Annotated in this window: 119 protein-coding genes and 2 tRNA genes (1 of these 121 running past the window's edge); 47 read left to right on the plus strand and 74 right to left on the minus strand. The window is 62.8% G+C overall.

The window, feature by feature from the left end; translation table 11 throughout:
* Positions 1–201 precede the first annotated feature (201 nt).
* Positions 202–813, minus strand: coding sequence for a TetR/AcrR family transcriptional regulator (locus FJ943_RS26095; protein WP_140726221.1), 612 nt, complete (start codon positions 811–813; stop codon positions 202–204).
* A 200-nt stretch (positions 814–1,013) separates the two neighbouring features.
* On the opposite strand from FJ943_RS26095, the gene FJ943_RS26100 reads away from it, so the two are divergent.
* Complete coding sequence (locus FJ943_RS26100; RefSeq protein WP_140726224.1) at positions 1,014–1,448, plus strand: OsmC family protein; 435 nt, start codon at positions 1,014–1,016, stop codon at positions 1,446–1,448.
* A gap of 17 nt (positions 1,449–1,465) precedes the next feature.
* Positions 1,466–1,852, plus strand: a complete 387-nt coding sequence (locus FJ943_RS26105; RefSeq protein WP_140726227.1) for a nuclear transport factor 2 family protein — start codon at positions 1,466–1,468, stop codon at positions 1,850–1,852.
* A gap of 14 nt (positions 1,853–1,866) precedes the next feature.
* On the opposite strand, the gene FJ943_RS26110 is transcribed toward FJ943_RS26105, so the two are convergent.
* The 8 genes from FJ943_RS26110 to FJ943_RS26145 form a co-directional block, all read right to left on the minus strand.
* Positions 1,867–2,478: a LysE family translocator gene (locus FJ943_RS26110; protein WP_015318392.1), complete on the minus strand. Its 612-nt coding sequence runs from the start codon at positions 2,476–2,478 to the stop codon at positions 1,867–1,869.
* Between the two features lie 192 nt (positions 2,479–2,670).
* The gene (locus FJ943_RS26115; protein WP_015318393.1) at positions 2,671–2,958 is read right to left on the minus strand and encodes a YkgJ family cysteine cluster protein; all 288 of its coding nucleotides are present in this window, start codon (positions 2,956–2,958) and stop codon (positions 2,671–2,673) included.
* A gap of 100 nt (positions 2,959–3,058) precedes the next feature.
* Entirely contained in the window at positions 3,059–3,226 is a 168-nt protein-coding gene (locus FJ943_RS26120; RefSeq protein WP_140726229.1) for a hypothetical protein, read from the minus strand.
* Position 3,227: 1 nt separating this feature from the next.
* Positions 3,228–3,635 (minus strand): hypothetical protein, encoded by a 408-nt coding sequence (locus FJ943_RS26125; RefSeq protein WP_140617157.1) that lies wholly within the window; start codon positions 3,633–3,635, stop codon positions 3,228–3,230.
* Positions 3,635–3,862, minus strand: a complete 228-nt coding sequence (locus tag FJ943_RS26130) for a hypothetical protein (protein WP_015318396.1) — start codon at positions 3,860–3,862, stop codon at positions 3,635–3,637. Before FJ943_RS26130 ends, FJ943_RS26125 begins: the two co-directional genes overlap by 1 nt.
* Positions 3,863–4,204: 342 nt before the next feature.
* Positions 4,205–4,414: a cold-shock protein gene (locus tag FJ943_RS26135; protein ID WP_010915421.1), complete on the minus strand. Its 210-nt coding sequence runs from the start codon at positions 4,412–4,414 to the stop codon at positions 4,205–4,207.
* Positions 4,415–4,690: 276 nt separating this feature from the next.
* The gene (locus FJ943_RS26140; RefSeq protein WP_015318397.1) at positions 4,691–5,443 is read right to left on the minus strand and encodes an SDR family NAD(P)-dependent oxidoreductase; all 753 of its coding nucleotides are present in this window, start codon (positions 5,441–5,443) and stop codon (positions 4,691–4,693) included.
* Between the two features lie 83 nt (positions 5,444–5,526).
* Positions 5,527–6,195: a glutathione S-transferase family protein gene (locus FJ943_RS26145; RefSeq protein ID WP_140664795.1), complete on the minus strand. Its 669-nt coding sequence runs from the start codon at positions 6,193–6,195 to the stop codon at positions 5,527–5,529.
* A gap of 167 nt (positions 6,196–6,362) precedes the next feature.
* Between FJ943_RS26145 and FJ943_RS26150 the strand changes: the two genes are divergently transcribed.
* A complete protein-coding gene (locus tag FJ943_RS26150) occupies positions 6,363–6,548 on the plus strand; it encodes a CsbD family protein (protein WP_015318399.1) in 186 nt (61 codons plus the stop codon).
* Positions 6,549–6,575: 27 nt separating this feature from the next.
* Here FJ943_RS26150 and FJ943_RS26155 read toward each other — a convergent pair whose 3' ends face one another.
* Both FJ943_RS26155 and FJ943_RS26160 read right to left on the minus strand, forming a co-directional pair.
* Complete coding sequence (locus FJ943_RS26155; protein WP_140726232.1) at positions 6,576–7,709, minus strand: metallophosphoesterase; 1,134 nt, start codon at positions 7,707–7,709, stop codon at positions 6,576–6,578.
* Positions 7,710–7,789: 80 nt separating this feature from the next.
* A complete protein-coding gene (locus FJ943_RS26160) occupies positions 7,790–8,422 on the minus strand; it encodes a TetR/AcrR family transcriptional regulator (RefSeq protein ID WP_181174641.1) in 633 nt (210 codons plus the stop codon).
* 80 nt (positions 8,423–8,502) lie between these two features.
* Here FJ943_RS26160 and FJ943_RS26165 point away from each other — a divergent pair, with 80 nt between their 5' ends.
* The gene (locus FJ943_RS26165; RefSeq protein WP_348642102.1) at positions 8,503–9,345 is read left to right on the plus strand and encodes an NIPSNAP family protein; all 843 of its coding nucleotides are present in this window, start codon (positions 8,503–8,505) and stop codon (positions 9,343–9,345) included.
* Here the strand turns inward: FJ943_RS26165 and FJ943_RS26170 are convergent, their stop codons facing one another.
* Positions 9,346–10,179 (minus strand): alpha/beta hydrolase, encoded by an 834-nt coding sequence (locus tag FJ943_RS26170; protein ID WP_246671940.1) that lies wholly within the window; start codon positions 10,177–10,179, stop codon positions 9,346–9,348. It abuts the gene before it with no gap.
* Positions 10,176–11,108: a choline ABC transporter substrate-binding protein gene (choX, locus tag FJ943_RS26175; RefSeq protein WP_140726236.1), complete on the minus strand. Its 933-nt coding sequence runs from the start codon at positions 11,106–11,108 to the stop codon at positions 10,176–10,178. Before choX ends, FJ943_RS26170 begins: the two co-directional genes overlap by 4 nt.
* A gap of 77 nt (positions 11,109–11,185) precedes the next feature.
* Between choX and betI the strand changes: the two genes are divergently transcribed.
* The gene (gene betI, locus FJ943_RS26180) at positions 11,186–11,824 is read left to right on the plus strand and encodes a transcriptional regulator BetI (RefSeq protein WP_140726238.1); all 639 of its coding nucleotides are present in this window, start codon (positions 11,186–11,188) and stop codon (positions 11,822–11,824) included.
* 180 nt (positions 11,825–12,004) lie between these two features.
* Positions 12,005–12,778, plus strand: a complete 774-nt coding sequence (locus FJ943_RS26185; protein ID WP_140726461.1) for an SDR family oxidoreductase — start codon at positions 12,005–12,007, stop codon at positions 12,776–12,778.
* Between the two features lie 12 nt (positions 12,779–12,790).
* Here FJ943_RS26185 and FJ943_RS26190 read toward each other — a convergent pair whose 3' ends face one another.
* Positions 12,791–13,756: a LysR family transcriptional regulator gene (locus FJ943_RS26190; RefSeq protein WP_015318402.1), complete on the minus strand. Its 966-nt coding sequence runs from the start codon at positions 13,754–13,756 to the stop codon at positions 12,791–12,793.
* Between the two features lie 105 nt (positions 13,757–13,861).
* Here FJ943_RS26190 and FJ943_RS26195 point away from each other — a divergent pair, with 105 nt between their 5' ends.
* The 4 genes from FJ943_RS26195 (at position 13,862) to FJ943_RS26210 (ending at position 17,142) form a co-directional block, all read left to right on the plus strand.
* Complete coding sequence (locus FJ943_RS26195) at positions 13,862–14,341, plus strand: cupin domain-containing protein (RefSeq protein ID WP_015318403.1); 480 nt, start codon at positions 13,862–13,864, stop codon at positions 14,339–14,341.
* Positions 14,342–14,496: 155 nt separating this feature from the next.
* Positions 14,497–15,894, plus strand: a complete 1,398-nt coding sequence (gene fumC / locus FJ943_RS26200) for a class II fumarate hydratase (RefSeq protein WP_140726241.1) — start codon at positions 14,497–14,499, stop codon at positions 15,892–15,894.
* Between the two features lie 177 nt (positions 15,895–16,071).
* A complete protein-coding gene (locus FJ943_RS26205) occupies positions 16,072–16,494 on the plus strand; it encodes a DoxX family protein (RefSeq protein WP_140664779.1) in 423 nt (140 codons plus the stop codon).
* A 225-nt stretch (positions 16,495–16,719) separates the two neighbouring features.
* Positions 16,720–17,142: a DoxX family protein gene (locus tag FJ943_RS26210; protein ID WP_140717589.1), complete on the plus strand. Its 423-nt coding sequence runs from the start codon at positions 16,720–16,722 to the stop codon at positions 17,140–17,142.
* Here FJ943_RS26210 and ppx read toward each other — a convergent pair whose 3' ends face one another.
* Together ppx and FJ943_RS26220 are read right to left on the minus strand one after the other, a co-directional pair.
* The gene (gene ppx / locus FJ943_RS26215) at positions 17,143–18,678 is read right to left on the minus strand and encodes an exopolyphosphatase (protein WP_140726244.1); all 1,536 of its coding nucleotides are present in this window, start codon (positions 18,676–18,678) and stop codon (positions 17,143–17,145) included.
* A complete protein-coding gene (locus FJ943_RS26220; protein WP_140726247.1) occupies positions 18,678–20,870 on the minus strand; it encodes an RNA degradosome polyphosphate kinase in 2,193 nt (730 codons plus the stop codon). The genes ppx and FJ943_RS26220 overlap by 1 nt, the downstream gene beginning before the upstream one ends.
* A 167-nt stretch (positions 20,871–21,037) precedes the next feature.
* On the opposite strand from FJ943_RS26220, the gene FJ943_RS26225 reads away from it, so the two are divergent.
* Together FJ943_RS26225 and FJ943_RS26230 are read left to right on the plus strand one after the other, a co-directional pair.
* On the plus strand, positions 21,038–21,283 hold the full coding sequence (locus FJ943_RS26225) for a zinc-finger domain-containing protein (RefSeq protein ID WP_015318409.1): 246 nt from the start codon (positions 21,038–21,040) through the stop codon (positions 21,281–21,283).
* Positions 21,284–21,293: 10 nt separating this feature from the next.
* Complete coding sequence (locus FJ943_RS26230) at positions 21,294–22,532, plus strand: FAD-dependent monooxygenase (RefSeq protein ID WP_140726249.1); 1,239 nt, start codon at positions 21,294–21,296, stop codon at positions 22,530–22,532.
* A gap of 18 nt (positions 22,533–22,550) precedes the next feature.
* Here FJ943_RS26230 and FJ943_RS26235 read toward each other — a convergent pair whose 3' ends face one another.
* The 7 genes from FJ943_RS26235 to FJ943_RS26265 all read right to left on the minus strand — a co-directional run bounded on the left by FJ943_RS26235 (position 22,551) and on the right by FJ943_RS26265 (position 29,544).
* The gene (locus tag FJ943_RS26235; protein WP_140726251.1) at positions 22,551–23,216 is read right to left on the minus strand and encodes a TIGR02117 family protein; all 666 of its coding nucleotides are present in this window, start codon (positions 23,214–23,216) and stop codon (positions 22,551–22,553) included.
* Between the two features lie 118 nt (positions 23,217–23,334).
* Entirely contained in the window at positions 23,335–24,138 is an 804-nt protein-coding gene (locus FJ943_RS26240) for an amino acid ABC transporter ATP-binding protein (RefSeq protein WP_010915400.1), read from the minus strand.
* Between the two features lie 25 nt (positions 24,139–24,163).
* Positions 24,164–25,321, minus strand: a complete 1,158-nt coding sequence (locus tag FJ943_RS26245; RefSeq protein WP_140664765.1) for an amino acid ABC transporter permease — start codon at positions 25,319–25,321, stop codon at positions 24,164–24,166.
* A gap of 4 nt (positions 25,322–25,325) precedes the next feature.
* Positions 25,326–26,513, minus strand: coding sequence for an amino acid ABC transporter permease (locus FJ943_RS26250; protein WP_140726254.1), 1,188 nt, complete (start codon positions 26,511–26,513; stop codon positions 25,326–25,328).
* A 62-nt stretch (positions 26,514–26,575) separates the two neighbouring features.
* Complete coding sequence (locus FJ943_RS26255; RefSeq protein WP_015318414.1) at positions 26,576–27,604, minus strand: amino acid ABC transporter substrate-binding protein; 1,029 nt, start codon at positions 27,602–27,604, stop codon at positions 26,576–26,578.
* Positions 27,605–28,038: 434 nt separating this feature from the next.
* A complete protein-coding gene (locus FJ943_RS26260) occupies positions 28,039–28,899 on the minus strand; it encodes a DUF2182 domain-containing protein (RefSeq protein ID WP_140726256.1) in 861 nt (286 codons plus the stop codon).
* A gap of 9 nt (positions 28,900–28,908) precedes the next feature.
* Positions 28,909–29,544 carry a DUF1326 domain-containing protein gene (locus tag FJ943_RS26265; protein ID WP_140726259.1) on the minus strand — a complete coding sequence of 212 codons (636 nt, stop codon included), beginning with the start codon at positions 29,542–29,544 and terminating at the stop codon, positions 28,909–28,911.
* Positions 29,545–29,887: 343 nt separating this feature from the next.
* Here FJ943_RS26265 and FJ943_RS26270 point away from each other — a divergent pair, with 343 nt between their 5' ends.
* The 5 genes from FJ943_RS26270 (at position 29,888) to FJ943_RS26290 (ending at position 34,085) form a co-directional block, all read left to right on the plus strand.
* Positions 29,888–31,075, plus strand: a complete 1,188-nt coding sequence (locus tag FJ943_RS26270; protein ID WP_140726262.1) for a cystathionine beta-lyase — start codon at positions 29,888–29,890, stop codon at positions 31,073–31,075.
* Positions 31,076–31,282: 207 nt separating this feature from the next.
* Positions 31,283–32,362: an HPP family protein gene (locus FJ943_RS26275; RefSeq protein WP_140726265.1), complete on the plus strand. Its 1,080-nt coding sequence runs from the start codon at positions 31,283–31,285 to the stop codon at positions 32,360–32,362.
* An 88-nt stretch (positions 32,363–32,450) separates the two neighbouring features.
* Complete coding sequence (locus FJ943_RS26280) at positions 32,451–33,137, plus strand: RNA polymerase sigma factor (protein WP_224622097.1); 687 nt, start codon at positions 32,451–32,453, stop codon at positions 33,135–33,137.
* 106 nt (positions 33,138–33,243) lie between these two features.
* Positions 33,244–33,768, plus strand: coding sequence for a DUF4142 domain-containing protein (locus FJ943_RS26285; RefSeq protein ID WP_015318420.1), 525 nt, complete (start codon positions 33,244–33,246; stop codon positions 33,766–33,768).
* Positions 33,765–34,085 (plus strand): cupredoxin family copper-binding protein, encoded by a 321-nt coding sequence (locus tag FJ943_RS26290; protein WP_181171288.1) that lies wholly within the window; start codon positions 33,765–33,767, stop codon positions 34,083–34,085. The genes FJ943_RS26285 and FJ943_RS26290 overlap by 4 nt, the downstream gene beginning before the upstream one ends.
* Here FJ943_RS26290 and FJ943_RS26295 read toward each other — a convergent pair.
* The gene (locus FJ943_RS26295) at positions 34,031–34,927 is read right to left on the minus strand and encodes a crotonase/enoyl-CoA hydratase family protein (RefSeq protein ID WP_140726268.1); all 897 of its coding nucleotides are present in this window, start codon (positions 34,925–34,927) and stop codon (positions 34,031–34,033) included. The two genes, FJ943_RS26290 and FJ943_RS26295, sit on opposite strands and share 55 nt — an antisense overlap.
* A gap of 85 nt (positions 34,928–35,012) precedes the next feature.
* Between FJ943_RS26295 and FJ943_RS26300 the strand changes: the two genes are divergently transcribed.
* Positions 35,013–35,600, plus strand: a complete 588-nt coding sequence (locus FJ943_RS26300) for a TetR/AcrR family transcriptional regulator (protein ID WP_140726271.1) — start codon at positions 35,013–35,015, stop codon at positions 35,598–35,600.
* A gap of 3 nt (positions 35,601–35,603) precedes the next feature.
* On the opposite strand, the gene FJ943_RS26305 is transcribed toward FJ943_RS26300, so the two are convergent.
* The 6 genes from FJ943_RS26305 to FJ943_RS26330 all read right to left on the minus strand — a co-directional run bounded on the left by FJ943_RS26305 (position 35,604) and on the right by FJ943_RS26330 (position 40,055).
* A complete protein-coding gene (locus FJ943_RS26305; RefSeq protein WP_140617175.1) occupies positions 35,604–36,830 on the minus strand; it encodes an anion transporter in 1,227 nt (408 codons plus the stop codon).
* Between the two features lie 153 nt (positions 36,831–36,983).
* On the minus strand, positions 36,984–37,982 hold the full coding sequence (locus FJ943_RS26310) for a glycosyltransferase family 4 protein (RefSeq protein WP_246671941.1): 999 nt from the start codon (positions 37,980–37,982) through the stop codon (positions 36,984–36,986).
* A gap of 168 nt (positions 37,983–38,150) precedes the next feature.
* The gene (locus tag FJ943_RS26315) at positions 38,151–38,939 is read right to left on the minus strand and encodes a GGDEF domain-containing protein (RefSeq protein ID WP_140664753.1); all 789 of its coding nucleotides are present in this window, start codon (positions 38,937–38,939) and stop codon (positions 38,151–38,153) included.
* 200 nt (positions 38,940–39,139) lie between these two features.
* Positions 39,140–39,361 (minus strand): hypothetical protein, encoded by a 222-nt coding sequence (locus FJ943_RS26320; RefSeq protein ID WP_015318427.1) that lies wholly within the window; start codon positions 39,359–39,361, stop codon positions 39,140–39,142.
* 267 nt (positions 39,362–39,628) lie between these two features.
* Positions 39,629–39,705 (minus strand) — tRNA-Arg (locus tag FJ943_RS26325).
* Between the two features lie 44 nt (positions 39,706–39,749).
* On the minus strand, positions 39,750–40,055 hold the full coding sequence (locus FJ943_RS26330) for an ETC complex I subunit (protein ID WP_015318428.1): 306 nt from the start codon (positions 40,053–40,055) through the stop codon (positions 39,750–39,752).
* A 124-nt stretch (positions 40,056–40,179) separates the two neighbouring features.
* On the opposite strand from FJ943_RS26330, the gene FJ943_RS26335 reads away from it, so the two are divergent.
* Positions 40,180–40,256: transfer RNA gene (locus FJ943_RS26335), tRNA-Pro, on the plus strand.
* 24 nt (positions 40,257–40,280) lie between these two features.
* A complete protein-coding gene (locus FJ943_RS26340; RefSeq protein WP_224525536.1) occupies positions 40,281–40,661 on the plus strand; it encodes a hypothetical protein in 381 nt (126 codons plus the stop codon).
* A gap of 28 nt (positions 40,662–40,689) precedes the next feature.
* Here the strand turns inward: FJ943_RS26340 and FJ943_RS26345 are convergent, their stop codons facing one another.
* The 5 genes from FJ943_RS26345 to FJ943_RS26365 form a co-directional block, all read right to left on the minus strand.
* On the minus strand, positions 40,690–41,079 hold the full coding sequence (locus tag FJ943_RS26345) for a type II toxin-antitoxin system VapC family toxin (protein ID WP_140726273.1): 390 nt from the start codon (positions 41,077–41,079) through the stop codon (positions 40,690–40,692).
* A complete protein-coding gene (locus FJ943_RS26350) occupies positions 41,076–41,333 on the minus strand; it encodes a type II toxin-antitoxin system prevent-host-death family antitoxin (protein ID WP_015318431.1) in 258 nt (85 codons plus the stop codon). Before FJ943_RS26350 ends, FJ943_RS26345 begins: the two co-directional genes overlap by 4 nt.
* Positions 41,334–41,664: 331 nt before the next feature.
* A complete protein-coding gene (gene hdaA / locus FJ943_RS26355) occupies positions 41,665–42,369 on the minus strand; it encodes a DnaA regulatory inactivator HdaA (RefSeq protein ID WP_140726473.1) in 705 nt (234 codons plus the stop codon).
* A gap of 1 nt (position 42,370) precedes the next feature.
* Positions 42,371–43,546: an AI-2E family transporter gene (locus FJ943_RS26360; RefSeq protein WP_140726476.1), complete on the minus strand. Its 1,176-nt coding sequence runs from the start codon at positions 43,544–43,546 to the stop codon at positions 42,371–42,373.
* Positions 43,547–43,622: 76 nt separating this feature from the next.
* Positions 43,623–44,177: a CDP-alcohol phosphatidyltransferase family protein gene (locus tag FJ943_RS26365; protein ID WP_015318434.1), complete on the minus strand. Its 555-nt coding sequence runs from the start codon at positions 44,175–44,177 to the stop codon at positions 43,623–43,625.
* A 209-nt stretch (positions 44,178–44,386) separates the two neighbouring features.
* On the opposite strand from FJ943_RS26365, the gene purM reads away from it, so the two are divergent.
* The 3 genes from purM to FJ943_RS26380 are packed head-to-tail and all read left to right on the plus strand — an operon-like array spanning position 44,387 to position 46,730.
* On the plus strand, positions 44,387–45,496 hold the full coding sequence (purM, locus tag FJ943_RS26370; protein ID WP_140617178.1) for a phosphoribosylformylglycinamidine cyclo-ligase: 1,110 nt from the start codon (positions 44,387–44,389) through the stop codon (positions 45,494–45,496).
* The gene (gene purN / locus FJ943_RS26375) at positions 45,493–46,206 is read left to right on the plus strand and encodes a phosphoribosylglycinamide formyltransferase (RefSeq protein ID WP_015318436.1); all 714 of its coding nucleotides are present in this window, start codon (positions 45,493–45,495) and stop codon (positions 46,204–46,206) included. Before purM ends, purN begins: the two co-directional genes overlap by 4 nt.
* Positions 46,207–46,220: 14 nt before the next feature.
* Positions 46,221–46,730, plus strand: a complete 510-nt coding sequence (locus tag FJ943_RS26380; RefSeq protein WP_015318437.1) for a histidine phosphatase family protein — start codon at positions 46,221–46,223, stop codon at positions 46,728–46,730.
* A 50-nt stretch (positions 46,731–46,780) separates the two neighbouring features.
* On the opposite strand, the gene FJ943_RS26385 is transcribed toward FJ943_RS26380, so the two are convergent.
* The 4 genes from FJ943_RS26385 to FJ943_RS26400 all read right to left on the minus strand — a co-directional run bounded on the left by FJ943_RS26385 (position 46,781) and on the right by FJ943_RS26400 (position 48,375).
* Positions 46,781–47,020, minus strand: a complete 240-nt coding sequence (locus tag FJ943_RS26385) for a DUF680 domain-containing protein (RefSeq protein ID WP_015318438.1) — start codon at positions 47,018–47,020, stop codon at positions 46,781–46,783.
* A 205-nt stretch (positions 47,021–47,225) separates the two neighbouring features.
* Complete coding sequence (locus FJ943_RS26390; RefSeq protein ID WP_015318439.1) at positions 47,226–47,459, minus strand: DUF680 domain-containing protein; 234 nt, start codon at positions 47,457–47,459, stop codon at positions 47,226–47,228.
* Between the two features lie 442 nt (positions 47,460–47,901).
* A complete protein-coding gene (locus FJ943_RS26395) occupies positions 47,902–48,129 on the minus strand; it encodes a DUF680 domain-containing protein (RefSeq protein ID WP_015318440.1) in 228 nt (75 codons plus the stop codon).
* Between the two features lie 45 nt (positions 48,130–48,174).
* Positions 48,175–48,375, minus strand: coding sequence for a DUF680 domain-containing protein (locus FJ943_RS26400; protein WP_015318441.1), 201 nt, complete (start codon positions 48,373–48,375; stop codon positions 48,175–48,177).
* Between the two features lie 480 nt (positions 48,376–48,855).
* Here FJ943_RS26400 and FJ943_RS26405 point away from each other — a divergent pair, with 480 nt between their 5' ends.
* The gene (locus FJ943_RS26405) at positions 48,856–49,533 is read left to right on the plus strand and encodes a response regulator (protein ID WP_140726275.1); all 678 of its coding nucleotides are present in this window, start codon (positions 48,856–48,858) and stop codon (positions 49,531–49,533) included.
* Positions 49,534–49,545: 12 nt separating this feature from the next.
* Positions 49,546–50,898: a sensor histidine kinase gene (locus FJ943_RS26410; RefSeq protein WP_140726277.1), complete on the plus strand. Its 1,353-nt coding sequence runs from the start codon at positions 49,546–49,548 to the stop codon at positions 50,896–50,898.
* Between the two features lie 45 nt (positions 50,899–50,943).
* Here FJ943_RS26410 and FJ943_RS26415 read toward each other — a convergent pair whose 3' ends face one another.
* The 6 genes from FJ943_RS26415 to FJ943_RS29760 form a co-directional block, all read right to left on the minus strand.
* Complete coding sequence (locus tag FJ943_RS26415) at positions 50,944–51,822, minus strand: ABC transporter permease (protein WP_015318444.1); 879 nt, start codon at positions 51,820–51,822, stop codon at positions 50,944–50,946.
* Positions 51,823–51,836: 14 nt separating this feature from the next.
* Positions 51,837–52,691, minus strand: coding sequence for an ABC transporter ATP-binding protein (locus FJ943_RS26420; RefSeq protein WP_015318445.1), 855 nt, complete (start codon positions 52,689–52,691; stop codon positions 51,837–51,839).
* 160 nt (positions 52,692–52,851) lie between these two features.
* Positions 52,852–53,865, minus strand: a complete 1,014-nt coding sequence (locus FJ943_RS26425) for an ABC transporter substrate-binding protein (RefSeq protein WP_015318446.1) — start codon at positions 53,863–53,865, stop codon at positions 52,852–52,854.
* Between the two features lie 175 nt (positions 53,866–54,040).
* Positions 54,041–54,820 carry a 4-hydroxy-tetrahydrodipicolinate reductase gene (gene dapB / locus FJ943_RS26430; protein WP_140726280.1) on the minus strand — a complete coding sequence of 260 codons (780 nt, stop codon included), beginning with the start codon at positions 54,818–54,820 and terminating at the stop codon, positions 54,041–54,043.
* 10 nt (positions 54,821–54,830) lie between these two features.
* Positions 54,831–56,924 carry an ATP-dependent helicase gene (locus FJ943_RS26435; protein WP_140726283.1) on the minus strand — a complete coding sequence of 698 codons (2,094 nt, stop codon included), beginning with the start codon at positions 56,922–56,924 and terminating at the stop codon, positions 54,831–54,833.
* Between the two features lie 68 nt (positions 56,925–56,992).
* Positions 56,993–57,166 carry a hypothetical protein gene (locus tag FJ943_RS29760; RefSeq protein ID WP_015318449.1) on the minus strand — a complete coding sequence of 58 codons (174 nt, stop codon included), beginning with the start codon at positions 57,164–57,166 and terminating at the stop codon, positions 56,993–56,995.
* 109 nt (positions 57,167–57,275) lie between these two features.
* Here FJ943_RS29760 and FJ943_RS29765 point away from each other — a divergent pair, with 109 nt between their 5' ends.
* Complete coding sequence (locus FJ943_RS29765) at positions 57,276–57,419, plus strand: hypothetical protein (protein ID WP_181174642.1); 144 nt, start codon at positions 57,276–57,278, stop codon at positions 57,417–57,419.
* A 29-nt stretch (positions 57,420–57,448) separates the two neighbouring features.
* Here FJ943_RS29765 and FJ943_RS26440 read toward each other — a convergent pair whose 3' ends face one another.
* The 4 genes from FJ943_RS26440 to FJ943_RS26455 all read right to left on the minus strand — a co-directional run bounded on the left by FJ943_RS26440 (position 57,449) and on the right by FJ943_RS26455 (position 61,552).
* Positions 57,449–57,619 carry a hypothetical protein gene (locus FJ943_RS26440; protein ID WP_246671942.1) on the minus strand — a complete coding sequence of 57 codons (171 nt, stop codon included), beginning with the start codon at positions 57,617–57,619 and terminating at the stop codon, positions 57,449–57,451.
* 309 nt (positions 57,620–57,928) lie between these two features.
* Complete coding sequence (locus tag FJ943_RS26445) at positions 57,929–59,089, minus strand: M20 aminoacylase family protein (RefSeq protein ID WP_140726288.1); 1,161 nt, start codon at positions 59,087–59,089, stop codon at positions 57,929–57,931.
* On the minus strand, positions 59,082–60,329 hold the full coding sequence (locus tag FJ943_RS26450) for a Zn-dependent hydrolase (RefSeq protein ID WP_140726479.1): 1,248 nt from the start codon (positions 60,327–60,329) through the stop codon (positions 59,082–59,084). The genes FJ943_RS26445 and FJ943_RS26450 overlap by 8 nt, the downstream gene beginning before the upstream one ends.
* Positions 60,330–60,343: 14 nt before the next feature.
* Positions 60,344–61,552, minus strand: coding sequence for a diaminopropionate ammonia-lyase (locus FJ943_RS26455; protein WP_140726291.1), 1,209 nt, complete (start codon positions 61,550–61,552; stop codon positions 60,344–60,346).
* Positions 61,553–61,654: 102 nt separating this feature from the next.
* On the opposite strand from FJ943_RS26455, the gene FJ943_RS26460 reads away from it, so the two are divergent.
* Both FJ943_RS26460 and FJ943_RS26465 read left to right on the plus strand, forming a co-directional pair.
* Positions 61,655–62,134, plus strand: a complete 480-nt coding sequence (locus FJ943_RS26460) for an Lrp/AsnC family transcriptional regulator (RefSeq protein WP_140726295.1) — start codon at positions 61,655–61,657, stop codon at positions 62,132–62,134.
* A 61-nt stretch (positions 62,135–62,195) separates the two neighbouring features.
* Positions 62,196–63,338, plus strand: coding sequence for an NAD(P)/FAD-dependent oxidoreductase (locus FJ943_RS26465; protein WP_140726297.1), 1,143 nt, complete (start codon positions 62,196–62,198; stop codon positions 63,336–63,338).
* 14 nt (positions 63,339–63,352) lie between these two features.
* Here FJ943_RS26465 and FJ943_RS26470 read toward each other — a convergent pair whose 3' ends face one another.
* From FJ943_RS26470 to FJ943_RS29770, 7 genes are all read right to left on the minus strand, one after another.
* Positions 63,353–64,162, minus strand: a complete 810-nt coding sequence (locus FJ943_RS26470) for an agmatinase family protein (protein ID WP_140726300.1) — start codon at positions 64,160–64,162, stop codon at positions 63,353–63,355.
* Positions 64,163–64,221: 59 nt separating this feature from the next.
* A complete protein-coding gene (locus FJ943_RS26475) occupies positions 64,222–66,342 on the minus strand; it encodes a molybdopterin oxidoreductase family protein (RefSeq protein WP_140726302.1) in 2,121 nt (706 codons plus the stop codon).
* An 82-nt stretch (positions 66,343–66,424) separates the two neighbouring features.
* Positions 66,425–68,302: an ABC-F family ATP-binding cassette domain-containing protein gene (locus tag FJ943_RS26480; protein WP_140726305.1), complete on the minus strand. Its 1,878-nt coding sequence runs from the start codon at positions 68,300–68,302 to the stop codon at positions 66,425–66,427.
* Positions 68,303–68,435: 133 nt separating this feature from the next.
* Positions 68,436–68,888: a MucR family transcriptional regulator gene (locus tag FJ943_RS26485; RefSeq protein WP_015318459.1), complete on the minus strand. Its 453-nt coding sequence runs from the start codon at positions 68,886–68,888 to the stop codon at positions 68,436–68,438.
* A 161-nt stretch (positions 68,889–69,049) separates the two neighbouring features.
* Positions 69,050–69,253, minus strand: coding sequence for a hypothetical protein (locus FJ943_RS26490; protein WP_015318460.1), 204 nt, complete (start codon positions 69,251–69,253; stop codon positions 69,050–69,052).
* Positions 69,246–70,172 carry a DMT family transporter gene (locus FJ943_RS26495; protein ID WP_140726307.1) on the minus strand — a complete coding sequence of 309 codons (927 nt, stop codon included), beginning with the start codon at positions 70,170–70,172 and terminating at the stop codon, positions 69,246–69,248. Before FJ943_RS26495 ends, FJ943_RS26490 begins: the two co-directional genes overlap by 8 nt.
* Before the next feature lie 42 nt (positions 70,173–70,214).
* On the minus strand, positions 70,215–71,048 hold the full coding sequence (locus FJ943_RS29770) for a hypothetical protein (RefSeq protein WP_181174643.1): 834 nt from the start codon (positions 71,046–71,048) through the stop codon (positions 70,215–70,217).
* Positions 71,049–71,158: 110 nt separating this feature from the next.
* On the opposite strand from FJ943_RS29770, the gene FJ943_RS26510 reads away from it, so the two are divergent.
* Positions 71,159–72,118: a LysR substrate-binding domain-containing protein gene (locus tag FJ943_RS26510; RefSeq protein ID WP_015318463.1), complete on the plus strand. Its 960-nt coding sequence runs from the start codon at positions 71,159–71,161 to the stop codon at positions 72,116–72,118.
* A 60-nt stretch (positions 72,119–72,178) separates the two neighbouring features.
* Here the strand turns inward: FJ943_RS26510 and FJ943_RS26515 are convergent, their stop codons facing one another.
* Positions 72,179–72,691: a DinB family protein gene (locus FJ943_RS26515; protein WP_140617195.1), complete on the minus strand. Its 513-nt coding sequence runs from the start codon at positions 72,689–72,691 to the stop codon at positions 72,179–72,181.
* A 64-nt stretch (positions 72,692–72,755) separates the two neighbouring features.
* Between FJ943_RS26515 and FJ943_RS26520 the strand changes: the two genes are divergently transcribed.
* Positions 72,756–73,448, plus strand: a complete 693-nt coding sequence (locus FJ943_RS26520) for a glutathione S-transferase family protein (RefSeq protein ID WP_140617196.1) — start codon at positions 72,756–72,758, stop codon at positions 73,446–73,448.
* A 78-nt stretch (positions 73,449–73,526) separates the two neighbouring features.
* Here the strand turns inward: FJ943_RS26520 and FJ943_RS26525 are convergent, their stop codons facing one another.
* Positions 73,527–73,799 (minus strand): DUF2934 domain-containing protein, encoded by a 273-nt coding sequence (locus FJ943_RS26525; protein ID WP_015318466.1) that lies wholly within the window; start codon positions 73,797–73,799, stop codon positions 73,527–73,529.
* Positions 73,800–74,091: 292 nt separating this feature from the next.
* On the opposite strand from FJ943_RS26525, the gene ndk reads away from it, so the two are divergent.
* Positions 74,092–74,514 carry a nucleoside-diphosphate kinase gene (ndk, locus tag FJ943_RS26530; protein ID WP_015318467.1) on the plus strand — a complete coding sequence of 141 codons (423 nt, stop codon included), beginning with the start codon at positions 74,092–74,094 and terminating at the stop codon, positions 74,512–74,514.
* 254 nt (positions 74,515–74,768) lie between these two features.
* On the opposite strand, the gene FJ943_RS26535 is transcribed toward ndk, so the two are convergent.
* The 5 genes from FJ943_RS26535 to FJ943_RS26555 all read right to left on the minus strand — a co-directional run bounded on the left by FJ943_RS26535 (position 74,769) and on the right by FJ943_RS26555 (position 79,056).
* Positions 74,769–75,251, minus strand: a complete 483-nt coding sequence (locus tag FJ943_RS26535; protein ID WP_140726309.1) for a molybdenum cofactor biosynthesis protein MoaE — start codon at positions 75,249–75,251, stop codon at positions 74,769–74,771.
* 5 nt (positions 75,252–75,256) lie between these two features.
* Entirely contained in the window at positions 75,257–75,514 is a 258-nt protein-coding gene (moaD, locus tag FJ943_RS26540) for a molybdopterin converting factor subunit 1 (protein ID WP_140726312.1), read from the minus strand.
* A gap of 1 nt (position 75,515) precedes the next feature.
* On the minus strand, positions 75,516–76,112 hold the full coding sequence (gene pgsA / locus FJ943_RS26545) for a CDP-diacylglycerol--glycerol-3-phosphate 3-phosphatidyltransferase (RefSeq protein ID WP_015318470.1): 597 nt from the start codon (positions 76,110–76,112) through the stop codon (positions 75,516–75,518).
* Between the two features lie 98 nt (positions 76,113–76,210).
* Positions 76,211–78,295 (minus strand): excinuclease ABC subunit UvrC, encoded by a 2,085-nt coding sequence (gene uvrC / locus FJ943_RS26550; protein ID WP_015318471.1) that lies wholly within the window; start codon positions 78,293–78,295, stop codon positions 76,211–76,213.
* Positions 78,292–79,056, minus strand: a complete 765-nt coding sequence (locus FJ943_RS26555) for an SDR family oxidoreductase (protein WP_140726315.1) — start codon at positions 79,054–79,056, stop codon at positions 78,292–78,294. The genes uvrC and FJ943_RS26555 overlap by 4 nt, the downstream gene beginning before the upstream one ends.
* 412 nt (positions 79,057–79,468) lie before the next feature.
* Between FJ943_RS26555 and FJ943_RS26560 the strand changes: the two genes are divergently transcribed.
* Positions 79,469–80,125 carry an outer membrane protein gene (locus FJ943_RS26560; protein WP_140717897.1) on the plus strand — a complete coding sequence of 219 codons (657 nt, stop codon included), beginning with the start codon at positions 79,469–79,471 and terminating at the stop codon, positions 80,123–80,125.
* A gap of 61 nt (positions 80,126–80,186) precedes the next feature.
* Here the strand turns inward: FJ943_RS26560 and FJ943_RS26565 are convergent, their stop codons facing one another.
* Both FJ943_RS26565 and FJ943_RS26570 read right to left on the minus strand, forming a co-directional pair.
* Entirely contained in the window at positions 80,187–80,783 is a 597-nt protein-coding gene (locus FJ943_RS26565; RefSeq protein ID WP_140726317.1) for a glutathione S-transferase family protein, read from the minus strand.
* A gap of 434 nt (positions 80,784–81,217) precedes the next feature.
* A complete protein-coding gene (locus FJ943_RS26570) occupies positions 81,218–81,685 on the minus strand; it encodes a histone (protein WP_140726320.1) in 468 nt (155 codons plus the stop codon).
* A 544-nt stretch (positions 81,686–82,229) separates the two neighbouring features.
* Here FJ943_RS26570 and FJ943_RS26575 point away from each other — a divergent pair.
* Positions 82,230–82,541, plus strand: a complete 312-nt coding sequence (locus FJ943_RS26575; RefSeq protein ID WP_140726323.1) for a transcriptional regulator — start codon at positions 82,230–82,232, stop codon at positions 82,539–82,541.
* Positions 82,542–82,783: 242 nt separating this feature from the next.
* Here FJ943_RS26575 and FJ943_RS26580 read toward each other — a convergent pair whose 3' ends face one another.
* From FJ943_RS26580 to FJ943_RS26595, 4 genes are all read right to left on the minus strand, one after another.
* Positions 82,784–83,236 (minus strand): hypothetical protein, encoded by a 453-nt coding sequence (locus FJ943_RS26580; RefSeq protein WP_140726325.1) that lies wholly within the window; start codon positions 83,234–83,236, stop codon positions 82,784–82,786.
* Between the two features lie 185 nt (positions 83,237–83,421).
* Positions 83,422–84,288, minus strand: a complete 867-nt coding sequence (locus FJ943_RS26585; protein ID WP_140726328.1) for a 23S rRNA (adenine(2030)-N(6))-methyltransferase RlmJ — start codon at positions 84,286–84,288, stop codon at positions 83,422–83,424.
* On the minus strand, positions 84,285–84,896 hold the full coding sequence (locus FJ943_RS26590) for a hypothetical protein (protein WP_140726331.1): 612 nt from the start codon (positions 84,894–84,896) through the stop codon (positions 84,285–84,287). Before FJ943_RS26590 ends, FJ943_RS26585 begins: the two co-directional genes overlap by 4 nt.
* A 19-nt stretch (positions 84,897–84,915) precedes the next feature.
* The gene (locus FJ943_RS26595; RefSeq protein WP_140664679.1) at positions 84,916–85,593 is read right to left on the minus strand and encodes a TetR/AcrR family transcriptional regulator; all 678 of its coding nucleotides are present in this window, start codon (positions 85,591–85,593) and stop codon (positions 84,916–84,918) included.
* 85 nt (positions 85,594–85,678) lie between these two features.
* On the opposite strand from FJ943_RS26595, the gene FJ943_RS26600 reads away from it, so the two are divergent.
* The 3 genes from FJ943_RS26600 to galE all read left to right on the plus strand — a co-directional run bounded on the left by FJ943_RS26600 (position 85,679) and on the right by galE (position 89,429).
* A complete protein-coding gene (locus FJ943_RS26600) occupies positions 85,679–86,146 on the plus strand; it encodes a carboxymuconolactone decarboxylase family protein (protein WP_140726334.1) in 468 nt (155 codons plus the stop codon).
* Between the two features lie 1,208 nt (positions 86,147–87,354).
* Positions 87,355–88,401, plus strand: coding sequence for a UDP-glucuronic acid decarboxylase family protein (locus tag FJ943_RS26605; RefSeq protein ID WP_140664676.1), 1,047 nt, complete (start codon positions 87,355–87,357; stop codon positions 88,399–88,401).
* Positions 88,398–89,429, plus strand: a complete 1,032-nt coding sequence (galE, locus tag FJ943_RS26610) for a UDP-glucose 4-epimerase GalE (protein ID WP_140726482.1) — start codon at positions 88,398–88,400, stop codon at positions 89,427–89,429. Before FJ943_RS26605 ends, galE begins: the two co-directional genes overlap by 4 nt.
* An 871-nt stretch (positions 89,430–90,300) precedes the next feature.
* Here galE and FJ943_RS26620 read toward each other — a convergent pair.
* Positions 90,301–90,927 (minus strand): DUF995 domain-containing protein, encoded by a 627-nt coding sequence (locus FJ943_RS26620; RefSeq protein ID WP_167331129.1) that lies wholly within the window; start codon positions 90,925–90,927, stop codon positions 90,301–90,303.
* A gap of 192 nt (positions 90,928–91,119) precedes the next feature.
* On the opposite strand from FJ943_RS26620, the gene FJ943_RS26625 reads away from it, so the two are divergent.
* The 3 genes from FJ943_RS26625 (at position 91,120) to FJ943_RS26635 (ending at position 94,899) form a co-directional block, all read left to right on the plus strand.
* A complete protein-coding gene (locus tag FJ943_RS26625; protein ID WP_140726337.1) occupies positions 91,120–92,745 on the plus strand; it encodes a glycosyltransferase family 39 protein in 1,626 nt (541 codons plus the stop codon).
* Between the two features lie 181 nt (positions 92,746–92,926).
* Positions 92,927–93,853, plus strand: coding sequence for a lysylphosphatidylglycerol synthase domain-containing protein (locus FJ943_RS26630; RefSeq protein WP_140726340.1), 927 nt, complete (start codon positions 92,927–92,929; stop codon positions 93,851–93,853).
* A gap of 41 nt (positions 93,854–93,894) precedes the next feature.
* The gene (locus FJ943_RS26635; RefSeq protein WP_210241254.1) at positions 93,895–94,899 is read left to right on the plus strand and encodes a glycosyltransferase family 2 protein; all 1,005 of its coding nucleotides are present in this window, start codon (positions 93,895–93,897) and stop codon (positions 94,897–94,899) included.
* A gap of 318 nt (positions 94,900–95,217) precedes the next feature.
* On the opposite strand, the gene FJ943_RS26640 is transcribed toward FJ943_RS26635, so the two are convergent.
* A complete protein-coding gene (locus FJ943_RS26640; RefSeq protein ID WP_246671946.1) occupies positions 95,218–95,622 on the minus strand; it encodes a hypothetical protein in 405 nt (134 codons plus the stop codon).
* Positions 95,623–95,961: 339 nt separating this feature from the next.
* Entirely contained in the window at positions 95,962–97,842 is a 1,881-nt protein-coding gene (locus tag FJ943_RS26645) for a cellulose synthase catalytic subunit (RefSeq protein WP_140726348.1), read from the minus strand.
* A 613-nt stretch (positions 97,843–98,455) separates the two neighbouring features.
* Here FJ943_RS26645 and FJ943_RS26650 point away from each other — a divergent pair.
* Both FJ943_RS26650 and FJ943_RS26655 read left to right on the plus strand, forming a co-directional pair.
* Entirely contained in the window at positions 98,456–99,379 is a 924-nt protein-coding gene (locus FJ943_RS26650; RefSeq protein WP_140617212.1) for a glycoside hydrolase family 26 protein, read from the plus strand.
* 132 nt (positions 99,380–99,511) lie between these two features.
* Positions 99,512–100,030, plus strand: a complete 519-nt coding sequence (locus tag FJ943_RS26655; protein ID WP_015318492.1) for a DUF995 domain-containing protein — start codon at positions 99,512–99,514, stop codon at positions 100,028–100,030.
* Positions 100,031–100,173: 143 nt separating this feature from the next.
* Here FJ943_RS26655 and FJ943_RS26660 read toward each other — a convergent pair whose 3' ends face one another.
* Complete coding sequence (locus FJ943_RS26660) at positions 100,174–100,623, minus strand: DNA polymerase III subunit chi (protein WP_140617213.1); 450 nt, start codon at positions 100,621–100,623, stop codon at positions 100,174–100,176.
* Positions 100,624–100,632: 9 nt separating this feature from the next.
* Positions 100,633–102,180 (minus strand): leucyl aminopeptidase, encoded by a 1,548-nt coding sequence (locus FJ943_RS26665; RefSeq protein WP_140726351.1) that lies wholly within the window; start codon positions 102,178–102,180, stop codon positions 100,633–100,635.
* Positions 102,181–102,544: 364 nt separating this feature from the next.
* Here FJ943_RS26665 and lptF point away from each other — a divergent pair, with 364 nt between their 5' ends.
* From lptF to rsmA, 6 genes are all read left to right on the plus strand, one after another.
* Complete coding sequence (gene lptF, locus FJ943_RS26670) at positions 102,545–103,747, plus strand: LPS export ABC transporter permease LptF (RefSeq protein ID WP_140726354.1); 1,203 nt, start codon at positions 102,545–102,547, stop codon at positions 103,745–103,747.
* Positions 103,744–104,829: an LPS export ABC transporter permease LptG gene (gene lptG / locus FJ943_RS26675; RefSeq protein WP_181171237.1), complete on the plus strand. Its 1,086-nt coding sequence runs from the start codon at positions 103,744–103,746 to the stop codon at positions 104,827–104,829. Before lptF ends, lptG begins: the two co-directional genes overlap by 4 nt.
* Positions 104,829–107,267, plus strand: a complete 2,439-nt coding sequence (locus FJ943_RS26680) for an LPS-assembly protein LptD (protein WP_181174644.1) — start codon at positions 104,829–104,831, stop codon at positions 107,265–107,267. The genes lptG and FJ943_RS26680 overlap by 1 nt, the downstream gene beginning before the upstream one ends.
* Positions 107,268–107,355: 88 nt before the next feature.
* Positions 107,356–108,288: a peptidylprolyl isomerase gene (locus FJ943_RS26685; protein ID WP_181171225.1), complete on the plus strand. Its 933-nt coding sequence runs from the start codon at positions 107,356–107,358 to the stop codon at positions 108,286–108,288.
* A 13-nt stretch (positions 108,289–108,301) separates the two neighbouring features.
* Positions 108,302–109,318, plus strand: coding sequence for a 4-hydroxythreonine-4-phosphate dehydrogenase PdxA (gene pdxA / locus FJ943_RS26690; RefSeq protein WP_181174645.1), 1,017 nt, complete (start codon positions 108,302–108,304; stop codon positions 109,316–109,318).
* Positions 109,315–109,649 carry the start of a 16S rRNA (adenine(1518)-N(6)/adenine(1519)-N(6))-dimethyltransferase RsmA gene (rsmA, locus tag FJ943_RS26695; RefSeq protein ID WP_140726363.1) on the plus strand. Its footprint extends 502 nt past the window's final position, so only the first 335 of its 837 coding nucleotides appear in the window; it begins with the start codon at positions 109,315–109,317; its stop codon lies beyond the right edge, outside the window. Before pdxA ends, rsmA begins: the two co-directional genes overlap by 4 nt.

A 109,649-nucleotide genomic window follows, 5' to 3' on the forward strand; every position in this document is an offset into this window, starting at 1 on the left:
TGGCGGCATGGACTTCTAAGAAGTCCATAAAGCACGCCCATGAATCCAAGTTGCTCAAGCCCGCAAGCGGGCTTGAGCGGCGGCATGGACCTCTAATCCACGCTTCCATCTGCATTCAGCTACCGAAGGGCGGCCCTCGAGGTCGCCCTTTTCTTTTCGTCTTGAGGCTGGTGCTCCACCGCAGTCAGTTGGGACTAGCGGTCAGACAGCGGTAGTCTCCGCCCGCTGTGCCACCTTGCCGGCGAGCACGGCCTGCTCGATAAGGATGGCCACCTCATCGGCCACTGCGTTGAGCGATGAGCGGTCGCGGGTGGCGCGGGCAATCACCATTAAGCCTTCCAGCGAAGACTCGACCAGCAACGCCAGTGCCTGCGCGCGACGCTCGGGCACCCCTGCCCTGACGAAAGCCTCACGCAGCAAGCCGATCCACTGTTCGAAGGCCGAGCGGCACAGTTCGACAAGGTCGGGCACATCGCCTGGCGAGTCCAGCACGACCGGCGCGACCGGGCAGCCGAGTGAGAACTCATTGTCTTCCAGCATGCGTGCCACCGACTGATAGATGTGATGGACGGCGACGGCAGGGTCGCGTTCGGCGGCCAAAGCCTCGCCCAGACGCTCGGTTACCTCGGCGACGCTGGCGCGCGTCACCTCGACCACCAGTTGGTCCTTGCCGCCTGGGAAGTGGAAATAGAGCGAGCCGCGGGGTGCGCCGCTGGCGCTCAAAATGTCGTTGAGCGACGTGCCGTGATAGCCGCGCCGCCGCAATAGCAGTGCCGTCGCCTCGATCATCCGCGTGCGTGTGTCCGTCGCCATGTCAACCTCTGTCAGGAGTGCGCACTATAAGGCTTGCCCGAAATATGACAATCGGTCTACATAATATGTAAATCGGTCTACATATTTCGGAGGCAGAGATGGATGGGTATCGGCGGAAAGGGCAAGACGGCGGCCTGGCTCGTGATGCATGAGGAAGCGGTGCTTGCGCCTTCATTTCATCAACCAGAGGAGAGACAGCAATGACAATTCGCGAAGCATCGGCCGAATGGCACGGCCCGCTCAAGGAAGGTTCCGGACGGCTCAGGCTGGGCAGCGGCGTGTTCGAGGGCGCCTACTCGTTCCCGTCCCGCTTCGAAAACGGCCCCGGCACCAATCCGGAGGAACTGATCGCGGCCGCCCATGCCGGCTGCTTCTCGATGGCGCTCACCGCCGTCCTCGGCAGTGAAGGTCATATCGCGAGCGACATCCATACGACCGCCAAGGTGCATCTGGGCGCCACCGCGGCCGGGCCGACGATTACCCGCATTGAATTGGAGACGGAGGCGACCGTCCCCGGGCTCGCCGCCGCCGACTTCGAGCGGCTGGCGCAGTCGGCCAAGGCGGGATGCCTCGTGTCGCGGGCGCTGGCCGGCGTCGCCACGATCACGCTGAAAGCGAACCTCATAAGTCACTGAACGGAAGGAGAAATCGCATGACCCAGGAATTGATCATCGACATCACCACGGCCAGCCGCTCCGGCGAAACGGCTGAAATCATGCGGCGCTACAACGATGTGTTCCAGGGTCACGATCCCTCGGCTCTCGACGATCTGGTGGCGCAGGACTGCGTGATCGAGAACACCACGCCGGCGCCGGACGGCGCGCGCCGCGCCGGCAAGGCAGCCTGCGTCGAGCTGTGGTCGGCGATCGCCACCGCACCCGGTACGCGCTTCGACCTCGAAGAGACTTTCGTGGCCGGCGACCGCGCCACGATCCGCTGGCGCTACTGGATGGCCGACGGCAATTCGCTGCGCGGCGTCAACCTGATGCGCGTCGCGGGCGGGCGGATCGTCGAGGCGATGGGTTATGTCAAGGGCTAGACTAAGCGCCTCGATCACCTATCCGCCAGCGCCAGCTTGGCGCCGAGCATGACGAAGGCGCCGGCAAAAGTCCGGCGCATCCAGGTCAGCACCATTGGCCGCGACACGACATGGCTGCGGATCGACGCCGCGAAGATGCCGTAGCCGACAAAAACCACGAAGGTCAAAAACATGAAGACCGAGCTGAGCTCCAGCATCTTCGACAGTGCGTTGGGTTCGGTGGTGCTGACGAATTGCGGCAGGAAGGCGAAGAAGAAGATCGACAGTTTCGGATTGAGCACGTTGACGAGGATGCCGGTGGCGATCACCTTGCCGGCCGAGCGCGGCGCGACATTGTCCTCGACGCTCAGGCCGCCTTTTTCCTTCAGTGTGTTCCAAGCCATGTAGAGCAGATAGGCGACGCCCAGATATTTCAGCGTCTCGAAGGCGACAGCACTGGTGTGCAGCAGCGCCGCCAGACCGGTGATGGCGGCCGCCATATGCGGGATGATGCCGAGCGTGCAGCCGAAGGCGGCAATGATCGAGGCCCGCGCACCACGCGAAAGCCCGGCGCTCAGCGTATAGAGTACGCCGGTGCCCGGCGAAGCCACGACGATCAGCGACGTCAACAGAAATTCGATGCTCACGATGATTTCCTCCGGCGCCCTACCCTGACGCAGCCTAGCCAGCAAGCGGGGTGCGCACAAGCGACAGTCATTACAGCATGTCGCGGCGACAGGATTCGCCGACCCGCTGTAAGCTTCTGATTTTATGCTTGTCGTCGTCCCGGAACCGTGGACGCTTCCGGGCGACATGCATTCGCCGCCAGGAAGCCGCCGCTAAGAGGTGGAAAATCCGAGCGCCCGGCGCGCCATCAGGCACTCGTCGTCGCCAGGCATGCAGGCGCGGCAGACATCCGGGCGCAGGTCATAGATGGTGCAGGCGGTCGACTTGCCGACCTCGCCAGACAGGGCCGAACAGCGCACGCCGTCACAGCGCATGCCCGACAGGTCTGCCGCCACGTATTTTTCCGGGATGCGGTCGAGCTGCGCATCGTCCTCTGTCGAAAAGCGCGGCCACTCGGCTGAATAGGAACAGCACGCGCCGCAGCTCTGGCAATCGAACATAGGAGCGATGCCTGGTTGTGCCGACGGCAGGCTGGTCGTGGCTGCCTGGGCAAACGGCCCCGGCGCGGCGAGATTGCGATCGGCGTCCCGCGGCAAGGCGCTACTTCTTCTTGCCGGTCTTGCCCTTCGGTGCGTCCGCTGGCGACTTGAACAGATCGGTCGCTGCCTGGTCGGCGGCGGCGGCCTTCGGCGCGGCAACCGGCTTGGCCGGCTTTGCGGCGGGAGCCGGCGCTGCCGGCTGATCCATGGCGGAGAATTTTATGGCCATTTCAATCCTCGTCGGCGAAACGCGATGATGGTGCGCGCGGATTGCGCAAGCGGCCGATCAATGCGGAAACCGCCGTGATGTTCATTTCCTCGGGCGACCAGTTCCTGGCTTCCGCGATGTGGTGCGCGGCCAGCTCACGATGCGTGCTGCCGCTATAGGCGGCATCCTGATAGGTGACCCGCTCATGGGTCTTGGCGTCTTCGCGGACATATTCGATGAGGTAGTTCGGGCACTCGGCCCGGCCGCGCACGCCGACGCGCACCTGGGCATCGCCATGGGCGCGCTTGCAGCGTTCGAGCTTTTCCAGCACGCGCCGGACATATTCGACCGGCTTGTCCAGGGTCTCGACCATGTCGGCAATGGTCGCATCGGCCGCGATTGGCGTTTGCGGTACGCGCTTGGTGGCCATCAGCGTTTTCCGGCTCGTTTCGGCAGCGCCGCGAGTGCCGCCGCTGCCGCCATCTCGTCGGCCTCCTTCTCCAGCCGCAGCTCGCGCAGGCGCGCGGTCTTGGCTTCCCGCGCTTCGCTGACGGCATCGCGCTCGGAAATGATGCGGTTAAGCGACATCGACTGTGTTTGCGTCTTGCTGAACAGCGACACGGCCGGATCGACGGCTGTCTTCGAATGGGCGGTCAAAATCTTTCTCCTGTCAGGAGCCTGGTGCCGATAGGACGAGACCGGGTCTTCGGTCGGGACCATGCACAAAGCGATGCGGCAGCGGATTCAAGATGCTGGAGCGTCCCTTAGCACGTTCAGCCCAATGCGCAGCGCATTTTCGGCGGCAACAAGCGTAAAATGAAAAAGGCCAGGCACCGCCTGACCTTCCCTGGGAGCGCCGCGCATCCAACTGGATGCACAAGGCAGCTCCTGATGGGCAGCAGAAGCCGTGGAAACTCAAGTTCCCGTAGCCATGCGCCCGAATTCGCCGTTCACCGGTGCCAGTACATCCGTGGTCACCGGGACGGCTGAATTCTTTCTTCAGGCCGCCTTCAACTGGTCGGCGGACATCTTGCCCGACTTGTTGTCGCGGACCATCTCGTAGCCGAGCTTCTGGCCCTCGACGATGTCGCGCATACCGGCGCGTTCCACGGCCGAGATGTGGACAAAAACGTCGGCGGAGCCGTCGTCAGGCTGAATAAAACCAAAACCCTTGGTGGCGTTGAACCACTTAACTGTGCCGGTGCTCATGACGAACCCTTTCCATGGCAAATATTCGTTCGCCGTCATGCGGATGCACAACGCCGTTTGTCTCGATTTTTGATGTGGGAAGTTCGTCAAAGGCGCGCCCGGAAGCGCGGATAACAAAAGTCAGTCAAACAAATATCGACGACTTTCTTCTACGCGTGTTTCAGACGCCTGTCAAATGTTGCGCCATCGATCCGAGAATTCGACGCCTGAAAGGACGTCATCTGGCCAACATCCATGGTGAACAAGCGCCCGCACCTGAGCGTTGCCGGCGGCCGCTCAGCGTTCCTGGTCGGTCGGTCTGATGACGATCTCGTTGACGTTGACGCGCGCCGGCTGGCCGACGGCATAGAGGATGGCGGCGGCGACATCCTCGGCGGTCAGCGCTTCCATCGTGGCGAGGCGCTGGTCCAGCCCCGCCTTCGAGGCAGCGTTGGTGATATGGTCGCCAAGCTCTGTGCGCACCAGGCCGGGCTCGATCACGGTAACGCGAACCTTGTCGGCATAGACTTCGCGCCGCAGTGATTCCGAAAAACCGACAACACCAAATTTGGTCGCCGCGTAACCGCTGGCGCCGGGATTGGCGACGCGGCCGGCGACCGACGAGACATTGACGATATGGCCCTTGGCAGCCTTGAGATGCGGCAGCGCCGCCTTGGTGACGCCCATCAGCGCCAGCAGGTTGAGTTCCACCATATGGCGCCAGTCATCGAGCGTTGCCTCCGCTGCCGGCGAGAGCAGCATCACGCCGGCATTGTTGACAAGAATGTCTAGCCGACCCCATTCGGCCACCACCTTCCCGACCATGGCCGCGACATCGTCATTGCTGGTGACGTCGGCCTCGATGCGTAAAGCCGTTCCGCCGATTTTTTCGATGCGGGCGGCCAGAGCTTCGAGCCTATCGACCCGACGGGCGGCGACCGCCACCCTTGCCCCGGCAGCAGCCAGTGCCGCAGCCGTCGCCTCGCCAATGCCCGAGGAAGCGCCGGTGACGAGAGCAACCTTGCCGGCAAGCATGGAAGAAACGGTCATTGCAACATCTCCAAAGGGCGCCGCGCCAATGCTCCTAGATAGGCCGTCCCGGTCAACGGGGAAGACCGCTTCGCAGACGGGTCCTATTCATCCGGCCCCGGCTCCGGCCACGGCTCCTTCGCCGCTTCCGCATACCATTGGCGCATCGCCGGCAGCGCGAGGATGGCGTCGACATAGGCCCTGGTATCGGGCGCCAGATCCCCACCATAGGTGTCGAAGCGGGTGACGACAGGCGCATACATGGCATCGGCCGCGGTGAAATGGCCGAACAGAAACGGGCCGCCCTTGCGGTGTTTCTCACGGCACTCGCGCCACAGCGCCTCGATGCGGGCGCGTTGCGCCTCGCCCTCGGCGTCGAGTGGCTTGTGGCCCTTTGGCCGCCGCAAATTCATCGGCCAGCCATAGCGGACTTCGCGAAAACCGGAATGCATCTCGGTCGCCGCCGAACGCGCCAGCGCCCGGGCGCCGATATCGGCCGGCCAGAGCTTTTTCTCCGGAAAGAGATCGGCGAGGTATTCAAGGATGGCAAGGGTTTCCCAGACCATTCCGCCAGTGTGGTTCAAGGGCTTGTGAACCAAGACAGGGACTTGACCTGTCGGCGACACGTTCGCCAGGTTGGCGGCGGTCTCGGGGGTGCGCAGCCGCACCAAGACCTCTTCGAACGGTATCTCCAGGTGCCGCATCGCCACCCAGGGCCTGAGCGACCAGGACGAGAAGCACTTGTTGCCGATATAGAGCGTGAATTCCGACATTTGTCCCCCTTGGCGGTTTGCTCCTTGCGGAGTGCGCTGGCCGGCACCCTAGCCTGCCGGCGCGGCGCCCGAAAGACACCCTGTTTCGCCGACATAAGCGGCGGCTGTCGGAACCGAAACCGTGCCGGCTCGTTTGCCAAGGCCAACCAAACCCGGGAGATGCGAAAATGGTGAACAAGGATCAGGTCGCCGGTGCGGCCAAGCAGGTAAAAGGCTCGGTCAAGCAAGCCGCCGGCAAAGTGACCGGCGATAGGCAGACGCAGGCAGAAGGCATGGCCGACAAGGCCACCGGCAAGGTGCAGAAGGCCTATGGCGACGCGAAGGACAAGGTCAAGAAATCGCTTGACCGCTGAGGAAAGGGCCGCGTCGAGCGGCCCTTTTCACGTCTTCAGCGATTTGCTGAAAGCGTTGGTGAAAATCACGGCGCCATGATCGTCGCCGGCTTCGCCCAGCACGACGTCCAGGCTGTCGCTGGTGACACGTGCCAAGGCGAAGCCGCCCATATAGGCGGCTTTCGGCTTGAAGAGATCGAGGCCGTCGCGTTGATAGATCATCGGCACCTCGTGCTGGTGACCGTGGAAGACGGCAACGACGTTGTAACCCTTCAGGGCGGCCAGCAAGGCCTGGCGGTCCGCATCGCTCCACCAATGCGGCGCGCCCTTGCCGTCATCGTCGAATGCTCTCTTGGCGGGGTCCCACCGCTCTATCGAAAAAGTATCCCAGCCATAGTGCTGGAACAGGATGACCGGGCGCCCATCCGCCGCATAAGTTGCGAGGTCCTGCTTGAGCCAAGGCAGGCTGCTGTCGGCGCCATGGCCGGTGTCGCCGGCGAAGCGATGGGTCTGCACCAGATGCAGGCCACCCCAGTCCCAGGAATAGCAGTCGGTGTCGACGTCGTAGCTGGTGGCCGGCACCGGCGGCTTGAAGAACACGCCGGCGCGATGATTGACCTCGACATAGTCGCGCATTTCACGCCGGTACCAGTCGACATGGTGCGGCGGGCCGTTCTGATCGAGGTCGTGATTGCCGAGCCCGACATAAACCGGAATGTGCACACGGTCGGGGCCCATGCCTTGCTGATAGCGCTGGCTGAACTGCAGAAGCTGGGTGCCTTCGCTGGGCTCGGTGATCTGGCCGCCGCCATCGTCGGTGATGTCACCGCCAACGACAAGGCCGAGCGGCGTGCCGATGCGGCTGCCGGCCGGCCGCAGGCCCGTGGCGATACCGTTGATCCGCGCCGGCCAATCCTTGTCACCGATGGCGTTCAACGCCGCGACGTTGCGCAGCAGCGCCGCGTCCGTCTTGCCTTCCAACTGGCAATTAGGGCTCAAGCCGCTCGCCATGCGGCAGGCATGGACGTCGGCGACGAACAGGAAGGTGGCGTCGACGGGCTGGATGCGCTGTCCGGTCTGGCCGAGCGCCGGACGCGAAAGCGCGCCGGCAGCGGCAAGACCGGCGGCCTGCACCAGAAAGCCGCGTCGTGAGAACAATAGGGGCGGAAGGCGATTCATCATCGGCGGAATTCAGCACAAGCGGCGTCTGTCCGTCCAGCTTGGTCGCGACGTCAGAGCCGGGCCCCAGCGATCCACCTGCCTCAAGTGGCGCCATGCCGGCGCAGCACCCTGCGACGTCGCCGCGCCACCGGCTCGCCCTGCGATGATGCCGCTTGCGAGGCGCTCTGCTCCAGCGCCGCCAGGCAATCGCGCAACGGGCCGGCGTCCTGTGCTGTCTTGGCCATCGACATGGCGCCGGAATAGGCGGCGACCGCAAACACCGCAAAATGCTCGGGATCCGTGCCTTGCTCCCTGCCCTCCCGCTGGTCGGCCCTGATCTTGTCGGCGATCGCCTGGCGCCATGCCGAAAAGACGCCAACAAGGGCATTCCGAAATTCGGGATCGGCGAGCGACAGTTCATGCGCCAGATTGTTGAGGGGGCAGCCGCGCACGAAACCTTGTCGTTCCAGTTCCGCCGCCACGGCGTCGAACACTTGACGCACGCCCTCGCGCGCCGAGGCCGCCTGCCGCACCGGCGCGATCCACGTCTCCTCGACCGCCGCCGCCACGCGCTCGTCGATGACCGCCAGCGCCAGCGCCTTCTTGGTCGGGAAGTGATGATGCAACGCGCCACCGCTGACGCCTGCCGCCGCCATCAGGTCGCCGAGGCTGGAAGCATGATAGCCGCGTGCCTGAAACGCTGCCTCGGCGACATCGAGCACTTTGCGGCGCATGCCTTCGGGGTCGTTGATGCGTTTGCCTCGGACTCGCCCTGGCCGGATGTTGAGCTCTGCTGACATTGCCGAAGGATAGCATGTTGACAAAACAGGGCAACCGGTCTGTTTATAAACAGGACGATCAACCTGTTTTGGAGAACCCGCGGATGAGCCCGATCCCGAATGCCACGCCTAAGCCGGCGGTACTCGCCTCGCCGATCGTCGAATTGCGGCAGTACACGTTGAAGCCTGGCCGGCGCGAAACGTTGATCGATATCTTCGACACGCAGTTCATCGAAAGCCAGGAAGACGCGGGGATGACCATCATCGGCCAGTTTCGCGACCTGGACCGCCCCGATATGTTCGTCTGGATGCGCGGTTTCGAGAGCATGGATGCGCGCAAGGATGCTCTGAGCGCGTTCTATGACGGCCCGGTATGGGCGGCGCACCGCGACGCGGCCAACGCGACGATGATCGATTCCGACGATGTGTTGCTGCTGCGGCCGGCGTGGCCGGATGCCGGCTTCGATCTGTCGGGATTGCGCCGGCCAATGGCCGACATGGCCAAAAGCACAAGCGAACGGAGCGGGTTGCCCGGCCTGGTTGAGATTTCGATTCATCATTTACGGCCGGGCATCGGCGCCGACTTCGCCGGGCGCTTCCGGGCGGAGATGGTTGCGCGGCTTGCCCAGACCCGTGCGCGTCTGCTTGGCGCCTTCCTGACGGAGCCGGCCGCAAACACCTTCCCGCGGCTACCCGTGCGCGCCGGCGAAAACGTCTTTATCACCGTTACCGGCTTCCCCGACGGCGATGCCCACGCCAGCCATCGCCTCGCCGCTTCGCCGGCGTGGCAGGCACTTGGCCACAACATGCAGGGCATTAGCACTAAGCCGGCCGAGACGTTGCGGCTGGTGCCCACGGCCCGATCGCTGTTGCGGTGATCAGCGGCCGGAGAGCAGTCCCGCCATCGCGGAGGCGACGAAGGCCGGGTCCTCCCAATGGGGATTGTGACCGCAGTTTTGCGCCCAGGCGAGACGGGATCCGGTCAGCGCGTCGGCCAAAGCCTGCTGATGCGGCTCGTCGAATAGCGGATCGCAGGCGCCGGCGATGATCAGTGCCTTGGCCCGCACGGCCCGTGCCTCGGCGGTCAGGTCGGTGATGCGGACTTCCTCCAGAATGGCACGCCAGCGGGCCGCAGGCATGGCGGAAGCTTCCGTCGCCAGGCCCGCGAGGAACGTCCGCGGCACCGAGGTTTGGCACGCATGCCACCAGGCAAAGAACGGGTCGGCCGGCGATATCGGATCGTGCAAGGCCAGGATGCCGACCGGCAACGCATGGTCCGGCGTGAAGCCGGGCTTCAGCGTGCTGGCCAGCACGACCAGGCCTCCGATCAAGTCCGGCTGCCGGGCGGCTAATGCAATTGCCACCATGCCGCCCAGCGAATGACCGACGATGACAGGCCGGTCCAGCCGCAGATGCCGGATCAACCCGGCAATATCCTCGGCGAAATCAGCGACGCGGTAGCCGCCGCCCGCCTGCGAGGCACCATGGCCGCGCAGATCGGGCATGATCAGCCGGCGGCCAGCCAGATGCGGCGCCAGCAGCGAAAAGCTGCGGCTGGTGTCGGTGAAACCATGGATCAGCAACAGCGGCGGCCCGGCACCGGCGATCTCGACATAGGCGATGTCGAGATCGCCGATATTGACCCATTGCTTGCGACCAGCCCAGGCGTTCTGTTCCACACAGGTGATGGACAAAGCGTCCGGCGGTCTCACAGGCCGAGCTTCTCCTTGACGGCGGCAAGACCAGGCTTGCCATCGAAAGTCGTGACACCGGCGAGCCAGGCATCGAGACGGTTCTTGTTCAGCGTGATCGCCTTCAGCGCCCCGTCCTCCGGCTTCATGCCGTCATTGATGAGGTAGCCCATGCCGACATTCTCGAAGTCGATGTCGAAGACCAGGTTCCTGAGGAACTGCGCCACGTTAGGACATTCCTGCAGGTAGCCCTTGCGGACCTGCGTCGTCACCGTCGCGGCGCCGAAATTCGGGCCAAAGAACTTGTCGCCGCCGGTCAGATACTTGAAGTCGTACATGGTGTTCATCGGATGCGGCGCCCAGCCCTGGAAGACGATGAACTGCTTCTCCTTGATCTCGTAACCGACCTCCGACAGCATGCCGGCTTCGCTGGACTCGACCACGTGCCAGCCATCGAGGCCGAAGGCCGGATCGGCGATGGCGTCCATCATCAGCTGGTTGGAGCCGGGCTCGATGCCATACATCTTCTTGCCGAACTTGTCGGCGAACTTGTGCAGGTCGGAGACGTCCTTGACCCCTGCCTCCCAGACATAGGTCGGTACGGCGAACGTGTATTTGGCGCCGACGAGATTGACACGCACATTCTCGATCGAGCCGTCCTTCTTGTAGGGTTCGTAATAGGTGACCATCGCCGGGTCCCAGTAGCCCAGGAACAGGTCGAGATCCCGGTTCTTCATGCCTTCGTAGATGACGTTGATGCCCAGCACCTCGCTCTGTGGCTGATAGCCGAGCGCTTGCAGGAGCACATTGCCCACACCCGTGGTGAAAGCGAGATCGTTCCAGCCGGGCTCGGCCATGCGGACCACACGGCATTGCTCGGCGTCGGCCGCCTGGGCAGCCTGCGAGGCCAACGCCAGCGCGGCCAGACAGCTTGCAAGGATACGCACCATTTCCGTTCTCCTTATTGTGTTGACCCATCGGTCTTTTTATTGTCCCATGGGTCAATGATTGATCTCGCGGGGCGAAAATGTCAACGTGGATTCGTGAGGCATGGAACAATCCCGTGAAACTGAAACGCCTTGGCGACATACGCCGAAAGGAATTGCGCCAGGCGGCCTTCGCGGTTCTGGAGCGCGAAGGCATTGCGGGGGCGACGCTGGAAAAAGTCGCCGCCCATGCAGGCGCCTCCAAAGGCATCGTGCTGCACTATTTCCGCAACAAGCAGGAATTGTTCGAGCACGCCATGCGCGAGGCCAACGCAGTCCTATGCAACGCGGTGGTCGCAAGGCTTCGCCGGGCGCGGACTTCGATGGAACGCCTGGACGCGGTGATCGAGGGCAATTTCGAGGAGCATCTCTTCCTGCCGCCCCTATGCCATGCCTGGCTTTCGCTCTGCGCCGAGGTGCCGCGCGATGAAAAGCTGGCGCGCATCCAGAAGGTGATCCATGGGCGCATGCGCTCGAACCTGTTGTCCGGCCTGCGCGGCCTCGCCTCACCTGGGGAGGCCGACGACATCGCGCTTGGCGTCACGGCCTTGATAGACGGACTCTGGCTTCGGCTCGGCCTGCAGCCGGGCAGCGTCTCGCGCGAACAGGCGATCCGGCAGGTCAAGGGCTATGTCGCCGCGCGGCTGGCTACTCAGGAGCGCTCCACCGCCAGCGCGTGAAACCGACCCGCACGTCGTCCGGTTTTCGCGCTGCGACGGGTCTCAGGCCAGCCGGCCGTCGGGCGCTTGCGCCGGACGCCGGCCGAAGTTCATACCCTGGGATAGCCTGATGACTTGACCCCGTCACGGACATGCGGTGCGATCCCTCTGTTTGATGGCAAACGCATGGTGAGGTGCGTGATGAGGCTTCACGGCAAGCGGACGTTGATCACCGGCGGATCGGATGGCATCGGCCTGGCGATCGCCGAGGCATTCCTGCACGAGGGTGCCGATGTCCTGATCGTGGGCCGCGACGCGGGCAAACTCGACACCGCTCGCCAGAAGCTGATGGCCCTCGGCTCGACAGGCATGGTGGCGACATTGTCGGCCGACCTCGCCACCAGCCCCGGCCTCGCAGCGGTCGTCGAGCAGGCGAAAGAATCCGGCCGGCCACTCGACGTTCTCGTCAACAATGCCGGTGTCGCCTATCTCGTGCCGTTCGAGAGTGTCAGCGAGGCACAGTTCCAGCACTCTTTCGCGCTCAATGTGACGGCGGCGTTCTTCCTCACCCAGGGGCTGCTGCCGCATCTCGGTGCAGGTGCATCCGTCATCAACATCTCCTCTTATTTCGCCAACAAGATGATCCCGAAACGGCCATCAAGCCTCTACTCCCTGTCCAAAGGCGCGTTGAACTCGCTGACCAAATCGCTGGCCTTCGAACTCGGTCCGCGCGGCATCCGCGTCAACGCAATCGCACCCGGTACGGTGGATACCGCAATGCGGCGCAAGACCGTCGACAACCTGCCGGCCGAGGCACAGGCGGAACTGAAAGCCTATGTCGAGCGCAGCTATCCTCTCGGCCGCATCGGCCGGCCTGACGACCTCGCCGGGATGGCGGTCTATCTCGCCAGCGACGAGGCTGGCTGGACCAGTGGCGGCATCTTTGCCGTCGACGGCGGCTACACGGCGGGGTGAACTGCCTGGCCGCTATGGCGCGGCAACTTCACCAGCGGCGCTTTCCACAAATCCAAGAGCGCCCACAACGTCCAGGATCTGAAGGCGAATCCAGCGATGAGGGGGCTCGTCGTCTCGGCGTGCGTGCCAGTACATCCTGATTTCAGGAACGGCAATGGGAAGTGGCGGCTCGAAGATGGCGAGAGGCAGGGTCTTGGCTGCCCAAACCGCGAACTGCCTGGGAACCGCGGAAAGGTAGTTTCCGTTTGCGACGGCCAACGCGACAGCCTGAAAGTGAGGCAGTGCCAAGCTCACACGGCGGCTTCGCCCGATTTTGCGGAGCGCCTCGTCGGTGGAGCCCGACATCGAGCCGTCAATAGAGCGAAGAACGTGCGGCAGTTCGCAAAAAAGCTCAAGCGGAATAGGCTCGCCCCCTGCGATCCCCGCCAGTCTGATCGCAGCATTGTTTTGCGCCGCAATGATTGCGAATGGCGAATGGAACAGCGGTACGCTGGAGACCCAATCCAAGACCTCCAGCGGACGTTCGAGAGCCACATCGATTTCATCGTCCTGGAGCAGACGCGAAACATCGCCTCGCGCGCTATCGAGAAACCGTAACGACGCATGCGGCGCGATAGCCGCGACGCGCACCGCCAGTGTCGGCATCAGTAGCATGGAAAAGAAGTCCGCCCCCATGAGCGTGAAGGTTCGCTCAAGTTCCGCCGGATTGAACGAATGCGCCGAATGAAAGGCGCGTTCGATCTCGCGCAGTGCGGCGCGCACCGGCTCCGTCAGGCTTTCGGCGCGCGGGGTCGGCACCATGTCGTTGCCGCGCCGCACGAACAACTGGTCGTTGAGGACATGACGCAGGCGATTGAGCGCGGCGCTCACGGCGGGCTGGCTCAGCCCGATCTGCTCGCCGGCGCGCGTCACGCTTCGTTCGCGCAAAAGCGCGTCGAGCACCCTGACCAGATTGAGGTCGAGCGCATTTAAATTCATGGCATCAATCCGCCCCATACGATCATTGGATTTCCATCGGCGGCATGCACCTGATCAGATCCTTCCGACCGCGACCCGTCCGAAGGCAACAAAGGAGGAAGAACCATGACAATGACCGTCGGGACCATTACAGGCAAGGAACTCTTCTGGTTCAACAACACACTGGTTGCCATTCGGATATCGTCGGCGGAGGGCGAGGACGGCATCTGTGTCGTCGAGCACCGCATGCCCCATGGCGATTCTCCGCCGCTGCATGTGCATCGGCACGAAGACGAGGTGTTTCATATCCTAGAAGGACAGCTGCGCGTTCGGATCGACGGACAGGAGCGGGTCGCTGGTATCGGCGAGACCCTCATTGCGCCGAAAGGCCTGCCGCACACATACAGGGTCGAATCTCCAGAAGGTGCGCGCGCTCTGACCGTCACGCGCGGCCGCGGGTTCGAGACGATGCTGCGTCAGGCGAGCCGCCCCGCCGGACAGCCGGAATTGCCGCCGCTGTCCGAGCCGACGCCCGAGATGATCGAGGCTCTGGTGCGGATCTGCGCGGAAAATGGCATCGATATTGTCGGTTCGCCCTTGAGTTGAGAACGCGAAGCCGCCGATCTCTGCTCCGAGGGTTCCAGTGGGGAGATCGGAAGCATCTTCAACCGATTTGCATCCGCAGCCGCGTTATTCTCCGCTTGAAGCCATTTGTGCAACGCGATACGCCGTTGCCCAAATCGACAGACCGGAGCCTTGCCGTGAGCACGCCAAAGACGAGAACCGAAACCGACACGTTCGGCCCCATCGAGGTCGCCGCCGACCGTTATTGGGGCGCGCAGGCGCAGCGTTCCCTCGGCAATTTCAAGATCGGCTGGGAAAAGCAGCCGGCTTCGATCGTGCGCGCGCTGGGCATCGTCAAGCGGGCGGCGGCGGAAGCCAACATGGAGCTCAAGCGGCTCGATCCGGCCATCGGCAAGGCGATCATCGAGGCCTCGCAAGAGGTCATCGACGGCAAGCTCAACGACCACTTTCCGCTGGTGGTCTGGCAGACCGGTTCGGGCACGCAGTCCAACATGAACGCCAACGAGGTGATCTCGAACCGCGCGATCGAGATGCTGGGCGGCGTCATGGGCTCGAAGAAGCCGGTGCACCCCAACGACCACGTCAATATGAGCCAGTCCTCCAACGACACCTATCCGACGGCAATGCACATCGCCTGCGCCGAGCGGATCGAGCATGACCTGATTCCCGCTCTGCACCACCTGCACAAGGCGCTCGCCGCCAAGAGCCGGGACTTCAACCACATCATCAAGATCGGCCGCACCCACACGCAGGATGCCACGCCGCTGACGCTGGGCCAGGAATTCTCCGGCTATGCCGCGCAGGTCGCCTCCTCGATCAAGCGCATCGAGCAGACGCTGCCCGGCCTGCAGGAACTGGCGCAGGGCGGCACCGCCGTCGGCACCGGCCTCAATGCGCCGGTCGGTTTCGCCGAGCGGGTGGCCGATCGCATCGCCGCCATTACCGGCATCGCCTTCGTCACCGCGCCGAACAAATTCGAGGCGCTCGCCGCCCATGATTCCATGGTGTTCTCGCACGGTGCCGTCAACGCCGCGGCCGCGGCACTGTTCAAGATCGCCAACGACATCCGTTTCCTTGGCTCCGGCCCGCGCTCGGGCCTCGGCGAATTGTCGCTACCGGAAAACGAACCCGGCTCCTCGATCATGCCGGGCAAGGTCAACCCTACCCAGTGCGAGGCGATGACGCAGGTCTGCGTGCAGGTGTTCGGCAACAATGCGGCGCTTACCTTCGCCGGCAGCCAAGGCCATTTCGAGCTCAACGTCTACAATCCGCTGATGGCGTACAATTTCCTGCAGTCGGTGCAGTTGCTCGCCGACGCCTCGGTCTCCTTCACCGACAATTGCGTCGTCGGCATCGAGGCGCGAGAGGACAACATCAAGGCGGCTCTCGACCGTTCGCTGATGCTGGTGACCGCGCTTGCGCCCACCATCGGCTACGACAACGCCGCCAAGATCGCCAAGACCGCGCACAAGAAAGGCACGACGTTGCGCGAGGAAGCGTTGGCAACCGGACTGGTCAGCGAGGCCGACTATGACCGCCTGGTGCGGCCGCAGGACATGACACATCCGGGGTGAAGGCATTTTTCGGCGGGAGAATATCCTCACGCCAGCGCGTCGACCGACATGAATTTCCGCTTTTCACCGGTTCACAGAAACGTATTCCTGTGAACAATGTGTCGCCGGATAGGCAGCTTTGGTGAACAGTCGACATGCTCTATCTGACGGGGCATCAACCCCATCCGGAGAGCCACCATGTCCACAAACACCTCCTTCGCCGGCAGCGGCACCGCGTCCAACAGCTCTGTCACCATCCTTGTCGGCCGTATCCTGCTCGCGGTCATTTTCCTGCTTTCGGGATTCGGCAAGCTCACGGCCATTTCCGGCACTGCCGCCTATTTCGGCGGCCTCGGCCTGCCGGCGCCGACGGCGACGGCCGTCATCGTCGGACTGATCGAGCTGCTTGGCGGCCTTGCCGTCCTCGTCGGCTTCCAGACCAGGATCGCCGCCTGGGTGCTCGCGATCTTTACGATCGCGACCGGGCTGGTCGCCCACACCGGCTGGGCCGACCAGATGCAGATGATCCAGTTCCTCAAGAACGTCGCCATCACCGGCGGTTTCCTGCTGCTGGCCTCCTCGGGTCCCGGCGCGTATTCGATCGACGCCAAGCGCGGCTGAGGTTTTTTCCTCCCAAGGATCTGAAACGAGCGGCGCGGAATTTTCCGCGCCGCTTTTTCGTTGTGTGCTTACAGGCCTGTAGCACGTCGCGGCGAATAGGATTCGCCCGACCTGCTGTAAGCTTCTGGTTTTATGCATGTCGTTGTCCCGGACCAAGGACACTCCCGGGCGACATGCATTAGACTGCAATGGTCGCCGGCGACCGTGCCGGCAAGGGAGGGAGCCATGGGTCGCAGTGCATTGCTTCTGGTTTCGCGGCTGCTGTTTGCCGTGCTGTTCGTGCCGTCCGGCTTCCAGGCGCTCGCCAACATCGCCGGCACCACCAGCTATTTCGCCGGCCTCGGCCTGCCGCTGCCGGCGCTCGCCGCCTGGGGCACCGGCCTTTTCGAGCTGATCGCGGGACTGCTGATCCTCGTTGGTTTGCAGACGCGGATCGTGGCACTGCTGCTGGCCGGCTTCTGCATCGCGGCCGGCTATATCGGCCACTATGGCCAAGGCGCCGAGGATGCGGCGCTCGCCTTCCTGCACCAGCAGATGCTGATGAAGGATATCGCGATATCGGGTGGTTTCCTGGCGCTTGCCATGGCCGGCGCCGGCGCCTGGTCGGCCGATGGGCGCGGCTTCGGCATAGGCGCCGACGCGACTTGACTACTTCGCCGACACGCTCTGCCCGCCCTCGACCGCCAGCACCAGGCGACGGTTGGTGATGCGCGCCAGTTGCGCCAGCCGGCCGGCCGGGCGCTCGCCGTATAGGTCGGAGAGCGAGGCCGGCAGCACCAGCGCCAGCGCGCCGTTGGGGCGGCTTTCCCATTTCAGCCTCGGCATGATGCCGGGCATCGCGGCCGTCAGCAGATAGACCACGCGCATCATCGCTGCCAGTACGCGGGCGCGCTCCAGCAGGCGCGGCGGCGCCAACGCCCTGATTTCGGGCGCCACCAATTCATTGAAGACGCCATCGTGACGGTAGGCGTTGGTCAGCGCCAGGTAGGCGCGGCCGGGATGATCGACACCGATGAACGATGCATGCGCAATGATGTTGAGCGACTGCTTGCCGCGATATTCCGGATGAGCGCGCCAGCCGATATCGGCGAGCAGGCAGGCGGCATGGCGATAGCGCGCTTCGTCTACCGTCTCGTCGATGCCGAACGCCTTGAAGGCCTTGCCGGTCCATTCGACCAGGTCATGCGCGTGATGGACCGAACGCGAGCGCAAAAGCGCGAGTTCCTCGGCGGCCGAGATCAGCGGATCGGCCTTCTGCTCGGCCGCGTCGAGCAGCGAATAGAGGAAGCCCTCACGCACGCCTTGCGCCGAAACGACGATCCTGGACGGCTGCATCGCCGTCATGATCTCCTGCAGCACGAGAGCGCCATAGGGCAGCAGCGAGCGGCGGTTCTTGGAGACGCCCTCGATCCCCCTCACCTTTTCGACTTCGCCCCTGGCCACCTGCTTGAGGAAGTTCTGAGCGCTTTCGGCCGAAATTTCGTAGTGGTGCATGACGCCGAGCGGATAGTTGTTCATCTCCATATGCAGCCTGGCGAGGTTTCGCCAGGTGCCGCCAACAGCGTAGAAAGTCCTGCCTTGTCCGCCCTTCAAAAGCTTGGCCCGGGCCAGTTCCTGGCGCGCGATCTTCTGCGCCTGGACGAGCGAGTTCTTCGCCATGTCCTGCAGGCGCAGGCCGCCGAGCGGCAGCGTGATGCCGTCGCCGATCGCCTCGCCATCAATGTCTATAAGCTCCAGGCTGCCGCCGCCAAGGTCGCCGGCAATCCCGTTGGGCGGGTGGAAGCCGGAGATGACGCCGAGCGCGGAATAATGCGCTTCCTGGCGGCCGGAGAGCACACGGATTTCGGTCTTGAGCACATCCTCGGCACGATGGATGAAATCGGGACCGTTGATCGCCTCGCGGGCGGCGGCGGTTGCCAGCACGTACATGTGTTCGGCGCCTGCCTGGTCGGAGAGCGCGCGGAAACGGCGAAACTCCTCCATCGAGCGCGCCACCCCCTCGGGGTCCAGCTTCCCCGTCGACACGATGCCGCGGCCGAGGCCGGCCAGCATCTTTTCGTTGAACAGCATGGTCGGCGAGCGCGCCAGTCCCTCATAGACGACGAGACGGATCGAATTGGAGCCGATGTCGATGATGGACAGCGGTCGGCGGTCCTGCAGCCGGCCCTGGGAATTGGACAGCATCAGGTGGCGGCGTTCTTCTTGCGGCGCTTGAACTGCGCGATTCGCTTGGGCGCATGCGATTTCAGCGCGTCACCCCGTCCCGACAGGCTCGGATTGGTCATGAAATATTCCTGCGCGTTGAACGGTTCCTCACCCTCCTCCAGCACCACGCGCCGGGAGGTTCCATCTGCCAATACGTCGAAACTTTGCTGATTGTCCATGATGTTGCCCAGCATGATCTGGCCCAGAATCTGTTCATGCACAGTTGGATTGGTGATCGGCACCATGGTCTCGACGCGGCGGTCGAGATTGCGCGGCATGAGGTCGGCCGAGGAGATGTAGACGATCGCCTCGTCCGACGGAAGGCCATGACCGTTGCCGAAGCAATAGATGCGGCTGTGCTCCAGGAAACGGCCGACGATCGACTTGACCCTGATGTTCTCCGACAGGCCCGGCACCTGCGGCCGCAGGCAGCAGATGCCGCGCACGACGAGGTCGATCTCCACTCCGGCGCGGCTGGCATCGTAGAGCGCGTCGATGATGATGGGATCGACGAGCGCGTTCATCTTCATCCAGATACGCGCCGGCCGTCCCTCCAACGCATGGGTGACCTCGTCCGAAATGTGCTGGAGGATGCGGTTCCTCAGCGTGAACGGCGAGATCGCCAGCCGCATCTCGGCGGTCGGCTCGGCATAGCCGGTGATGAAATTGAACAATTGGGCGACGTCGCGGGCGATCGTCGGATCGGTGGTGAAGAAGGACAGGTCGGTGTAGATGCGCGCGGTGACCGGGTGGTAGTTGCCGGTGCCGAGATGGACGTAATTGCGCAGCTTGCCGTCCTCGCGCCGCACCACCAGCGACATCTTGGCGTGGGTCTTGAGTTCCAGGAACCCGAACACGACCTGCACGCCGGCGCGTTCGAGATCGCGCGCCCAGCGAATGTTGGCCTCCTCGTCGAAACGCGCCTTGAGCTCGACCAGCGCCGTTACTGACTTGCCGGCTTCGGCCGCGTCGACCAGAGCACGCACGATTGGGCTGTCGTTGGAGGTGCGATAGAGCGTCTGCTTGATCGCCACCACTTCGGGGTCGGCCATCGCCTGGCGCAGGAACTGCACCACCACGTCGAACGACTCATAGGGGTGATGGACGACGATGTCCTTCTCGCGAATGGCGGCGAAACAGTCGCCGCCATGCTCGCGGATACGCTCGGGAAAGCGTGGGTTGTAGGGGATGAATTTCAGGTCGTCGCGGGGAACGGAGACGATCTCGGAGATCTGGCTGAGTGCCAGCGGCCCGGTGAGCACGCTGATGCGGCTCGACGAGACGCCAAGCTCGCCGGCGACGAAATCGCGCAATTCCCCAGGCATCAGCTTGTCGAATTCGATGCGGATGACGGAGCCGCGGCGGCGGCGCTTCAGCGCCGTTTCGAACAGGCGCACGAGATCTTCCGATTCCTCTTCGACCTCGATGTCGCTGTCACGAATGATGCGGAACGTGCCGGAGCCCTTGACCTCGTAGCCGGGGAAGAGCTTGCCGATGTAGAGGCCGACCGCCTCCTCCAGCGGAATGAAGCGGACATGGTGCTTGCGGTCCGGCAGGCGGATGAAGCGCTTCAGCGCCACCGGCAGGCGCAAGAGCGCGCTCATCTCCTCGCCATTCTTGCGATGGCGAAGTTGCAGCGCCATCGAGAAGCCGAGATTGGGAATGAACGGGAACGGATGCGCCGGGTCGATCGACAGCGGGGTCAGCACGGGAAACACCTGCTCCTGGAAATGGTCTTCCAGCCAGACCTTCTCGTCCTTTGTCAGCGCGTCGCGGGTGATGGTTTCGATGCCTTCCTTGTTGAGCAGCACCGTGAGGGCCGACAGGCTCTTCTGCTGGTCCTCCTGCAGCCGCTCGACCTCACGCAGCAATTGTTCGAGCTGCTGTTCGGGAGTGCGTCCGTCCGGGCTCTTCAGCACGATCCCCTCGCGCACCTGGCCTGCAAGACCGGCGACGCGCACCATGAAGAACTCGTCGAGATTGGCGGCCGAGATCGACAGGAAGCGGACGCGCTCCAGCAGCGGGTGATGGGTGTTCAGCGATTCCTCGAGAACGCGGCGATTGAACTGCAGCCAGGAGAATTCGCGGTTGACGAAGCGGTCCGGATTGCCTTCCGGGCTCGCTGCCGCGACATTGTTGAATTCGCTCTGTACCGGCTTCAGTTCGTTCATGATTCCTGCTCTTCCGCACGCCTCAGCCGGTTAACCGGCTTAACTTATCCTGTGGCAGGCTTTTGCGACAGTTCTCTGACAGGCTTTTGCGACAGTTTGATTTCATCGAACTTGCAAACAGACTTGATATGATCCAGATGCAGAGAGACTGCGTTAAGGAGACGATGATGGCAGGCGGTTCCATTCCCCATTTCCAGAACGATGCGGGCCATCCGGCGATCGACATCGGAGTCAAGGAATTCATGTGCACGGGCGCCAACCCGCCTTTCGACCACCCGCATGTTTTTCTCGACATGGGCGACGACAATGAGAAAGTCTGCCCCTACTGCTCGACCCTCTATCGCTATTCGCCGAAGCTGAAGGCGACCGAAACGCTGCCGGCGGGCTGCCTCTACATCGACCAGGCCGCCTGACCTTCCGATCATGAGCGAGACGCGGTCCCGGCAGGTCATGATCGCCGGGGCTGGCATCGCCGGGCTGACAGCGGCGATTGCCTTTGCCGAACGCGGCTATTCCGTGAGGGTGGCCGAACAGGCGCAGCGTCTCGAAGCGGCGGGCGCCGGCATCCAGCTCTCTCCTAACGCGACCCGCATCCTTCGCCAGCTTGGCGTGCTCGACACGCTTCTTGCCAATGCCGTCCAGCCGGAAGCCGTGGTGCTGAAGGACGCCGCGAGCCTGCGCCAACTGGCACGCGTGCCGCTTGGCGGAGCCGGCGAGGAACGCTGGGGGGCGCCCTATCTCGTGGCGCACCGGGCGGATCTGCAAGACGCCCTGATGGCGCGCGTTGCGCAACTGCCCGACATCCATCTCACCACCGGCGCGCAGGTCAGCAGCGTGGCCTCCGGTTCATTCGTTATCACCAGGACAGACGGGGTCGGCCGCAGGGTCATCGATACCCAAGGATCTCTGCTGGTCGGCGCCGATGGCGTCTGGTCAGCGGTGCGGAGGTTTGCCAGTCCAGGCAGCGGAGCCGGCTTGGCGAACAGCCATTTCTCCGGCGAACTGGCTTGGCGGGCGACGGTGAGCGCAGACAACGAGGCGGGGCGAGCCTTCACCGCGATCGGCTCCCCTGACTGCGTCACCACCTTCCTGCATCCCGGCTTTCATTTGGTCGCCTACCCCGTGAGCAGGGGTAGCGCCTTCAACCTTGCCGCCTTCACCCGGGGCGAGCGCATCGCCGACGGGTGGTCACGCCACGCCGATCCCGCCATCCTTTCAGGCGCCATGCGCCGCTCCGCGCCGGGGCTGGCGCGTTTGGTGGAACTCGCTGGCCCGTGGACCGCCTTTCCTATCCACACGGTCGAACAGCGACGCTGGACCATGCCCGAAGGCATCGCGCTGATCGGCGACGCCGCGCATGCGATGACGCCGTTCGCGGCGCAAGGTGCTGCCATGGCGATCGAGGATGCCGCGACGCTGGCCAGCCTGGTCGCCGACATCCCCGGCGACCTGACGCAAAGCCTCATCATCTGGGAGAACCTGCGGCGGTCGCGCATCGCCAAGGTCATCCGTCGCGGCGCGCTCAACCGGCTTGCTTGGCATGCCCGAGGCCCCGTGGCGTTGGCCCGCAATCTGTTTCTGGCGGCACGACCGGGAGAGAAGCTCGCAGCCGATCTGGACTGGCTTTACGGGTGGGAGCAGCAGCGGATCATCCGTCGCTGAAAGGAGCCCGTGGCAAAGCTAATTATACAGCCGCATCGACAGCCCAAGCGAAACCGGCAGCGGGTTCCACCAGCCGGTGCGCAGGCCGGCAGCGCGCAGTGCCGCCGCCGTCCAGGTGTTGCAACCGATCAGCGCGTTGAAATGGCCATTGGCCTCATAAAAGCGATCGAAATTGGAGTAGGCGGCATTGTCGATGACGATCGGACCGTTCGGCCCCTCTTGAAAGCTCGCTTCGATGAAATCAAGCAATGCGGCAAAACGGTCTTCGCCCACGTCGAAGCCGGCGACATCGGGGTGCGGCTCGGGAATATTGCCGGCGACGGCGACATGCATCACCGACGCATCGAGCGTCAAAGCCTTGAACGCGGGCAGCGCCTTCAATTGCGACCATGTCGGCGTTTCCAGGTAGAAGGCGCGCCCACCCCAGCCGAAGACGAGGTAGCGCACTTCGGGCGCGTCCGATGGCAGGCCGACATCGGCAAGGAAACGAAAGCGCCGGCGCACCTCGTCGTCCACGGGAATGGCGATGTCGGTGTGGATCGGATTTTTCAGCACCAATATGTGCCGGATGCCCTCGCCCGCTGCGGCTGCCGGCCAGAGCGGCCGCGGCACCAGCGTGCCGAGCGACACGGCGAGCACCAGTGCTGCAACCAGAATGGCCAGGAAACGCAGGAGTTTTCTCATCGGTGCGGCTTCGCGATTCCGTCGCGGCTCAATGAAGAAGATCATTTATCGGATCGGCCAGACACTAAAAAGCCCGGCCGTGGCGCGACCGGGCTTTCCCGACTTGGCGTCAATCCGCTCAGTGCAGGATCTGCGACAGGAACAGCTTCGTGCGTTCGTGGCGGGGATGGTCGAAGAACTCGGCCGGCGTGTTCTGCTCGACGATCTGGCCCTGATCCATGAAGATCACCCGGTTGGCGACTTTCCGTGCAAAGCCCATCTCGTGGGTGACGCACAGCATGGTCATGCCTTCCTCGGCCAGCCCCACCATGGTTTCCAGCACTTCCTTGATCATTTCGGGGTCGAGCGCTGAGGTCGGCTCGTCGAACAGCATGATGCGCGGGTTCATGCACAGCGAGCGGGCGATCGCCACGCGCTGCTGCTGGCCGCCGGAAAGCTGGCCCGGATATTTGTTGGCCTGCTCGGGGATCTTCACGCGCTTGAGGAAATGCATGGCGATTTCCTCGGCCTGCTTCTTCGGCGTCTTGCGCACCCAGATCGGCGCCAGCGTGCAATTCTCGAGGATGGTCAGATGCGGGAACAGGTTGAAGTGCTGGAACACCATGCCGACCTCGCGGCGCACCTCGTCGATCTTTTTCAGATCGTTGGTGAGTTCCTTGCCGTCGACGATGATCTTGCCCTTCTGGTGCTCTTCCAGCCGGTTGATGCAGCGAATCATGGTCGACTTGCCCGACCCGGACGGTCCGCAAATGACGATGCGCTCGCCGCGCATCACCTTCAGATTGATGTCCTTCAGCACATGGAACTCGCCGTACCATTTATGCATGGCGATGATGTCGATGGCGACATCGGTGGTCGAGATATGCATCTTGGCGGCGTTGACCTTGATCTCTTCCGCGCTGACGGCATTTTCGGTGGCCATGGCTGGGGTCCCCTTGTTCTTTTGTTTAGCGTTTGTAGCCGGTGTCGAGCCGGCGTTCCGTGTACATTGAATAGCGCGACATGCCGAAGCAGAACAGCCAGAAGACGAAGGCGGCGAACACAAGACCGGATTTCGCGGTCTGCGCCGTGGCCCAGTTGGCGTCGGAGAAGTTCTGCTTGACGATGCCGAGCAGGTCGAACATCGAGATGATGAGGACCAGGCTGGTATCCTTGAACATGCCGATGAAGGTGTTGACGATACCGGGTATGACCAGCTTCAGCGCCTGCGGCAACACGATCAAGCTCATCTTCTGCCAGTAGCCGAGGCCGAGCGAATCGGCGCCTTCATACTGGCCCTTGGGGATCGCCTGCAGGCCGCCGCGCACCACTTCGGCCATATAGGCCGCCGCAAACAGCGACACGCCGATCAGCGCCCTCAGATACTTGTCGAAAGTGACGCCGGCCGGCAGGAACAGCGGCAGCATGACGCTGACGAAAAACAGGACGGTGATCAGCGGTATGCCGCGCACGGCTTCGATGAAGATAATGCACAGCATCTTGATGATCGGCATCTTCGAGCGCCGCCCGAGCGCCAGCACGGTGCCCAGCGGCAGCGACACGGCGATGCCGACGAAGGACAGACTCAGCGTGATCAGCAGCCCGCCCCAGCGCGAGGTTTCGACATGCGGCAGGCCGAATACGCCGCCGACCAGCAGGAAGAAGGAAACGATCGGCAGCACCAGGAAAAGCAGGATCGCGTTCAACCCCTTGCGCGGCACACGCGGCATCAGCATCGGCACCAGCAGCGCCACGAACAGGATGGCGACCAGGATCGGCCGCCAGCGCTCCTCGACCGGATAGGTGCCGAACATGAACTGGCCGAACTTGGCGTTGACGAAAGCCCAGCAGGCTCCGCTCCAGCCATCGGGCTGAATGCCGCCTTGCGCGACGGTGGCGCAGACCGTGCGGTCCGGTCCCGTCCACTGTGCGTTGATGAACGCCCAGTTGATGACCTGCGGCAGAACCCAGGCGACGATGGCGATGCCGAGGATGGTGAGGATGGTGTCGCCGACCGAGCCGATCAGGTTCTTGCGCACCCAGGCGACGGGGCCGCTGACGCTCGCCGGCGCGGGCTGCGCCAGCGCCATTTCGGTGCGCACCCAGGATAGATCGTGTTCCTGCATGGTCCTATCTCTCCACCAGCGCCATCCTGGCGTTGACCACGTTCATGACGGCCGAGGTCACCAGGCTGAGTATGAGATAGGCGATCATCATGATCAGCACGCCCTCGACCGCTTGTCCGGTCTGGTTCAGAACCGTGCCGGCCGTTGCCGTCAAATCGGGATAACCGATGGCGATCGCCAGCGAGGAGTTCTTGGTCAGGTTGAGATACTGGCTGGTCAGCGGCGGGATGACGATGCGCATGGCCTGCGGCACCACGACCAGCCGCAGGATCGAACCGGATCGCAGCCCAAGTGCGGCCGCCGCCTCGGTCTGGCCCTTGCTGACACCCCTGATGCCGGCGCGCACGATTTCGGCGATGAAGGCCGCCGTGTAGCAGGACAGCGCCAGATAGAGCGAAAGGAACTCCGGTTTGACCTGGAAGCCGCCGGTCAGGTTGAAGGTCGATTGTTTGGGCAAGTCAAAGCTCAGGGGAAAGCCGCTCAGCACGTAAGCCAGCAGCGGCAGGCCGATGATCAGCGCGGCGGAGGTCCAGAACACCGGAAATTGCTGGCCCGTCGCCATCTGCCGCTGACGCGCCCTGCGGGCAACGAACCATGACATTGCGATGCCCACGACAAGGGCGACCAGGATCAGCCAGGAGCCGTCGCCCCAGACCGGGCGCGGAAAATAGAAGCCGCGCTGGTTGAGGAACGAGCCGAAGGGCAGATGATAGGAATCGCGCGGCGCCGGCAGCACGGCGAGCACGCCGGAATACCAGAAGAAGATGACCAGCAGCGGTGGGATGTTGCGGAAGATCTCGACATAGACCGTGCAGATCTTCTGGATCAGCCAGTTCTGCGACAGGCGGCCGATGCCGATGACGAAGCCGATGATGGTGGCGGTGATGATGCCGGCGACGGCAACGATGATGGTGTTGATCAGGCCGACGACGATGGCGCGGCCATAGGTCGAGTCCGACGTATAGGCAATCGGCGTGTCCGAGATATCGAAGCCGGCGCGCCCCTTGAGGAAGCCGAAGCCGGAGGCGATGTGCAGGCGCTGCAGATTGTCGATGACGTTCTGCACGATCCACCAGATGGACCCGAACAGAACGATGACGACCAGCGTCTGAAAGAAGAGACTGCGAATTCTCGGGTCATTGACGAAGGAGCCGCGGCTCGGCTCCTCGCGTAGGATTTCCTGCGATGCCATGTCACGTCCCCTGTGAAAGAGAAACCGGAAGGCAGGAGCCTGCCTTCCGGATCACATTTCGATCAGCGGATCGGCGGCGCGTATTGCAGGCCGCCCTTGGTCCATAGCGCATTGATGCCACGCGCAATCTTGAGCGGGCTGCCGGAGCCGACATTGCGGTCGAACATTTCGCCGTAGTTGCCGGTCGCCTTGACGATGTTGACGACCCAGTCGTTGGAGACGCCGAGGTCGGTGCCGATCTTGGTGTCTGCTTCCTGGCCGAGCACACGCTTGATCTCCGGGCTGGCGGAGTTTTTCATCTCGTCGACATTGGCCTTGGTGATGCCGAGCTCCTCGGCGTCGAGCAGAGCGAAATAGGTCCACTTGACGATGTGGTACCACTGGTCGTCGCCCTGGCGAACGGCGGGTCCGAGCGGCTCTTTCGAGATGATCTCGGGCAGCACGACGTGATCGGCCGGCGAGCCGAGCGTCAAGCGAATGCCGTAAAGGCCCGACTGGTCGGTTGTGTAGACGTCGCAACGGCCGGCATCATAAGCGGCATTGACCTCTTCGAGCTTCTCGAAGACGACGGGATTGTACTCCATCTTGTTCGCCTTGAAGTAGTCGGCGAGGTTGAGCTCGGTGGTCGTGCCGCTCTGCACGCAGACGGCGGCGCCCGAAAGCTGCAGCGCCGAATTGACGCCCGGCAGCTTCTTGGCGTTGATCATGAAGCCCTGGCCGTCATAGTAGGTCGTGCCGATGAAATTCAGGCCGAGCGCGGTATCGCGGTTGATCGTCCAGGTGGTGTTGCGCGAGAGGATGTCGACCTCGCCGGACTGCAGCGCGGTGAAGCGTTCCTTGGCGCTGAGCGGCGTGAACTTGACCTTGGTGCCATCACCGAAAACGGCGGCGGCAACCGCGCGACAGAAATCAGCGTCGATGCCTTGCCAGTCGCCCTTGTCGTCCGGCGCGGAGAAGCCGGCCAGACCGGTCGAGACGCCGCACTGGATGAAGCCCTTCGCCTTGACGGTGTCGAGCGTGCCGGCCGACGCGGCCGACGCCATCAGTCCGAGCGTGGCGGCGCCAAGAATGCCGATAGCAATGTGTTTCATAACCCACAGACCCTTTTCTGTTTTTTCAGGCAAACCCTGATTTTTTTCCCTTGTGAACGCAGCTCCCATCCCGGCCCATTCCCGAAACCCCGCATCGCAAACCGACGCGCCGCCTCCCATTCACGAACAGCATCGAAGGCGATAATTCCCGTGAGGTCAAGGAAAATGACCGAATCCGACCGGGTTTGAAAATCGATTGCCTGAAATGCCTGAATTGCAGACAAACGTGCACGCGATCTCGTCAGAAGCGCGACCTGAATCGGCAAGGCTCATTTGACGCAGATGTGAGCCGGCGCTGTAAAATCCGTTCCGGGCAATAGCTCGGCGTTACTGCCCCCGGGCACGAAATGCATTGACGTTACGGAATACCTTCGGCCGACGATTACCCATGATTGGCGGTCGATATTGCTTGTGGACAAAATCGGCGCGCGGTCTCAAAGCGCGGAAAGGCCCAGCCAGAGGCCGACGGCGACCATCAATGCACCGGAGATGCGCGGGATCAATTGCCCGGCCGGGACCACCTTCTCCAGGAGAACAAGGATGGCGATGCCGGCGATCCACAGCACGTTCATGACACCACCGACGAACAGCAGGGCCATCAGTGCCCAGCAGCAGCCGAGACAATAGGCGCCGTGATCCATGCCAAGCCGAAGCGCGCCGAGCGCGGTGGTGCGGAACCCGCCATGGCTGGCCAGGAACGCGATCGGCGCCTGGCATTGGCGCAGGCAGACGCCCTTGATCGGTGTCCATTGGTAGAGGCCGGCGGCGATCAGAATGACACCGCCGAGCACCGCGCTGTGCGCCGCCATCGCGGGATCAAGCAAGGCGAAACGAGTGAGCAGCCATTGCGCACCCGTCGCCACGATGCTGAAGACGACCCAGACGACGAGATAGCCGGTAAAAAACCATGCCGTCGAAGCGATAGGCCGGCTGTCCGCCAGCGCCTTGCGGCCGACGCCGGCATAGAGCAGCAACATCGGCGCGACCGACGGCGTCATCATGCCGACCATCATCACAACCCACATCGTGAAGATGAAAACGAAATCGGCCGATGCCCAGGGCCGGAAGCCCGGCGCCACGGCGGCGCCCATAGCCATGCCGCCCATGTTCATGCTCGCCGTGTCCATCCCGGCCATGTCGCCTGCCTCGCCGCCCGACACCGGGCTGCCAGGCATGGCCATGTCGGCGGCCAGCCAAAGAACATAAGCCCAGGCGAACACGGCAATGACGGCGAGCGCGGCCGTCACGACCGCGCGGTCGCGCCGCAGCACCGCCTCGAGAGCCGTGTCGCCCATTGGATCAGGTCAATGCACGATGCCGCTCTGCGTGAGATGCAGGTTGGCGAAATGACTATGCGTGTCCGCCACCTCGAACTTGATTGGGCTCGTCGTCTTGGTCCAGCCGCGCCCGACCTCGGCGATGGCGTATTCGAAGCCGTGCGGCAGGTCGATGCGCGCCCGGTGCTCGGCGCCGGTGACCGGGTTCTTGATCGGCTCACCACGGCCGTCGGTTACGCCCTTGACGTGCAGCCGGCCGGTTCGCCCATCGACGTCGACCTCGAAATCGATCGCGGCGAAAATCGGATCGTGGAACTTCTCCAAGGTGGTCGAAAAGACCTGGAATATTGTCGCGCCTGGTTCGGTGTCCTGACCGCCCAGTATGCGGAGCAGGGCTTCGCGCTGGGCTTCGCTGGCCCTCTCGTCGATCACCACCGCGGCCTCGCCCCTGCCCTGGTGTATCGCGCCGGGCCAGCTGAAGATGCCGACGAAGCGCAGCCCGTCGAGCTTGGTGTCGCCGTGGTGCCCGGTCTCGATCTCCATGCCGGCGACGGCTTGGCAGAATCCGTATGTCGGCATGGCATTGAACTGGCACGGGCAGCCATAGGCACAATTGCAGTTGATGAATTCGCGCGCCTTCATGTTCCATTTGACGTCAGGCATGACATTCCTCCCCTTTCCGCTCGCTGAGCGGGATACCCGGATCGGGATCAGGAGATAGCCGGCAAGAACCATCCGGCAGCATCTGATCGAAGCATCCGGCGATTAACATTAGAAATTTATCATATACCTTTCGCAGCCGGCTACAATAGGTTCACCAGTTGAGGACCAAGCTTCCGACAGGCCACTGCCGCTCGTGGTTGGTCCGATTCCGGATCAGATCGCGAGCTGTCTTCCGGACCAGGAATTGGCATATTCGAAGTCCATTCCTGGCGAACGGTGGGCTGTTGCACGGTCCACCACGCCGCATTATGGCTAGCGCCTTGTCAAAACAAGGCGACCAAGAATGGCGAAAGACGGCAGCGAGCAGGGTTCCGGCACGATGGGCATCAACACGCGGCTCGCCCATTCGGGCAACAACCCGCATGACTATTTCGGCTTCGTCAACCCGCCGGTCGTGCATGCCTCGACCGTGCTGTTCCCAAATGCCGCCGCTATGGCCGCGCGCAGCCAGAAGTACACTTACGGCACGCGCGGCACACCGACGACGGACGCTCTCGCGCACGCCATTGACGCGCTGGAAGGCTCGGCCGGCACGATCGCGGTGCCGTCGGGCCTGGCGGCGGTGACGGTGCCGCTGCTCGCCTTCGTATCGGCGGGCGATCATCTGCTGATCGTCGATTCCGTCTATCATCCCACGAGAAACTTCGCCGACACGATGCTGAAGCGGCTCGGCGTCGAGGTCGAATATTATGCTCCCAATATCGGCGCCGGCATCGCGGCGTTGATCAAGCCGAACACCAGAGTGGTGTTCACCGAATCGCCGGCCTCCAACACGTTCGAGGTGCAGGACATCCCGGCGATCGCCAAGGCGGCGCACGCGGCCGGCGCCATCGTGATGATGGACAACACATGGGCGACGCCGCTCTATTTCCGGCCGCTCGACCATGGCGTCGACATCTCGATCCATGCGGCGACGAAATATCCGGCGGGCCATTCCGACGTGCTGCTCGGCACGGTCTCGGCCAATGAGGCCTGCTGGGCGCAACTGTACGAGAGCTTTTGCACGCTTGGCTGCTGTGCTGGACCCGACGACGTCTACCAGGTGCTGCGCGGCCTGCGCACGATGGGTGTGCGGCTCGACCGTCACCAGCGCAGCGCACTCGCCATCGCCTCGTGGCTCGAAGGCGAAAAGGGCGTGGCGCGCGTGCTCCACCCTGCCCTTCCCAGCCATCCCGACCACGATCTCTGGAAGCGCGACTTCCGCGGTTCGAGCGGCATCTTTTCCATCGTGCTGGCCGGTGGTGGCCAGCAGGAGCAGCACGCTTTCCTCGACGCACTGCGGATCTTCGGTCTCGGCTACTCCTGGGGAGGCTATGAGAGCCTCGCGGTGCCGGTCTGGCTTGGCGACCGCGTCGTTGCGAAAGGCCCTTACGAAGGTCCGCTGATACGACTGCAGATCGGCCTCGAGGATATCGACGACTTGAAAGCCGACATCCGGCGCGGGCTTGCGGCAGCGGCGCGCGCGGGCTGACCTCAAACAGAGTCAGCAAAGGGCCGCAAGCCCTTGACGCTGATGACAAAGCGCGAGGCGCTGCCAGCACTCCGGCGAAGATCGGTGCGCAATATTATTCTCCTACGTCATGACTTTACGGATTTGTTTGACTTTCAAATCGGCGAATTCGGCTGCATTGCGTGCCGCACGCATCCTCGACAGATCCAGTCCTCGCAAAGTTTTCCAATGGCCTTTCGTCTTTTTGTCCCCATCCTCGCCGGCGCCACGCTGCGCGAACGCATCCTGGCGTGTATCGGCGCCACGATCGGCATCGCGCTGACGGGCGTGATCAGCGGGTTGGCGATGGGCGGCGGCCCGCATGTGGCCCTGCTGGTCGCGCCGATGGGCGCATCCGCCGTGCTTCTGTTCGCCGTGCCGGCCAGCCCGTTGGCGCAACCCTGGTCGATCATCGGCGGAAATTCCATATCGGCGCTGGTCGGCGTGACCGTGGCGCATTTCATCCATGATCCGGTGATGGCCTCAGGGCTCGCGGTGGCGCTCGCCATCGCCGCGATGTCGTTCACGCGCTGTCTTCATCCGCCCGGCGGCGCCGCCGCGCTGACGGCGGTGCTCGGCGGGCCGGCCGTCATCAGCGCGGGCTTCCTGTTCCCGTTCGTGCCGGTGGCCTTGAATTCGACCATACTGGTGGCGCTTGGCTTCCTTTTCCACAAGCTGGCGCGGCGCAATTACCCGCATGTCGCGGCACCAGCCGCCAACAGCCACGGCACCGCCGATCCGCCGGCTCAGCAGCGCGTCGGCTTCCGGCCCGAGGATATCGACGCGGCGCTGACCACACTGGACGAGACCTTCGACATCGACCGCGCCGACCTCGAACGGTTGCTGAGACAAGTCGAACTGCAGGCCATGGTGCGCTCGCACCGCACGCTGCTGTGCGAGGACATCATGTCGCGCGACGTGGTTTCCGTGTTCGAGCAAGCCACCGCCGACGAGGCGCGCCAGCAACTGCTCGATCACAATATCCGCACCTTGCCGGTGGTCGACGCGGATGCCCGGCTGGTTGGCGCCGTCGGCCTGCGCGAGCTGACGAAAGCCACCGACACGGTGAAGAGCGTCATGGCAAAAGCCGGCACCGCCTCGCCCGCGATGCCCGCGATGAGCCTGCTTCCGGCGCTGACCGACGGGCGCAGCCATGCCGTGGTCATCGTCGACGGCGAGCGGCATATTCTCGGCCTGATCACGCAGACCGACCTCTTGGCGGCGGCCGCACGCGTGCAGAGGGCAGACAAGGGATTGGCGGCAGCCTAGAATAGGGACCAGGATCCCTCTGGTCCGGGAACCTTTTGCCGGCAGGCGCATCCAATGTGCGACATTTGCACGAGGAGATCCGGTCGCGATGAGCAAGCAGCCAATGCCCGCCACGGTGCCCGCGGTTGCCGAAAGCCCTTCCGGCGACATGCAGCTCGTCCACCGCGCGCTGACCCGCGACCCGGATGCTTTTCGCGCCATCATGAAGGTACACAACCAGCGGCTCTACCGCATCGCGCGCGGCATTCTGCGCAACGACGCCGAAGCCGAGGACGTCGTCCAGGAGGCCTATGTCAGCGCCTTCGCCAGCCTGGCGGCGTTTCGCGGCCAATCCACGCTCGCCACCTGGCTGTCACGCATCGTCATCAACGAAGCGCTCGGCCGCCTGCGCAAGAGACGTCGCACGGTGGAGATGCCTGCCGATCCGGAAGCGCGGATAATCAGGTTTCCCCTCAAATCCAACGACGATCCGGAGCGGACGATGGCGCAGCGGCAGATTCTCGCACTTGTCGAACGGGCGACCGACAGCCTGCCCGACATCTACCGCATGGTCTTCGTCGCCCGCGTCATCGAGGGCCTGAGCATGGAGGAAACCGCCGATTTGCTCGGCGTGCGGCCAGAGACCGTCAAGACGAGGCTGCACCGGGCGCGCGCCCTGTTGCGCAAGGCGCTGGACGATGAAATCGGCCCTGTGCTGCTCGATGCCTTCCCCTTCGCGGGTCGGCGCTGCGAGCGACTGACCCAGGCGGTAATGGGACGGCTGGGTTTTGAATGATGCCGTCCTGATTTTCCGGGAACGTTTCTCCCCGCCCCGCATCCAATGAGCGTCAACTGCAAATTCGAGCCCGGCGCCTCCGCGCGGCCGGGCCAAGGAGGATGCCATGTTCACCCGATATACCGTCGCCCTTGCCGCCCTGCTTCTCGTCGGCGCTGCCCCGGTCTCGCAAGCCGCCGACAAGCCGACCGACCCGCAGATCGCCCATATCGCCTATACAGCAGGCGTCCTCGACATCGAGGCGGCCAAGCAGGCGATCAAGAAGTCAAAGAGCAAGGAGGTCGTCGATTTCGCCAAGGACATGGAGCGCGACCACGAAGCGGTGAACAAGCAGGCGCTCGATCTCGTCAAGAAGCTCAAGGTGAAGCCCGAGGACAACGCTACCAGCCAGGCGCTGACGAAGGCGGCGAAGGAGGAACGTGCCAAGCTCGCCAAGCTGAAAGGGGCGGCCTTCGACAAGGCTTATATCGAAAACGAGGTCGCCTATCACAAGCAGGTCAATGGCGCGCTCGAAACCCTGCTCATACCGTCGGCCAGCAATGCCGAGTTGAAGAGCCTGCTCGAGACCGGCCTCAAGATCTTCCAGGGCCATGAGCAGCATGCCGAACACGTCGCCGGCATGCTGAAATGAAAACGGGCGCCTTGGATCATCTGGCGCTGCTGGTCGTGCTGGCGTTGGTATTCACAGCGCCGGCAGCGGCGGCAACCATCCAGGTCACCGTCGACAAGCTCGTCTTTTCGCCGGCCAGCGTCGATGCCAAGGTCGGCGACACGATCGAGTGGGTGAACAAGGATGTGATCGCCCACACGGCCACCGTGAAGGGCGGCTGGGAGGTGATAATCCCGCCGAAGAAGTCGGCAAGCATGACGCTGAAGACGGCGCAAACGGTCGACTATTTCTGCCGCTTCCACCCCAACATGAAAGGACGCTTGCTGGTGGCGCCGTGATCCAGGGCCGAGGAGGCTCGCCTTGCCTCCTCGGGCCGCGCGACATGCGTCCAGGACCCGTCGTGTCCAGGGCTGTGCCTGCTGATCCAGGCATCTAGCGCCTCGCGCAAATCGGCTGTCGGGGCCATACGGGCGAACTGCTCGGCCTCGACCAGCAAGCCTTCGGCGATGCTCAGATTGAGCCCTCGCGTCACCGCCGTGAGGATGCCCGCGGCTGCCAGTCCGGAGTGCCGAAGGATACGACCGGCCAGCTTGAACGCAGCCGGCATCAGATCGTCATGCGGAACCACCTGATTGACGAGGCCAAGGTCAAGAGCCCGCTGTGGCGGGAACCAGTCGCCGGTCAAAAGCAGTTCGAGCGCGCGCTTGCGCCCGGCGAGCCTGGGCAGGCGCTGCGTTCCGCCGAAAGTCGGCGGCATTGCCAGAGTGATCTCCGGCTTGGCGAACAGCGCGCGGTCGCTGGCAATTGCTAGCGGCACGGCCTCCGTGATTTCGCAGCCGCCGCCGAAGGCGAGGCCGTTGACGGCTGCGATGACAGGCTTGCGAAAGGCTTCCAGCCTTGCCGTCAGCCGCTGTCCCCGCATGACGAAGTCTCGCAGCGCCGTCTCGGCGCCCAGCGCCACGCTGGCCGAGAACTCCTCTATGTCGGCGCCCGCCGAGAAGGCCCGCTCGCCGGCGCCCGTCAGAATGACCGCGCGGATGCGGTCGTCGACTTCAATGTCGTCGAGTGTCGCGAGCAGGCGATCGATCAGCGCATAGTTCAACGCGTTCAGCTTTTCCGGGCGGTTGAGGGAAAGGACGGCAATGCCTTCCCTGTTTTCGTTCAGGACAAGATCGGTCATCTGGCTTCCTCCAGCATGGTGACGAGATGGAAAGGTTACGCCATTCGCGCCTTGTGTATATTCACTAGTCGGTATACTTAGATCCATGCCCGAAGCACAAAGTCCTACCCGCAAGCGCATTGTCGACGCAGCAACCAGGTTGTTTTACGCGGAGGGGATCGGCCGTGTCAGCGTCGATGCCGTCGCCGAGGAAGCAGGTCTCACGAAGCGGACGCTCTATTACCACTTCAAGAGCAAGGACGACCTCATCGCAGCCTATCTCGACGGCCGCGATCAGCCCAATCTGAAACGGATGGCCGGCTGGTTCGAGGCTGAACAAGGTGGTGTGGACAGCAAGGTCGAAGCCATCTTCGCCAACCTGGCCCGGGCCACGCGCCATCCGAAATGGAAGGGATGCGGCTTCCTGCGCACCGCCGCGGAGCTTGCCTCGATGCCAGGGCACCCGGCGGTCAAGGTCGGGGCGCGGCACAAAAGCAATTTCGAGACATGGCTGGCGGCAGAATTGTCCGGCCACCATATCGAGGGGCCGCAGGCGCTGGCGCGCGAGATCGTGCTGCTGATCGACGGCTGCTTTTCGATCATGCTCATCCATCGCAACCCCGATTACGTCGAAGCAGCCGGACGAGCCGCGGCCACGCTTGTCAGGGCGCGAATGTCGGGCAGCCAGGCCTAGGGGCTACCCCCCGAGCGCCAGCCACCCCGTACCGGCCAAGAGCGTAACCAACGTCAGCGGCAGGCCGACCTTGAAGAAGGCGCCGAAAGACAACGGCGTGCCTGCGGCCTTGGACTGCTCGGCGACGATCAGATTGGCGACCGAGCCGAGCAACGTGAAGTTACCGGCGAGCGTCGAGCTCATGGCTACGACCAGCCAGGCGCGCTCGGGGTTTTCCAGGCCGGGTATGAAAGGTCTGAGCGCCAGCACGGCCGGAACATTGCTCATGACGTTGGACAACACCGCGGTGAAACCCGAAAGCCTCCAGACATCGTCGAGCCCGATGTTCTTGGCCGAGGCGATCATCTCAGGTGTCAGCAGCGTCTTTTCCGCGCCGGCAACCACCACGAACAGTCCCGCGAACATGAACAGCAGCGGTCCGTCGATCTCGCGGTAGATGCGCGATGGCTTGATGGCGCGGGTCAGCAGCAGAATGGCGCCGCCGATGAGCGCCGCCTTGGCTACGGGAACACCAGCGAAGAAGGCGATCGCCAGCCCGACGCAGACGACCACCGCCTTCAGCACCTGGCCGCGATGCATGCGGCCGCGCGAGATGTGTGGCGTCAGTTCGCCGTTGCGGGTGAATTCGGCGCGGTAGACGATGCGCACGATGACGATGACCGCGACAAGGCCGAACAAGGCGACCGGGGCGAGTGCCGCCGAAAAGGCCGGATAGGAAATGCCCGACAGCGCGCCGATGACCATGTTCTGCGGATTGCCCGTGATGGTGGCGACGCTGCCGCAGTTCGAAGCGGTGGCGGTGGCGATCAGATAGGGGATCGGATTGCGGTTGATAACGCGGGTAACGTGGACGACGATCGGCGCCATGACCAGGCAGATGGCATCATTGACCAGGAAGGCCGACAGCACGCCGGTGAGGAGCGTCACCATCACCAGCAGCATGAACGGTGCATGCGCGTGCTCGATGGCGACGGCGCCAAGACCGCGAAAGGCACCCGACACCTTCAGATGAGCCACGACGATCATCATGCCGAGCAGAAGCGTGATGGTGTCGAAATTTATGGCCCGGTAGGCATCCTCCATGCTGAGCGCGCCGATGGCGATCATGGCCGCGCCGCCAAGCAGCGCGATGCCTGCCCGGTCGAGCCGCAAGCCAGGTATCCGGCCGATTGCGACGCCGGCATAGGTCAAGATCAGGATCAGCAGTGCCGCGGCGCCCGTCAATGTCATCGGTAGAAGCCCTGCTCGATCTGTCCGCGCGCCGAAGCCGGCCGCCCCGCGATTCACGTGATGCCAGCTTTAGCGCGATGTCGGGATCGATGCCAAACGGGGCACGTGGATTGCTGGCCGAGGGTGTCTGGAAAGCCGGACGGCGTGGCGCCGCTAACGCCGATAGAAGTCCAACCGCTGTTGCACCGCCCGCGGCGAAAACAGCTGCTCGACGGTTCGCCGCGCCTTCTGACCCACGGCCAACCGCAGTGCCGGGTCGGCTTTAAGCTCGGCCAGGATCCGTGCTGCCTGTTGCGTCGTTTCGAACAGGAAACCGTTTTCGCCATGCCTGATATGATCGGCGTAGCCGCCATGCGAATGGCAAACGACCGGCAGGCCGCAGGCCATCGCCTCGAACACCACACGGCCGAACGTCTCCACATGCGAGCCGGTGCGATAATAGAAGACGTCGAGCGTCGGCAAAAACTGTTCGGCGGCAAATTCACCCTGCGGCAGGAGCTCGAGTTGCGAATGCGGCGCGAGCCTGTCCTTGAGCGGCATGCCGCCCTGAATCCGCACCGCATCGCCATCGGCCAGCAATGCCTCATAGAGCGCCACATCGTCAGCATGATGCTTGTCCGCCGTATCGCGGCTCAGTCGCCCCACCGTGAACAGACCGTTTGGCCTTACCTGCCGTGGCGAGAAGCGCTCGATGTCGATGGGTGACGGATGCACGACGCCCTCGACCCGCAGCATGCGCTTCTGAAAGTCGGAGATCAGCACCAGTTCGGCACCGGGCCAACCCAGCAGGCGCGGCCTGTGGGTCGTCAGGGCGATGATCTTGGGATGAAAGGTGTTGAAGACATAGATCAGCCGGCGCGGTCGCGGGATCAGATAAGGCCACATCTTGTTGCGCCAATGCGCACCGAGAAAGACATAGGTGCCGCCAGCCGGCACATTGCGTGTTGCCGGCGAGACGCGGCGTATCGGAAATTCCTGCATCAGGTCTTCGGATACGCGCGACGAGGTCGCCCAGAGGCGCACCTGGGGTTCGGCGCTCAACAGCCGATACAACTCCAGGGTTTCGCGCTCACTGCCGCCAAACGGGTTCTGAAAGCCGTTGAATAAGTGGATCATGATCGCGGTGCTTACCGGCCCGGGGCGTTTGGCCATTCAATTCCCTGCATCCGCGGGCCGTGCCGTGCCCGCGAACCGCACGATCGAGGGACTCAAGAAGCAGGAGTGTTTCTGGCGATGCTCCATACATCACTTGCGCGGAGGAAGCACACAGACAGGTATGCGTCAAGGAAGCGGTCGTGCCAGCCGGCTGCGAGGCTGCCCTCAGTGGACGGTGGCGGCGCTGAGCGGAGACACTAGAGCGGCTTCCGCCGGATCGAAGCTGACCTGATCGCGTCCATTCGACTTGGCGGCATAAAGCCGTCTGTCGGCGGCGGAGAATATTGCCTCGTAGGTGGTCGGCCCGCTGAAGCTGGTGCCGCCGATGCTGACGGAAAGCGGACAGGACCGGCCATCCGGCGAAAAGTCCATTTCGCGTATCCGTCGGCGGATGCCTTCGGCAACCAGCCAGGATTGCGAGGGGTCGACGCCGGGAAGGAATACACCGAACTCCTCACCGCCGATCCGGCCGACGATATCGGTGCCACGCAGCTGGCCTTTGATCGCCTGCGCGATCAGTTTGAGCGCCTGGTCGCCGCAATCATGGCCGAGGCGGTCGTTGATCGACTTGAAGTGGTCGGCATCGATGATCAGCAGCGCGCCGGTACGGGTCTCTTCCTGCTTGCGGGTCTGTTCGAGATAGGCCTCGACCAGCATCGAGAAGGCGCCGCGGTTCAGCACCGCCGTCAGGCTGTCCGTCGCGGCAATGACGCTGAGGTCGCGCTGGGCTATCGCCAGTTGGCGGATCTTCCACATCAGGAAAAACAGAAACGAGCCGCCGAGCACCAAGGGCAGCAGAAGGTCGGTCAGCTTAGCGCGCCAGACAGACTCGGGCGAAAGATACGGGAAATTGAACGAATCGACGAAAAACGCCACGGCAATGAAGAATGCCGTGCCGGCGGCGGTGACGGCCATCACCCTGCCCCAGCTGGTGGGCGACAGGTCCAGCTTCATCCCTTTTCACTCCGTTAGCCGTCCCTACTATGACGTGCCAACGCAAACAAAATGATAAGACTTTCCTTTCAATTCGAGATCAGGTGACGACGAGACGAGATCAGGGGCCGGGCGCTGGAGCACGATCGCCCAACAGGCGGCCGTGCCCCAATGGAGGACGCGATTTGCTCACCGGATTTCGGACAAGGGAAATTCCGAAGTCAGCGGCTGGGCGCCGGCCCAACCGCTTCGGCGACGAAGGATGCCGCGATCAGGTCGTCGGCATCCAGTTGCAAGGAACCGTCGCCAGATCCCATGATGGCGGCCACCTTGTGAAAGGTTTTCATTTCATGGCCGGAAATTTCGGCGTCTTGCATTCGGGCCCTGAGATCGGCGATACGCCGCCCCAAGGCAGGGGACGTTCCAATTTCACGTTTCGACATAGCCTTGTTTCTCCTCCCCCAACCCGCGCTTGTTTTGCCCACCCGTTCGCTTGCCCGCATAGTGCCTTTATGAGGCTCCACGAATACAAGGCCCCGAACGCGTAGTCTTGGCCAAGGTTCCAACAGGGCCAGATCACGAAATAATTCCAGAGCCCTGCGCGGGCCGAACTCTGTTCCGGCTTCCGGTAAGCGGCGTGGCAGCACTGGCAGGCAGGGGTAGGATCGCGCCACCGCGTGAGGGCATGCAACATAAGCCATTGAAATTATTGGCGATCCCGACAGGATTCGAACCTGTGACCATCGGCTTAGAAGGCCGGTGCTCTATCCAGCTGAGCTACGGGACCGTCGGCCGGCCAACGGCCGGCTGGATGCTTGGGCCTGCCGCCTTTCAGTGCGTCCAGGGCGTTCTGCGGTCATAGCGGAAATTCTCCGCATAGGAAATCTGGCGGCGCTTGGTCTCTTTCGGTTCCTCGACACGGAAGGCAAGCCCTTCCTTTTCCGCGTAGGCCACCGCTTCTTCGCGCGTGTCGAAGGTGAGCCGGATCTGGCTTCTCATGTCACCCGACGTGGTGTAGCCCATCAAGGGATCGATCTTCTTGCGCATCTCGGGGTCGAATTCCAGCACCCAATGGCCGGTCTTGGCCTTGCCGGACTGCATCGCGGTTTTGGCTGGGCTGAAAATGCGCGCGGACATGGCCACCTCTTTGTTGGCAAGGCGGCATCGCCGCCTCTTCGCCCGTCATTACTGCGCATTGGCAGCGGCGGCAAGGTTTTTGCACTTGCCATGTACCACCGAAATGAATAGGCAACAGACCGTTCGGAGTGTAGCGCAGGCTGGTAGCGCATCTGGTTTGGGACCAGAGGGTCGGGAGTTCGAATCTCTCCACTCCGACCATTTCTCATTTAAAATGCGACACCGATGGCACCGAAGGGGTTTTGGCCCTTATCCGCGTGTCATTATTTCATGCTCGCTTCCATCGGCATTGCTGGCTTAAGCTGCGGCAAACGGGGGTTGGCGGTGCTTGGGATCGATACTTGGATGTCGCTGTTCGGGCCGGCCTATTTCGCCTATGCGGGCGTGACGGTTCCGTTCATGGTGGCATGGGCGATCGCCTGTGCCGCCTTGGCGACGTGGAACAATCGCGAGAGCCGCAGGCACGGCAGGCTCGCACCTGGCATCGTCGCCTCCCGTTCGTGGGCAGCCAGCATCGGGATTTTTGTGCTGGTCGCGGCCTGCTATATCGCCGCGCACTCGGCCGTCTATCTGTTGGTCCGGCATTTCGTCAGAATGTGGCTGTGATTGGTCGCAAGTTCACCGGCCGGCAGTGCTACGTTGAGAGCACACCCTCTATATCGGTTTTCGAAAAATCGGCTCCGACATATAACAGCCGGCAAGCGTGCTCCTTCGCCACCTCGTAGGAGAAACAATCGCCGAAATTGAGCGCGGCCGGATGGCTGCCCTTGCCCCATCGCGCATAGGCTTCGGCGATACGCCGGGCCGAGGCCAGCGTTACCACCACCACCTCGAAACCAAGCCCGTCAATCAGGCTGGACAGCTCGGCGGCGACGCCACGATGGGCCGCGACGATCAGCGCCTCGGCAACGGTGCCGGCGGAGATCAGGAGGTCGTTCTCGGCTGCGAGCGCGGCCATGCAGGCGTCGGCCTGAAGTTCATTCAGGACGATCGCCATAAGCGCCGACGTATCGACCGCGATCATTCTGGCATGCCGTCATCGCCATAAAGGAAGTCCTGGCTGCGGGCAGCGGATGGTCCGGCCTTCATCTTGGCCGCCCCTGCCGCACGCGCCGCTTCCATGAGCGTCCGGCGACCTTCCTTGCCGGGCATTGCCTTGATGGGAACCAGCCGCACGGCCGCATGGCCGTGACGGGTCAGAATGACCTCGTCGCCCGCCTCAGCGCGGCGCACCAGCTCGGTCAGCTGTCCCTTGGCGTCGGTAACGGATACCTGCATCGAATACTCCGCATGGACCATTCTCCGGTCCAAATCTTTCAATCGAGAAATAGACCATCGAGTGGTCTATTTCAAGAGTTTCGACAATGCGGGGGTGGTCCGTGTCGTTGGGATGGATGTCCGCTGCGGCGGCACCCGCTCGACGCATTTTGAACGCAAGCTCGCCGGGCGAGAACCCCAAGCGCCTCATTCCCGGCGAGCCTACAACCTGATTTGGAACGCAATCAGGACCGGGGTCAGCCGGCAAGCTCACGCAGCAAGATGGATGCCAGTCTTGTTTCCCAAAATGGGACTCAGGTCGAGACGGAGGACCGCCGGAACCCTGAAGTCATCAAATCTCGAACTCGCCCTGCCCTTCGTCCATGGCATTGACGGTTTCGGCGGCCAATGCCCTGGTGATCGGCATCTTGCGCTCCAGGGCGGTACGATCCAGGCGCTCCACCACACGCATCGCGGTTGCCAGAGAACGCTCGATGCGCCGCACCAAATACTGCACGACATGCGGCTCGACCTCGACCTGGCGGTCGGCGAACAGCTTGGTGATGACACCGGCGAGCAGGAGATCATCGGGCTCATGGATCTCGACGGTCGCCGCAGCCTTGAGCCGCGATGCAAGATCGGGCAGCGATACACCCCAGGCCGAGGGAAAGCGGCGTGCGGTCAAAAGCAGCGTCGAGCCGGCGCCACGCACCGCATTGATGAGATGGAACAGGCCCAGTTCGTCGACCGCGCGTGCGTCGACATCATCGATCAGGGCCGGGCGGGCACCAAGATTTGCGATGCTGTCGCCAATGCGCCTGGCGTCGACAGTCACCGCCTTGGCGCGCGCACCCCAGATCGAGGCAAGATGCGTCTTGCCGGAGCCGGCTGGGCCCGCCAGCACGACCACCGGTGTTGGCCAATCCGGCCAGCGGTCGACCAGTGCGGCCGCCTGGTTGTTGGTACCGGAGACGACCAGCTCATCACGCGAGTAACCGGTGCCATGGCCGAGATCGAGCGGCAACTGGCGTGGCGGGTCGGTTCGCTGCGCGGTCACTTCAGCGACGCGGTTGCGAGCGGTGGCCGCCGCCGCGATCGGCTGGCAATGCCGGCGCGGGTTCTGTCGCATGGCCTTTGTAGAGCGGCGATTCGAGATAACGGGCGATGGCAAATCGCACCAGCACCGCAACCGCCGCCGAAGCCGGCACGGCAATCAAAAGGCCGACGAAGCCGAACAGCGCGCCGAAGGCGAACAGCGCGAACATCAGCCATACAGGATGCAGGCCGACGCTTTTGCCGACCAGCCTGGGCTGCAGGATGTTGCCTTCGATGAACTGGCCGATGAAGAAGACCACCGCAACCGCGACGATCATCGTCCAGTCCGGCCAGAACTGAACGAAGGCGACGCCGACGGCCAGCACCAGCCCGGTCAATGAGCCGACATAGGGGATGAAGGAGATCAGCCCGGCGAACAGGCCGATGAGGATGGCGAAGTTCAGCCCGGTCAGCGTAAGGCCGGTGGCGTACATGGCGCCCAGCACCAGGCAGAGCGTACCCTGGCCGCGCACGAAGCCAGCGGTGGCGGTGTTGACGTCGCGCGCGATGGCGCGGACCGTGGCGACGTTGTCGCGCGGCACCCAGCTGTCGATGACCGCCACCATGCGGTCCCAGTCGAGCAGCATGTAGAAGGCCACGACCGGCGTCACCACGAACAGGCTGACCACCGAGACCAGCGCCACGCCCGAACTCCAGATCGAAGTGAAAACCGTCGTGAGCAGGCCGAAACCGGAGGTCAGCAGCGAGTTCAGCCCATCGCGCAAGCCATTGGCGTTGACGCCGAATTTCTGTTCCAGCCACTTCGGATCAAAGGAGGTGATCAGGCTCTGCAGCCGGGTCAGGTACTCCGGCAGCTTGCCGGCGAAATCGGCCATCTGTGTCGCCAGCACCGGAATGAGGATGACCAAGGCCAGCACCAGCACGATCAGGAATGTGATGAGGATGACCACCGTCGCCATGAAGCGGCTGAGGCCGAGCCGCTGCAGACGGTCGGCGACCGGATCGAGGAAATAGGCAAGCACCATGCCGGCGACGAAGGGCAGCAGGATGTCGCTGAAGACATAAAGGAAGAGCGCCAGGATCGCGGCACCCGCCAGCCAGAAGAATATCTGGCGCCGGAACGTGGCCGACGCCTCGGCCTCTGCCGCCGTCTCGCCTTCCGGCACGACGACAACCATCTGGCCGTCGTCGGTCTTGCCCAGCGCCGCCTTGCGGGCGGCCGGCTTGCGGGCAGGCCTGCCGTCGATGGGCTTGTCAGCCTGATTTACCGCCTTCGCCATAGCCGCTCATATGCCTCAGCCAAGCCACGAGATAGGCCGCGGCCGAAGCCACGGTCAAGACCCCGGACAGCAATATGAGGCCTGGCCGCAGAGGGTCGAGGTGCACGGCAAAGGCGAGTTCGCCCAGCACAACCGCCGCCAGCACGATCTGGACGGCGGTATTCGCCTTGGAGACCAGGAACGGTTTGATCTCGACCGGATGGGCCATCGCCGTGGACAACAGGACCGCGCAGACGATCAAGGCGTCACGCGACACCATGGTGACGACCAGCCACAGCGGCAACTGACCGATGATGCCCATGACGACGAACACCGAAACCAGCAGCAGCTTGTCGGCGATCGGATCGAGATAGGCGCCGAACCTGGACTGCTGGTTGAAGCGGCGGGCGATGAAGCCGTCGACGCCGTCGGAAATGCCGGCAACGACGAAGCCGGCAAAGGCCCAGTCCCAACGCGCCTGCAGCATGGCCAACACCACGGCAGGCACCAGGACAACGCGCAGCATGGTGATCAGGTTGGGGATGGTCAACGCATTGTCCCGCCGTATTATGCGTTGAGATAGATGAGGGAGATGGAGGGCCGAGGCAAGGGAGAGCCGGCTGGGCCAGCCGCAAGCACTGAGTGCGATGCCCCCGGCTATCCACGCTTTTGTCGGCCAAACGAAGCCCGGTTCGGCCGTTATCCTTGCGGACCGAAACCGTTCATGCGAAGAGCCCGCAAACGAGCAGGAACATTGCGATGAGCAAGCGCGAAACCGGCCAGCATAAAACGGGCCAGAACAAAACGGCCAAGCGCGGAAACGGGCTCACCTATGCGCAGGCGGGCGTCGATATCGATGCCGGCAACCTCATGGTAGAGAAGATCAAGCCGCTGGTGCGCGCGACGCGCCGGCCGGGCGCGGATGGCGAGATCGGCGGCTTCGGCGGCCTGTTCGATCTGAAAGCGGCCGGTTTCACCGATCCGGTCCTGGTAGCAGCCAATGACGGCGTCGGCACCAAGCTCAAGATCGCCATCGAGGCGGGAAAACACGACACGATCGGCATCGACCTTGTCGCCATGTGCGTCAACGACATCGTCGTGCAGGGCGCCGAACCGCTGTTCTTCCTCGACTATTTCGCCACCGGCAAACTCGATCCCGATCAGGGTGCCGCGATTGTCGGCGGCATCGCACAGGGCTGCCGTCAGGCCGGCTGCGCGCTGATCGGCGGCGAGACGGCGGAAATGCCGGGCATGTATCACGGCAAGGACTATGACCTTGCTGGCTTTGCCGTGGGTGCGGCCGAACGCGGCCAGCTCCTGCCCACCGACGACATCGTCGAGGGCGACGTGCTGCTCGGGCTGGCGTCTTCCGGCCTGCATTCGAATGGTTTCTCGCTGGTGCGCCGCATCGTCGCCGCCAGCGGTCTGGCGTGGAACGATCCAGCACCGTTCAACGACGAGGCGACGCTTGCCGAGGCACTGCTCGAACCCACCCGCATCTACGTCAAGTCGATCCTCAAGGCGATCCGCAACACGCATGGCATCAAGGCGCTGGCGCACATCACCGGCGGCGGTTTTCCGGAAAACATTCCGCGCGTGCTGCCCAAGGACTTTTCCGCCGAACTTGACCTCAATGCCATCGACGTGCCGCCGGTGTTTTCCTGGCTGGCCAAGACAGGCGGCGTGGCGCCGGAGGAGATGATGCGAACTTTCAATTGCGGCATCGGCATGATTTTGGCTGTCGCTTCCGGTCAGGCGGCGCAGGTCGCGGCCGTGCTGCAGGAAGCCGGCGAGACGGTGACGCCGATCGGCCGCATCGTGCCGCGTCGCGACGCCGGCGTCATCTATCGGGGTTCGATCGGCCTATGAGCACGCAGAGAAAACGCACCGTTGTCCTGATTTCGGGGCGCGGCTCCAACATGACCGCGCTGATCGCGGCGGCCAGCGATCCGGCCTTCCCGGCCGAGATTGCCGGCGTCATTTCCGACAAGGCGGACGCCGCCGGCCTCGGCATCGCCAGGGCACGCGGCATCGCCACCCAGGTGATTTCCCGCGCCGACCATGGCAGCAAGCAGGCGCATGACGCGGCGATCGACGCGGCACTTGCGGCCTTCAACGCCGACATCGTGGCGCTGGCCGGCTATATGCGCATCCTGACCCCCGGCTTTGTCCAGAAATGGCAGGGCCGCATGATCAACATCCACCCTGCCCTGCTGCCGGCCTTCAAGGGGCTCGACACCCATGCGCGCGCGTTGGCCGCCGGCATCCGCATCCATGGCTGCACGGTGCATTTCGTCACGTCCGAGATGGATGATGGCCCGATCATCGCGCAAGCGGCCGTGCCGGTGATGGTCGGCGACAATGCCGATACGCTGGCCGCGCGCGTGCTCAAGGCAGAGCACCGGCTCTACCCGCTGGCGCTTGGACTGGTCGCCGAAGGCAAGGCACGCATGGAGGCCGGGCATACGGTTCTTGCCCACTTCGCCGACGATGCCGACAACGGCACCTCGGTGGTGATGGCGCCCGATCCGCTGCGCGAGGAAGCCGACCTCGAGCACCTGGCGCGGATCACGCCCTGAGCGAGAGCGCAGCGATGAAACAGCTGCTCCTGCTGCGTCACGCCAAATCGAGTTGGGACGACCCTGACCTCGACGATTTCGACCGACCGCTGGCGGAACGTGGGTTGAAGGCGGCCCGGCTGATCGGCCGCGAGCTTGGAGCGCGCAACTGGCTGCCGGATCAGGCGCTGGTGTCGCCGGCGCTGCGCACCCGCGATACCTGGCGGCTGGTGGCGGCGGAACTGCCAGTGCATCCCCGGGTCGCGTTTGCCGAGGCGCTCTACGATGCCGCAGCGGCGGATATTCTGGGTCAGCTACGCAAAGCGGACCCTTCGACCAGCTGCCTGCTGGTTCTCGGCCACAATCCGGGCCTTGAGGAGCTGGCAAAACAGCTTGCCGGACCGGGATCGGAGGCGAAGGCGCGCAAGAGGCTCGAGGAAAAGTTTCCGACAGCAGCCCTCGCGCGCTTCGTCCTTGAAGACGATTGGTCCGGGGTGTCGGCCGCCAGGCTGACACATTGCTTGCGGCCGAAGGATCTGAGCTAGAAGTCTAATGTCCGCGGGTGCGGCAGATCAGACCCGCCGCAGCCGCGACATCAGTTACCCCAGATGCCCTGGCCAGGCTCGGGCCAGTCGGTGGCTGGCTTCATCTTGGTGTCGGCGGTCTTGTGTTTGATCATATCCGTGTCGTTGACGGCGCCCGTGGCGGCGTGATCCACGCCGGCGACCGGGGCGACCGGCTGGTTGGCATTGTCGGAGCCATAGTGGTCGCTGCCGGCGAATGCACCCCCGGCTGCGACAAGAATAGCGGCGGTAGCGAGAGCAAGTCTGTTCATTTCAATCTCCTGTTCATCCGTTGGGCGGCGTCTTGGGAGGACGGTTCCGCTGAGGAGAAGACCAGAAGCAGCCTGGTTTTATTCCTGGACGTGAGATGTTTCTGCCGACTGGTAAGATCGGCGGCCTTCGGTCTGAACCTCAAAACAAGAGCGGCGGGCCAGGCCCACCGCTCTTTGTCGTCAAGCCAGGCGAGGCCGGCGTGGATCAGTTGCCCCAGTTGCCCTGGCCGGGATCAGGCTGATTGGAATCGGGCGTCAGCTTGAAACCGCGGTGTTCGACCGGCTTGCGGATCGAAGCCGTATAGCTGTGGTCGATTTTACCCGCGGGCGCGGTGACCGCCGGCTGATTGACATTGTCAGAGCCATAATTGTCGCTGCCGGCGAAGGCGCCGCCCGTGGCAACGAGAATGGCGGCGGCGGTAAGTGCGATCCTGTTCATTTCTTTACTCCGATAGGTCTGGTCTGTCCGTCAAGTGGCGTGCCTTTGGGAGGAATTTCGCGTCGCTCGGACCAGCTGAAAGTGGGTTTTTCGTTCGTCGGCTTCCAATCACGAAGATGTTCCTTCACGGCCCGATTTCGGACATCGAGGCTGGGGCACGGATTCGGCAGAAGTGTTTTTTATCAACGCTATCAGTCTCTTGTTGCGCAACTCACGGAGTATCACGCTTTGTTTCGCCGAGGGGGCGTTCGCCGGGCGTTCACGGAGCGTCAACATTAATTGAACCGATTGGTTCGATCCGTGATCGGCGCGCTGGCCGGCACTTGTTCGACGGCTATCCGGCACGACTGAACCCGACTGGCTCGCCTGATTCCATTTGTCACAAAACAAGAGCGGCGGGCCAGGCCCACCGCTCTTTGTAGTCACGCGATGCTAGAAGGGATTAGCGGCCCCAGATGCCCTGGCCCGACTGAGCCGGAACGTTGGCATTGGCATCGGCCTGCGCCTTGTCCGCCTTCAGGATCGAACCGGTGTGGAAGGTGTCGACGTTGGAGGTCGACTGGCTGGCAACCGGCTGGTTGGCGTTGTCGGAACCGTAGTTGTCGCTGCCGGCAAAAGCGGTGCCAGTGGCAACGAGGATGGCAGCGGCGGTGAGTGCGATCTTGGTCATTTCAAGTACTCCTGAATTCAAAGTTGGATGGATTGGCAGTCGCGATTAGCGGCCGAAGAGGTTGCGGTCAGCGCCCTGCGGAGCCTGGACCGACGCGGCCGTCGACTTCGAGGTCGAAGCAGTGACCGAATGGTCGACAGTGGCGGCAGGCTGGTTGGCGTTGGCCGAGCCATAATTGTCGCTGCCGGCAAAAGCAGTGCCCGTGGCAACGAGGATGGCGGCGGCGGTAAGAGCGATCTTGGTCATTTTATTTACTCCAGAATTTCTTTGTTCTGTCCGTCTAGTGGCGTGCCCTTGGGAGGATTTCGCGTCGCTCGGACCACCTCCAGATGGGGAAGGCCTTTTGGAATTACCAGTCGCGTCGGTTTTGCAGTATTTCATCATATTATGGACAATGCATATTGCATTGCAGCATTTTCAGCCTGAATTCTCAAACATTTTCAGGAGATTAGCGTTTCTCCCGCAGACGCAAACACCGACCGACTCACGCCTATTGTTCACTGTTTATGATACAATCCGTCAACCAGAACCGAACCGTTCGGTTCGATTTATATTTCAAACGAGGCATCTAGCCCGCGAAAAACCATCGCCGGCCGCAGCCAAGCCGCATTTGCCTTGCGTTGCGATCGATACTATCGATCATCCGGGTTCCGATTGCCGAATGGGATCGTCGATCGAGCCTTGGTGGCCGTTGAGACCGAAGTGGATGCTGGAACGGCAATAGACATGCGATTGCTGCTTGTGGAGGACAATCGCGAACTGGCGGACTGGCTAGGCAAGACCTTGCGCCAGGCGAATTATGTCGTTGACATCGTCCATGACGGCGAGGATGTCGAGCACGCGCTTGCCGCCGGCGACCACGCGCTTGTCATTCTCGACCTTGCGTTGCCCCGCATGGGCGGACTGGAAGTGCTGCGCATGCTGCGAGCCCGCGGCAACCGGGTGCCGGTGATCGTACTGACTGCCAATGCCAGCCTCGATGGCCGGGTCAAAGGCCTCAACGAAGGCGCCGACGACTATCTGGCGAAGCCCTTCCAGGTAGAGGAACTCGAAGCGCGCATCCGCGTCCAACTGCGCCGCGCCAATGACCGGACGGCACCGGTCGTTGCCTGCGGCGACCTCGTCTTCGACACCAACACCAGGCTGTTTTCGCTCGGCGGTGAAACACTGGCCCTGACACCACGCGAACATGCCGTACTTGAACAATTGATGATCAAGGCGGGACGCACGGTAAGCAAGGCCGCCCTGTCGGCGGCGATCTACGATTTCGAGACCGACGCCGATCCAAGCGCCATCGAGATCTATGTGCACCGTGTGCGCAAGAAGCTCGAGGGGTCGCGGGTCCAGATCACCACTTTGCGTGGCCTCGGCTATCTCTTGCGCCATGAGGATCTGGCGCCATGATGATTTGGCGCTATGAAGACTAACAGCCTGCGTCTGCAATTGCTGGCCTGGGTCGTGCTCCCCCTGGCCGGGCTTGCGACCATCAATCTGTGGACCAGCCAGCGCAACGCGCTGGCGACCGCCGATCTGGTCACCGACCGCATGCTGGTCGGCTCGGCCCGCGCCATCGCCGAGCAGGTCGCCATGGCCGATGGCGTACTCGATGCCACCATCCCGCCGGCGGCGATCGAGATGTTCGATACCGGCGATCGCGACAGCGTCTACTATCGCGTCGAGACCGCCGGAGGACGGTTGCTGACCGGTTACCCCGATTTGCCGCAAGCGCCGCGGCATGCGAGCGCCGAGGCGAGCTATCGCGACCATATGTTGCGGCTCTTGACGCTCAGCCACGCGGTGATCGGCGCCGGCGGCGATTCCCCCATAACGGTCACCGTGGGCATAACGCTCTCCGGGCATGATGCGATGGTGAAGCGGCTGTGGTTCAGCGCCTTCGTCCAGCAACTGGCGCTGGTGGCGATCGCCGGCGTGTTCGTGCTGCTTGGCCTGCGCCGCGGCCTGGCGCCATTGATGAGCCTGCGCGACGCGGTGCGTTCGCCAAACCGAAGCGACCTCGATCCGGTTGACGTGCCGGGCGCGCAGAGCGAAATCCGGCCTCTGATAGAGGCGCTCAACGCCTACATGGAACGGGTGCGCGCGCAGATGGGAGCGCAGCGCCGTTTCATCGCCAATGCCGCACATCAATTGCGCACGCCGCTGGCACTGCTATCGACGCAGGCAAGCTATGCGCTACGCGAAACCGCCACCGATGCGCGCCAGGAAGCGCTGGTGGCGCTGCAGGCCAGCTCCGGCAAGCTGGCGCGGCTGGCCGAACAATTGCTCACCCTGTCGCGTGCTGAGCCTGGCAGCCGGCGGCCACGCGCCGATCGCATCGACCTGACAGAAGCCGCCCGCCATGTACTGGAAACGCAGGCGCCCGCGGCGATCGCCCGCAAGATCGATCTCGGGCTGGAGGAAACAGGGCCGGTTGCAGTCATTGGCGACGGCACCATGCTGCGCGAGATGATCGTCAATCTTGTCGACAACGCGCTGCGTTACTCGACGGCAGGCGCCAGCGTGACGGTGAAGCTGGCCGCCATCGATAGCGAAGCCGTGTTGACGGTAGCCGATGACGGACCCGGCATCCCGGCCGAAGAGCGGGATCACGTGTTCGAGCGCTTTTATCGCATCGCCGGTTCGACCGAGGAAGGCAGCGGCCTGGGCCTCGCCATCGTGCGCGAGGTTGTCGAGAATGCCGGCGGCCGCGTCACCCTCGGGGATGGCGCGGCCGGCGGTCTGGTGGTCGAGGTCAGGTTGCCCCTGGCCTGAACCGACCCGCACCAAGCGCGGGCTCGTACTGTCCTCGGAACAAAATCAGGTGCCCTGCTCGTTGAACGGCGCCGGCCGCCACTTGACGACATAGTTCTCGAAGCGGGTGATGATGAATTCCACCACCAGCGCCATAACCGCCAGGATGATCATGGCGGCGAAGACGCCATTGGCGTTGAAGGCGCCCTGCGCGGTCGAGATCAGCAGGCCCATGCCTTGCTTGGCGCCGAGGAATTCGCCGACCACGGCGCCGACCAAGGCAAAGCCGAAGCTGACATGCAGGCTGGCCAGGATCCAGCTCATCGCCGACGGGATAATGACGGTGCGGGTGATCTGGAACGGCGAGGCACCGAGGATCTGGGCGTTGGCGATCATCGCCCTGTCGGCCTCGCGAACCCCCTGGAAGGCGTTGGCGAAAACGACGAAGAACACCATCACCACGGCGAGCGCCACTTTCGAGGCCATGCCGAGGCCGAGCGCGATGATGAAGACAGAGCCGAGCACGACGCGCGGCACGGAATTGGCGATCTTGATGTAGATCGAAAAGACATCGGCCAGCAGCCGGTTGCGGCCGAGAATGATGCCGGCGGCGATGCCGCCCAGTGCGCCGATGGCGAAGCCGAGGAAGGTTTCCTCCAGCGTCACATAGATCTGCAGCCAGAGCGGTCCCTGCGAGGTGCCCTCGGTGATCCAGGACCAGATCTGTTCCCAGATGCCCGAGGGGCTGGCGAAGAAGAACGGGTCGATGATGTTATAGTCGGCGCCGAGTTCCCACAGGCCAAGGAACGCAACGAGGATAGCCAGGCGCAGGCCGATGACCAAAGCATGGCGGCGGCGCAGCCGGGCCCTCGCCCGGGCCTCGGCAACGGCAATGGAGGCATCGCGGACGGCGGCATGGGAAGCGGTGGGAGAGATAGCGGTCATGTTGGTGTCTCCTCTCAATGCCCGCTCTGCAAGGTGCGGCTCTGGCCGAGCTGCACTTCTTCGCGCAGGTCGTTCCAGATCACCTTGGCGATCTCGACGAATTTCGGGTCGTAACGGATGTCGGCCATGACACGCGGACGCGGCAGGTCGATGCGGTAGACGCTCTTGACCGTTCCCGGCCCGGCGGTGAGCACATAGACCTTGTCGGCCAGGGCCACCGCCTCCTCCAGATCGTGGGTGACGAAGACGACGGAGGATTTCTGTTCCGACCACAGGCCGAGCAATTCGTCCTGCATGGCCGTGCGCGTCTGCATGTCGAGCGCACTGAACGGCTCGTCCATAAGCAGAATCTTCGGCTGGTTGATGAAGGTCTGGGCAAGGGCGACGCGCTTGCGCATGCCGCCCGAAAGCTGGTGCGGATAATGTTTTTCGAAGCGGCCGAGGCCGACGCGGGCGATCCAGTCGCGGGCCCGATCATAGGCCTGCGCCTTGGGGATCCCGCGATAAAGCGGACCGGCGGCGACATTGTCGATGACGCTTCGCCAGGGAAAAAGCGCATCGGCCTGGAAGACGAAACCGATGTCGCGGCTGATATCGGTGACCGGTTTGCCCATGACGCGGACATGACCTGTGGTCGGCCGCAGCAGGCCGGTGACGAGGTTGAGCGTCGTCGACTTGCCGCAGCCGGTCGGCCCGACGACGCAGGCGAATTCGCCACGCGCCACCGTCATGGTGAAGTCGCGGATCGCCGTCATCATATGGCCGTCGGGCGTGACGAAGCGTAGCGTCACATCATCGATGGCGATCGCGGCATCGGCCGGCGGCGCGGCCTGAGACAACTTCTCAGCCGCCATCGTTTGCACTTGCATGGCATACTCCTGTGGCGATGATGCGAGAATGCCTGCGGCCAAAACTTGTGGTCGCCATCTCTCGACATCGGTAGGCGCGCCGCTGCCAAATCGATTCAGGCCAGCGGCGCAACTTGTTGTTCCTCAAGAGCGAACCGGGTAACCCGCCTCGCCTGCCTGCCTACTTGGCGGCGTCGACGAATTCCGTCGTGAAGGTTTTCGACAGGTCGATCTGCTTGCCCTGCAGGCTCTTGGAGAAGGTCGACAGAACTTTCAGCACCGTCTCGGGGCCATCGGCCGGCATGCGTCCGTCGGGCGTGAACATCGCCTTGCCGCCGGCGAGCCCCTGGATATAGAGATCCTTGTTGCCGGCGTAATAGTCCTTCGGCATCTTGTCGGCGATCTCCTCGGCCGAATGGCCGGCGATGAACTTCATCGTCTTGACGAAGGCATTGGCGAGCTTCTGTGCTTCGTCCTTGTGGCCTTCGACCCAGGAAGACTGGACGTAGAAGGATGCCGCAGGATAGTCGCCGCCCAGCGCTTCCTTGGTCTTTTCGGGCGTGCGCATGTCGACCAGGACACTGGCCTCGCCGGTCTTGAGCAATTTCGCGATGGTCGGCTCCGTGGTCATGCCGGCCTGAATTTGGTCCTGCTTGACGGCGGCGATGAAGGTGTTGCCGGCGCCGACCGGCAGCAGCGTGTAATCACCCGGCTTCAGGCCGCTGCGGACGGCAAGATATTGGGTCAGGAAATCGGTCGACGACCCAAGCCCGGTGACGCCCAGCGTGGCGCCCTTGAAGTCGGCCGGCGACTTGATCTCCGGGTGCTTGGCGGAGACCAGTTCGACCTCGCCAGGGGCCTGGCTGAACTGGACGATCGACTCGATGTATTTGCCCTTTGACTGTAGGTCGACAGTGTGGTCATAAAAGCCGACAACGCCCTGCACGGCGCCGGCCAGCAATTCATTCTCGGCCTCGACGCCGGCTCGCGAGTTGATCAGTTCGACGTCGAGCCCCTCATCCTTGAAGTAGCCGAGCTGCTGGGTGAGCACGGCCGGCAGGTAAATCTGCTTTTCCATGCCGCCGACAATGATGGTGATCTTGTCCGCGGCGCACGCCGCGGTCGCGCCCGTGCCGACAATGGCGAGCGTCAGCGCCGCCGAACGCAAGATGCACTTCGAGATCAAACCGGTCATGTAACTTCCTCCACCTGGGCGGCGCGCCATCCAGGCTGCGCCGCATTCCTCCTGCCGGCCACTCCCGCACCGGTCACGCGGCGAACGCCGCAATGAATCAATTGCATGCCCAAGCTTTCAGCTGGCTTTCAGCCACTTTAGCAACCGGGGAATGAAAACAGCCAGGATTTGCTGGTTACGATGCGCCAAAACCCAATACGTCGCGCATGTCGTATTCGCCGGGAGCGCGGCCCGCCACCCACAATGCCGCGGCGATGGCGCCGCGTGCAAACATGATGCGGTCACCAGCCGAATGCGCCAAGGTGACGGTCTCGCCTTCCGTGCAGAAGCTGACGCTGTGCTCACCAATGATGGCGCCACCCCGCGCCATCGCGAAGCCTATCTCGCCCGCCGGCCGCGCGCCGGTGACGCCATCGCGGACGCGCCTCGCAACCGTGGCCAGCCCGATTTCGCGTCCGCCGGCAACAGCCTGCCCCAGCATCAGCGCCGTGCCCGAAGGCGCGTCGATCTTGTGGCGATGATGCGCCTCGAAAATCTCCGCATCCCAGTCATCGGGCTCAAGCGCCCGCGCCGCCTGTTCGACCAATCCGACCAGCATGTTGAGCCCGAGCGAGAAGCTGCCGGAGCGCACGATGGCGATGGTTTTCGCGGCATCGGCGATGGTGGCCATCTCGGCGGCCTCGAAACCCGTCGAGCCAATCACCAGGGCTGGCCCGCCCCTTCCGGCACACAATCTGGCCAGTTCCACGGAGGCCGCCGGCGTGGTGAAGTCGACCACCACGTCGGCTGTGGCGAGCGCCTCGTCGCGGCTCACCAGCCCATCGCCGACACTGCCCGGACGGTGAAAGCAGCCGGTGAGCGCCAGACGCACATCGGCCCGCACCGCATCCGCCATCTGGCGACCCATGCGGCCGAGAGCGCCTGATATGGCGATCCTGATCGGCGGCTGCGGCATCGGCTTCCTGCTATTTCCACATGCCGCGCATGCGCGCGCCGATGTCGACGCGCACCTCCGGCCGAGGCGCCCTGCCCTGCGCCGCTTGCGCGGCCGGCCACGAAAGCTGCTGGAACGCGGCGAGGATGGAGGCCGGAATGAAACGGGTGCGCGAGGCGTAGACATGGCGGTCGCCGCGTGCCGCCTGGCCATGCGGAAAGAAGCGCTGGGGCATGACGAGGTTGAGATTGTCCTTGGCCCGTGTCATCGCCACGTAGAGCAGCCGTCGCTCCTCCTCGATATCTTCCTTGGTGCCGACACCGAGATCGGCCGGAATGCAGCCATCGACCGTGTTCAGCACGAAGACGTTCTTCCACTCCTGGCCCTTGGCCGAGTGGATGGTCGACAAGATCAAATAGTCCTCGTCGCGGTGCGGAGGGCCGGCCTGGTCGCTGGTTGCGTCCGGCGGATCGAGCGTCAGCTCGGTCAGGAAGCGTTCGCGCGAAGCATAGCCCAAGCCGATTTGCTCGAGTTGCAGCAGGTCCGCGCGGCGCGTGATCGCATCCTCGTGGATGCGCTCCAGATGCGGTTCGTACCACAGCCTGACCTGTTCGAGATCGGCCGGCCATTTGGCGCCGGCGCGCAAGCCGGAATAGAGCGAGACGAAGCCGGGCCAGTCGTCGGCGGCGCGCTGCGGCGGACGCCAGCCGGCCAGTCCCATCGCCTCGTCCAGCGCCGATGTCATGGCCTCGACGACCTGCGCGGCGGCGGAAGGGCCAATGCCGGGAAGAAGCTGCAGCACGCGAAAGCCGGCGACACGATCGCGCGGATTTTCGGCAAAGCGCAGCACCGCCAGCACGTCCTTGACATGCGCGGCATCGAGGAATTTCAGGCCACCGAACTTGACGAAAGGGATGTTGCGCCGCGTCAGCTCGATCTCCAGCGGCCCGCTGTGGTGCGAGGCGCGAAACAGCACCGCCTGCGACTTCAGCGCGGTACCGGCCTCGCGCTCGGCAAGGATGGTGTCGCAGACGAAGTTCGCTTGTTCGACCTCGTCGCGCACGGTCACAAGTCTCGGTTTGTCGGCGGATTTGCGTTCCGACCACAGGTTCTTGGTGAAGCGCTCCGAGGCTTCGCCGATGACAGCGTTGGCGGCCGCCAGAATGGTCTCGGTCGAGCGATAATTGCGCTCCAGCATCACCACATCGGCGGTCTGCGCGAACTGTCTAGGGAAGTCGAGGATGTTGCGCACCTCGGCGGCCCGGAACGAATAGATCGACTGCGCGTCGTCACCGACGACCGTCAGCCCGGCGCCGTCGGGCTTGAGTGCCATCAGGATCGAGGCCTGCAGCCGGTTGGTGTCCTGATATTCGTCGACCAGCACATGGTCGAACCGTCCGCCCAGATGCGTGGCGATTTCAGGCTCGGCTGTCATCTGCGCCCAGTAGAGCAGCAAATCGTCGTAATCGAGCACATTCTGCGCCTGCTTGGCCTCGACGTAACCGGCAAACAATTGCTTGAGCTGCTCGGCCCAGCCGGCGCACCAGGGGAAGGCGGACCCCAGTACCTCACCCAGCGGCGCCTGCGCGTTGACGGCGCGCGAATAGATGGCAAGGCAGGTGCCTTTGGTCGGAAAGCGCGCTTCCGTCCTGGACAAACCGAGTTCGTGGCGCACGAGATTCATCAGATCGGCGGAATCCTCCCGATCATGGATGGTGAAGGCCGGATCGAGGCCGATCTCCAGCGCATAGTCCCGCAGCAGCCGCGCGCCGATGCCATGAAAAGTGCCGGCCCAGGTCAGTGCGTCCGTGATCACCGCGGCGTCGCGGCCGAGCACTTCGCCGGCGATGCGCTCGACACGTCTCGCCATTTCGGATGCGGCGCGCCGCGAAAACGTCATCAGCAGGATGCGGCGCGGGTCGGCTCCCTTGACGATCAAGTGGGCGACGCGGTGCGCCAGCGTGTTGGTCTTGCCGGAGCCGGCGCCGGCGATAACCAGCAGCGGGCCTGCAATCTTGCCGTCGCCATGTTCGACGGCCTGGCGTTGGGCGTCGTTCAGCCGGGCGAGATAAGCCGGCTGGCCGGTCTGTTCCAAAAACGTCGAATCATGGGCCGCGAGGTTCATCGCCCATCAAGCATCGTTTCCGCTTTGTTCGCAACAGAGAAGCAGCTCCGCCAATACAGCGGGAGCAATCAGCGTTTCGGGTCAACGCCCATCGACGCCGACTGCCGGCGTAGCGCCTCGCGGTCGTTTGCGGGCGCTGGCAGCAAGAGCGGATCGACACTGTCGGGAACCTCGTCGATCATCTTGCGGGCGAGACGGTAAGTGACAAAGGCCAGCGTGCCAACCAGAAGCAAACGGATCATGCGGCGGTCCTCCTTCGCTGGGTCAACCTGAGGCAGGGGATTTTGTTCCCTCGGCGCAATCGTGCAACCAAACCGACACCGCCTCGTTCTGCGGGTGGAGGAAGTAGCCATGAAAAAGCTGGGACTGATCCTCGCGCTGGTGACTTTGGCTTTCTCGGCCTGCGACAACAAATTGCCGCCGACAAAGGCGACTAGGGCCGATCAAGATCTCGCCATTCCTGTCGTGAACAATGGCATTGCAGCCAGTGAATGAGGTCTTGCGCAAAAACGATTGCGGGATCTTCACCGCATTGCCGCGATGCATTCCTCGAGACGTTCGAGGCGGAACTTGGCATTGCGCAGCTCGTGGCCTGCGTCCTGGCGCAGCTGTCGTGTCCGCGCCGAGGCGGCGGTCAAGTCTCGTTCGAGTTGAGCGATGCGGGCGCGCACCCGCCGCGCTTCGTCCTGACGCACCGCCTTTATCCAGCTCCGCCCGCGCATCTATGAACCCGCAGCATCCAAAAGCGTGCCACAGCCATGACAGTAAAACCCTAACTTCCGCCGAGCGCGAGCGTTCTAACTTTAACGAAATCTAATTTAGCATGCAGGAGAGAAGGCCGGCGCCGCTTGGGAGGTAATCTGATAGCGCCGGCCAGGCGGATATCAGGTCCGCCGCGTGAGCGAGGCTAGCTGAGTCTTGCCGTAGCGTCATGCCAGATCAAGGATTTCGGCCTTTCCCCGGCGTTTTCCCCCGCTAAATGCCGCGAAAATCCCCCCGGGGGTTCAGGTCCCAAGCCGCTGCCTGGCGATGGCGGCATGGAAACTGGCGCCGAACAACAGCCCGTCGTCGTTGAAGTCGTAACTGGAATTGTGAAGCGGTGCCGAGGCCTCGCCGTTGCCGAGGAAGACGAAGCAGCCCGGCACGTGGTCGAGGAAGCGGGCGAAATCCTCCGACGCCGTCATCGGCTCGCGGGCGACCGCGATATTGCCGCGTTCGAAAACAGTCCCGGCGGCGGCAAAGGCCGCGTCGACCAGTTCGGCATCGTTGCGCAAAGGCACGAATTCCCTGGTGTAGTTGACCTCGGCGGCAACGTTGTAAGCGGTAGCGATGCCTTCGGCGATGATGCGCATCTGGCATTCGATCTTGGCGCTCACCTCGGGGCGGAAGCTGCGCGCGTCGCCAAGGATGCGGGCGATGCCCGGCAGTGCGTTGCGGGTGCCATCGGTGATCAGTTCGGTCACCGAAACCACGGAGATGTCGGCCGGGCTCAGCCGGCGCGAGACGATGGTCTGCAGGTTGGTAACCAGCGCACAGGCGGCGACCAGCGTTTCCTGACCCGAATGCGGCCGCGCAGCGTGACCGCCCAATCCCCTGAGCACGATCTCGAAGACGTCTTCGGCCGACATGACCGGGCCGGCGCGGGTCTCGAAATGTCCAACCGACAAGCCCGGCATGTTGTGCAGGCCAAAGATCTCGTCGAAGGGAAAGCGCTGCATCAGGCCATCGTCGAGCATCGCCAACGCGCCTTTTCCCCATTCCTCCGCCGGCTGGAAGATGAAGCGCACGGTGCCGTCGAAACCGCCCTCCCCGGCCATGAGCTTGGCCGCACCGAGCAGCATCGCCGTGTGGCCGTCATGGCCGCAGGCATGCATGATTCCGGGATTGCCGGAGCGGTATGGCGCGGTTGATTGCTCTGATATGCGCAGAGCATCCATGTCGGCCCGCAGCGCGATCGCGCGGTTGCCGCTGCCGCGCTTCAAAGTCCCGACGACGCCGGTGCCGCCGACACCCTCGGCGACATCGTCCAGTCCGAATTCGCGCAGCTTGGCGGCGACGAAGGCCGCGGTGCGCTCCTCCTCGAAGCCGAATTCAGGGTGCGCGTGCAGATCATGCCGCCATTCGGTCATCTCCAGCTTCAGCACATCACGATCGATTTCAGCCATCGCCTGATACCTCCTGATCCGCAAGCTGGGCAACGATATCAAGCAGGATGTTGGCGCCGGCGACAAGCTCGGCATCGGCGGTATGTTCGCGCGGATTGTGGCTGATGCCACCGGCGCTCGGCACGAAAATCATCGCCGCGGGCGCGAGGCGCGCCATCATCTGCGCATCGTGGCCGGCGCCTGAGGTCATGCGCTTGGATGCATACCCGCGCTTCTTCGCGGCAGCTTCGATCAATTCGACAATGCTGATATCGAAGATCACCGGCTCGAAGCGGGCCAGCCGCTCGACCGAGATCGTGACGCCATCATCGGCCGCGAGGTCCTCAAGAAACGCGGCGAGTGCGGCTTCCTCGGCTTGCAGGCGATGCTCGAAAGGGTCGCGCAGGTCGACGGTGAAGACGGCGCGCGAGGGAATGACATTGATGGCGTCTGGCTCGAAACGCATCGTGCCGACCGTTGCAACGGTCGGCGTGTTCGAAGCTTTGGCGCGGTCGTGCAGGAACGTGACGACACGCGCGGCCGCATGCCCGGCGTCATTGCGCATCGACATCGGCGTGGTGCCGGCGTGGTTGGCGACGCCGTCTATGGTGATGCGCTGCCAGGAGATGCCTTGCAGGTTTTCCACAGCACCGATCGGCACGCCTTCGCGTTCCAGAACCGGGCCCTGCTCGATATGCAATTCGAGATAGACGTGCGGCTTGAGGAAGCCCGGCTCCTCGTCGCCGGCATAGCCGATGCGGGCCAGTTCCTCTCCCAGCACGCTTCCGTCGGTGCCGACGGCCGCCAGCGCCTCGTCGATACCGGCGCCGCCGGCATGGACCAGTGAACCCATCATGTCGGGGGAATAGCGAACCCCTTCCTCGTTGGTGAAGGCGGCGACCGCGAGCGGTCGCGACGGGACAAGAGCCGACGCCTTCAACGTCTCGATCACCTCCAGCCCGGCGAGCACGCCGTAGCAGCCGTCATAGATGCCGGCATCGATGACGGTGTCGATATGCGAGCCGACGAGGATCGGCGCATGGCCGGCATTCGCCGGCGCCTGCCAGACGCCGAAGATATTTCCCATGCGATCGATGGCGATTTCGAGACCGGCCTCGCGCAGCCAGCCGACGAAGCGGTCGCGACCCAGCCTGTCGGCGTCGGAGGCGGCCAGCCGCACCAATCTGCCCTCGCCATCACGACCGATGCCGCCGAGTTCGCGGATGCGGCCAAGCAGCCTTTGTGCGTCGATCGAGGTCATCGCATCGATCAAGGTCATGGCGTCGCTCCAGAAAGCACCTTGCCGGCAAGCACATCCGCCGGACTCGTGCCGACGAGTTCGGCATAGCGGCGGGGATCTGTCGCGCCTTCGGTGTTGACGACCAGCACGCGCGAAGTGGCGTCGAGGCCAAGCTCGGCCTTATGATCGGCCATCGCCCGGATCAGCCCGGCAAGGCCGACCCCGCCGCTTTCACCGGCGACGATGGCCGGATCGTTGCCGGCCGGGCGTGCCAGCCGCCGCATCACGGCGATGGCTTCGTCCTCGTCGACGGTCATGAAGGCATCGGCGACGCGTGCCAGCACGCGCCAGGCGACCGGCGAGGCCTCGTAGCATTCGAGCATCGCCATGACTGTCGCCTCGCCATGCGCGATCTTGACCGGGTGCCCGGCCTTGGCGGCGCCGAAAACGCAGGCGGCACGGGCGGGTTCCACCACCGTGAAAACCGGCCTGGCTTCGCCAAGCACGATGGCGAGATGGCCGCCGACCGCCGCCGCGATGCCGCCGACGCCGGCCTGCACGAAGACATGGGTCGGCGGTTCGGATATCTGACCCAGCGCCTCACGCACGATCGCGGTGTAGCCCTGCATGACGAGGCCCGGAATGCGTTCGTAGCCCGGCCATGAGGTATCGGAAACCACCGTCCAGCCCTTCTCCGCGGCGACGCGCGCCGCCTGCCTGACCGAATCGTCGTAGTTGCCGTCGACGCGGATCATCTCCGCCCCATAGCGGGCGATGGCCGCGACGCGCCCGTCGCTGACGCCGGCATGGACAAAGATCGCTGCCTTTGCGCCGACAAGCTCGGCGCCTTGCGCGACGGAGCGGCCGTGATTGCCGTCGGTAGCGCAAGCAACCGTCATGGTCGCCGCGACCGACCGGACTTCGGGCCGATCGAGATCGCCGACATCGACGGAGCGGCCGAGCCGCTTGCTTGCCTCCTCCAGGACCAGGCGGAAGACCGCATAGGCGCCGCCCAGCGCCTTGAAGCTGCCTAGGCCGAGGCGAAAGCCCTCATCCTTGACATGCAAGGTGCCGAGACCGAGTTCGCCAGCCAACGCCGGCAGGGCGTGCAGCGGCGTCGCCAAGTGATTGTCACGGCGGGCAAGGAAACGCTCGACAGTGTCCGCCCCGGCGATGCCGAGGGTTTCGGCATCGGCCTCGTCCAGCGGTTGGCGGTGCAAGGCATGGCGATTGGGCAGGAACATTGGCGGTCTCTCCTCGGCATCCAAGAGAAGATATTGCAAACCATGCGCAAAAAGCGCCGTAATATGGCTCTCGAAATGCAAGTTTGTTTCGTCAGGATAGCAATGTCTCAGTCGCCAGCCTCACTCGACAGCTTCGATCTCTCCATCCTTGCCATCCTGCAGCGGGACAACACGACGCCGCAACGGCTGATCGGCGAGGCGGTGAACCTGTCGGCGCCAGCCGTGCAGCGCCGCATCAAGCGCATGGAGCAGACCGGCGTCATTACCGGCAATGTCGCCATTGTCGAGCCGGCGGCCGTCGGCCAGCCGATCACTATCTTCGTCGAGGTGGAGCTCGAGAGCGAACGCACCGAACTGATCGACGAGGCCAAGCGGCAATTCTCGGCGGAGCCGCAAGTACAGCAATGCTATTATGTCACCGGCGAGGCCGACTTTATCCTCGTCATCACCGTGGCCGACATGGGCGCCTACGAGGCGCTGACGCGAAAACTATTCTTCGGCAGCAACAATGTGCGGAAGTTCCGCACCTTCGTCGCCATGGACCGCGTCAAGGTCGGGTTGACGGTGCCCCTGCCTGGATGAGCCGGTGCACCCTTGCCACGTTTCTGACATTCTGGATCGCCAATTGGAGGGGGAGGCGCGCATGGGCGAAACCACGAAAGTCGCGATCATCGGTGCCGGGCCGGCGGGCCTGGCGGTTGCCGCATGTCTTCGCCAGGCCGGGCAGGACTTCGTCATGCTTGAAAAGGAGCAGCAGGCCGCGCCAGCCTGGCGGCGTCACTATGACCGTGTGCATCTGCATACGACCAAGCGTTACTCCTCGCTGCCCTTCGTTCCCTTCCCAAGGGATTATCCGCGCTATGTGCCGCGCCACCTCGTGGTCGAGTATCTCGACGCCTATGCAAAACGCTTCGCCCTGGAGCCCCGCTTCGGCGAAACGGTGCGGGCGGTCGCCAGGGAGGGCCGCGGTTGGCGGGTGGAATCGACCTCCGGCGCCTTACGCGCTTCGCATGTGGTGATCGCGTCCGGCTACAATGCCGAACCCTTGCTGCCCAGATTTGCCGGCATCGACGCCTTCAAGGGCAAGACGCTGCACAGCGCCGACTATCGCAACGCCGCGCCTTTTACCGGCCAATCGGTGCTGGTCGTCGGCATGGGCAATACCGGCGCGGAGATTGCCCTCGATCTGGTGGAAGGCGGCGCCCGACCGACGATCTCGGTGCGCGGCGGCGTTCACATCGTCCCGCGCGAACTGTTCGGCGTGCCAATCCAGATGGTCGGCATGGCGACGCGGCTCGGGCCGCAGCGCATCAACGACGCGCTGTTCCCCGTGATCCTCGATCTGGTGCTGGGGAGGCTGGAGAAGTTTGGGCTCAGACGGCCGAAGCAGGGACTGCTGCAGCAGATCGCCCTTGCGTCGCGCATTCCGGTGATCGATGTCGGCACCATCGGCAAGATCCGGGAAGGTGCGATCAAGGTGGCGCCCGACATCGCCGAAATCTCGGAACGGGGCGCCCGTTTTGCGGACGGCAAGCACGGCGAATTCGACGCCATCCTCTTCGCCACCGGCTATCGGCCGGGCTATGCCAGGTTCCTCGAACCCGGCGTCGAGCCCGGCCCCAGCGGCGTTAATGCCCAAGCTTCGGATCTCGGCCTCTATCTGGTCGGCTTTCACAACGCGGTCACCGGGCTGTTGCGCGAAATCGGCATCGAGGCCCAGGCGGTCGCCGATGACATCCGCCAACGGCAAAACAGGAAAAAGGTGGCCGAAACCCTGCCGGTGTGATCCCAGGCGCGCCCTCAATCCACCGCGGGCGATGTCCTGAGCATCATGCCGGCGATCTCCTTCGTCAGTTTGGCGGCGACAAGCGCCGTCATGTTGGAGAGGTCCTGGCTCGGATTGTATTCAACGATATCAGCGGCAACGATCGGCTGGTTGATGCCTTGAATCAGGTTGATGACCTGCCGCGTCGACAGGCCGCCGGGCTCGCGGTGAGAGACACCGGGCGCAAAGGCTGGATCGAGCCCGTCGAGATCCATCGAGATATAAACCGGAGTCTTGAGATCAAGCGTCAGGCTTTCGCCGAAATGCGCGGCCTCCACGACCTCGACGCCAAAGCGCTTGAACTGATCGCGGTGATGGTCGTTCACGGCGCGCAGGCCGATCTGGATCAGCCGGTCGGCTAGCCGTTCCTCCATGATGCGCGCAAAGGACGAGGTGTGCGAACGCGGATTGTCACCGTAGGCATGATAGATGTCGGGGTGGGCATCGATATGCACGATCGTCAGGCTCGGGTGGCGACGGCGCACCGCGCGCAGCACCGGCCAGGTGATCGCGTGGTCGCCGCCCAGGCTGATCAGCGGGTGGCCTGCCTCCAGGGCGCGACCGACTTCGCTTTCGATGCGCTGCCAGGGATCGCCCGGTTTGTCGAAGTCGATGTCGCCATGATCGATGAAGCGGCCGGTCAGGTCGAAGCCGGTCTCGCTCCATGAGGAGTAAGCATCGCTGGTGAGTTCGCGCCTGATGAGCGGCGGCGCCTTGGCCGCACCCTGGAGATAGGATGAATTCTCGTCATGCGGTATTCCCAGAAGCGAAATCGCGCCAGCCATCGACACTCTCCCATTGCGACGGACGAATTGACATCAGGCGCAATCGATAATCGCGGCCGCTATGCACTCAGCTCTTGCGCCCGGCGCAGCCAGACCTTGTTGTCGTGAAAGGCAGCGCCGCCATAGGGTGCGGGGGCGTCGGCGCCGGTCAGTACATTGATGCCCTCGCCGCGCTCATGCGCGCTGTTCGGCCAGATACCTTCGGCGATCACGACGCCGCGCTTGATGCCGCCGAACAGTCTGGCGTGCAGCACCACCTCGCCGCGCATGTTGCCGATCTCGACACGGTCGCCCTCGGCCAGCCCTAGAGCCGCCGCGTCCTCGGGATGCAGCAGGAGTTCCGGGCGGACCTCCTTGGCCTTCGACACCGGTGTTTCGGAAAAGGTCGAGTTGAGGAAGTTGCGCGCCGGCGAGGTCGTCAGCCGGAACGGATGGGCTTCGTCAGCCACCTCGATCAGGTCGACATGATCAGGAAATTCGGGCAATCGCGCCACCGGGCCGAACAGACCCATGCTCTTCGGCGGCCGGTTCGGAGCCGCCTGGCCGGTCCAGTCGGCGCGAAAACGGAATTTCCCATCCGCATGGCCAAAGCCCCGGATGAAATGCGCCGTGTCGAAATCCGGCTGCAGATCAATCCACTTCTGCTCTTCCAAGCTGGCGAAGCTGCCCAACCCGCGCTTGCCAAGGATGATGTCGATATGCTGCTGCTCGGTCAGCCCGAAGCCCGGCCTGTCGGCGACACCAAGGCGCCCGGCCAGCTGCTCGATGACGAAATGGTTGGTGCGCGGCCCTTCCGGCGGTTCGATCAGCTTGGGGCCGAGCGTGATGTGCTGGTTGCCGCCGCCCTTGTAGATGTCGTCATGCTCGACGAACATCGTCGCCGGCAGCACGACGTCGGCCAGCTTGGCCGTGTCGGTCATGAACTGCTCGTGCACGCAGGTGAACAAATCGTCTCGCAAAAATCCCTGCTTCACCAGCCGCTGCTCGGGCGCGACATTCACCGGATTGGTGTTCTGGATCAGCATCGCCGTCACCGGCGGCCCGCCATAAAGCGCGTCACTGGCGCCGGTCAGCACCGGGCCGATGCGCGAATGGTCGAGATAGCGGATCGAGGGATCGCGCATGCGCGTGCCCTCGAGCACCTCCTGGTTGAGTTTGAAGATGCCGGAATTGGAATGGAAGGCGCCGCCGCCCTCATACTGCCAGGCGCCGGTGACGGCGGCGATGCAGGACGCGGCATGCATGTTGACGGCGCCGTTGCGCTGGCGGGCAAAGCCGTAGCCGAGGCGAAAATAGGTCTTTTTCGTCGTGCCGACGAGGCGCGCGAAGGTCTCGATCTCGGCGACCGTCAAACCAGTAATATCGGCCGCCCATTCCGGCGTGCGGGTAACGAGATGCGCCTCCAGGCCTTTCGGATCGTCCGTGTATTTCTGCAGATAGGCGCGGTCGGCCAGGCCTTCGCGAAACAGGACATGCATGACCGCACAAGCGAGCGCGCCGTCGGTGCCGGGCTTCAGGACCAGACCAATGTCGGCCTGCTTCATCGTCGCATTCTCATAGACGTCGATGACCACGATCTTCGCGCCGCGTTCCTTGCGCGCCTTGATGGCGTGGGTCATCACATTGACCTGCGTGACCACGGCGTTGGTGCCCCAGATCACCACGCAGTCGGATTTCGCCATCTCCCGCGGGTCCGGTCCGCGCAGCGCGCCTGCCCCCATCATCCAGCCGGTCCAGGCGAGATTGGTGCAGATCGAGCCGAAGAAGCCCGAGTACTTTTTCGCGTGGCGCAACCTCTCGATGCCGTCGCGCTGCACCAGCCCCATCGTGCCGGCATAGTAATAGGGCCAGACCGTCTCGGAGCCGTACTTCGCTTCGGCCGCGTCGAATTTCTCGGCGACGAGATCGAGAGCGGCCTCCCAGCTAGATTCCTGCCAGACGCCCTCGCCCTTGGCGCCCTTGCGCACCAGCGGCTTCAGCAGACGATCGGGATGATGGACGCGGTCGGCATAGCGGGCGACCTTGGCGCAGACGACGCCCGACGTGTAGCTGTTGGCCTTGGCGCCATGGACCCGGCCGATGCGGTTGCCGTCGAGCAGTTCGACCTCGAGAGCACAGGTCGACGGGCAATCATGCGGACAGGCCGAATGGCCGACGCGGAGGTTGGCGTGCTGGTTCATGGTCCCTGTTTAGCGGGTTTCGGGAGTGGCGTGTAGGGCCAGATAATCAGCCAATCTCCCCCTCGTCGGGAGACTACGCATCCTACTCCGCCGTGCCTTCCTCATATTCGGCCGACATGGTCAGCCATTTTTCCTCGTGGCCTGCCAGCGTCTGCGCAAGCTGCGAGCGCTCCTTGGCGAGCCGCGTCGCGGTCGAGGGATCCTTTTCATAGACCGACGGATTGGACAGCTCGTCCTCGATGCCGTCGATGCGCTTGCGGATGCGATCCATCAGCGCCTCGGTGGCGCGGATTTCCTTGGCCAGCGGTTCGAAGGCGGCGCGGCGTGCGGCCGCGTCGCGGCGACGGTCGGCTTTTGACGCCTTGTCCGCTTCGCGCTTGCCACGGCGGTCGCTGGAGACGCCGGTGACCAGCGTCTTGTAATCCTCCAAGTCGCCGTCATAGGGATTGACCGCACCGTCCTTGACCAGCCACAGCCGGTCGGCGGTCGCTTCCAGCAGATGGCGGTCGTGCGAAATCAGGATAACGGCGCCGGGAAATTCGTTCAGCGCATGGATCAGCGATTCGCGGCTGTCGATGTCGAGATGGTTGGTCGGTTCGTCGAGGATGAACAGGTTCGGGCCCTCGAAGGCAGACAGGCCCATCAGAAGGCGCGCCTTCTCGCCACCGGACAGGTCCTTGGCGGGCGTGTTCATTTTCTCTGTCGTGAGGCCGAACTGGGCGACGCGGCCGCGCACTTTCGATTCCGGCGCCTCCGGCATCAGCCGGCGGACGTGCTCATAGGCATTTTCCTCAGGACGCAGATCGTCGAGCTGGTGCTGGGCGAAGATCGCCACCTTCAAACCCGGCGCCACCGTCATGGTGCCGGTTTCCTGCTTCAGACGACCCGACAGAAGTTTGGCGAACGTCGACTTGCCGTTGCCATTGGCACCGAGCAGCGCGATGCGGTCGTCGGCATCGATGCGCAGCGTCATCTTCTTCAGGATCGGCTGACCCTCGGTGTAGCCGACATTGACGTTGTTCAGCGCCACGATCGGCGAGGCCACGGTCTTCACAGGCTCGGGGAAAGAGAACGGCCGTACCGTGTCGTTGACGATGGCCGAGATCGGCTTCATCTTTTCCAGCGCCTTGATGCGCGACTGTGCCTGCCTTGCCTTGGAGGCCTTTGCGCGAAAACGCTCGACGAAGGATTCCATATGCTTGCGGGCGGCTTCCTGCTTGACCCTGCCCTTTTCCTGCAATTCCTTCTGCTCGGTATACTGGCGCTCGAACTGGTCGTAGCCGCCGCGCCAGAACGTCAGCTTCTTCTGGTCGAGATGAACGATCGAATTGACGGCACGGTTGAGCAGATCCCGGTCGTGCGAAATCAGAAGCACCGTGTGCGGATACTTTGAAACATAGTTCTCAAGCCACAACGTCCCTTCAAGGTCGAGATAGTTGGTCGGCTCGTCCAGCAACAGAAGGTCGGGCTCTGAAAACAGCACGGCGGCCAACGCAACGCGCATCCGCCAGCCGCCGGAGAAGGACGAGGCCGGACGGCGCTGCGCGGCGTCGTCGAAGCCGAGGCCGGCCAGGATGGTGGCCGCGCGAGACTCGGCCGAATGGGCGTCGATATCGGCCAGCCGCATGTGGATGTCGGCGATGCGGTGCGGATCGGTGGCGGTCTTTTCCTCTTCGAGGAGCGCGGAACGTTCGAGGTCGGCCTTGAGCACGATCTCGATCAGCGGGTCCTCGGTGCCGGGCGCTTCCTGCGCCACCTGACCGATCCGCGTATTCTTCGGCAGGCTGATCGAACCCGTCTCGGAGGGAAAATCGCCTGTTATGGCCTTGAACAGCGTCGTCTTGCCGGTCCCGTTGCGACCGACAAGACCGGCCTTGGTGCCGGCCGGCAGGGTGAGCGAGGCGTGGTCGAGAAGCAGGCGCCCCGCCATGCGGAGCGAGAGGTCGTTGATGATAAGCATGGCCGCGCTTTTGCACTGGACACCAACGCTTCGCAAGACCTTGCGGGCCAGTTGGCCGCACAAGGCCTGGAAACGGCGCCCACAACCGCGCCGTCAGAGCCGCGACAGCGCCCGCCGTGCAGTCGGCAAGGCCTCAGGCAGCCGCCTTGCCGCGCTTTGTCGTCTTGGCCACGACTGCCGGCGCAGCGGCCGGCTTGCGGCCAAGTCCCGTTGACTTCGCCAACGCCGACCGGGTCGCGGAGTAATTCGGCGCGACCATCGGGTAGTCCGGCGGCAAGCCCCATTTGGCGCGATAGTCGTCAGGGCTCAAGCCGTAGTCCGTCCTGAGGTGTCGCTTGAGCGACTTGAACTTCTTTCCGTCCTCCAGGCAGATGATGTAGTCGGGAAACACCGACCGTTTCGGATTTACGGCCGGAACAAGGCTCGGGCTTTCCACGACAGCCGCACCAGCCAGCTTTCGGACCGAGGCGCTGACGCTGGCAATCAAGTCAGGCAGGCCCGAAGCCGGGAGCGGATTGTTGCCTACATAAGCCGAGACAATATCGGCGGTTAGCTCGATAACGATCTTATCCTCGATATTTGACAATTCTTTCACCCTGTTTGCGACAAAGTCGTCTACCCCAGTGAAGACTTTTGTCGATGTATCTCTTTAACCGTGCCCCCAACGGACCCGCCAAGTCCCAAAACGAATCAAGACTTGGCGTCAACTACTTTTATGGGAAATCGACCTCGTGCAAATTAGAAAATCTAATACTTGGATACGGCAGACTTGGTCGAGCGGCTGTCAGCCAATATCTCAAGAATACGCTTCCAGCGGGCACAACGCCCGAAATCCTTCTGCTCGATCGCCTTTTCGGCCTTCATCGCGGCGTAAAGTGGTGCCTCGGCGCCAAATTCCTTGATCAGCCAATGCGCTTCCTGCCTGGCGAGACGTTCATTGTCGTCAAACATAATTTTCCGCCTCCGAACGTTCCAGTCCGACCGCGATGCAACTGCCTATGACAAGGACGGCTCCGGCAATGGCTGTCGTCGTCAACCGTTCGCCGGACAAGGTCAGCAGCAGTGTCGAAGCGATCGGCGTGAGATAGGCAATGACAGCCACCTTCCCGCTGCCTCCCAGTTTCAGGGCCCGCGACCAGAAGTAGTAACCAAGCCCCATGGGGCCGGCACCGAGATAGAGCCCGAGGGCCAGATCCACCCCGGTGGGCCAGGCGACGCCTTCGCGAGCGGACCATATAAGCGTCAAGGCGACGCCAACCAGCGACGATGGCAGCAACAGGCGGTCCGGCGAAGTGGCGAGCCGTCCCACCATCACCGAATAGAAAGCCATGCACAGCGCGGAGCCGAATGCGCACAGATAGCCGGCGAGATCACCCTGAAACCAGGTGCGGTCGCGGCCTCCCGAAATCACCAGCGCGACGCCGACGAACCCAAGGGCCGCTGCAAGGCCCAGCAAAGCCGGACGCCGGGGATTTTCGAAGGCGATCACGACCGCGGCAACCATCAAGGGCCAGGTGTAGGCCACGAGATTGGCTTCGATCACCGGCATCGAGGCGAAGGCGATATATTGCAGCACCATGGTGCCGACCAGACCGATGAAGCCGACCGCGAGCGGCACCAGCGCGGTGCTCGCCGTGATTGCCGTGGCTTTCTCCCGGCTCATCAACCGGATGGCCGCGAAGACCAGCGCGGCCCCTGCAAATTGCAGGAACTGCACCTGCGACACCGGGTGACTGGCCAGCAGGGATTTGCCCACCAGCGCATTTGTCGACCACAACGCCACCGCGCCGGTGGCGAAGACCAGCGCGGACATCGAGCCTGATCCATGCCGAAAGAAGCGCCATGGGGCTCTATCTCTGCGTTCGACCATGATCCTGTCCGAAAACCGGCTCCCTTTCCGGATCATGGATCGTTACCATGAATCCCTGGCCCCACCCGGAACCGGTGCTTCGGCCGGGGCCGGCATCGGATGTTCCGCCTCGAACCGGCGATAGGCCGGCAGCTGATTGGTCCACACGTCCTCGGCCAGTTCATTGACCCATTCGCGGTCGTGATCGTTGTCGGCGGCAAGGTAAAACATCCTGTTGTCGTCGACATAGGGCTTGGCCACGGAGCGCTGGTTGAGCACCAGGGTGACGCGTTCGCCGAACTGGATCGGCGCCGTGCGATGCAGGACGCCGAGGAACTGCCCGAGCGTCGCATATCTCATCTTGTGATCGATGCGCATGATACGGTTGCGCGGAATCTCGCGGCCGGATTCGAGAATGGCGCGGCCGGTCTCGGAATCATCGCAATAGATTTCGAGATGGCCGCCGACCAGCGGATCGCTGATCGACAGCGGAATGAGTTCGGTGACCGGAACGCCGTCGCAATGCCATTCGACGGCGCCATCCCTGGGATTCATGAAGGTAACGGTCGAACCGACGATCGACAGCGGATAGGGTTCCAGCTTCGTGCCCATCATGTCGGACAGTCGCTCCAGGCGCAACTTGTCGTTCAGCAACTCCTTGATTTCAGGTATGAAACGGTCGGCGCCTGTGATGAAGGTCAGATCGAGGTGCTTGTGCACGGCATGGCTGGTCTTGAGCTTCAGGGCGGCCTCCTCGATCGCGGCAAGCAGTGCCGGATCATAGCCGTGCAGATACTGCGCAACGCCGAAGCTCGACACCTTCCAGGCGGTTTCGTGGCCGATAATGGCCTCGCGGCTCATCGCATAGCGCAATTCGGGTATCGTATGTGCGTTCATTGTACTTCTCCAAGTGGGGGCAAACACTTGGTTAACAGTCGATTAAATTAGCTCCCCCTGTAAAATTAGGAATGCTAGTGCTACCGTAAGCCAAGCTTAAGGTCGAAACCGTGCGTCTGCTCAGTCAGGTCAACCTCAATTCGCTGAAAATCGTGGAGAGTGCTGCGAGGCACGGCAATTTCACGCGTGCCGGAGAAGAACAGTTCATCACCGCATCGGCGGTCAGCCAGCGCGTCAAGAGCCTGGAGGACCAGCTGCGTTTCAAGATTTTTCAGCGCGGCGGCAATGCGGTATCGCTGACACCGGAGGGCGAGACCTATGTCTCGCGCGTTCGCGAGGCGCTGGAGCGTATCGTCGCCGCCAGCATGGAAGCGACAGGGCAATCACAGGAACATGTGCTGAAAATATCCGTGCTGCCGACATTTGCCGCGCGCTGGCTGTTTCCGCGCCTGCCGCTGTTCCAGCAGCAACATCCCGATATCGTGATGCGGGTTTCGACCTCGTACGCGACGCATGAGTTCACGACTTCCGAATTCGATCTGGAAATCCGCTATGGCGACGGCCATTTCAACGGACTGCCGTCCGACCTGCTGTTTCGGGAAGACCTGACCCCGGTGTGCAACCGCAAACTGTTCCATGAGGTTCTCGGCGACAAGCCCGTGTCAAAGGTGACGCCGGACGACCTCAAGCACTTCACGCTGCTGCATTCCGACACCTGCACCCAGAACTGGCAATCCTGGCTTGGTTTCGCCGGGGCTAGTTTTGTGCTCAGCGAGACCAAAAGCATCTATTTCGACTCGTGCATGATGTCCTACGAGGCGGCCAATGCCGGAATGGGTTTTGCCGTCGCCAACCGTGCCTATATGGCCAGCGACATCCGCGCCGAGAGGCTGGTCGCTCCCTTTGCCGTCCACCATCCGAACACGGCCGGCTGGTATTTCGTCTCGCCCCACAAGAGCCTTGCCGCGCGCAAGGTGCTGCGGTTCAAGCAATGGGTGATGGCGGAAGCGGCTCTGACACAGAGCCAATTGGATGGCGAAGTCACCGGCCTGGCTTCGGCGGCTGTGTAAAAATGCGGCGATAGTCCGCGCCAACCGTTCGCCGTCGAATTTAGAACGAAACCATCTGGATCAGGCGAAAGCCCTGCCCTCCTCGGTGCGCTGGAAATGCGCCAGATCCAGCGGCACTGACGGGCGACCCAGGACCGTCAGGATCATATGCGCCTGGCCGCGGTGATGGGTCTGGTGGTTGAAGACATGAGCCAGCGCGGGCGCCAGGCGTTGCGAGACGGTGCGCATGTCCGATACGGTCATATAGGTGAAACGACCCGACAGCGCCTTGTCGCTCAAGCCGCTGAGCCAGTCGATAATCCGCCGGTCCTCGGCCTCGCGCGCTGTCCTCAGGACAGGCAAGGCCCGGTACAATATAGCGTCCAATGTCGTTGGCGCGGCGCCTTCGCCGGTGAAGCGCTTCATCCAGATGCGATCGGCGGCGAGCAGGTGGTTGAGCGTGCCCATCAGCGAGCCGAAAAAGACGCCGACGTCGCGATTGAATTCCTCGTCGTTGAGATCGTCGGCGGCATCGTAGATGCGGCCATTGGCCCATTGATTGTATGCCGCAAACATCATGAAGTGCTGTTTCATTTTTTCCCGCCGGTCCGTTTCGGGTGTCGGGAGCGATACCTAGACCGCAAAGGAACCCGCGCCAATGACCATTCTGCTTTACGAACTCGTCGGGCGTGACGAGGGCCGCCCGTTCAGTCCACATTGCTGGAAGGCAACAATGGCGCTGGCCCACAAGGGGCTCGAAATGTCGACCGCGCCGACGCGTTTTCTCGAAGTGCCCGCCGTTGAGGGCGGCGTTTCGAAAACCGTTCCGGTGATCCGCGACGGCGACAAGGTCGTCACCGATTCCTTTGCCATCGCGCTCTATCTCGAAGAGGCCTATCCGGATCGGCCTAGCCTGTTTGGCGGCGAAGGCGGCAAGACGATGGCGCGCTTCATCGAGCGCTGGTCGCAATCGACCATCCACCCTTACGTCACCACGGCGGCGCTCGTCGACCTTCATGCCATGCAAGACGAACAGAATGGCTCGTATTTCCGCCAGAGCCGGGAGCAGCGCTTTGGCAAGCGGCTGGAGGACGTCGTCGCCGCACGCGACGCCGGCCTGGCAACCTTCCGGGCGGCACTGGAACCGCTGCGCTCCATGTTGAGCTACCAGCCATTCATCGGCGGCGCCTCGCCGCTATTTGCCGACTATATCGTCTTCGGCGCATTGCAATGGGCGCGCATCGCATCGCCGTACAAGTTGCTCGAAGACAGCGACGTGGTGGCGCAGTGGTTCACCCGCTGCCTCGACCTGCATGGCGGGCTTGGACGAAAGGTTGCGGCGGCGGCGTGACGCCGCAAAGGCCTTCTATCCGCAGGGCAGATCGAGCCTGTCAGCCTGTTGCGAAAATCAGGGGCCGAACAGCTGACCTTACTTCGCCGCCTTCTTTGGCTTGCTGGCTTTCGGCTTGCCGGCTTTGGCGACGAGCTTTTCTTGCTTGGGCGCGGCTTTTGCCTTGCTGGCGCCAGGTGCCTTCTTGGCCGGCTTCTTGCCCACCGTCGGCTTCCCCGCGTCCTCCCGGTCTACATCGGCTGCCGCCTGGTGCCAATGGCGTTCGTGCTGACCGGCCGGGTGCCCTTCTTCCTGCCAGATCTGATGTGCACGGTTGCGAATGCGCTCCTGACGATCGTCTGTCATGGTCATGTTGTCTCCATTCGGGCCGACTTCAGCGCGGCGCCGACCGGGCGACTATAGCAAGCAAACCGTTGCTGTGCAGCCGTCTGATGCCGACGGCCGACGGGATCAGCCACGGAAGCACCGACCATTCCGGCCCTGCGCTGTCGCTCCGGGCGTTCGTCGTCTGGAAAGTCAAACAATTGGCTTTCCGAACGCTTGGCGGACCACGCCTCACCCGCTCCTCACCCCTCTTGGCAATCAGCCGGGCGGCTTGTATAGAGCCCGCCACTCTCAATTCGAATTCAGACAAGGACGACCCATGGCGCTCGAACGCACTTTTTCCATGATCAAGCCGGACGCGACGCGGCGCAATCTCACCGGCGCCATCACCAGGATGCTGGAAGAGGCCGGCCTGCGCGTTATCGCCTCGCGCCGGGTGTGGATGAGCCGCCGCGAGGCGGAGGGCTTCTACGCCGTCCACAAGGAGCGCCCGTTCTTCGGCGAACTGGTGGACTCCATGTCCTCGGGCCCGACCATCGTGCAGGTGCTGGAAGGTGAGAACGCCATCGCCAGGAACCGCGAAGTGATGGGCGCCACCAATCCGGCCAACGCTGCCGAAGACACCATCCGCAAGGTGCATGCGCTCTCGATCGGTGAGAATTCGGTGCACGGCTCGGATGCGCCGGAAACGGCCGCGCAGGAGATCAAGTACTGGTTCTCGGATACCGAAATCGTCGGCTGAGCCGACACTGCACGTTCCATGCGAGAAGGCCGGTGTTTCGCCGGCCTTTTTCTTTGCTGGCGGTCAAACTCTCGCGCACGAATCGCAGCACATCGGCATGCAGCCGATCCATACGGGTGTACATGAGGCCATGCGGCGCGCCCTCGTAAACGAGGAAACGGCAGTCCGGAATGAGCCTGGCGGACGGAATGCCCGTCAGCTCGATGGGCGCCGACCGGTCGCGGTTGCCATGGACGAGCAAGGTCGGCACGGTATTATTCGGATGGCGGCCGCTTCCAGCGCTGGGCTGCCTGGGCATCGGTTTCCTTGGCCTCGACCCAGCCGCCCTCGGAGCCGTCGGTGCGATGTTCCTTCTTCCAGAAGGGTGCACGCGACTTGAGATAGTCCATGAGGAAGTCCGCCGCCTCGAACGCCGCCTGGCGGTGCGCCGAAGCGGCTACCACCAGCACGATGTTCTCTCCCGGCGCGATCTTGCCATGGCGATGGATGACGGTGAGGCCTTGCAGCGGCCAGCGCTCGCTGGCTTCGGTTGCGATGCGGCCGATCTCGGCTTCAGCCATGCCCGGATAGTGCTCGAGTTCGAGTGCCGAGAGCGCGCCCTGCTCGTCGCGGCACAAGCCTGAGAAGGTGACCACCGCGCCAATGTCGACGCGGCCTTGCGTCAGTGCGGCGATCTCGGCGGCGACGTCGAAATCCTGGCGCTGAATGCGCACGGTCGCTGCCAGGACGGCCGGCATGACTGTCAGCCCCCGGTCATCGGCGGGAACAGCGCGATTTCGCGCGCGCCCGATATCTTCTCGCGGTGGTCGACATGTTCCTGGTCGATGGCAACGCGGATCACGTCGGGATACTGCAATGCGTGTTCGTAGCCTTCGCCGCGCGACCGCAGCCAGCGCAAGAGGTCGGCGACCGTCTCTATGACGGCCGGCAGTTCGACATCTTCTTCCGGCGTGCCGATCCGTTCGCGAACCCAGGCAAAGTAGATGAGACGGGTCGTCATCTCACTCGTCCATGATGTGCTTGAGGCCGGCGCGGAAATAGTCGTAGCCGGTGTAGAGCGTCACGAGGGCCGCGATCCACAGCAGCACGAGACCGGTCTGCGTTGTCAGCGGGAAGACCTTGTCGCCGGCCGGCCCCGCCAGCAGGAAAGCGATGGCGACCATCTGGATGGTGGTCTTCCACTTGGCGAGCTGCGTCACCGGCACCGAGACCTTGAGTGCCGCCAGATATTCGCGCAGGCCAGAAACCAGGATTTCGCGGCACAGGATGATGATGGCCGCCCACAGCGACCAGCCGGCGATGCCGGCATGGCGGTCGGTGTCGGCAGCAAGCAGCAAGAGGCACGTGGCGACCAGCAGCTTGTCGGCGATCGGATCGAGCATCTTACCGATGTTGGAGGTCTGCTGCCAGGCACGCGCAAAATAGCCATCGAAATAATCGGTAACGGACGCCAGCAGGAAAATGACCAGCGCCGACCAGCGAGCGAAGTCGCTCGATTTCAGATGGCCTTCGAGAAAAAAACACAACACGACCAGCGGCACCGCGACGATACGGGCGTAGGTCAGCATATTAGGCAGGTTGAACGCGCGCTGGGCCATGTCTGGTGGACTCTTTCTGCCTGCGTACTCAAATCAGAAGCTGTTGTAGGGGGTCAACAGGCCAGATTCGACTGGCCAGCTGAAAGTGGCGAATTTTTTCAACTTTCGTGAAAATGATTGTAGACCAATTTGGCGACCTGCTCGGAAATGCCATCGACTTTTCTCAGATCCTCGATCGCGGCGCGGCTGACCGCCTTGGCGGTTCCGAATGCCAGCAACAGGGCGCGCTTGCGGCCGGGGCCGATGCCGGCGATTTCATCGAGCGGGCTCTTGACCATCTCCTTCTTGCGGCGGGCCCGGTGCGAGCCGATGGCGAAGCGGTGGACCTCGTCGCGCAGCCGCTGGACGAAATAGAGCACGGGGTCGCGAACCGGCAATGAAAACGAGTCCCTGCCCCTGACGAAGAAACGCTCGCGGCCGGCATCGCGGTCCTGCCCCTTGGCGATGCCGATGGCGACGACCCGGTCCTCGATGCCGAGATCCGACAGGATCTTGCGCACCGCCGTCATCTGGCCCTGGCCGCCATCGATCAGGATGACGTCCGGCCATGCCGGGAAGCTGCCGGAAATGTCGTCCTCGATATCATCGCCCGCCTCGGCCGCCATCGCCTCGCCCGCAGCCGCATCCTCAGCCACGGCGACATCGCCATGCTCCTTGAGCAGCCGCGAAAAACGCCGCTCCATCACTTCGCGCATCATGCCGAAATCGTCGCCCGGCGTGATCTCGGTCGAGCGGATGTTGAATTTTCTGTACTGGTTTTTCACAAAGCCTTCCGGCCCGGCGACGACCATGGCGCCGACGGCGTTGGTGCCCATGATGTGCGAATTGTCGTAAACCTCGATGCGCACCGGCGGCTTGGCGAGGCCAAAGGTCTCGGCGAAACCGGCAAGCAACCGCGCTTGCGTCGAGGTTTCGGCCAGCCGACGGCCGAGTGCCTCACGCGCATTCTGCAGGGCGTTGTCGGTCAGGTCCTTCTTCTCGCCGCGCTGCGGCACGGAAATCGCCACCTTGCGGCCGGCGCGGGTCGAGAGCGCCTCGGCCAGCAGTTCCTGGTCCTCGACGGTCTGCGACAAGAGAATGGCACGCGGTGTCGGCTTGTCGTCATAGAACTGCGCCAGGAACGAGCCCAGCACTTCCGATCCCTCCAGCGCCGGATCGGCCTTCGGGAAATAGGCACGGTTGCCCCAGTTCTGGCCGGTGCGGAAGAAAAACACCTGGATGCAGACCTGGCCGCCTTCCTGGTGGATGGCGAACACATCGGCCTCGTCGACGGTCGCCGGGTTGATGCCCTGATGGCTTTGCACGTGCGACAGGGCCGCCAGTCGGTCGCGATAGATGGCGGCGCGCTCGAAATCGAGGTCTTGCGAAGCCTGCTGCATGGCGGCCGAAATCTCGGTCTTCACCTTCTGGCTGCGGCCGGACAAAAAGTCCTTCGCTTCGGCGACCAACTCGGCATAACCCTCATGCGAAATTTCGCCGGTGCACGGACCCGCGCAGCGCTTGATCTGGTAGAGCAGGCATGGCCGCGTGCGGTTCTCGTAGAAAGAATTGGTGCAGCTTCTGAGCAGGAAGGCGCGCTGCAGGGAATTGATGGTGCGGCCGACGGCACCGGCCGAGGCAAAGGGGCCGAAATAGTCGCCCTTGCGCGACCGCGCGCCGCGATGCTTGTAAATGCCGGGCGAGACATGGTCGCCGGTCAAAAGGATATACGGGAACGACTTGTCGTCCCGCATCAGCACATTGAATCGCGGCCGCAAACGCTTGATGAGATTGGCTTCGAGCAGCAGCGCCTCGATCTCGGTGCGGGTGACGACGAATTCCATCGTCGACGTCTCGCGCACCATGCGGCCGATGCGGTTGGTGTGGAATCTGCCTTGCGCGTAGTTGGTGACACGCTTCTTCAGGCTGCGCGCCTTGCCGACGTAGAGCACGTCGCCGGCGGCGTTCATCATCCGGTAGACGCCGGGCGCATTGGGCAGCCGCTTGACCAGTGTCTGAATCACCTCGGCGCCGACCATGCCTTCGGCGTCGCCTGCATGCGGCGTCCAGTCGATGGCCGTGAAGGCGACATCCGGGCCAACCGGTTCGACGATCTCCTCCAGTGCCTCGTCCTCGAGGTCGATTTCGGGAGGAAGATCATCAGCGCCGCCGCGCGCCTTGTTCTTGTGATCCAAAGGACTCATTCCGCCATGCCTGTCACATCGGGCGTCTGCCATGCAAGATGCTGGCCGCCGTCGAGCGCGATCATCTGACCGGTGACCGAGCGCGCCTGCCAGAGATAGCGGATGGTGGCGCCGAATTCCGGCAATTCCGGGCCGCGCCTCAGAATGAGGCCAGCGACCTGCGCGTCAAAATCCGAATCGTTCTGGCGCACGTTCTTCAGCGTCGGGCCTGGCCCGATCGCATTGACGCGGATGCGCGGCCCGAGCGCCTGGGCCAACATCTGCGTCTGCGTCCACAATGCCGATTTCGATAGCGCATAGGAAAAATAGCGCGGCGTCGGCCGCCAGACGCGCTGGTCGATGATGTTGACGATCAGCCCGTCCTGCCCTTCCGGCAAGGAACGGGCGAAGTTCTGCGCCAACAGCGCCGGGGTTTTCAGGTGAATGGCAAAATGGCGGTCCCAGGCGCGCCAGTCGAAATCCTCGACGGAATCATCGACGAAGAGCGAAGCATTGTTGACCAGCAGCGAGATTGGGCCCAGCGCGGCCTCCGCCTGGCCGACAAGGTCGCCGACGGCATCCATGTCGGTCAGGTCGGCCGCAACCACGGCGGCACGCCCGCCCGACCGGTTGATCCCCGCGGCCAGCGCATCCGCCGCATCGTGCGAGCGATTGGAATGGATGGCGACCGCAAAGCCATGGCTGGCAAGGTCCTCGACAATCGCCTTGCCGATCCGCTTCGCCCCACCGGTCACCAGCGCCACGGCAGTGGCTTTGCTCATATGTGTCAATCCTCAATTTCGGCCCGAAAACGCGACGCCGACGAAATATGGCCCGGCATGCGTTAAACGGCGTTCGCACCTGGGGCAACATTGTGGCGAAGTGCCCAGTTCGACGTGCCGGGCCCTCTTGGACTCGCAACCGCCGGACCGCAATATAGGTCGCTGGAGTCCTTGCACCAAGCCGCGTGCAGCGCAGCACGAACTTGCTGCTGACATTTCGCTGTTGCGAAGATGCAACGTCAAGGTTCTGCCTCATTCGCGCCGGGGAATGACCCAAGTTCAGGTTCGGTTCAGCCGCATTTTGACACGACATTTGGAACCGACGAACGCCAGATCCGTTTCACCCCCCGGACGGGTCGATGGCGATCGTGAGAAACAAGCCTGTGTCCTGTGGCTTAAGGAGTAAAGAACAATGCAAGCCAATCTCAAATTCGCACGGCCGCTGGCTGTTGCGCTCGGGCTCTTCGCCCTCGGTGGTACCGCTTATGCCGCGGACGTCGTTTCGGAAGAGCCGCCGGCACCCGCTCCGGTTGCCGAACTTCCGGTCGCCTCGTGGGCCGGTCCCTATGCCGGTATCAACCTTGGCTACGGCTTCGGCGGCAAGACCAAGGAAAAGGATTTCGGCGTTTCGACCGATACCAAGGGTTTTGTCGGCAGTGTCTTCGGCGGCTATCAGTGGCAGCAGGAGAACTTCGTGTACGGCGGTGAAGCCGAACTCGGCTACAACGGCGTCAAGGGTGACGACAACGGCATCCACTCCAAGGGCGGCATCGAAGGCTCGCTGCGTGCCCGTCTCGGCTACGCCGTGACCCCGGAAATCCTGCTCTATGGCACCGGCGGTCTCGCCGGCAGAAGCCTGAAGGTGGAAGACTCGGTCATTCCTGCCAGCGACACCGCAACCATGCTCGGCTGGACCGCTGGCGTCGGCACCGACATCAAGCTGACCGACAATGTCTTCGGCCGCGTCGAGTATCGCTACACCGACTTCGGCAGCAAGAGCTTCGACGGTATCGGCAAGGTCAAGGCGACGGACAACCGCGTCACCTTCGGCCTCGGTATGAAGTTCTAAGTCGTTCAAGCCACGACACGAAAAGTCGGGCCTCGCGCCCGGCTTTTTTTGTGCCGGTCGCTCAGGCCGGAACCGCGGACTTCAGCTCTGGGAATTTTTCGTCGAAACGCGCCGCCCAGCGGGTCAACCGGCCGCGCCCCTTCTCCCACCGACCGCCAAAGCGGAGCGAGAGATAGCCGAGGCAGGCACGCAATGCCAACTGACCGGCCGTGATCTTCTTCGGCAGCTTTGGCGGATTGGCGTTGAGCAGATCGAGTGCCGCCATGATCTTCGCCCACTGCCGGTCGAGCCAGGGCTGATAGACCATCTCTTCAGGCCGGGTGCGGCGTTCGTAGACCATCGACAGCGCGCAATCGCAGATACCGTCGGCCAGCGCCTCCAGCACTTCCGCTTCCAGACGCTTGTCGGGATTGCGTGGAAACAAGGCGTTCTTCGAAATCCGGTTGAGGTGCTGGGTGATGGCGCGGCTGTCGTGAACCGAACGGCCATCGTCGAGCACCAGCACCGGGATCTTGCCGAGCGGATTGGCGCCGATCAGTTCGGCCGGCCTGTCTTCGGTCCTGACCGGCACCTCATCGAGGGCGATCCCGGCATAGGCCGCTGCCATCCTTACCTTGGAGCTGTAGGGAGAGGCGGACGCGTAGAGCAGCTTCGGCATGATCGGTTTCCTGTTTGCAAACATCCAGTGTTGACCGCAGGACTGTCGCCATCAATTGCCAGAGTGCAAAAAAACAGCGGCCAGAAACCGGCTGCGGTTTCCGCCCTGGCATCACGACAAGCCTGATGCCGGTACTCTGGAAAGTATCAGCAGGCCACGACAAAAAGTCGCCCGATTCGAACGTGCGCCCACACTTCTCTGGCACCCACGCTTCGCAGGCGCTAAGCGTCACGCCGATACATTCGCCAACCACCGCGAGGAGCGAAAGAGTTGGGCGAGCGAGGCAGCCAACCGGCGCCTCGCTTTGCTTGCCCCTCGGCCCCTTCCCGATGCTCAGCCCAGAGGGCTGAACCCGTTGCCGAACATGCTCCGATCCAGAGCGTCAGAGCGTCCTTGCCGGATCCCGAAGGACACGCGACGCCCCAACGATCCGTCTACTTCTTGGCCGGAGCCTTCGCCTTCGCAGGCGCTGCCTTTGCCTTCGGCGCCGCGGCTTTCTTCACCGCCGGCTTGGTCGCGGCGGCGGCTGCTTTCGCAGCTGGCTTGGCCGCCGGCTTCTTGGCCGGTGCCGCTTTTGCTGCCGGCCGCGCCGCGGCTTTCGCGGGAGCCGCCTTCTTGGCAGCGGGTTTGGCCGCCGCCTTGGCCGCAGGCTTCTTGGCCGGCGCCGCTTTCGCCGCCGGCTTCGCCGCGGCTTTCGCGGGCGCCGCCTTCTTCACTGCCGGCTTCGCGACAGACTTGGCCGCCGCCGGCTTCTTGGCCGGTGCCTTCGCTGCCGGCTTTGCCGCCGCCTTGGCAGGTGCTGCTTTCTTCACCGCTGTTGCGGCCTTCGCCGCGACTGCTTTTGCGGGTGCTTTCTTTGCCGGTGCCTTGGATGCCGGCGCTTTAGATGACTGCTTAGCCATGTCATGCCCCTTCACGTTATGCCGATGGCCGTGAATGACCCCGGCGCGCAATGCATATCTGACTCGCGTCTCGCTAGCCAGCGAAGCAATGGTATGATTTTCTCAACTTAAATTTTAGTTGCGATCCACACACAGTCACACTCATCACCGCAAAAATCCGCTGCTGATCTTCTGACGTCGCCAGCAAATCGATACCGGCGTTCCCGATGCGATCTCGCCATCAAGATCCGAAGATTAGCGAGCGGCTTCACGCGTGATCCTTGGCCGTGAACATCATAACCCACCGCGTCATCGAAGCGATCATCTTTTGCAGGCGCGCGGTTCGCGCAGATCACGAGCGCGATACGACGATCCATCTGAAGATCACCTTGTCAAGCATGGCTTGAGCACCGGCTTTCGGATTGACAGAATACTCTGTAGAACAGAGTATTCTGTATGAGATGCGATTGCGCCGTCGGTTTCGGCCATACAGAAGCAAATGGCACCGCAAAATCGCCAAGCCATATGGCGACAACCCAAGGCTTTGCCGCATTGGAGCCTGTTGATGAGCGCCGATGACATTATCCACCAGAGTACACGGCTCAGGATCATGGCCGTCCTGAACACGCTGGAAAGGCGCGAGACCCTGGAGTTCGTCCAGTTGAAAGCCATGATCGAAGTCACCGACGGCAATCTCGGAGCACATCTCGATACGCTGGCCAGAGCTGGCTATGTCGATATTGAAAAGCTTTTCGTCGGACGCCGGCCGCAGACACGGATCAGGGTCACGACGGCCGGGCGGCGGGCCTTTCGCGGTCACATTGCCTTTCTTCGCAAGATCATCGATCAGGCAGAGGCAACGCGTCGCAGAAAATAGCAAAGCGACGAGCCTTGGTTCACCGCCTCACGATACGGCGAGCCGCCGGTCGACAGTTCGACGGCGGCGGAATTGCCGCGTGTTTCGACAAGGAGCGCGTTGTCATCACGGCTGATAGCCGAGACAGATGGCGCCGGAGCGCGACGACGGCGCAGGCGCCGACCCGCCGGGGCGTCAGCGTCTCGCCTGCGCCCCCTTCAGGCCGCAGGCGCGAAAAAGATCGGAAGGAGAACGAGGTGCGTTCAGCGCAGGACGCGGCAACGGCCGTTATAGACCATCCAGCGATCGAAGCCCGAGACGCAGAACTCGACATTGTCGCCGATGGAGGCAAAGCCCTGGCCTTCCTCGATCAGATAGAAGATCGACCGGTCCCGGCCATCCGACAGGCTGACGGTTGCCCGGCAATAGTGACGACCGATCGGCCATTCCTCGCTCGCCTGCTGATAACGGTGCTGGCGAATGTCGCGAAAATCGGTGATGGCGACGTCGGGCAGATGGGGCACGTGATGCACCTGGTAGGAGAACCGATGCGTGATCTTGCTCAGCACCCATGTCTCGCCACAGATGCTGCCATCGTCCTCAGAATAGACGCCGAGGTCGGCCGCCTGGACCGCCCGGGTGACACCGAGAGGCGCAGCAAGGGGCGTGCAGAGCGAAATCAGGGCAGCAAGTGCGGATTTGGCGAAGCGAGTCATGGCAGCCTCTCAAGGTCGATTGCGCGCACTGTGCGGATTCGCTCGGCGGCGGTCAAGCGGTTGCCGAAACAATGGTTTCCAGAAACCGGCGCCGGGCAGTTGCTGTAAGCTGCAACCCGCAGGTAACGGCTAAGTTCCCCACGGGCTGATCGTGCGGTCGTAAGGAACGCGGCGATCGAAACGGACTATTCCGGCGGCGGGACCTGCTCGCCGGCCAGCCATTCCAGCGACCAGTGGGCCGGCTTGCCCACGGCGAGCAATTTGTGCAGTGCCGGCAGCATGGTTCGCAGTTCGCCTTCCAGCGTGAAGGGCGGATTGACCACCACCATGCCGGTGCCATCGAGGCTGGGATCGGAAGAGGCTGGCCTGATCTCGAATTCTATGTCGAGGATTTTCGAGATGCCGGATTGCTTCAGCGCTTTCCTGAAGGCGATCACCGCCTTGCGGTCCTTGATCGGATACCACAGCGCGTAGATGCCACTGGGCCAGCGCCTGTGCGCCTTCACCAGCCCGTCGACGAGGCGGCCGAACTCACCCTCTTCCTCGAAGGGGGGATCGATGAGCACCAGGCCGCGCTTTTCCTTCGGCGGCAGGTGCGCTCCGAGCGCAAGCCAGCCGTCCAGTTCCATCACCTTTGTCTGAAAATCGCCGGCGAACTCGATCTTCAGCCTGGCGGCGTCTTTCGGGTGCAGTTCGATCGCCGACAACCGGTCCTGCTTGCGCAGGAGATTGCGCGCGAGCAGCGGCGAGCCCGGATATTTCTTTACGCCGCCCTCCGGATTGAGCGAGCGCACCGCCGCCAGATAAGGCGCCAGCAGCGCCGCCGCCTTCGCATCGAACGCGGCATCTATCAGCCTGCCGATGCCGCCCTGCCACTCGCCTGTCTTGTGCGCTTCGAGTGACGACAGATCGTAGCGGCCAATGCCGGCATGAGTGTCGATGACGCGAAACGCCTTGTCCTTCTGCTTCAGGTAGTCGAGCAGGCGCGTCAGCACGACATGCTTGACGACATCGGCAAAATTGCCGGCGTGGTAGGCGTGGCGATAGTTCATGTGGGACCCCTGCCCCAACGTGGCGGCGGCGGCTGCGAATTCGGATTTTCCGGTCGCCCGCCAGCAGAACGCAAGGACAGCAAGAAACCGATCAGGCCGACCGCCATCAGCGAGAAGCCTATCGGCCGCGCGCGGCCGTCGATTTCCCCGACACCGGAGCGCAAGACAAGGTCGACCGCTCGCATCGGTATGTCCTCGGCATCGCCCGGGCCGACCGTGAAGACGTAAGCGCCAGGGCTGACGGTGGCGATCAGGCCAGCCTCGTCGCGAAAGATCTTGTCGGGCAGTTGCGGGCTGGCCTGGCGCGGATTGTCCACATGGTTGAACTGCAGCGTCGAGGCAAGCACCGTGCGGCCATTGGTGGCCGCGGTCAGCGTCAACACAGTGCGCTGCTGCGAAACGATGCGTTCGGCCCTCGCGGTCAGGTCCACCAGCACCCGCACCGGCGCATCGCGATCCCTAAGCGATACGGTCAACGGCTTGAATCGGCCCTGCTCGTAGACCCGCCAGGTGCCGATTTCGCGGCCGGAAAAATTGGCCGTCGCCCAGGGATAGATGAGACCGATGCCGGTGCCGGCCAACAGGATCAGGACGAAGAGAAAGCGCATTCAGGCGGTCACCTTGCAATCAAACCCTGCCGGACGGTCGGCTTATATCGGCGCCGTCGCGCAGGCGTTCCATTTCGTCCAGCAGCATGTCGAGGCCGAGTTCGAAGGTCTTGTCGAATTCGGCGGCGCCAAAAAAGCGCCCGGCCTCCACGACGTTTGGATAGTCCCTGGCCAGTTGCTCGTCGCTGACGGTGTTCACCGCGGACGGGCCTCTGGAATAGCCCGCGTTCTCGTCCAGCACCGCGCCCATCAGATAATAGCCCACGGCGCGGAAGAGCCGCGCACTGAGTTCCGCGTCGAAGCCGCCATCCTTGAACAAGCCGATAATGCCGTTCAACCAGGCAAGGCAAACCGGCGAATTCATCCGGTAGGTAACAATGAAAGTGGAATAGGCGGGATGCTCGCGGCCGATGCGGCGGAAATCGTCGACGGCAACACGCATTCTTTGCCGCCAGGGAAGGCTGGTGTCAGGCACTTCAAGGGCGCCGATCAGCCGGTCGATCAGCGCCTCGTGCAGATGCGCCACCGAGGGAAAGTGATGATAGATGCTCATGGCCTCGCAGCCGAGCGCGGCGGCGAGCTTGCGCATCGAAAAGCCGAAAAGGCCCTCCCTCTCGATCACCTCGAAAGCCGCGTCCTCGATCATTTCGCGCGACAGACGCCCGCGCGCTCTCTGTTTCGTGATTGGCTGATCCATAGCGCCGCTTGACAACTTACAGTGTAAGGTTCATTTTCGCCGTCACCTTACATCGTAAGGCTAACAAAGACCAGAGGAGAAAACCATGTCGTACCATCGCATCGTCAAATCCGTGCAGTCTTCATCCCATGTGTTCCTGTCCGCCGCAGCGGCCTGTGTCCTGTCGCTCGGCTCCGCGCCTGCCCATGCCGACGACTATGATGCAACCCTCAAGGACATACAGTCGACCATGGGCGGTGTCCCAAGCTTTGTAAAACAGTTTCCCAAAACCGGTCTGCCCGGTGCCTGGGCCGAGGTCAAGGCCATCGAGCTCAGCGACAAGACGGCGTTGCCGCCCAAGGTCAAGTCGCTGATCTCCTTGGCCGTGGCGGCGCAGATTCCTTGCACCTACTGCATCTGGTCGGACACGCAGGACGCCAAGCGCGCCGGCGCTACCGACGAGGAGATCGAGGAAGCCGTGGCGATGGCGGCGCTGACGCGCCACTGGAGCACTATCTTCAACGGCATGCAGGTCGATTTCGACACATTCAAGAAGGAAATGGGCGGGCAGTAAGCCCGCCGGCAAGAAGGAAATGGGCGGGCAGTAAGCCCGCCGGCAAGAAGGAAATGGGCGGGCAGTAAGCCCGCCGGCAAGAAGGAAATGGGCGGGCAGTAAGCCCGCCGGGCGGGCAGTCCCGCCGGGAGTAACATAGCCAAGCTGGAGCACGGCGCCGCGTCAGGAGCGGTCTGCCACACGACAACAGGCGTCCCTGTTTTGTGGTTGCCTGAACGAGATGGCCCGCTGAGAAACGGACCATCTCGACCATTTTTGCGGCCCGCGCCAATGCGGCGGTCAACCTGGATGCGTGGTCGCGCCATGGACAGCAGCTAGCCTATGCCCTCAAATGCCATTGCCGAGATGGCCGGCATTCCACTATGACTTCGATGCGCCTGCAGGCGAGAAGGGGATGTCGACTCATACCTTGGCGGATGAGGGACCTCGAATGCACAGAGGACACGGGCGGCCCGACAGAGAGAAATCGGCGTTAAAAATCATTCCTGCGGGCCGATTCTGCCTTCTGATTTTGACTCTTGGTCTGCTCTGCGCCGCTGCCAGTTGCGACGTGGATTCCGTCCGCAGAGAGATACTGGCAAAGTATTCACGGCCAAGCGTTTATGTCTGCAGTCCCAGCGGATTTGGGCAGCAATCTCATTGCAACCTGAAGATTTGACGCCTTCTGAATCGCTCTTCATTTCAGACAGTGCCCAGGGGCTACCCACCCCAATGATCTCACAAGGACACTCCGCCCTGTTCCTCGACATCAGGCTTTTGATGGCACCCGAGAAGAGATCGCGGCAGCCTGTGAAATTTGCTTGGATCGAGCCAATATGCTGATTCAAAATGAAGAACCCCGGCCGTAGCCATCCGCGCCCGCGCCGGGAACGCGTCGGCCATGATTAACCAATGGCAAACACAATTGGTTAAGGAATCTCTAATTTAGTTGACTTGAATTTCCACAGGTATATTTTCCGGGCGTTGGGATGTGCAATTTGGGCGAGCAATCGGCGATGATGGCATGGGGCGCGTGATCGCGATCTTGGGGCGCATGGACTGCTGAACGGCAGATACAAGCCGGGCGGCAGCGGCCTCGTAACTCAGCTAGTGACAAGCGCACATCAGTGATGGCGATCCGCGGATGCGGAGATTGCCGCGTTTAAGGACGTGGCCGGGCAGTGCTTTGCCCTGCCCGGCGGTAGCGTGTGCGGTGCGTGGAGGAAAGCATGAGTAAGGTCATCAAGGTTCTGAAACTTGGTTCCAGAAACGATCAAAGGGGCAACGGCAACGACCATAACCGAGGCCGTGCGCTGGTCGCTGGAGGCGCGGGCTTCCTGGGATCGCATTTGTGCGAACGACTTTTGCAGGACGGATACGACGTCGTCGCACTGGACAATTTCCATACCGGCAAAAGATACAATCTCAATACGCTGCTGCGCGATCCGAGATTCAGCTGCATGGAGCACGACATCGTCGATGCATTGCCTTTGGACCTTCGGTTCGACGAGATCTACAATTTAGCCTGCCCTGCTTCTCCGCCACATTATCAGGCAGATCCGATCCATACCTTCAAGACCAGTGTGCTTGGCGCGCTGAACCTGTTGGAACTCGCGCGTCGGAACAATGCCAAGATATTCCAGGCCTCGACTTCCGAGGTCTACGGCGATCCGTTCGTGCACCCGCAGCCCGAAAGCTATTTCGGCAATGTGAACACGCACGGACCGCGCTCCTGCTATGATGAAGGCAAGCGTTCGGCCGAAACCCTTTTTTTCGACTATTCGAGGACGTATGGCCTCGACATTCGCGTAGCCCGTATCTTCAACACCTACGGTCGCCGCATGCAACCCGATGACGGGCGCGTCGTCTCGAACTTCATCGTCCAGGCGTTGCGTGGCGAAGACCTGACCGTCTATGGCAGCGGCCTGCAGACCCGCTCCTTCTGCTACGCCGACGACCTGATCGAGGGTTTCATGCGGCTGATGAATGCGCCGAGTGCGCCTGCCCATCCGGTCAACCTCGGCAATCCCGGCGAATTCACCATCATGGAACTCGCGACACTGGTTGTCAGCTATACCAACTCCAGATCGAAAATCGTGCATCGGCCATTGCCGATCGACGATCCCAAACAACGCAAGCCGGATATTTCCTTCGCCAGAAGCAATCTCGGTTGGGAGCCGAAGATCAGCCTGGCCCAAGGGCTCGCGCATACCGTCGACTATTTCGACGCCCTGCTCTACGGGAGCCGGATTACCAAAGGGGCCGCGGCTTCATGAGCCAGCCGGCAGTCCTGGTGACAGGGGGAGCCGGCTTTATCGGCAGCCATACGTGCAAGCTGCTTGCCGCGGCCGGTTATCTGCCGGTGGCATTCGACAACATGTCCCGCGGCAATCGGAAATCCGTCGCCTGGGGTCCGCTTGTCGTCGGCGACATCCGCGACCGGGATGCATTGCAGGCGGCGATCGAAGCCTATCGGCCCGCATCCATCATACACTTCGCGGCGCTTGCTTATGTTGGAGAGTCCGTCGGTCAGCCGGCCGAATACTATTCCACCAATGTCACGGGCACCATCGCCGTACTCGACGCCGCACGCGCGCATTCGATCGAGAACATCATCTTTTCCAGCAGTTGCGCAACCTACGGCGTTCCGGAAGCACTGCCTATTCGTGAGACCTCTTCGCAAAATCCGATCAGCCCGTACGGGCGCACCAAGCTGATAGGCGAACAGATCATCAGCGACTATGCCAACGCATACGGAATGAAGTTCGCCATCCTGCGCTACTTCAATGCCTGCGGGGCCGATCCCGGCGGGGAGCTCGGCGAGTGGCATTCGCCGGAAACGCATCTGGTTCCCAGGGTGCTGATGGCGGCGTCAGGCATCATCGACGAGGTCGAGGTCTTCGGCACGGATTATGAGACATCGGACGGGACTTGCGTGCGCGACTACATCCACGTCAGCGATCTGGCCCGCGCCCATTTGAAAGCTCTCCAACATTTGGAGGGCGGTGGACAAAGCCTGGCGGTCAACCTCGGCACCGGGCGAGGCGTGTCCATCAAGGAGATTGTCCAGGCGGTCAGCCGGATGACTTCAAGACCGGTTCCGGCCGTCTTCAGGGCCCGGCGCCCGGGAGATCCGGCCGAACTCTATGCCGATCCGAGCAAGGCGCGCGCGCACCTTGGCTTTGTGCCGCAGCTTTCCGACATCGACACGATCGTCAGGACCGCCGCCCCATTCTTCGGGCTGCGGACGAAACCGATGATACTGCCACCAAGCGACGGCGCGGTAGCGGTCGCTGCTCGATAGATCAGAGATAGCGCGGGTGGCAGCTTGCGCGTTGGCCAAATCCGCTGGGGCTGCAGATGTAAGGCGAGCCTCCTAACAACGCACCTTCATCGACAGGACTGAAAGCGACCTTCACGGGTCCCGTTGTGCGGATCGCGATCGGCGGTGGCGGAGCAAAAGCGTAAGTTCTTTCAGTGGTGCGGATAGTCCTTGTCATCAGCATCTCAGGCTCGATCCTGAGCGAACGCACCATGTATCCAGCCTGGACCGGTCGGACTGAAGGCTTGCTCCGGAGCGGATGCGCGACCGGTGCAATAAGGACGGAACCGGTTCTGGTCGTATCCATCCCCTGACATCCTGCAACCAGAGAGGTCATCGCCACCACAACAATAGAGAGAGCTTTCTTGCTTAGGCGAGAAGCGCCCATTGCGGAATTGTTCCCCATGTGTCCCTTGCCTTTGAGTATAAGCTGGGGCGCGTTGCGACACCTGCGCCGCTTCACGCCGTTTCAGTGACCACTCGCACATCACACACAAATATTAGACATCACTAATTATTAAATTTCATGAAAACCATATGGTGTTGGAGCCATCGTCTCGTCGTTCTGTCAGAGAGAAGTGATTGCGCCAATCGGCGGTCGGTGCGCCGACAATTCCAGCCGGACTGCTCAGCGTTTTATAAGCGATTCGCAAGCTTCTTCACAGGCCTGGCAAAAGCGGCCTGCCTGAATCCGCCCCTCCGGACACGCCGTCACCGATGTGGTATCGGGAGGGGCCAACGGAGCCAGGAACGGCGCCTGCCGCGGCGAATAGGATTCGCCCGACCTGCCGTAAGCTTCTGATTTCGTGCATGTCGTTGTCCCGGAACCGAGGACACTTCCGAGCGATATGCATCAGTTCTTGGAGTCGATCAACTTGCGGGCCTCTTCGAACCGCGCGGCCTTGGTATCACCAGATTCGAATTTTCGGTATTCGTCGGAAGGACCTTCGGGAGTTCGTTTGAAACTGTACCATTCTCCGTCCGGATCCTTGCGTTGCTCGATCGTTCCATCCTTGATTCGGTGGCTATAGCAGGTGCGGCGCTGTTTGCCCTTGTAGCTGTTGGACCGCCAAGCGACATCCATGCACATCTTGCCGTCTTTGGTCACCAGCCACCTGCCCTCTGCGACAGACGCTGAATCCTGCCCCGACGTCCAGGCCTCAAGGCGCCGATTGCCCTTCGCGAAATAGGCCGCTCCATTTTCCCATATCCATGTGCGATCGGCATACAGAAGCTGCAGCTCATAGGCTGTTGGAACAGTGGCGGCAATTGGAGCAATAGCGCTATCCGCTTTTGCAGGTGCGCTGTCCTTGGCGGCAGCCGCATGGGACGTTCCCGGGAGGGCCACCTGGCCGCAGAGGGCCAGGACAAACAGGAGCAGCGTGAAACGTGCGGACCGACGACGTTCCCTGCGCCGTAGACGATCTACGCCATGCGGCGGCGACCTGGTCGGAGCTATCGGTACAATCAGCGTTGGCATGTCTGTGCGGCCCAGGGCAGCGCTATCGGCGCGACAGCCTTTGCGAATTATTTAACAGCCGCGGGAGCCGCGATGTCAACTTTCGCGACGCCCGCTGTCGCCAAAATTAAGGATTGCGTCGTATACTCCCTCGCCTTTGACAATCGCGCGCAAAAGCAACATCCGCAGACGTCAGAGAGGACGCGGTTTCAAATGGGCGACGATCCGGAATTGAATCAGGCCGAGGTTCAGCAATACCTGCAGCAGCCGATCGCTCGGGACCCGGCTGCTCGCAATTACCTGAACCTCGACACGGCGATCTTGCTGGGGATCCTGTTCATCGCGGTCGTGTTCAGGTTCCACAACATAACCTTGCCGCTGGTCGACGCTTTCAGCTGGCGCGAGACAAGCACGGCAATGATGGCCGACAATTTTCAACAGCGCAGCTGGAACATCTTCTTCCCGGAGGTGAGTTGGACCGGACCCGGCCCGAGTTATCAGGGCCGCGAGTTCCAGATCGTCAGCTATCTGACCGCCCTGCTCTACCAACTCTTCGGCTGGCACGACTGGTTTGGCCGCGTGGTTGCGGCCTTCTTCGGTCTGGTGACGGTGTTTTCGCTGCACAGGTTGACGGCGCTATGCTGGGGCCAAACGCATGCCCATGCGGCGGCGCTCGCCTACGCGCTGATGCCGGCGGCGATCATGATCGACAGCTCGTTCCTGCCCGATCCGTCGATGCTGGCACTGGTGACAACAGGCGTTTGGCTGTTCGCCAAATACTGGGCTGGCGGCAGCCGATGGCTTTTGCCGCTCGCCGCCGTCAGCTTCACGCTCGGTGCGCTGGCAAAGCCGCCTGGCGTGGCGGCGGGCGCCGTCATCTTCTACCTGATGGTGCGCTGGATTCTGCAGAAGAAACGACGGCAGGCGACCGAGGTCTTCCTGTGGGGATTTTTGAGCCTGGCCATCATCGGCGCCTATTTCAGCTGGGCCATCTATCTCGGCCGCAGCTATCCACCCTATCACGTCGCGGGCAGCGGCTACATCTGGAATTCCGGATTGTGGACGTTCGTCAATGATGGCTTCTACTTCAAATCCGTGTGGAACACCTCTGTCTGGTGGTTCTACGGCTATCCGTTCATGGCGCTGATCGCGGTCGGTTTCTGGATACCGCCCGGACCCGCCGAAGACCCGACGCAGCGCACCCTTTCGGCCATTCCCTATATTTGGCTGGGTGCGGCCATGATCGTCTACCTGGCGGCGGCGCGCGAAATAACCAGCAACCCCTGGAATTACCACATTTTCCATGTGCCGTTCGCGATGTTCTGCGGCCGCGGCGCGCTTCTTCTGGCAACGTTTGCATCGGGAACCGTTCTGTCGCCGGTCGTGCTGCGTTCGATCTGTATCGTTGTCGTGACCCTCGTGTGGTCGACCTTTCCTCTCGTGAGGACAATGAAGGCGCCGGTCGCGATGAACGGCAAGCTGCTCGGCGAGGAGTTGGCGCGGTTGGCGCAACCGGGCGACCTCGTCGTGGCCATCGCGCCGGAGGTCGGCGATCCCGTCGCCGTCTACTACAGCAGGGCACGCGGCTGGGTGTTCCCGCCTGGCGGAGGCGATGTCGAATGGTCGAAATTCGTCGCGGACGACGCCACCGCGATCGCCCAGCTCGAGGAGTTGCGCGGTCAAGGCGCGGATCTGTTCGGCACGGCCAAGAACGCTGCCGACAATCAGGACCAGTTGTTCATCGAGCATCATGACGGGGTCGTCGACTATCTGGACAAGACCGCAACCAAGCTTGTGGATTCGGATGCTTTGCTGGTCTATAGGATCACCCGTCCATGAGAGCTGCGACAGCTGTGGGCCTTGACAGGATATGGCCCGACGGCTCAGCGGCCACGTATCCGCCCCGCGGAAGGCCGGCAAGGCGGTGGGCCAGGCGAACTGCCCCAGGATGACGTCTTGGACGTTCATTCGCCACGATGCCACCGCTGGAACTCGGTGGTGAAAACCGGCGGAGAATTGGTTGAAAAGAACAATCTCGATAATCGTGACGCTGGCCCTGCTGGCCTGGCTGGCAAGCGACTCGCGCTGGCGGACGGTCGGCGATGCCTTCGACCGCATCACGCCAGCTACGTTCGCGGTGGCGACGATCGCCTTTTTCGTCACCTATGTCTTGCGTGCGCTACGCGTCTGCGACGAGTTCCGCGACGAGGTGAATGGCCGTTTCGGAGCCTGCCTGCGCGTCATTCTGATCCACAATGCGATGATCAACGTCGTACCCTTCCGGGGCGGCGAGACGGCCTTTCCCTTGCTCCTGCGCCAGGTCTTCGGCGTGCCGATCATGCGCGCCAGCGCCTCGCTGCTGTGGTTCAGGCTGCAGGACGCTTTCGTCGTCGGCGTGCTGGCGCTGGCGGTGTGGCCGGGCCTGCATGCGGCGATAAGGATCGCTGGGATCGCCGCCTTGATCGCTGCCGCCTGGTACCTGCCGCGCTGGGCGCGCGCGCCGCATGACTGGGCCGGGCGCGGCAGGATCGTGGCGAAGCTCGGCCTGCTGCGCGACACCTTCACCGAGGCGACCGGGCGCTCGCGTTACGGCTGGTGGTGGACGATCGCCAACTGGTCGCTGAAGCTCGCCGTGCAGGGATGGCTGCTGGCCCTGATACTGGGAACATCCTTCACGACGGCCTTTCCAGGCGTCGTCGGGGCCGAAGGCGCCGCAATATTGCCGGTGCAAGGCGTCGCCGGCTTCGGCACTTATGAAGCGGGAGCGGCGGCGGCACTGCTCACATCCGGAATTGCGATGAAGAGCGGTCTGCAGGCGGCCCTGGCGCTGCACCTGTTCATCTTCTGCTCGGCTATCGCCACCGGCGCTATAGCCTGGCTGTTTCCCTCGAAATCGACGCTGCCAGGGACTCCGGCCGTCGGACCTGCAAGGAAGCCATCCCAATGAACATATTGCCCATCCCCGCTTCGGGGCTGCCTGAGGGCGCGATGATGCCGGACCATACGCTGTCCATCGTCGTGCCCATGTACAACGAGGCCGAAAACGTCGAGCCGCTGCTGACGCGGATTCACCAGGCGATGGAGCGCTACGAGCAGCCGTGGGAGGTCGTGCTGGTCGATGACGGCAGCACCGACGCGACGGTGAGCGAGATCAGGCGCCTGGCTGCGCATTATGGCCCGCATGTGCATGCGGTCGAACTCGTGCGCAATTACAAGCAGACCGCCGCGATGCAGGCCGGCATCGACGCGGCGCGCGGCGATGTCATCGCCACGATCGACGGCGACCTGCAAAATGATCCCTTCGACATCCCGCGCATGGTCTACCGCCTGCTGAGCGAGGATCTCGACTTGGTGGTCGGCTGGCGCAAGGACCGCCAGGAGGGGCTTTTGATGCGCAGGCTCCCTTCGCGTATCGCCAATGCGCTGATTGCACGCGTCACCGGCGTGCGCCTCAAGGACTATGGCTGCAGCCTCAAGGTCTATCGCGGCAGCGTCATCCGCAGCGTCAAGCTCTATGGTGAGATGCACCGCTTCATCCCGGCATGGCTGGCTACCGTGACGACCCCCAGACGCATCGCGCAGGAGGTTGTGACGCATCATGCCCGCATCCACGGCCAGTCCAAATACGGCATTTCGCGCACCTTCAGGGTCGTGCTCGATCTGGTGTTCATGTATTTCTTCATGCGCTATCGCACACGGCCCGGACATTTCTTCGGTGGCATCGGCATCGCGCTTGGCGCGCTGGGTTCGCTGATACTTGCCTATCTGCTTTGCCTGAAGCTGTTTTTCGCGCAAGACATCGGAACACGGCCGATGCTGTTCACTGGCTTCTTTCTGCTGATCGCCGGAGTGCAGATGGTGACGTCGGGCGTGCTGGCGGAAATGCTGGCCCGCGTCTATCACGAGGCAAACGGATCATCGGCCTATGTCGCGCGGCCACGGCCGGCGCCCGGCGACGATGACGGCTGGCTCCGCCCGAGCCGACCTTCATGAGGAGATCGGAACGCCAGGGATATTCATGGCCACGAGCCGATGGCGGTCGAAGGGCAAGAGATAAGGCCAACCCTGCGCCCACCTCTCGCCCTCGACTCGCGCCCCCAGCGAAGACCTCGGCGGCAGCCCTCGGTCAGGCACCGCCACTTACACATGTCGCGGCGAATAGGATTCGCCCGACCTGCTTTAAGCTTCTGATCTGCATGTCGTTGTCCCGGAACCGAGCACACTTCCGGGCGACGTGCATTCTGATTTTATGCATGTCGTTGCCCCGGAACCGAGGACACTTCCGGGCGACGTGCATTTAGGTCCAATGCTCTAGTAACGCGAACGGCAGCTGGCGCGCTGGCCGAAACCGCTCGGGCCGCAAATCCAGGGCGAATGCCCCAGGAACTGACCGCCATTGCCCGGGCTGTAGGAAACCTTCACCGGTGCCGGCCTATCAATCCGTTGCGGCCGCACGAAGGCCGCGTAGGCCTCCTCCCTGGTACGCGTCACGACGCTCATCTGTGTAAGCGGTTTGCGGTAGAGAAGCTTTGCCTTGACGTGATGGACCTTCCCAGCGTGATGGGCCATTTTGCCGAACCCGTAGTCGATGGTTCGCCCGTTGATCGAGCCGGTCTTGGTTGTATCCATGGTCTGGCAGCCGGACACCATCGAGACGAGCACAAAGGCAGCAACAGCACAGGTATATTTTCTGCCGTTGTTGGCCAAATTTTCCATAACCCTGTTCATCTGCATCTCTCTACCCTTAAACATAATTCGGTTGTGTGCGGGTGATATACTTTATAGTCGGCTTCTTTCCACACTTTTTAAGTGATCATCGCCACTCAATCTGGCATAGGTATATTAGAACTAACTTATTAAAATTCGTGCAAACAGCATAATGAACACAGTCTTTCGGTGTTCGTTCGAATATGATGAAAATTCGATTGATTGGATCGGAGCCTGGCAGGGCGCGTGGGGTGCTTCGGCAAACGAAGCCTCCGCACCGGTGGCAACGACGGCGATCGGCGCTCAGGCTGGCAGAGTCGAAGGGCTGTTGCAGGTGTTAGGGGACGCTCAGCGCTGCGTTTCCCAACCTGGATCGAAGTAGAAATTGCGGGCACCGATTTCGCCCATGCCGGCGCCCGAAACTGGGAAAGCCATCTTGACGAGATGAACGGCGCCGGCACCCTGCTGCAGTCCGTAAATGCCCTCCAGGCCGCGGCCGTAAAAACCCGCGAGCGGAGCCGTTAAAGCCACGCCGGCGAGCGAAGCCTGCAAGACAAATTTGCCGATACTCGGCCGCAGGGAAATCTTGTTCTCGGTGACGTGCTTGGCAATGATCACGATGGTCAGCAGGCTATATAAAGCTGCATTGAACGCGGCGAACCAGTAAAAACCCGTGGCGCTCTGCGGATTTTGTACAAGGAGCACGGGCAACGACGCACCGACGGCAAGCGCCACATAGGGGATGACGACACGAACCGGCAGGAGATCCTTCGGGCCGCGGCCCTTCGGTGTGACGCGAAAATCGACAAAAGATTTGGTCAGATAGTCGCGGACGGCCGACAGCGTGCCCGCCAGCACCCACGGCCAGCGCGCGAAGAAATGAAACAGCATGCCTTCCCAGCTGAGTGCCTTGGCCGTTACCGGTCGTGAGAGCGCGAACGCCTTCAACATCATCACCAAGACGATCGGCGTAACCGAACTCGGCGCGTAGTGGAGAATGAAATCCAGATACGTCACATTGGCGAAGTTCCGGCCAGAAAACAGCGCGTAGATCGGCATGAGATACGTGGAGAGCGCGAGCAGTGCGAACAGCGGGTACCAAAGCTGGCAGAAAACGAACTGCAACCTCAATCGCAACCTCAGCTTGGAGAGATACATGGGCGAGTATTCGAGCAGGATGGTGGTCAGGCTCCTCGACCACTGGAATTCCTGAGTGACGAGGTCGGCGAAAGTCTGCGGGCCATCACCGTGCGCAATGGCGTCGATTGCATGCACGCCGCGCCAGCCCCCCGCGTTGATCAGCATGGAGGTCGAGTGGTCTTCGGCCAGTTCTGGGCCAAGCCCGCCCGCCTGCTTCAATGCGGCGGTGCGCACTGCATAGTGCGAGCCTATGCACAGTGGCGCTCCGACGCTCGTGTAGCCGGACTGCAGCAGGCCGTGCAGCATTCCCTCCACGAACAGTCGGCCGCGGGCCGACCAACTCTCGGCGGCATTGTTGTCGCAAATGCTCGGCGCCGAGACATAGCCGACAGCGGGGTCGGCGAAGGCCGCCAGCATCTCGCGCAGATAGGTCAGCGTCGGCACGTGATCGGCGTCCATCTGGGCGACGAAGTCGTAGCGTTCATAGCCGTAGTGATCATAGAAGAACGCGAGATTGCCTTCCTTGCAACGGGTTCGGCGCGGCCAGGTCTTGCGATGATAGTCTTCCCGGCCTCGCCGCGTCGAAATCTGGATGTTTCGCGCCTCGCACCATGCGATCGTCTCCTCGGAAGGGTCCTCGTCGGCAAGCCAGGTGTCGTGAGGATAATCCTGCGCAAGCATCGCCTCGAGCGTGCGCGCAACCACGAAAAACGGTTCGGATGGCGCTTTCGTCACCACCATCGCCACCCTCGAACTCGCAGCGACCGTGTGAAATTTGGACGGCCTTTTCGACACAAGCACGAATAACAGGAAATACATCGGCATCAGCGTCAGCCAGGCCAGCACCGTCGTCGCGAAGGCGTATGGCCCGATGTACTCGACATGCTCGGGCCTTAGCCACCAGATCCAGAAAAAACCGAGCGTGACGAACCAGAATGCCAGCGCCAGCCTCAGGATCCATTGCTGAGTGGCCGACAGGACGGGAACCAGAAAAGGGCCCTTCTGCGCCGCCTTGGCCAGAGCCGCCCGAGACCCGCGTTTCGGCCTCGTCTTACCGCTGATGGTCGCCACGTCCGCGGAAACACTCATACACGTACCGCCGCCACTCTAAGCGTCAGCCGACGACGGCCGACAACCTTCAACCCCGGCGCCAGAATCCATCCTACACTTATTAGAGTCAACTAAATTAAGAGCTTCTTAACTATACTTCTTGGGAACTGGTTAACCTAACGCCTTTGAATCGCCGGGCCGATCCGGCGGTCGCGCGCCCCCGACCAGCGCTGGACGGGCAAGCCGGACGTTTTGCGTTGAGGAATTCACCGAGAGGGGCTGGTCCCCATGTCTGGATGAGGACAAGCAGCGTTAACCACGTTGCGAGCGCCAAGGTTAAGCAACCGTTAATTGTGCTTGACTCTTGGCCCCGACCGGCTCTTAAATTAGCTAGGGATGATATATCGGGATGTTGACGCGAATTTGTGAGTATCGCGGCGAACTTTCTCTCTGAAGCTCTTCAGTATCGGAGCCTTGAGGGATAATTTTGGGTGGGTCCGTGCCAAGTTCGCACACTCGCCAATGGTCGCTCCGAAATCCCGCAGATTACGCCAATAGAGCCGATGGGTGTTGGATAGGCGTGTCGATCAGGCATCGACGCGCCGGGCGAAGCCTTGGCTTCCGTAGGAAGTCGGGCCTTGGGAGGCAAACAATGAAACGCTCCGCAGCAAATGCGCTTGTAGTCACGCTGGTTTTGGGCGGAAGCGCCGCGTTCCCCACGGCGGGAGGCGCCGGCTCCGTCCCCGTGACGGACCCCGTTCAGACGAGCAGCGCCGCGTCGGCATTCGGCTCGTACGATCCGTATGGCGATTTCACCAATGACAAGACCGCCAGCATCGAGGAACTGTTCCTGCCTTGGGAAGACGTTGATTTATCGACGCTGCCTCTGGCCGATGCTTATGCCCAGCAGCGCGGGCGCTCGCTGTTGATCACGATCGAGCCGTGGACCTGGTCGAAGGACTGGCGCATCACCCCGCCCGAGCTGCGAGACGGCATATTGGGCGGCAGATATGATGCCAATATGCAGGCGATCTGCGGCCTGGTGGGACAGATGAAAAGCCCGGTGACCATTCGCTGGGCGCAGGAAATGGAAGACAAGAACGGCCGCTTCACTTGGGCCAACTGGGCACCGAAGGACTGGATTTCCGCTTACAAGCGCGAAGTCGATGTCTGCCGCAAGGCCGCCCCCACGGCCAAATATATGTGGTCGCCCAAAGGCGATGAAGGCTTGGAAAAATACTACCCTGGTGACGACTATGTCGACGTGATCGGCCTGTCGGTGTTCGGCCTGCAGAAAAAGGACAATGACGAGGCCGGTCACGACCGTACGTTCGCCGAGTTGCTGAAGCCAGGCTATGATCGCGTTGCGGGGTTCAACAAGCCGATCGTGGTGGCGGAACTCGGCTATGTCGGCAAGCAGGACTATGTTTCGAAGTGGCAGGCCGATTCCCGCAAGTCCTATGCGGAGTTCCCGGCGCTGACTTCAGTTGTCTACTTCAACCAGAAGGAAGTGTGGCCGTGGCTGGGGGGCTATGGTCTGCCCGACTGGAGGGTGACCCAGCACGTCCTGCCGTAGACGCGTCGTCCCGATGCGTCCCGACACGATCGGGATGGATCTCCATCTTTCTGTTTGTTTGCCATCCATGCCGAACCAGCGTTTCGGCATGATGGATGAGGCGTGGCGTGAATCAGTCCGTGGAGTAGTTCCGTGAAACGAGTGCTGGGTAATTGTCTTGGAGCGGCATTCGCCTGCTCCGTTCTTGTTCTTGCCTTACAGGTCCCCGCGACAGCCAAGACAGCGGCCAAAATCGCCGAGCAGGCGCAAAAGGGCGCCGTGGTGCCCGACGAAGGCGTCTACCAGATCTATCAGAACCGTTCGTGGATGTGGGGCAATCACGGGGCCGCGTTCTTTGCCGTCAGGCAGCGGCAATTTAACGCCTGGTCGACGGAAAAGGGCCAGCCGGGCTATGGCGACGGGATATGGTTCATCCCCGGCGGCGGCAAGTTGTGCTACCGCGCGCAATGGCACGGCTCCTGGGGCGTGAAGGGCTCAATGACCTGCTTCGAGCATCGCCAGACCGGCAAGGCGATCTACAAGCGCAAGTCGCCTGATGGCGAGTGGTACGTTTTCAGGAGTTCGCATCGGAACCGGTCGGACGAGTCCGCGAAATTGAAATACGGCGACTACGTCACCAGGAAACAGACACGGATCAAGGCAAGGCTTTAGAACCGTCATCCGCGAAAGCCGCCGGGCTGGAGTTGTTCATCGTTCCAGGCGAACGTCGAACTGCTCTTCGTTCTAGCGCAATTCGCCAGGCAAGGCGCTGCGCGCTTTTCCCGGGATAGGTCCACACTTTCCGTGGAATTGCTCTACGCCTTGCGCTCCCAGCGGCGGTCCGCGGCTTGCTGCCAGTAGGTCACGGCGTGGCCCGCGTCCTTCATCGTCTTCCAATGTGCCCGGGCCATCTCGACCTGGGCCGCGTCATGGCCGTCGAACAGGAACACCGCACGCTCATAGCCGGCAAGGTCGGGTGGCGCCGCGCCGTCTACGAGGAACCTGATCTTGGCTTGGTTGGGGTTGCCGTCGCCGGTGGTCAACAGGATTGGTTGTTCACCGGGATAAGCTTCGCGATCGGTCGCGTGCGCCAGGAAGGAATCGTCGCGGAAAGTCCACAGATGCTGGTCGAGCGCGTCGCGCCGCTCCTCGGTGCCGGTCTGCACCACGGCGCGCCAGCCGCGATCGACGCTGCGCTCGAGCAGGCCCGGCAGCGCATCCTCCAGCGTCGATTCGGTCAGGTGGTAGAACAGCACATCGGCCATGGACGAACGTCAGCTCTCGTAGTGATCACGCACCAGCCGGTCCAGCAGCCGAACGCCGAAACCCGAACCCCAGGACTGGTTGATCTCGTTCAACGGCGAGCCCATCGCGGTCCCGGCAATATCGAGATGCGCCCAGGGCGTGTCCTTGACGAAGCGCTGCAGGAACTGCGCGGCAATGATCGCGCCGCCGTAGCGGCCGCCGATGTTCTTCATGTCGGCGTTCTTGGAATCGATCAGCTTGTCGTATTCAGCGCCGAGCGGCATGCGCCACAGCCGTTCCTGCGTTGACTGTCCGGCCGCGGTCAGCCTTTGCGCCAGTTCGTCGTCGTTGGAGAACAGGCCGGCATAATGCAGGCCGAGCGCAACCATGATGGCGCCGGTCAGCGTTGCCAGGTTGACCATGAATTTCGGCTGGAAGCGGTCGTTGCAGTACCACAGCGCGTCGGCCAGAACGAGGCGCCCCTCCGCGTCGGTGTTGAGCACCTCGATGGTCTGTCCGGACATGGAGGTGACGATGTCGCCGGGGCGCTGGGCATGACCGTCGACCGCGTTTTCGACAAGACCGATGATGCCGACGACATTGGCCTTGGCTTTGCGCGCGGCAAGCGCATGCATCAACCCGGTCACGGCGGCGGCCCCGCCCATGTCGCCCTTCATGTCCTCCATGCCCGAGGCCGGCTTGATCGAATTGCCGCCGGTGTCGAATGTGACACCCTTGCCGACGAAGGCGACGGGCCTGTCCTTCGGCTTGCCGCCGTTCCACTGCATGACCGCCATGCGGGCGCCCCGGGGCGAGCCTTGCGCGACGCCGAGCAGCGAGCCCATGCCGAGCTTCTTCATCTCCTTCTCGGTCAGGATCTCGACGTTGACGCCGAGTGCCTCGAGTTCCTTGGCGCGGGCGGCGAACTCGACAGGTCCCAGCACGTTTGCCGGTTCGTTGACGAGATCGCGTGCCAGAAGCACACCGTCGATCACCGCCTCGGCATCGCTGAATGCTTTCTTGGCGCCTGCGGGGTCGGCGGTATGGATGGTCACCTTGACCGGCTTTTTCGGATCGGGCTTACCGTTCCCTTGGCCGCCCCCCTGGCCGCCCCCTTGGCCGTCGTCCTTATCCTTCCTGGTCTTGTACTTGTCGAAGGAATAGCTGCGCAAAAGAATGCCCGCCGCGAGGTTCGCGGCGTCCTTGCCATCGGGCGAAGCGCCGGCCAGGTCGAGCACCACGGCCACGTCGGTTGCCTTGCGCAGCGATGCCGCAATGGTGCCGCCGAGCTTCAGCCAGGCATATTCGTCGAGCCCCGCGACCTTGCCGGCGCCGATCGCGACCAACCTGTCGAGCGACGTCGTTTCCGGCGCCAGGATTTCAACGATGCCGGCGAGCTTGCCGGTAAACTCGGCGATCGGGAAAGCCCGATCCAGCGTCTTGCCCGGATCGTAAGCCCTGGCCGCATCGCTCAGGCCGCCATTATCCGCCGACAGCACGAAGACCGTGCCCTTCCTGCTCGCCGCCGCCTGGGGCGCGGCGAATTTCGCAAAGGCGATCGACGGTCTCGGGTTCATCATGTCCTGCTTTCGGGGATTGGGCGACTTTGCGCGAAGCGGTTTGAAGTGATCCGCGACATTTGGTCGTTTTCCGGCATTTGGCAAGACTTTGCCAAAATGGCTACCCATATGAGACGTGGAATCGAAGGCGATTCGTCGCGGCACGGCCCCGCTTCATGCCGCAACCTGTTGTTAACCATCGATGTTCGTCCTTTCTTATCCATTGCCGCCGACACTCCGACCCGCTGCGGCACGCGACGTGGGACGGGAACCGGATCGCCTGCCTGATGCAGCCCAACGGAGCCAGTTGTGCGAGCGTCGCCGGACAGCTACCCTTAGCGTGGTGGCATGATGCCGTTCGAGAAAATCGAGTAAAGCCTTCATGAAGGTCATTGAACGCTACATCATGCGGCGCACTTTCGTTGTCTTCATCGCAGCGCTGGTCTGGACGCTGGCCATCGTGTGGACGACGCAGGTGCTGGCCAAGATCAATCTGGTCACGGACAGCGGCCAGTCGGCCTTGACCTTCTTCGAGGTCGCGTCTCTCATTCTCCCTTCCATCGTTCCGATCGTCGTGCCTTTCGCGATCGTGGTGGCGGTCGCGCAGACACTCAGCGTGATGAATTCGGATTCGGAACTCGCGGTGGTCAATGCATCGGGTGCCTCGCGCTGGACCATCGTGCGGCCGATCATGCTGCTGGCGCTGGCCGCCAGCGTCTTTTCATTCGCCGTGGACAACGGCATCGACCCCTATGCACGACAGAAGAACCGCGCCCTGGTGGCGGAGTCGCGCGCCGACCTTTTGTCGCTGATCATTCAGGAAGGCACCTTCCGCAAGATCGAGGAAGGACTGTTCCTGCAGATTGGCGAGCGGCTTCCCGACAACCGGCTGGGTGGCATCTTCGTCGCCGATTCCCGTGAGGAAGGCGTCAATCTCGTCTATTATGCCAAGACCGGCAGCATCATCGAGCGGGGCGGCGAAAAGGTGCTGATGATGAATGACGGCGTCATCCATCGCAAGACGCTGACAGGCGACCTCAGTGTTATCCGGTTCACGTCCTATGCCTTCGACATGTCAGCCTTCATGTCGGCGGCCAACCAGGTGACGCTCCTGCCAAAAGACCAGACCACCCAGTACCTGCTCAATCCAAGCCCCAACGACAAGAACTACCAGCAAAGTCCGCAGGAGTACCGGGCGGAGATCGACCAGCGGTTTTCGGAATGGACATACTCCATGGTTTTCGCACTGATCGCGCTCGCGGTCGCGGGAGACGCGCGTTCGCATCGCGAGGCGCGCGTCAATCCGCTGATCACCGCCATCGCGATATCGCTGTTCGTACGCTGGCTGGGGTTCTTCGCCGCAAGCAAGGCCGACGAGGTCCCGCAATATTCCTATGTGGTGTATGGCATACCGATCGCGGCTTCCGCGGTGGCGATCTGGTTCATCGTGTCGAACCGGACCATGGAACTGCCGGTTGCCTGGGCGGACTGGATGACAAACCTGGCCAGCCGCATCGGTGACGGGTGGAATGCCCTCAAGTCTCGTTTGTCCAGGCGCGACACCTCGGGCCAGGGAGTCGGCTGATGGGCTGGACGCTGGGCCGTTACTTCTTCTTCCGTTACGTGGCGATCACGATCTGGTTCTTCATCGGCCTTCTGGCGCTGGTGTTCCTGATCGATTTCACGGAATTGTCGGGCCGCACCACTGGCCTGCCGGGCTTCACCTATGGGACGGCGATGGCCATTTCAGGCCTTCGAATGCCCATGATCATGCTGCAGACGGTGCCGTTTGTCGGCTTGTTCTCGGCGATGGCGACGCTGGTTTCGCTCAACCGGCGTTACGAACTCGTCATCGCGCGGTCCGCGGGCGTCTCCGCCTGGCAGTTCCTTTTGCCGTGCTGCATCGGCGCGTTGCTGTTCGGCGTCGTGTCGGTCGGGATCATCAACCCGCTTGCCGCCCACGCTTTCTCCTTGTCCGAACAGATCGAGACCGAGCTGCGCTCCGGCAAGTCCAATACCGTTTCAGCAGATGCCGCGCCCTGGATTCGCCAGAAAACCAGTTCCGGCGACACGATCATCGGCGCGCGGGCTATCCTCGACCAGGGCCTGGAGATGGCCGACGCCGTGTTTTTCATCCTCGACCAGCAAGGCAACATCGTCGAGCGCAAGGACGCCGCACGGGCCTACCTGCGCGACGGCTATTGGGAATTGCAGGATGTAAAGACGTTCAGGAACGGCACCATCCAGCCCGTCGCGAGCGATCGTGTGCAGACCAATCTGAAGCCGGAATTCGTGCAGGAGCGGCTGGCGCGCCCGGAGACAATTCCCTTCTATGACCTGCCCGGAAAAATCGAGGTTGCCCGTTCCTTCGGCCTCAAGGCAAATGCCTTTGCCATGCAGTTTGATTCGCTGGTGGCGTTGCCGTTCCTGCTCGTCGCCATGACGCTGATTGCGGCAACAGTTTCAATGCGATTTGCGAGGATGGGACAATCGGCAACGATGATTCTGGGTGGCGTCGTTGCCGGGTTTCTGCTTTATGTCGTTTCGGTGCTGGTGAAGGCGTTCGGCGTGGCGGGGTTCGTGCCGACTGCCATAGCCGCCTGGGTGCCGGTCGTGGTAGCTATGTTCTTCGGGGTGACTTTCCTGCTATACAAGGAAGACGGCTAGTGAGGGAGGCGTTTTTGCCCAGCGACAGGCAGGCCCATTTGGCGCGCCTTTATGCGGCGAGCGCCTTGGCGTGCCTGCTTGCCTGCGGCGTCCCGCTGCCGGCTTTCGCGCAGGAGGTCGGCAACTTGGCAACCTCCGTTCCATCCGGTTCGCAGATGCTGCTGGCCGCCGACACGCTGGAATACAACAACGACAACCAGACCGTGACCGCCGTCGGCGGCGTGCAGATCGACTATGGCGGCAACCGCCTCGTCGCCCAGAAGGTCGTCTACAACCGCAACACCAAGCGGATGGTTGCCAGCGGCAATGTCGAGATCGTCAACAGCGACGGCACCAAGATCAATTCGCAGCACATCGACATCACCGACGATTTCGCCGACGGTTTCGTCAACGCGCTGCGCGTTGAAACGGTCGACAAGGCCTATTTCGCCGCCGAAAGCGCCGAACGCATGGGCGGCGTGCTGACCACCTTCCACAATGGCGTCTACACCGCCTGCGAACCGTGCGAGGACAAGCCCGACAAGGCGCCGACATGGCGCGTCAAAGCCAGGAAGATCATCTGGAACGGTGAGAAGAAGACGGTTCGCTTCGAGAACGCGAATTTCGAGTTCTTCGGCTTTCCGCTGGCCTACCTGCCGGCGTTCGAGATCGCCGATCCCACGGTGAAGCGCAAGAGCGGATTCCTGATCCCCAGCATCGGCTACAACAGCCATCTGGGGTATAGCGTCAAGGTTCCCTATTATTTCGCCCTTTCGCCGACATATGATCTGACGGTGACCGGAAGCGGTTACACCAAGCAGGGCTTCCTCGGCGAAGCCGAATGGCGCCAGCGCTTCAACAATGGCGAATACACATTCAAGGTTGCCGGGATCCAGCAGCAGAATCCGGACGACTTCCTCGACAGCGCCGCGTTCCCCTCGACCGCTGGCCACAATATCGATTCCGGCGCGGTGGGCGATCCGAACAAGTTCCGCGGCATGATGGGCACGCAAGGGCAGTTCGCCATTAACGAACGCTGGAATTTCGGCTGGGACGTGTTGCTGCAGACCGACAAGAATTTCTCGAACACCTACAACATTGCCAAGTACAATTCGTATGTCCATCAGTCCTCGGTCTACCTGACTGGTCTCAACGACCGTAATTATTTCGACGTGCGCGCCATGCATTTCGAGGTCCAGGAAGATACGCCCAACGACAATGCCGCCGCGAGAAGTGGCCAGCAGCCCTGGGTGCTGCCCTCGCTCGACTATGCCTATATCCCCGACACATCGGTCGCCGGCGGCCAGTTGTCGCTCAACGTCAACACGCGCGTCATCCGCCGCGAAGATCTCGACGAGACCTACTTTACCCCGTACGTGCCCGGCTCGGGTACGCAACGCGTGCGCGGCATCGAAGGCGAGTCCAGCCGCCTCACCGCCGAGGCCGAGTGGAAACGGAGCTTTGTCACCGACGACGGGCTGGTGCTGACACCGTTGCTGGCGCTGCAAGGCGACGTCGACTATGTCAGAGCGTCGTCGGCCTCGCTCACCGCGATCAACCAGATGGCGACGAATTTGGGCCAGCAGGACGACATGCGCTCGTCCTTTGCCCGCTACATGGCGACTGCCGGGCTCGAGATGAGCTGGCCGCTGTTGTTCTCGCTGGCCAGCGGCTCGAGCCACGTTGTCGAGCCGATGGCACAGGTGTTCCTGCGTCCGAACGAACAGTATGTCGGCGGCCTCTCCATTCCGAACGAAGACGCGCAGAGCATGGTTTTCGATGCGACCACGCTGTTCGAGCGCGACAAGTTCTCCGGTTATGACCGTATCGAGGGCGGCTCGCGTGCCAATGTCGGGCTGCGCTATTCCGGCTCCTACATCAATGGCTGGGGCACCAATGCCATCTTCGGCCAATCCTATCAGATTGGCGGCGAGAACTCCTTCGCGGCACCCGATCTGGTCAATGTCGGCGCAAATTCAGGCCTTGAGACCACCAAGTCCGACTATGTCGGCCTGTTTGGCATAACCAGCCCCAATGGATTCGCGGCTTCGGTCAGCGGCCGGTTCGACGAACAGAGCTTCGAGATCCGCCGCGCCGAGCTGAAAGCTGCCTACTCCGGCCTGCCGGTATCGTTGAGCGCCAAGTATGCCTTCATCCAGGCGCAGCCGCTCTACGGTTTCACCACCGACCGTCACGAGGTCACGCTCGGCGCATCCACGCATCTTGCCGAGAACTGGCGCGTGTTCGGGACAGGAACCTACGATTTGCAGGAGGGCCTGCTGGTCAAGGACGGGGTGGGCTTCGCCTACAACGATTCCTGCTTCACCTATCTGATGACGTACGCACAGTCGCGTGACCTGAACACCAGGGAAGTGACGCAAAGCATCGGATTCAACCTCTCGTTCCGCACCCTCGGCGACTTCGGCTCGTCGAGCAACGGAGTCGACACCATCCAATAGGCGGCGACATCGTTTCGCCGCATAGGGCTGGCACGGATTCGCGCATCCGGAAGGGGACGGAACGGGCGGAGCCGGGAATAGAATTGGGATGCCAAGGATGAGGAAATACCTCTTTTCAGCAGGGTTCGCGTTGCTTGTGGCGGCGACATCCGTGTCAATGACCGTCATGACGCCGCCGGCTTTCGCCAGCGAGATCAAATACGTCGTCAACGACATACCGATCACCACCGGTGATATCGCCCATCGTGCCGCCTTCCTGAAGCTGCAGCGCAAAAAGGGTGATGCTGGCCAGGAAATGATCGACCAGACGCTGCGGCTCGCCGAGGCCAGGCGGCTTGGTATCCGCATCAGCGATGCACAGGTCGAGGCCGCCTATCAGCGCTTTGCCACCAACAACAAGATGCAGCGCGGCCAGCTCGACGGCGTCATGGAAAAATCCGGCGTCGGCAAGGACCATTTCAAGGAGTTCATCCGCGCCCAGATGGCCTGGAACCAGGCCTTGAGCGCGCGCTACCGTTCCGGCGAAGGCGGCAGCGTGACCGAACAGGACGCGGTGCGACGCATGCTCGACAAGGGCGGCGCCAAGCCGAGCGCCATGGAATACATGCTGCAGCAGGTCATCTTCGTCGTGCCGGCGGCCGAACGCAGCGCGACGCTGGCCAAGCGCAAGCGCGAGGCCGACGCCATGCGCGCTCGCTTCAACGGCTGCAACACGACGCGCGAGTTCGCCAAGGGCCTGATCGACGTCACGGTTCGTGATCTCGGCCGGGTTCTGGCGCCGCAACTGCCGCCAGACTGGGCCGAGCAGATCAAAGCGACCAAGGTCGGCGGCGCCACCGTTACGCGCGAGACCGAACGCGGCGTCGAATTCATCGGCATCTGCTCGTCGCGCGAAGTGTCCGACGACAAGACCGCCCAGATGGTGTTCCAGAGCGAAGGCTCCAACGACAAGGCCGCCGACGATCTCAGCAAGAAATATGTCGACGAGCTGAAGGCCAAAGCCCGCATCGTCAAGCGCTGACGTGGGTAGCGCGATGACCGCGCTGGCGTTGAGTGTCGGCGACCCATCCGGTATCGGCCCTGAAATAGCCATCGCCGCCTTCCTTGCGCGTGACGCTGTCGGCTTGCCCCCGTTCTATCTGCTGGCCGACCCGGCTGTGATCACCGCGCGCGCGCGCCGCCTTGGCGTTTTGCTGCCCGTCGAGGAGGTGACGCCGGTGCAGGCGATCGAGGTCTTTGGCCACGCCTTGCCCATCGTTCCGCTGACGGCGCGCTTCATCGACAGCCCCGGCCGGCCGGACCCGGCCAATGCGGCCGGCACCGTCGAAGCGATCGACCGAGCGGTCGCCGCCTGCCTTGCCGGTGAGGCCGCCGCGGTCGTGACCTGCCCGATTGCCAAGAAGCCGCTCTATGATGCGGGCTTCCTTTTTCCCGGCCACACCGAATATTTGGCGCATCTCGCGGCTCGGCACAGCGGCGTCGAGGCGATGCCGGTAATGATGCTGGCAGGCCCCGACCTGCGCACGGTTCCCATCACCATCCACATCGCCCTAGCCGAGGTGCCGAAAGTCCTGAGCACCGAATTGATCGTCGCGACCGCGCGCATCACCGCGGCCGACCTTGCCAGCCGCTTCGGCATCGCCAGGCCGCGGCTCGCCATTGCCGGCCTCAATCCGCATGCCGGCGAAGGCGGCTCCATGGGCACGGAAGACGAGCACATCGTGCGCCCGGCGGTCGACATCCTGCGCGCCGAAGGCATCGATGCTTTCGGCCCCCTGCCCGCCGACACGCTGTTCCATGCCCGGGCGCGGGCGGGCTACGACGTGGCGCTTTGCATGTATCACGATCAGGCCTTGATCCCGGCCAAGGCGCTGGCCTTCGACGAGGCGGTCAACGTCACGCTGGGCCTGCCCTTCATCCGCACCTCGCCCGACCATGGCACCGCCTTCGACATCGCCGGCAAGGGCATTGCGCGGCCCGACAGCCTGATCGCGGCGCTGAAGCTCGCCAGAAAACTCGCCGACACCGACGCAAGGGCGGCGGCCGCATGAGCATCGATGGGCTGCCGCCGCTGCGCGACGTCATCGAGCGTCATGGACTGCAGGCGAAAAAGGCGCTTGGGCAGAACTTCCTGCTCGACCTCAATTTGACAGGCAAGATCGCGCGCAGCGCCGGCGACCTGACAAATGCCACGGTGATCGAGGTCGGGCCCGGGCCCGGAGGGCTGACGCGAGCGCTGCTTTCCAACGGCGCCCGCCGGGTCGTCGCCATAGAGCGCGACGAACGCTGCCTGGCAGCGCTTGCCGAAGTCTCGGCTCATTACCCCGGCCGGCTGGAGGTGATTTCGGGCGACGCGCTGAAGACCGACTTCGCCGCCCTCGC

It is taken from the genome of Mesorhizobium sp. B2-3-10 (assembly GCF_006442275.1).
GTDB classification, from domain to species: domain Bacteria; phylum Pseudomonadota; class Alphaproteobacteria; order Rhizobiales; family Rhizobiaceae; genus Mesorhizobium; species Mesorhizobium australicum.

Excerpts from the sequence above, each read along its gene's own strand:
- FJ943_RS26190 (WP_015318402.1), bottom strand. The coding sequence starts at position 13,756 with ATGAATTTAAATGCGCTCGACCTCAATCTGGTCAGGGTGCTCGACGCG.
- FJ943_RS26265 (WP_140726259.1), bottom strand. The coding sequence starts at position 29,544 with ATGCCTGACGTCAAATGGAACATGAAGGCGCGCGAATTCATCAACTGC.
- FJ943_RS26605 (WP_140664676.1), top strand. The coding sequence starts at position 87,355 with ATGAGTAAGGTCATCAAGGTTCTGAAACTTGGTTCCAGAAACGATCAA.
- FJ943_RS26165 (WP_348642102.1), top strand. The coding sequence starts at position 8,503 with ATGTTGACAAAACAGGGCAACCGGTCTGTTTATAAACAGGACGATCAA.
- FJ943_RS26445 (WP_140726288.1), bottom strand. The coding sequence starts at position 59,089 with ATGGCTGAAATCGATCGTGATGTGCTGAAGCTGGAGATGACCGAATGG.
- FJ943_RS26460 (WP_140726295.1), top strand. The coding sequence starts at position 61,655 with ATGTCTCAGTCGCCAGCCTCACTCGACAGCTTCGATCTCTCCATCCTT.
- FJ943_RS26235 (WP_140726251.1), bottom strand. The coding sequence starts at position 23,216 with ATGAGAAAACTCCTGCGTTTCCTGGCCATTCTGGTTGCAGCACTGGTG.
- FJ943_RS26640 (WP_246671946.1), bottom strand. The coding sequence starts at position 95,622 with ATGGAAAATTTGGCCAACAACGGCAGAAAATATACCTGTGCTGTTGCT.
- betI (WP_140726238.1), top strand. The coding sequence starts at position 11,186 with ATGTCAACGTGGATTCGTGAGGCATGGAACAATCCCGTGAAACTGAAA.
- FJ943_RS26350 (WP_015318431.1), bottom strand. The coding sequence starts at position 41,333 with ATGCAGGTATCCGTTACCGACGCCAAGGGACAGCTGACCGAGCTGGTG.
- FJ943_RS26185 (WP_140726461.1), top strand. The coding sequence starts at position 12,005 with ATGAGGCTTCACGGCAAGCGGACGTTGATCACCGGCGGATCGGATGGC.
- FJ943_RS26465 (WP_140726297.1), top strand. The coding sequence starts at position 62,196 with ATGGGCGAAACCACGAAAGTCGCGATCATCGGTGCCGGGCCGGCGGGC.
- FJ943_RS26450 (WP_140726479.1), bottom strand. The coding sequence starts at position 60,329 with ATGACCTCGATCGACGCACAAAGGCTGCTTGGCCGCATCCGCGAACTC.
- FJ943_RS26270 (WP_140726262.1), top strand. The coding sequence starts at position 29,888 with ATGGCGAAAGACGGCAGCGAGCAGGGTTCCGGCACGATGGGCATCAAC.
- moaD (WP_140726312.1), bottom strand. The coding sequence starts at position 75,514 with ATGACGACCCGTCTCATCTACTTTGCCTGGGTTCGCGAACGGATCGGC.
- FJ943_RS26400 (WP_015318441.1), bottom strand. The coding sequence starts at position 48,375 with ATGACCAAGATCGCTCTTACCGCCGCCGCCATCCTCGTTGCCACGGGC.
- ppx (WP_140726244.1), bottom strand. The coding sequence starts at position 18,678 with ATGCTGTCCAATTCCCAGGGCCGGCTGCAGGACCGCCGACCGCTGTCC.
- FJ943_RS26385 (WP_015318438.1), bottom strand. The coding sequence starts at position 47,020 with ATGAACAGACTTGCTCTCGCTACCGCCGCTATTCTTGTCGCAGCCGGG.
- FJ943_RS26255 (WP_015318414.1), bottom strand. The coding sequence starts at position 27,604 with ATGAAACACATTGCTATCGGCATTCTTGGCGCCGCCACGCTCGGACTG.
- FJ943_RS26345 (WP_140726273.1), bottom strand. The coding sequence starts at position 41,079 with ATGATCGCGGTCGATACGTCGGCGCTTATGGCGATCGTCCTGAATGAA.
- FJ943_RS26625 (WP_140726337.1), top strand. The coding sequence starts at position 91,120 with ATGGGCGACGATCCGGAATTGAATCAGGCCGAGGTTCAGCAATACCTG.
- FJ943_RS29765 (WP_181174642.1), top strand. The coding sequence starts at position 57,276 with ATGAAAAAGCTGGGACTGATCCTCGCGCTGGTGACTTTGGCTTTCTCG.
- FJ943_RS26250 (WP_140726254.1), bottom strand. The coding sequence starts at position 26,513 with ATGGCATCGCAGGAAATCCTACGCGAGGAGCCGAGCCGCGGCTCCTTC.
- FJ943_RS26535 (WP_140726309.1), bottom strand. The coding sequence starts at position 75,251 with ATGCCGGCCGTCCTGGCAGCGACCGTGCGCATTCAGCGCCAGGATTTC.
- FJ943_RS29770 (WP_181174643.1), bottom strand. The coding sequence starts at position 71,048 with ATGAACGCACATACGATACCCGAATTGCGCTATGCGATGAGCCGCGAG.
- purN (WP_015318436.1), top strand. The coding sequence starts at position 45,493 with ATGAGCACGCAGAGAAAACGCACCGTTGTCCTGATTTCGGGGCGCGGC.
- FJ943_RS26515 (WP_140617195.1), bottom strand. The coding sequence starts at position 72,691 with ATGAAACAGCACTTCATGATGTTTGCGGCATACAATCAATGGGCCAAT.
- FJ943_RS26435 (WP_140726283.1), bottom strand. The coding sequence starts at position 56,924 with ATGAACCTCGCGGCCCATGATTCGACGTTTTTGGAACAGACCGGCCAG.
- FJ943_RS26245 (WP_140664765.1), bottom strand. The coding sequence starts at position 25,321 with ATGCAGGAACACGATCTATCCTGGGTGCGCACCGAAATGGCGCTGGCG.
- FJ943_RS26525 (WP_015318466.1), bottom strand. The coding sequence starts at position 73,799 with ATGACCATGACAGACGATCGTCAGGAGCGCATTCGCAACCGTGCACAT.
- galE (WP_140726482.1), top strand. The coding sequence starts at position 88,398 with ATGAGCCAGCCGGCAGTCCTGGTGACAGGGGGAGCCGGCTTTATCGGC.
- FJ943_RS26390 (WP_015318439.1), bottom strand. The coding sequence starts at position 47,459 with ATGAACAGGATCGCACTTACCGCCGCCGCCATTCTCGTTGCCACGGGC.
- FJ943_RS26225 (WP_015318409.1), top strand. The coding sequence starts at position 21,038 with ATGGCAGGCGGTTCCATTCCCCATTTCCAGAACGATGCGGGCCATCCG.
- FJ943_RS26360 (WP_140726476.1), bottom strand. The coding sequence starts at position 43,546 with ATGGTTGTCGTCGTGCCGGAAGGCGAGACGGCGGCAGAGGCCGAGGCG.
- FJ943_RS26425 (WP_015318446.1), bottom strand. The coding sequence starts at position 53,865 with ATGACCGGTTTGATCTCGAAGTGCATCTTGCGTTCGGCGGCGCTGACG.
- FJ943_RS26115 (WP_015318393.1), bottom strand. The coding sequence starts at position 2,958 with ATGTTCGATTGCCAGAGCTGCGGCGCGTGCTGTTCCTATTCAGCCGAG.
- FJ943_RS26275 (WP_140726265.1), top strand. The coding sequence starts at position 31,283 with ATGGCCTTTCGTCTTTTTGTCCCCATCCTCGCCGGCGCCACGCTGCGC.
- FJ943_RS26340 (WP_224525536.1), top strand. The coding sequence starts at position 40,281 with ATGGCACCGAAGGGGTTTTGGCCCTTATCCGCGTGTCATTATTTCATG.
- FJ943_RS26415 (WP_015318444.1), bottom strand. The coding sequence starts at position 51,822 with ATGACCGCTATCTCTCCCACCGCTTCCCATGCCGCCGTCCGCGATGCC.
- FJ943_RS26455 (WP_140726291.1), bottom strand. The coding sequence starts at position 61,552 with ATGTTCCTGCCCAATCGCCATGCCTTGCACCGCCAACCGCTGGACGAG.
- FJ943_RS26240 (WP_010915400.1), bottom strand. The coding sequence starts at position 24,138 with ATGGCCACCGAAAATGCCGTCAGCGCGGAAGAGATCAAGGTCAACGCC.
- FJ943_RS26585 (WP_140726328.1), bottom strand. The coding sequence starts at position 84,288 with ATGAACTATCGCCACGCCTACCACGCCGGCAATTTTGCCGATGTCGTC.
- FJ943_RS26145 (WP_140664795.1), bottom strand. The coding sequence starts at position 6,195 with ATGTCGGAATTCACGCTCTATATCGGCAACAAGTGCTTCTCGTCCTGG.
- FJ943_RS26405 (WP_140726275.1), top strand. The coding sequence starts at position 48,856 with ATGCGATTGCTGCTTGTGGAGGACAATCGCGAACTGGCGGACTGGCTA.
- FJ943_RS26135 (WP_010915421.1), bottom strand. The coding sequence starts at position 4,414 with ATGAGCACCGGCACAGTTAAGTGGTTCAACGCCACCAAGGGTTTTGGT.
- lptF (WP_140726354.1), top strand. The coding sequence starts at position 102,545 with ATGAAGGTCATTGAACGCTACATCATGCGGCGCACTTTCGTTGTCTTC.
- FJ943_RS26600 (WP_140726334.1), top strand. The coding sequence starts at position 85,679 with ATGTCGTACCATCGCATCGTCAAATCCGTGCAGTCTTCATCCCATGTG.
- FJ943_RS26520 (WP_140617196.1), top strand. The coding sequence starts at position 72,756 with ATGACCATTCTGCTTTACGAACTCGTCGGGCGTGACGAGGGCCGCCCG.
- FJ943_RS26290 (WP_181171288.1), top strand. The coding sequence starts at position 33,765 with ATGAAAACGGGCGCCTTGGATCATCTGGCGCTGCTGGTCGTGCTGGCG.
- FJ943_RS26380 (WP_015318437.1), top strand. The coding sequence starts at position 46,221 with ATGAAACAGCTGCTCCTGCTGCGTCACGCCAAATCGAGTTGGGACGAC.
- FJ943_RS26650 (WP_140617212.1), top strand. The coding sequence starts at position 98,456 with ATGAAACGCTCCGCAGCAAATGCGCTTGTAGTCACGCTGGTTTTGGGC.
- FJ943_RS26150 (WP_015318399.1), top strand. The coding sequence starts at position 6,363 with ATGGTGAACAAGGATCAGGTCGCCGGTGCGGCCAAGCAGGTAAAAGGC.
- FJ943_RS26315 (WP_140664753.1), bottom strand. The coding sequence starts at position 38,939 with ATGAAGCTGGACCTGTCGCCCACCAGCTGGGGCAGGGTGATGGCCGTC.
- FJ943_RS26620 (WP_167331129.1), bottom strand. The coding sequence starts at position 90,927 with ATGCCAACGCTGATTGTACCGATAGCTCCGACCAGGTCGCCGCCGCAT.
- FJ943_RS26490 (WP_015318460.1), bottom strand. The coding sequence starts at position 69,253 with ATGTTTGACGACAATGAACGTCTCGCCAGGCAGGAAGCGCATTGGCTG.
- FJ943_RS26660 (WP_140617213.1), bottom strand. The coding sequence starts at position 100,623 with ATGGCCGATGTGCTGTTCTACCACCTGACCGAATCGACGCTGGAGGAT.
- FJ943_RS26105 (WP_140726227.1), top strand. The coding sequence starts at position 1,466 with ATGACCCAGGAATTGATCATCGACATCACCACGGCCAGCCGCTCCGGC.
- choX (WP_140726236.1), bottom strand. The coding sequence starts at position 11,108 with ATGGTGCGTATCCTTGCAAGCTGTCTGGCCGCGCTGGCGTTGGCCTCG.
- FJ943_RS26395 (WP_015318440.1), bottom strand. The coding sequence starts at position 48,129 with ATGACCAAGATCGCACTCACCGCCGCTGCCATCCTCGTTGCCACTGGC.
- FJ943_RS26280 (WP_224622097.1), top strand. The coding sequence starts at position 32,451 with ATGAGCAAGCAGCCAATGCCCGCCACGGTGCCCGCGGTTGCCGAAAGC.
- FJ943_RS26210 (WP_140717589.1), top strand. The coding sequence starts at position 16,720 with ATGGGTCGCAGTGCATTGCTTCTGGTTTCGCGGCTGCTGTTTGCCGTG.
- FJ943_RS26300 (WP_140726271.1), top strand. The coding sequence starts at position 35,013 with ATGCCCGAAGCACAAAGTCCTACCCGCAAGCGCATTGTCGACGCAGCA.
- FJ943_RS26685 (WP_181171225.1), top strand. The coding sequence starts at position 107,356 with ATGCCAAGGATGAGGAAATACCTCTTTTCAGCAGGGTTCGCGTTGCTT.
- FJ943_RS26635 (WP_210241254.1), top strand. The coding sequence starts at position 93,895 with ATGATGCCGGACCATACGCTGTCCATCGTCGTGCCCATGTACAACGAG.
- FJ943_RS26565 (WP_140726317.1), bottom strand. The coding sequence starts at position 80,783 with ATGCCGAAGCTGCTCTACGCGTCCGCCTCTCCCTACAGCTCCAAGGTA.
- FJ943_RS26100 (WP_140726224.1), top strand. The coding sequence starts at position 1,014 with ATGACAATTCGCGAAGCATCGGCCGAATGGCACGGCCCGCTCAAGGAA.
- FJ943_RS26285 (WP_015318420.1), top strand. The coding sequence starts at position 33,244 with ATGTTCACCCGATATACCGTCGCCCTTGCCGCCCTGCTTCTCGTCGGC.
- FJ943_RS26590 (WP_140726331.1), bottom strand. The coding sequence starts at position 84,896 with ATGCGCTTTCTCTTCGTCCTGATCCTGTTGGCCGGCACCGGCATCGGT.
- FJ943_RS26120 (WP_140726229.1), bottom strand. The coding sequence starts at position 3,226 with ATGGCCATAAAATTCTCCGCCATGGATCAGCCGGCAGCGCCGGCTCCC.
- FJ943_RS26475 (WP_140726302.1), bottom strand. The coding sequence starts at position 66,342 with ATGAACCAGCACGCCAACCTCCGCGTCGGCCATTCGGCCTGTCCGCAT.
- pgsA (WP_015318470.1), bottom strand. The coding sequence starts at position 76,112 with ATGGCCCAGCGCGCGTTCAACCTGCCTAATATGCTGACCTACGCCCGT.
- FJ943_RS26580 (WP_140726325.1), bottom strand. The coding sequence starts at position 83,236 with ATGACTCGCTTCGCCAAATCCGCACTTGCTGCCCTGATTTCGCTCTGC.
- FJ943_RS29760 (WP_015318449.1), bottom strand. The coding sequence starts at position 57,166 with ATGATCCGTTTGCTTCTGGTTGGCACGCTGGCCTTTGTCACTTACCGT.
- FJ943_RS26140 (WP_015318397.1), bottom strand. The coding sequence starts at position 5,443 with ATGACCGTTTCTTCCATGCTTGCCGGCAAGGTTGCTCTCGTCACCGGC.
- FJ943_RS26095 (WP_140726221.1), bottom strand. The coding sequence starts at position 813 with ATGGCGACGGACACACGCACGCGGATGATCGAGGCGACGGCACTGCTA.
- FJ943_RS26570 (WP_140726320.1), bottom strand. The coding sequence starts at position 81,685 with ATGGCTAAGCAGTCATCTAAAGCGCCGGCATCCAAGGCACCGGCAAAG.
- FJ943_RS26305 (WP_140617175.1), bottom strand. The coding sequence starts at position 36,830 with ATGACATTGACGGGCGCCGCGGCACTGCTGATCCTGATCTTGACCTAT.
- FJ943_RS26220 (WP_140726247.1), bottom strand. The coding sequence starts at position 20,870 with ATGAACGAACTGAAGCCGGTACAGAGCGAATTCAACAATGTCGCGGCA.
- FJ943_RS26320 (WP_015318427.1), bottom strand. The coding sequence starts at position 39,361 with ATGTCGAAACGTGAAATTGGAACGTCCCCTGCCTTGGGGCGGCGTATC.
- purM (WP_140617178.1), top strand. The coding sequence starts at position 44,387 with ATGAGCAAGCGCGAAACCGGCCAGCATAAAACGGGCCAGAACAAAACG.
- FJ943_RS26595 (WP_140664679.1), bottom strand. The coding sequence starts at position 85,593 with ATGGATCAGCCAATCACGAAACAGAGAGCGCGCGGGCGTCTGTCGCGC.
- FJ943_RS26230 (WP_140726249.1), top strand. The coding sequence starts at position 21,294 with ATGAGCGAGACGCGGTCCCGGCAGGTCATGATCGCCGGGGCTGGCATC.
- FJ943_RS26575 (WP_140726323.1), top strand. The coding sequence starts at position 82,230 with ATGAGCGCCGATGACATTATCCACCAGAGTACACGGCTCAGGATCATG.
- FJ943_RS26195 (WP_015318403.1), top strand. The coding sequence starts at position 13,862 with ATGACAATGACCGTCGGGACCATTACAGGCAAGGAACTCTTCTGGTTC.
- FJ943_RS26470 (WP_140726300.1), bottom strand. The coding sequence starts at position 64,162 with ATGGCTGGCGCGATTTCGCTTCTGGGAATACCGCATGACGAGAATTCA.
- pdxA (WP_181174645.1), top strand. The coding sequence starts at position 108,302 with ATGACCGCGCTGGCGTTGAGTGTCGGCGACCCATCCGGTATCGGCCCT.
- ndk (WP_015318467.1), top strand. The coding sequence starts at position 74,092 with ATGGCGCTCGAACGCACTTTTTCCATGATCAAGCCGGACGCGACGCGG.
- FJ943_RS26645 (WP_140726348.1), bottom strand. The coding sequence starts at position 97,842 with ATGAGTGTTTCCGCGGACGTGGCGACCATCAGCGGTAAGACGAGGCCG.
- FJ943_RS26555 (WP_140726315.1), bottom strand. The coding sequence starts at position 79,056 with ATGAGCAAAGCCACTGCCGTGGCGCTGGTGACCGGTGGGGCGAAGCGG.
- FJ943_RS26155 (WP_140726232.1), bottom strand. The coding sequence starts at position 7,709 with ATGATGAATCGCCTTCCGCCCCTATTGTTCTCACGACGCGGCTTTCTG.
- FJ943_RS26665 (WP_140726351.1), bottom strand. The coding sequence starts at position 102,180 with ATGAACCCGAGACCGTCGATCGCCTTTGCGAAATTCGCCGCGCCCCAG.
- FJ943_RS26480 (WP_140726305.1), bottom strand. The coding sequence starts at position 68,302 with ATGCTTATCATCAACGACCTCTCGCTCCGCATGGCGGGGCGCCTGCTT.
- FJ943_RS26310 (WP_246671941.1), bottom strand. The coding sequence starts at position 37,982 with ATGGCCAAACGCCCCGGGCCGGTAAGCACCGCGATCATGATCCACTTA.
- dapB (WP_140726280.1), bottom strand. The coding sequence starts at position 54,820 with ATGCCGCAGCCGCCGATCAGGATCGCCATATCAGGCGCTCTCGGCCGC.
- FJ943_RS26295 (WP_140726268.1), bottom strand. The coding sequence starts at position 34,927 with ATGACCGATCTTGTCCTGAACGAAAACAGGGAAGGCATTGCCGTCCTT.
- FJ943_RS26410 (WP_140726277.1), top strand. The coding sequence starts at position 49,546 with ATGAAGACTAACAGCCTGCGTCTGCAATTGCTGGCCTGGGTCGTGCTC.
- FJ943_RS26560 (WP_140717897.1), top strand. The coding sequence starts at position 79,469 with ATGCAAGCCAATCTCAAATTCGCACGGCCGCTGGCTGTTGCGCTCGGG.
- FJ943_RS26260 (WP_140726256.1), bottom strand. The coding sequence starts at position 28,899 with ATGGGCGACACGGCTCTCGAGGCGGTGCTGCGGCGCGACCGCGCGGTC.
- FJ943_RS26160 (WP_181174641.1), bottom strand. The coding sequence starts at position 8,422 with ATGCGCCGCAAAGTGCTCGATGTCGCCGAGGCAGCGTTTCAGGCACGC.
- FJ943_RS26205 (WP_140664779.1), top strand. The coding sequence starts at position 16,072 with ATGTCCACAAACACCTCCTTCGCCGGCAGCGGCACCGCGTCCAACAGC.
- FJ943_RS26330 (WP_015318428.1), bottom strand. The coding sequence starts at position 40,055 with ATGTCCGCGCGCATTTTCAGCCCAGCCAAAACCGCGATGCAGTCCGGC.
- FJ943_RS26495 (WP_140726307.1), bottom strand. The coding sequence starts at position 70,172 with ATGGTCGAACGCAGAGATAGAGCCCCATGGCGCTTCTTTCGGCATGGA.
- FJ943_RS26420 (WP_015318445.1), bottom strand. The coding sequence starts at position 52,691 with ATGCAAGTGCAAACGATGGCGGCTGAGAAGTTGTCTCAGGCCGCGCCG.
- uvrC (WP_015318471.1), bottom strand. The coding sequence starts at position 78,295 with ATGAGTCCTTTGGATCACAAGAACAAGGCGCGCGGCGGCGCTGATGAT.
- FJ943_RS26125 (WP_140617157.1), bottom strand. The coding sequence starts at position 3,635 with ATGGCCACCAAGCGCGTACCGCAAACGCCAATCGCGGCCGATGCGACC.